The sequence below is a fragment of the Flavobacterium sp. 38 genome, from assembly GCF_057799715.1.
In genome coordinates this window covers 401,815-517,157 of the sequence record NZ_JBYNWZ010000003.1, presented here as the reverse complement: position 1 = coordinate 517,157, position 115,343 = coordinate 401,815, and the positions used below count along the sequence as shown (strand labels likewise).

At 34.0% G+C, this 115,343-nt stretch carries 97 protein-coding genes and 2 tRNA genes (2 of these 99 only partly in view); 38 read left to right on the top strand and 61 right to left on the bottom strand.

Annotation, left to right across the window (positions count from 1 at the left end; translation table 11 throughout):
• The 8 genes from AC3E9W_RS10985 to AC3E9W_RS10950 form a co-directional block, all read right to left on the bottom strand.
• Positions 1-3: the beginning of a hypothetical protein gene (locus AC3E9W_RS10985; RefSeq protein WP_488768371.1), read on the bottom strand. The gene continues 459 nt to the left of window position 1, outside the view; 3 of the gene's 462 nt are visible here — the first part of the coding sequence; its start codon is at positions 1-3; its stop codon lies off the left edge, out of view.
• 58 nt (positions 4-61) lie between these two features.
• Positions 62-514: a CHAP domain-containing protein gene (locus tag AC3E9W_RS10980; RefSeq protein ID WP_456893728.1), complete on the bottom strand. Its 453-nt coding sequence runs from the start codon at positions 512-514 to the stop codon at positions 62-64.
• Positions 511-798, bottom strand: coding sequence for a cell wall anchor protein (locus AC3E9W_RS10975; protein WP_456893727.1), 288 nt, complete (start codon positions 796-798; stop codon positions 511-513). The genes AC3E9W_RS10980 and AC3E9W_RS10975 overlap by 4 nt, the downstream gene beginning before the upstream one ends.
• A gap of 307 nt (positions 799-1,105) precedes the next feature.
• The gene (locus AC3E9W_RS10970; RefSeq protein WP_488768370.1) at positions 1,106-1,351 is read right to left on the bottom strand and encodes a hypothetical protein; all 246 of its coding nucleotides are present in this window, start codon (positions 1,349-1,351) and stop codon (positions 1,106-1,108) included.
• Positions 1,352-2,702: 1,351 nt separating this feature from the next.
• Entirely contained in the window at positions 2,703-2,942 is a 240-nt protein-coding gene (locus AC3E9W_RS10965; protein ID WP_456893725.1) for a hypothetical protein, read from the bottom strand.
• Positions 2,943-3,180: 238 nt separating this feature from the next.
• Positions 3,181-3,888, bottom strand: coding sequence for a DUF3164 family protein (locus AC3E9W_RS10960; protein ID WP_488768369.1), 708 nt, complete (start codon positions 3,886-3,888; stop codon positions 3,181-3,183).
• A 20-nt stretch (positions 3,889-3,908) separates the two neighbouring features.
• The gene (locus AC3E9W_RS10955; protein ID WP_488768368.1) at positions 3,909-4,187 is read right to left on the bottom strand and encodes a hypothetical protein; all 279 of its coding nucleotides are present in this window, start codon (positions 4,185-4,187) and stop codon (positions 3,909-3,911) included.
• The gene (locus AC3E9W_RS10950; RefSeq protein WP_488768367.1) at positions 4,180-4,317 is read right to left on the bottom strand and encodes a hypothetical protein; all 138 of its coding nucleotides are present in this window, start codon (positions 4,315-4,317) and stop codon (positions 4,180-4,182) included. The genes AC3E9W_RS10955 and AC3E9W_RS10950 overlap by 8 nt, the downstream gene beginning before the upstream one ends.
• Before the next feature lie 301 nt (positions 4,318-4,618).
• On the opposite strand from AC3E9W_RS10950, the gene AC3E9W_RS10945 reads away from it, so the two are divergent.
• Positions 4,619-5,302, top strand: coding sequence for a S24 family peptidase (locus tag AC3E9W_RS10945; RefSeq protein ID WP_488768366.1), 684 nt, complete (start codon positions 4,619-4,621; stop codon positions 5,300-5,302).
• Between the two features lie 78 nt (positions 5,303-5,380).
• On the opposite strand, the gene AC3E9W_RS10940 is transcribed toward AC3E9W_RS10945, so the two are convergent.
• Positions 5,381-6,985: a class I SAM-dependent methyltransferase gene (locus AC3E9W_RS10940; RefSeq protein WP_488768365.1), complete on the bottom strand. Its 1,605-nt coding sequence runs from the start codon at positions 6,983-6,985 to the stop codon at positions 5,381-5,383.
• 236 nt (positions 6,986-7,221) lie between these two features.
• Here AC3E9W_RS10940 and AC3E9W_RS10935 point away from each other — a divergent pair, with 236 nt between their 5' ends.
• From AC3E9W_RS10935 to AC3E9W_RS10855, 17 genes are all read left to right on the top strand, one after another.
• Positions 7,222-7,683, top strand: coding sequence for a hypothetical protein (locus tag AC3E9W_RS10935; RefSeq protein WP_488768364.1), 462 nt, complete (start codon positions 7,222-7,224; stop codon positions 7,681-7,683).
• A gap of 405 nt (positions 7,684-8,088) precedes the next feature.
• Positions 8,089-9,099 (top strand): LacI family DNA-binding transcriptional regulator, encoded by a 1,011-nt coding sequence (locus tag AC3E9W_RS10930; protein WP_488768363.1) that lies wholly within the window; start codon positions 8,089-8,091, stop codon positions 9,097-9,099.
• A 200-nt stretch (positions 9,100-9,299) separates the two neighbouring features.
• Positions 9,300-12,392 carry a SusC/RagA family TonB-linked outer membrane protein gene (locus AC3E9W_RS10925; protein WP_488768362.1) on the top strand — a complete coding sequence of 1,031 codons (3,093 nt, stop codon included), beginning with the start codon at positions 9,300-9,302 and terminating at the stop codon, positions 12,390-12,392.
• An 11-nt stretch (positions 12,393-12,403) separates the two neighbouring features.
• A complete protein-coding gene (locus AC3E9W_RS10920; RefSeq protein WP_488768361.1) occupies positions 12,404-13,918 on the top strand; it encodes a SusD/RagB family nutrient-binding outer membrane lipoprotein in 1,515 nt (504 codons plus the stop codon).
• A gap of 424 nt (positions 13,919-14,342) precedes the next feature.
• Positions 14,343-16,331 carry a beta-mannosidase gene (locus AC3E9W_RS10915; RefSeq protein ID WP_488768360.1) on the top strand — a complete coding sequence of 663 codons (1,989 nt, stop codon included), beginning with the start codon at positions 14,343-14,345 and terminating at the stop codon, positions 16,329-16,331.
• Between the two features lie 322 nt (positions 16,332-16,653).
• The gene (locus AC3E9W_RS10910; protein WP_488768359.1) at positions 16,654-18,921 is read left to right on the top strand and encodes a GH92 family glycosyl hydrolase; all 2,268 of its coding nucleotides are present in this window, start codon (positions 16,654-16,656) and stop codon (positions 18,919-18,921) included.
• 159 nt (positions 18,922-19,080) lie between these two features.
• Positions 19,081-21,363: a GH92 family glycosyl hydrolase gene (locus AC3E9W_RS10905; RefSeq protein ID WP_488768358.1), complete on the top strand. Its 2,283-nt coding sequence runs from the start codon at positions 19,081-19,083 to the stop codon at positions 21,361-21,363.
• Positions 21,364-21,369: 6 nt separating this feature from the next.
• Positions 21,370-22,833: a glycoside hydrolase family 125 protein gene (locus AC3E9W_RS10900; protein ID WP_488768357.1), complete on the top strand. Its 1,464-nt coding sequence runs from the start codon at positions 21,370-21,372 to the stop codon at positions 22,831-22,833.
• Between the two features lie 22 nt (positions 22,834-22,855).
• Complete coding sequence (locus AC3E9W_RS10895) at positions 22,856-23,755, top strand: ROK family protein (RefSeq protein ID WP_488768356.1); 900 nt, start codon at positions 22,856-22,858, stop codon at positions 23,753-23,755.
• Positions 23,756-24,017: 262 nt separating this feature from the next.
• The gene (gene tpx / locus AC3E9W_RS10890; RefSeq protein WP_488768355.1) at positions 24,018-24,515 is read left to right on the top strand and encodes a thiol peroxidase; all 498 of its coding nucleotides are present in this window, start codon (positions 24,018-24,020) and stop codon (positions 24,513-24,515) included.
• A 13-nt stretch (positions 24,516-24,528) separates the two neighbouring features.
• Positions 24,529-24,903, top strand: coding sequence for a diacylglycerol kinase family protein (locus tag AC3E9W_RS10885; protein ID WP_125721653.1), 375 nt, complete (start codon positions 24,529-24,531; stop codon positions 24,901-24,903).
• 18 nt (positions 24,904-24,921) lie between these two features.
• The gene (locus tag AC3E9W_RS10880; RefSeq protein ID WP_488768354.1) at positions 24,922-27,378 is read left to right on the top strand and encodes a DNA translocase FtsK; all 2,457 of its coding nucleotides are present in this window, start codon (positions 24,922-24,924) and stop codon (positions 27,376-27,378) included.
• Positions 27,379-27,451: 73 nt separating this feature from the next.
• Positions 27,452-28,078: an outer membrane lipoprotein periplasmic chaperone LolA1 gene (lolA1, locus tag AC3E9W_RS10875; RefSeq protein WP_488768416.1), complete on the top strand. Its 627-nt coding sequence runs from the start codon at positions 27,452-27,454 to the stop codon at positions 28,076-28,078.
• Positions 28,079-28,086: 8 nt separating this feature from the next.
• The gene (locus AC3E9W_RS10870; RefSeq protein ID WP_306158854.1) at positions 28,087-29,538 is read left to right on the top strand and encodes an LptF/LptG family permease; all 1,452 of its coding nucleotides are present in this window, start codon (positions 28,087-28,089) and stop codon (positions 29,536-29,538) included.
• 5 nt (positions 29,539-29,543) lie between these two features.
• Positions 29,544-30,677 (top strand): 3,4-dihydroxy-2-butanone-4-phosphate synthase, encoded by a 1,134-nt coding sequence (ribB, locus tag AC3E9W_RS10865; protein ID WP_488768353.1) that lies wholly within the window; start codon positions 29,544-29,546, stop codon positions 30,675-30,677.
• A gap of 1 nt (position 30,678) precedes the next feature.
• Positions 30,679-31,077 carry an acyl-CoA thioesterase gene (locus AC3E9W_RS10860; protein WP_125721663.1) on the top strand — a complete coding sequence of 133 codons (399 nt, stop codon included), beginning with the start codon at positions 30,679-30,681 and terminating at the stop codon, positions 31,075-31,077.
• A gap of 151 nt (positions 31,078-31,228) precedes the next feature.
• Positions 31,229-31,313: transfer RNA gene (locus AC3E9W_RS10855), tRNA-Ser, on the top strand.
• Positions 31,314-31,470: 157 nt separating this feature from the next.
• On the opposite strand, the gene AC3E9W_RS10850 is transcribed toward AC3E9W_RS10855, so the two are convergent.
• Positions 31,471-31,668 carry a YqaE/Pmp3 family membrane protein gene (locus AC3E9W_RS10850; RefSeq protein WP_488768415.1) on the bottom strand — a complete coding sequence of 66 codons (198 nt, stop codon included), beginning with the start codon at positions 31,666-31,668 and terminating at the stop codon, positions 31,471-31,473.
• Positions 31,669-31,968: 300 nt separating this feature from the next.
• Between AC3E9W_RS10850 and AC3E9W_RS10845 the strand changes: the two genes are divergently transcribed.
• Positions 31,969-32,053, top strand: a tRNA-Ser gene (locus tag AC3E9W_RS10845).
• Positions 32,054-32,598: 545 nt separating this feature from the next.
• Here the strand turns inward: AC3E9W_RS10845 and AC3E9W_RS10840 are convergent.
• From AC3E9W_RS10840 to AC3E9W_RS10800, 9 genes are all read right to left on the bottom strand, one after another.
• On the bottom strand, positions 32,599-32,856 hold the full coding sequence (locus tag AC3E9W_RS10840) for a DUF6952 family protein (protein WP_008462029.1): 258 nt from the start codon (positions 32,854-32,856) through the stop codon (positions 32,599-32,601).
• Positions 32,857-32,967: 111 nt separating this feature from the next.
• Positions 32,968-33,276, bottom strand: a complete 309-nt coding sequence (locus tag AC3E9W_RS10835; protein ID WP_007805605.1) for a thioredoxin family protein — start codon at positions 33,274-33,276, stop codon at positions 32,968-32,970.
• Positions 33,277-33,512: 236 nt separating this feature from the next.
• On the bottom strand, positions 33,513-34,151 hold the full coding sequence (locus tag AC3E9W_RS10830) for a peroxiredoxin (protein ID WP_089054578.1): 639 nt from the start codon (positions 34,149-34,151) through the stop codon (positions 33,513-33,515).
• Between the two features lie 125 nt (positions 34,152-34,276).
• Positions 34,277-35,890 carry a glycoside hydrolase family 3 protein gene (locus AC3E9W_RS10825; RefSeq protein ID WP_488768352.1) on the bottom strand — a complete coding sequence of 538 codons (1,614 nt, stop codon included), beginning with the start codon at positions 35,888-35,890 and terminating at the stop codon, positions 34,277-34,279.
• A gap of 2 nt (positions 35,891-35,892) precedes the next feature.
• Entirely contained in the window at positions 35,893-36,342 is a 450-nt protein-coding gene (locus AC3E9W_RS10820) for a GNAT family N-acetyltransferase (protein ID WP_488768351.1), read from the bottom strand.
• A 244-nt stretch (positions 36,343-36,586) separates the two neighbouring features.
• Positions 36,587-36,928, bottom strand: coding sequence for a hypothetical protein (locus AC3E9W_RS10815; protein ID WP_125721645.1), 342 nt, complete (start codon positions 36,926-36,928; stop codon positions 36,587-36,589).
• A 22-nt stretch (positions 36,929-36,950) separates the two neighbouring features.
• Positions 36,951-38,222, bottom strand: coding sequence for an MFS transporter (locus AC3E9W_RS10810; RefSeq protein ID WP_488768350.1), 1,272 nt, complete (start codon positions 38,220-38,222; stop codon positions 36,951-36,953).
• On the bottom strand, positions 38,209-39,780 hold the full coding sequence (locus AC3E9W_RS10805) for a glycoside hydrolase family 10-like protein (protein WP_488768349.1): 1,572 nt from the start codon (positions 39,778-39,780) through the stop codon (positions 38,209-38,211). The genes AC3E9W_RS10810 and AC3E9W_RS10805 overlap by 14 nt, the downstream gene beginning before the upstream one ends.
• 256 nt (positions 39,781-40,036) lie before the next feature.
• Positions 40,037-41,245 carry an anhydro-N-acetylmuramic acid kinase gene (locus tag AC3E9W_RS10800; RefSeq protein ID WP_488768348.1) on the bottom strand — a complete coding sequence of 403 codons (1,209 nt, stop codon included), beginning with the start codon at positions 41,243-41,245 and terminating at the stop codon, positions 40,037-40,039.
• Between the two features lie 253 nt (positions 41,246-41,498).
• On the opposite strand from AC3E9W_RS10800, the gene darT reads away from it, so the two are divergent.
• Both darT and AC3E9W_RS10790 read left to right on the top strand, forming a co-directional pair.
• Positions 41,499-42,842, top strand: coding sequence for a type II toxin-antitoxin system toxin DNA ADP-ribosyl transferase DarT (gene darT, locus AC3E9W_RS10795; protein WP_488768347.1), 1,344 nt, complete (start codon positions 41,499-41,501; stop codon positions 42,840-42,842).
• Positions 42,839-43,990 (top strand): macro domain-containing protein, encoded by a 1,152-nt coding sequence (locus tag AC3E9W_RS10790; protein WP_488768346.1) that lies wholly within the window; start codon positions 42,839-42,841, stop codon positions 43,988-43,990. The genes darT and AC3E9W_RS10790 overlap by 4 nt, the downstream gene beginning before the upstream one ends.
• A 60-nt stretch (positions 43,991-44,050) precedes the next feature.
• Here AC3E9W_RS10790 and AC3E9W_RS10785 read toward each other — a convergent pair whose 3' ends face one another.
• The gene (locus AC3E9W_RS10785) at positions 44,051-44,284 is read right to left on the bottom strand and encodes a hypothetical protein (protein WP_488768345.1); all 234 of its coding nucleotides are present in this window, start codon (positions 44,282-44,284) and stop codon (positions 44,051-44,053) included.
• A 251-nt stretch (positions 44,285-44,535) separates the two neighbouring features.
• Here AC3E9W_RS10785 and AC3E9W_RS10780 point away from each other — a divergent pair, with 251 nt between their 5' ends.
• Positions 44,536-44,778: a hypothetical protein gene (locus AC3E9W_RS10780; RefSeq protein ID WP_125721631.1), complete on the top strand. Its 243-nt coding sequence runs from the start codon at positions 44,536-44,538 to the stop codon at positions 44,776-44,778.
• 289 nt (positions 44,779-45,067) lie between these two features.
• Here the strand turns inward: AC3E9W_RS10780 and AC3E9W_RS10775 are convergent, their stop codons facing one another.
• Entirely contained in the window at positions 45,068-45,880 is an 813-nt protein-coding gene (locus AC3E9W_RS10775; protein WP_488768344.1) for a mechanosensitive ion channel family protein, read from the bottom strand.
• Between the two features lie 387 nt (positions 45,881-46,267).
• Between AC3E9W_RS10775 and AC3E9W_RS10770 the strand changes: the two genes are divergently transcribed.
• The gene (locus AC3E9W_RS10770) at positions 46,268-49,177 is read left to right on the top strand and encodes an FAD-binding and (Fe-S)-binding domain-containing protein (protein WP_488768343.1); all 2,910 of its coding nucleotides are present in this window, start codon (positions 46,268-46,270) and stop codon (positions 49,175-49,177) included.
• 458 nt (positions 49,178-49,635) lie between these two features.
• On the opposite strand, the gene AC3E9W_RS10765 is transcribed toward AC3E9W_RS10770, so the two are convergent.
• A complete protein-coding gene (locus AC3E9W_RS10765; RefSeq protein WP_488768342.1) occupies positions 49,636-50,796 on the bottom strand; it encodes a Gfo/Idh/MocA family protein in 1,161 nt (386 codons plus the stop codon).
• Positions 50,797-51,944: 1,148 nt separating this feature from the next.
• On the opposite strand from AC3E9W_RS10765, the gene AC3E9W_RS10760 reads away from it, so the two are divergent.
• Positions 51,945-53,879: an amino acid permease gene (locus AC3E9W_RS10760; protein WP_488768341.1), complete on the top strand. Its 1,935-nt coding sequence runs from the start codon at positions 51,945-51,947 to the stop codon at positions 53,877-53,879.
• 272 nt (positions 53,880-54,151) lie between these two features.
• Positions 54,152-55,246 (top strand): DUF695 domain-containing protein, encoded by a 1,095-nt coding sequence (locus tag AC3E9W_RS10755; RefSeq protein ID WP_488768340.1) that lies wholly within the window; start codon positions 54,152-54,154, stop codon positions 55,244-55,246.
• A gap of 116 nt (positions 55,247-55,362) precedes the next feature.
• Here AC3E9W_RS10755 and AC3E9W_RS10750 read toward each other — a convergent pair whose 3' ends face one another.
• Positions 55,363-56,589, bottom strand: a complete 1,227-nt coding sequence (locus AC3E9W_RS10750; RefSeq protein ID WP_488768339.1) for an aminotransferase class I/II-fold pyridoxal phosphate-dependent enzyme — start codon at positions 56,587-56,589, stop codon at positions 55,363-55,365.
• Between the two features lie 388 nt (positions 56,590-56,977).
• Here AC3E9W_RS10750 and AC3E9W_RS10745 point away from each other — a divergent pair, with 388 nt between their 5' ends.
• Complete coding sequence (locus tag AC3E9W_RS10745) at positions 56,978-57,436, top strand: Lrp/AsnC family transcriptional regulator (protein ID WP_488768338.1); 459 nt, start codon at positions 56,978-56,980, stop codon at positions 57,434-57,436.
• Positions 57,437-57,667: 231 nt separating this feature from the next.
• Here AC3E9W_RS10745 and AC3E9W_RS10740 read toward each other — a convergent pair whose 3' ends face one another.
• Positions 57,668-58,690, bottom strand: a complete 1,023-nt coding sequence (locus AC3E9W_RS10740; protein WP_488768337.1) for an SseB family protein — start codon at positions 58,688-58,690, stop codon at positions 57,668-57,670.
• Positions 58,691-59,297: 607 nt separating this feature from the next.
• Between AC3E9W_RS10740 and lpdA the strand changes: the two genes are divergently transcribed.
• Positions 59,298-60,701, top strand: coding sequence for a dihydrolipoyl dehydrogenase (gene lpdA / locus AC3E9W_RS10735; protein WP_488768336.1), 1,404 nt, complete (start codon positions 59,298-59,300; stop codon positions 60,699-60,701).
• Between the two features lie 168 nt (positions 60,702-60,869).
• On the top strand, positions 60,870-61,412 hold the full coding sequence (locus AC3E9W_RS10730; RefSeq protein WP_456893687.1) for a lipocalin family protein: 543 nt from the start codon (positions 60,870-60,872) through the stop codon (positions 61,410-61,412).
• 64 nt (positions 61,413-61,476) lie between these two features.
• Here the strand turns inward: AC3E9W_RS10730 and AC3E9W_RS10725 are convergent, their stop codons facing one another.
• Positions 61,477-61,851, bottom strand: coding sequence for a DoxX family membrane protein (locus tag AC3E9W_RS10725; protein WP_488768335.1), 375 nt, complete (start codon positions 61,849-61,851; stop codon positions 61,477-61,479).
• 299 nt (positions 61,852-62,150) lie between these two features.
• On the opposite strand from AC3E9W_RS10725, the gene AC3E9W_RS10720 reads away from it, so the two are divergent.
• From AC3E9W_RS10720 to AC3E9W_RS10710, 3 genes are all read left to right on the top strand, one after another.
• On the top strand, positions 62,151-63,437 hold the full coding sequence (locus AC3E9W_RS10720) for an anthranilate synthase component I family protein (RefSeq protein WP_488768334.1): 1,287 nt from the start codon (positions 62,151-62,153) through the stop codon (positions 63,435-63,437).
• A 217-nt stretch (positions 63,438-63,654) separates the two neighbouring features.
• The gene (gene tilS, locus AC3E9W_RS10715) at positions 63,655-64,965 is read left to right on the top strand and encodes a tRNA lysidine(34) synthetase TilS (RefSeq protein WP_488768333.1); all 1,311 of its coding nucleotides are present in this window, start codon (positions 63,655-63,657) and stop codon (positions 64,963-64,965) included.
• The gene (locus AC3E9W_RS10710; protein ID WP_488768332.1) at positions 64,965-67,046 is read left to right on the top strand and encodes a protein-disulfide reductase DsbD family protein; all 2,082 of its coding nucleotides are present in this window, start codon (positions 64,965-64,967) and stop codon (positions 67,044-67,046) included. Before tilS ends, AC3E9W_RS10710 begins: the two co-directional genes overlap by 1 nt.
• 268 nt (positions 67,047-67,314) lie before the next feature.
• On the opposite strand, the gene AC3E9W_RS10705 is transcribed toward AC3E9W_RS10710, so the two are convergent.
• Positions 67,315-68,631: an ammonium transporter gene (locus AC3E9W_RS10705; protein ID WP_306158778.1), complete on the bottom strand. Its 1,317-nt coding sequence runs from the start codon at positions 68,629-68,631 to the stop codon at positions 67,315-67,317.
• Positions 68,632-68,946: 315 nt separating this feature from the next.
• On the opposite strand from AC3E9W_RS10705, the gene AC3E9W_RS10700 reads away from it, so the two are divergent.
• The 3 genes from AC3E9W_RS10700 to AC3E9W_RS10690 all read left to right on the top strand — a co-directional run bounded on the left by AC3E9W_RS10700 (position 68,947) and on the right by AC3E9W_RS10690 (position 71,956).
• Positions 68,947-69,921, top strand: a complete 975-nt coding sequence (locus tag AC3E9W_RS10700; RefSeq protein WP_488768331.1) for a Gfo/Idh/MocA family protein — start codon at positions 68,947-68,949, stop codon at positions 69,919-69,921.
• Between the two features lie 13 nt (positions 69,922-69,934).
• On the top strand, positions 69,935-70,345 hold the full coding sequence (locus AC3E9W_RS10695) for a hypothetical protein (RefSeq protein ID WP_306158774.1): 411 nt from the start codon (positions 69,935-69,937) through the stop codon (positions 70,343-70,345).
• Between the two features lie 75 nt (positions 70,346-70,420).
• Entirely contained in the window at positions 70,421-71,956 is a 1,536-nt protein-coding gene (locus tag AC3E9W_RS10690; RefSeq protein ID WP_488768330.1) for a YifB family Mg chelatase-like AAA ATPase, read from the top strand.
• Between the two features lie 60 nt (positions 71,957-72,016).
• Here AC3E9W_RS10690 and AC3E9W_RS10685 read toward each other — a convergent pair whose 3' ends face one another.
• From AC3E9W_RS10685 to gltB, 18 genes are all read right to left on the bottom strand, one after another.
• Positions 72,017-73,270 (bottom strand): porin family protein, encoded by a 1,254-nt coding sequence (locus tag AC3E9W_RS10685; RefSeq protein ID WP_456893673.1) that lies wholly within the window; start codon positions 73,268-73,270, stop codon positions 72,017-72,019.
• A gap of 319 nt (positions 73,271-73,589) precedes the next feature.
• Positions 73,590-74,459, bottom strand: a complete 870-nt coding sequence (locus AC3E9W_RS10680; RefSeq protein ID WP_488768329.1) for an alpha/beta hydrolase — start codon at positions 74,457-74,459, stop codon at positions 73,590-73,592.
• A 95-nt stretch (positions 74,460-74,554) separates the two neighbouring features.
• On the bottom strand, positions 74,555-75,055 hold the full coding sequence (locus tag AC3E9W_RS10675) for an SRPBCC family protein (protein WP_456893671.1): 501 nt from the start codon (positions 75,053-75,055) through the stop codon (positions 74,555-74,557).
• A gap of 29 nt (positions 75,056-75,084) precedes the next feature.
• Positions 75,085-75,588 carry an SRPBCC family protein gene (locus AC3E9W_RS10670; protein ID WP_488768328.1) on the bottom strand — a complete coding sequence of 168 codons (504 nt, stop codon included), beginning with the start codon at positions 75,586-75,588 and terminating at the stop codon, positions 75,085-75,087.
• Complete coding sequence (locus AC3E9W_RS10665) at positions 75,578-75,904, bottom strand: ArsR/SmtB family transcription factor (RefSeq protein ID WP_306158766.1); 327 nt, start codon at positions 75,902-75,904, stop codon at positions 75,578-75,580. Before AC3E9W_RS10665 ends, AC3E9W_RS10670 begins: the two co-directional genes overlap by 11 nt.
• Positions 75,905-76,058: 154 nt before the next feature.
• Positions 76,059-77,246, bottom strand: a complete 1,188-nt coding sequence (locus AC3E9W_RS10660; RefSeq protein ID WP_488768327.1) for a hypothetical protein — start codon at positions 77,244-77,246, stop codon at positions 76,059-76,061.
• A gap of 225 nt (positions 77,247-77,471) precedes the next feature.
• The gene (locus AC3E9W_RS10655; RefSeq protein ID WP_488768326.1) at positions 77,472-77,942 is read right to left on the bottom strand and encodes a DUF1572 domain-containing protein; all 471 of its coding nucleotides are present in this window, start codon (positions 77,940-77,942) and stop codon (positions 77,472-77,474) included.
• A gap of 80 nt (positions 77,943-78,022) precedes the next feature.
• Positions 78,023-79,183: an acetyltransferase domain-containing protein gene (locus AC3E9W_RS10650; protein WP_488768325.1), complete on the bottom strand. Its 1,161-nt coding sequence runs from the start codon at positions 79,181-79,183 to the stop codon at positions 78,023-78,025.
• 30 nt (positions 79,184-79,213) lie between these two features.
• Positions 79,214-80,062 (bottom strand): hypothetical protein, encoded by an 849-nt coding sequence (locus AC3E9W_RS10645; protein WP_488768324.1) that lies wholly within the window; start codon positions 80,060-80,062, stop codon positions 79,214-79,216.
• 4 nt (positions 80,063-80,066) lie between these two features.
• Positions 80,067-80,438: a hypothetical protein gene (locus tag AC3E9W_RS10640; RefSeq protein WP_488768323.1), complete on the bottom strand. Its 372-nt coding sequence runs from the start codon at positions 80,436-80,438 to the stop codon at positions 80,067-80,069.
• Between the two features lie 269 nt (positions 80,439-80,707).
• On the bottom strand, positions 80,708-81,244 hold the full coding sequence (locus AC3E9W_RS10635; RefSeq protein ID WP_488768322.1) for a hypothetical protein: 537 nt from the start codon (positions 81,242-81,244) through the stop codon (positions 80,708-80,710).
• Between the two features lie 15 nt (positions 81,245-81,259).
• Positions 81,260-81,712, bottom strand: coding sequence for a hypothetical protein (locus AC3E9W_RS10630; RefSeq protein ID WP_488768321.1), 453 nt, complete (start codon positions 81,710-81,712; stop codon positions 81,260-81,262).
• Between the two features lie 56 nt (positions 81,713-81,768).
• The gene (locus tag AC3E9W_RS10625; RefSeq protein WP_488768320.1) at positions 81,769-82,230 is read right to left on the bottom strand and encodes an RDD family protein; all 462 of its coding nucleotides are present in this window, start codon (positions 82,228-82,230) and stop codon (positions 81,769-81,771) included.
• A 397-nt stretch (positions 82,231-82,627) separates the two neighbouring features.
• Positions 82,628-83,794: a glycosyltransferase family 4 protein gene (locus tag AC3E9W_RS10620; protein WP_488768319.1), complete on the bottom strand. Its 1,167-nt coding sequence runs from the start codon at positions 83,792-83,794 to the stop codon at positions 82,628-82,630.
• A gap of 112 nt (positions 83,795-83,906) precedes the next feature.
• Positions 83,907-84,800: an Abi-alpha family protein gene (locus AC3E9W_RS10615; RefSeq protein ID WP_488768318.1), complete on the bottom strand. Its 894-nt coding sequence runs from the start codon at positions 84,798-84,800 to the stop codon at positions 83,907-83,909.
• A 120-nt stretch (positions 84,801-84,920) separates the two neighbouring features.
• Entirely contained in the window at positions 84,921-86,144 is a 1,224-nt protein-coding gene (gene lysA / locus AC3E9W_RS10610; protein ID WP_306158754.1) for a diaminopimelate decarboxylase, read from the bottom strand.
• A 623-nt stretch (positions 86,145-86,767) separates the two neighbouring features.
• Entirely contained in the window at positions 86,768-88,222 is a 1,455-nt protein-coding gene (locus AC3E9W_RS10605; protein WP_306158926.1) for a glutamate synthase subunit beta, read from the bottom strand.
• Between the two features lie 122 nt (positions 88,223-88,344).
• The gene (gltB, locus tag AC3E9W_RS10600; RefSeq protein ID WP_488768317.1) at positions 88,345-92,862 is read right to left on the bottom strand and encodes a glutamate synthase large subunit; all 4,518 of its coding nucleotides are present in this window, start codon (positions 92,860-92,862) and stop codon (positions 88,345-88,347) included.
• 415 nt (positions 92,863-93,277) lie between these two features.
• Here gltB and sucC point away from each other — a divergent pair, with 415 nt between their 5' ends.
• The gene (sucC, locus tag AC3E9W_RS10595) at positions 93,278-94,471 is read left to right on the top strand and encodes an ADP-forming succinate--CoA ligase subunit beta (RefSeq protein ID WP_306158749.1); all 1,194 of its coding nucleotides are present in this window, start codon (positions 93,278-93,280) and stop codon (positions 94,469-94,471) included.
• A 432-nt stretch (positions 94,472-94,903) separates the two neighbouring features.
• Here the strand turns inward: sucC and AC3E9W_RS10590 are convergent, their stop codons facing one another.
• Positions 94,904-95,701, bottom strand: coding sequence for a DUF5694 domain-containing protein (locus AC3E9W_RS10590; RefSeq protein ID WP_488768316.1), 798 nt, complete (start codon positions 95,699-95,701; stop codon positions 94,904-94,906).
• A gap of 220 nt (positions 95,702-95,921) precedes the next feature.
• Between AC3E9W_RS10590 and AC3E9W_RS10585 the strand changes: the two genes are divergently transcribed.
• The gene (locus AC3E9W_RS10585) at positions 95,922-96,962 is read left to right on the top strand and encodes a sensor histidine kinase (protein ID WP_488768315.1); all 1,041 of its coding nucleotides are present in this window, start codon (positions 95,922-95,924) and stop codon (positions 96,960-96,962) included.
• A 3-nt stretch (positions 96,963-96,965) separates the two neighbouring features.
• The gene (locus tag AC3E9W_RS10580) at positions 96,966-97,673 is read left to right on the top strand and encodes a LytR/AlgR family response regulator transcription factor (protein ID WP_488768314.1); all 708 of its coding nucleotides are present in this window, start codon (positions 96,966-96,968) and stop codon (positions 97,671-97,673) included.
• 237 nt (positions 97,674-97,910) lie between these two features.
• On the opposite strand, the gene AC3E9W_RS10575 is transcribed toward AC3E9W_RS10580, so the two are convergent.
• The 4 genes from AC3E9W_RS10575 to AC3E9W_RS10560 form a co-directional block, all read right to left on the bottom strand.
• Positions 97,911-98,378, bottom strand: coding sequence for a DUF1456 family protein (locus AC3E9W_RS10575; RefSeq protein WP_488768313.1), 468 nt, complete (start codon positions 98,376-98,378; stop codon positions 97,911-97,913).
• A 121-nt stretch (positions 98,379-98,499) separates the two neighbouring features.
• Positions 98,500-99,519: an aminotransferase class I/II-fold pyridoxal phosphate-dependent enzyme gene (locus AC3E9W_RS10570; RefSeq protein ID WP_488768312.1), complete on the bottom strand. Its 1,020-nt coding sequence runs from the start codon at positions 99,517-99,519 to the stop codon at positions 98,500-98,502.
• 1 nt (position 99,520) lies between these two features.
• Positions 99,521-100,531, bottom strand: coding sequence for a dipeptide epimerase (locus AC3E9W_RS10565; RefSeq protein ID WP_488768311.1), 1,011 nt, complete (start codon positions 100,529-100,531; stop codon positions 99,521-99,523).
• Between the two features lie 24 nt (positions 100,532-100,555).
• Positions 100,556-101,353, bottom strand: a complete 798-nt coding sequence (locus tag AC3E9W_RS10560) for an alpha/beta hydrolase (protein ID WP_488768310.1) — start codon at positions 101,351-101,353, stop codon at positions 100,556-100,558.
• 57 nt (positions 101,354-101,410) lie between these two features.
• Here AC3E9W_RS10560 and AC3E9W_RS10555 point away from each other — a divergent pair, with 57 nt between their 5' ends.
• A complete protein-coding gene (locus AC3E9W_RS10555; protein ID WP_306158737.1) occupies positions 101,411-101,812 on the top strand; it encodes a TerB family tellurite resistance protein in 402 nt (133 codons plus the stop codon).
• Here AC3E9W_RS10555 and uvrB read toward each other — a convergent pair.
• The 12 genes from uvrB to rplS all read right to left on the bottom strand — a co-directional run.
• Positions 101,809-103,800: an excinuclease ABC subunit UvrB gene (gene uvrB, locus AC3E9W_RS10550; RefSeq protein WP_306158735.1), complete on the bottom strand. Its 1,992-nt coding sequence runs from the start codon at positions 103,798-103,800 to the stop codon at positions 101,809-101,811. The two genes, AC3E9W_RS10555 and uvrB, sit on opposite strands and share 4 nt — an antisense overlap.
• A 257-nt stretch (positions 103,801-104,057) precedes the next feature.
• Complete coding sequence (locus AC3E9W_RS10545) at positions 104,058-105,008, bottom strand: alpha/beta fold hydrolase (protein WP_488768309.1); 951 nt, start codon at positions 105,006-105,008, stop codon at positions 104,058-104,060.
• A gap of 90 nt (positions 105,009-105,098) precedes the next feature.
• Complete coding sequence (locus AC3E9W_RS10540; RefSeq protein ID WP_488768308.1) at positions 105,099-105,329, bottom strand: uroporphyrinogen decarboxylase; 231 nt, start codon at positions 105,327-105,329, stop codon at positions 105,099-105,101.
• A 107-nt stretch (positions 105,330-105,436) separates the two neighbouring features.
• On the bottom strand, positions 105,437-106,513 hold the full coding sequence (gene rlmF, locus AC3E9W_RS10535; protein ID WP_488768414.1) for a 23S rRNA (adenine(1618)-N(6))-methyltransferase RlmF: 1,077 nt from the start codon (positions 106,511-106,513) through the stop codon (positions 105,437-105,439).
• Positions 106,514-106,764: 251 nt separating this feature from the next.
• Positions 106,765-107,427: a thiamine diphosphokinase gene (locus AC3E9W_RS10530; RefSeq protein WP_488768307.1), complete on the bottom strand. Its 663-nt coding sequence runs from the start codon at positions 107,425-107,427 to the stop codon at positions 106,765-106,767.
• 157 nt (positions 107,428-107,584) lie between these two features.
• Positions 107,585-108,031: a DinB family protein gene (locus tag AC3E9W_RS10525; protein WP_488768306.1), complete on the bottom strand. Its 447-nt coding sequence runs from the start codon at positions 108,029-108,031 to the stop codon at positions 107,585-107,587.
• A gap of 259 nt (positions 108,032-108,290) precedes the next feature.
• Complete coding sequence (locus tag AC3E9W_RS10520; protein WP_488768305.1) at positions 108,291-108,626, bottom strand: hypothetical protein; 336 nt, start codon at positions 108,624-108,626, stop codon at positions 108,291-108,293.
• Between the two features lie 15 nt (positions 108,627-108,641).
• Complete coding sequence (locus tag AC3E9W_RS10515) at positions 108,642-109,127, bottom strand: GyrI-like domain-containing protein (protein WP_306158721.1); 486 nt, start codon at positions 109,125-109,127, stop codon at positions 108,642-108,644.
• 2 nt (positions 109,128-109,129) lie between these two features.
• On the bottom strand, positions 109,130-109,951 hold the full coding sequence (locus AC3E9W_RS10510) for a DUF4249 family protein (RefSeq protein ID WP_488768304.1): 822 nt from the start codon (positions 109,949-109,951) through the stop codon (positions 109,130-109,132).
• 30 nt (positions 109,952-109,981) lie between these two features.
• Positions 109,982-112,363 carry a TonB-dependent receptor gene (locus AC3E9W_RS10505; protein WP_488768303.1) on the bottom strand — a complete coding sequence of 794 codons (2,382 nt, stop codon included), beginning with the start codon at positions 112,361-112,363 and terminating at the stop codon, positions 109,982-109,984.
• A gap of 140 nt (positions 112,364-112,503) precedes the next feature.
• Positions 112,504-114,723, bottom strand: a complete 2,220-nt coding sequence (locus AC3E9W_RS10500) for an NADP-dependent isocitrate dehydrogenase (protein WP_488768302.1) — start codon at positions 114,721-114,723, stop codon at positions 112,504-112,506.
• Between the two features lie 280 nt (positions 114,724-115,003).
• Positions 115,004-115,343, bottom strand: partial view of a 50S ribosomal protein L19 gene (rplS, locus tag AC3E9W_RS10495; RefSeq protein ID WP_306158712.1) — the 3' portion only. The gene runs 11 nt beyond the window's last position; 340 of the gene's 351 nt are visible here — the last part of the coding sequence; its start codon lies beyond the right edge, outside the window; the stop codon is at positions 115,004-115,006.

Genomic DNA, 115,343 nt, shown 5'->3' with positions numbered 1-115,343 from the left:
CAAAAAAACAAGACATTTTAAATTATTTATCATAAATTATAATTTGTTTATTAAGTGTGTTTTAGAGCCTTAAAAAGCCTTTAATGCTTTTAATTTCTCTTTTTCTTCTGGCTACTTTATAACCTTCTCGTCCTCCCATGTCGTTTGTATTTCCTTCAATGGTATAGATAAGACTTCCTGCGACTTTATCAACAATTCCAGCATGACCTGTTCCATTTTTAAAATCGATGATAAAAACATCACCAGGCTGAGGATCTTTTTTTACTAGAGGTTTGCTAGAATTGTATTGGTCTAAAACGCCTCCTGTTTTCTTCAAAGGATTTTTGACACCCAATTGCAATGCGGCTTTTTGAGTACACCAGTAAACAAAAGCCATGCACCAAGGATATCCTTTTGGCAGTCCGACGCTTCTTAAATAAATTTCGACTTCAGGGCCAGCGTTGCTATTTCGAGGCATTTCTTCAACACCAACTTGAGCGTACGAAATTTCTAATGTTTTTTGGGCTAATGTCATTGTTGTTTTCCGTTTAGTTGTTTAAATTTTTGAAGCTCATCTACCAATTGCTGATTTATGAGCATGAGCTCCTTGTGTTGTATTTCCATTTTTTTGATGGTTTCGGTTGCCGTGGTAAGTCGAGCGGTAAGGTCGTCAAGTAAGTCACGATAATATTTTACAGCGCTCACGGCGTTATCAAGTTCAGCAGCTCTATCTTGAGCTAATGATTTTCTCATTGAGAAAAACCAGGTAATAAATGCGGCAAAAAAAGCGGTAAGAGTGGGGTATAGAAACTGTTCCATTTAATGTTTTGAAAATATGTGTTAGGATTAAAATTTGTTTTTGAGAAACTGCTTTAAGTATTGTTTTGTGGAAGAAATCTGGCCTTAATTTTCTGTAGTAATTGCTGTAGCTGTTTCCTTTTGTGGGTACAAAGATTGCCTTAAAAAAGCAGTAAAAAAAACGAATGAAAGGCACTTAAACACTTGTATTCTGGTGCTTTACAGAGTTGTTCAGTCAGCGGACAGTCGCTGTTTTTACTGAGAAAAACACCGCATCTTTGCAGAGCGATTCAGATAAAATAACAGTAGCCAATTTGGTTTTGCTGCTTTATAAATTCTTGGTCTGATTCGAGAGCAGTTCTTCTATTTTTTTGAGTTCAGAAGTTATCGGAGTACAAAGAATTTCATACAAAGTGGTACGAGAAATAGGGTAGACCGGATAAATATATTTACGCCAAACTACAGTAGTAGGAATATCTTCCGTTTTGTGTTTTTGATACAATTCTTTGATAAGCTTATAGCGTAAGAGTTTATTTTTTTGAATTCCGAGACTTCTGTTATTAGATATTGCCATAATGAAAGAATAAAATGATTTAAAAAGAATTGTTTTAGAAAGAAATACAGCCATTTGAGGCTTAAATGAATACATAAATGCATTACAGATAACCAAAACCATTTGATCCTTATATATCAATGGCCACTCTCCTAATGCCGAAAATCGTCTGGAACTTCGTCCTGAAGTTATTCTTGCAAAAGCACTTAAATAATTTAAGTCAGCAGAGTCCGCACGACAATTTGTTCCTGAGTTATAAACTTGGAACATCCTGGGAAAAAGAATGGTTTTGAGTTATTTGATTAGGGCAGAAAGCGCCCGCTTTTCGGTTCCTGATTTTCTTAAAATAAGTTAAGAAAACAGGAACCTTTTTTATTTGCTGCAGTTTTAAAAACAGTCAGGTTTTGAGTGGGAAAAATTCATATCAAACTATTTCTGTTTGATATGAATTTCAATAAGTAATAAGGATGTGAAATTTAATTTACAATTTGTGATTGTCCTTTTTTTTAAGCTCATTTTTGTATTGCTTAAAAGTTGAATTTATTTTGAAATTAATCCATTCGCGAAAATCCAATATCGGTTTTAAATTTGTTGCAATTAAAAGAGCTCCTAAAAGAAGAGAAGCATAAATGTCATGGTTTGGTAACATCGATTTATAGGTTTTTGGGTTATGTAGAGAAGTCTTAATGTAAATTTATGTTGACTATTTTTCTTGGTGTTTAATCATGTTTACGCAATTGTAAAATAGTTCTTAATTTTTTCAGATCGTATTCAATTAGGCTTCTTTCAGCACTATTAGGATTTTTAATTAGCCAAGATTCTAGTTCCTGTATTTTTTCGATAATTTGAGAAATAGTCATTTTGATTTAGAATTTAAAATAGGTCGATTTTTTTGCATAAATGAGTTTATGGATTTATGGTATTGGGATGTTATTTTTTTGTAAATGAATTGTCTTGAATTTACAGATGGAGAAGATTGTTTCAAAAAGTGAAATCAAACAGAAAGCTTTTTTTGATTCACGTTGGAAGATTAATTCGAAGCTTTTGTAAGTATAAAGTAAAAGGAACAGTGCGTTTAGAAAAACGTTTTAAGATCAAAATCGAGTTTTGATTAGAAGAAAAAGCCTGTAAAATAAATTGTTACAGGCTTTTTCTTTGATTAAAATGTCAAAAGAACGTATTTCAATACTATGATTTTAAATCAATTTAGATGATTTTTGATTCAGATTTTTAAAAATTGAATCTAGTTGAGAGAGCAAAGATCTGAGCTTTATATGCTTAAAAAAAGTCAATGCAAGGTGGTTGAACACCAATGTTCGAAGTTTTTACAGACTTGTACAGAAAAGCAATTTTAGCTGAATTTATTAAGTAATTATGAAGCCATTTTTTGGCTCAATTCTTCGATTTTTTTCAATTCGATTGTAATCGGAGTACACAGAACTTCGTAAAGTGTAGTTCTTGAAATAGGATAAACAGGATAAATATATTTACGCCAAACAACTGTAGTTGGGATATCTTCCGTTTTGTGTTTTTGATATAAATCCTTGATAAGTTTATATCGAAGTAATTTGTTTTTTTGAATTCCGAGGCTTCTTTGACTTGAGATTGGCATGATAAAAAGATTAAAGTGATGAAATAATGAAGTGCAGTAATTTGTGGTATTTGGTTGAATTTAATTGCCTAAAAAAGAATTTTGTGATCTGTTTTTAACTTTGTTTTTGAGTTCATTTCTATATTGTTTGTACGTAGTGCTTATTTTAAAATTTAGCCATTCATGAAATATCAAAATAGGCTTTAGATTGGTTGCAATTAATAAAAGCGCTAAAAGTGCCGATGCGTAAATGTCGTTATTAGGCTGCATTGGGATGTTCGTTTTGTTGATTAAAAAAATTGAAAACATATCCTTGTAAAAAATCAACAGAAGACATAGACAATGGAATATTAGTTCTTGTTCCGTTTTCGTTAATTGTGCTTGCTTCAATAAACCAGCTTGAACGAATTGGTCTAAATGATGAAGCAATGATTTCGACGCCATCAGTGAACTCTTCATTGTTGAATTCTTTGGTAAGCTTCTGTAGTTCAAGAACTCTAGATCCTTTCAGATTTCCTTTAGCATCCTTTTTTAAAAGATTGAAAACAATTTTTACCAATGAAGCCGTTTCTTTATTTGTAGAAAGCGATGCTATGTAATTTTGTACTTTTTCAATACCGATTGTTACCGTGTCATCCCAACCTTCATTAATGCGGTATCCAATTGTAATTTCTTCTTTTTCATTAGAAAAAGTATGAGACATTTGTTTCTCTTTAAAACCATAAACCTGATTTTTTAAATCTAAAATGGTTTCGAAAAGCTGAAACGTTTCTGTTTTTACATTTTGAATCATTTCAGAGGTCTTTTTTAATTTCAATAGTGCTTTTGGAATGGTCTCCGCGACTAGTTTTTTATAGGTATCTCTTTCCTGATTTTTTTTGCTTTCAACTCTAATTAAGGCCTCTTTTAGTTGTTTGGCTGAAAATTGAGATAGGTCAATTGTCTGGTTGCTGATAATTGTGTTCATAGTTTTTTGATTTTAAATTTTTATAAAGTCGTATCAATTTCTTCTTTAAGTGGATCTGCATAATAAGGCTTAAAGTTATATTGTAGAGCTAGTTTCGATATGGCTATGATTTTGTTTTCTATAGCAGATGAAACAGGTCTTGGAGCAGCTTCTTCGTTTCCTAAAATATGCATCCACTGAAAACGTTCCTGATTAATACAGATTCTTTCTCCGGCGGTAAAAGTTTTCTTTTTTTCAGAACAGTATTGAAGTGCCAGATATAATGTTGCAATACGTTCTTCGATTTGTGCGTTACTCATGATTTTTTTCTAATTGATTTTTTAATTTTTTAATGTCAGATTCGATTAAACTTCTTTCGGGACTGTTTGGATTTTCAATAAGCCAATTTTCCAGTTCCCGAATTTTCTCTTTGATTTGAATTGTTCCCATTTTCGATTTGGATTAAAGATTAATGCTATTTTTTGATTCTCGTTAAGTATTATTTTTAGATGCGTAGTATTTTACATTCTTTTTGGGTTTTAGGGTAAAATTTTTACGCATTATGTATTTGTTGTTTTTGTTTGTTGTAAATCAGTTTGTTGTGTTGGTTTTTGAGTTTTTATTATTTATATTTTTAATATATTTTCTAGCTTAACCCCTTGTTTTTCAATTTTATTTTTCTTTACTTTGCAAATATAATGTAAAATAACACATTAAAGCAAATTTTTAACGTAAAATAATACATCTTTTTATGGGGTCAACGGAAAGAGTGCGGGAATATCTTGATTATAAAGGGATTACTAAGTATAAGTTTTGTAATGATTTAGGTTTTTCTAATAAGTTTTTAGACAATAGCAGTAATATGGGAACCGATAAGGCGTGTAAAATATTACACTATTATCCAGATCTGAATTCGGAGTGGCTGTTAACAGGAAACGGACCTATGATTAAAGAAGAAAATACTAGCGTAATGATTATGAATAGTGATAGAAAAACAATCGATTCGCTGCATGCAACTCAGGAAATTCCTTTATATGATCTAGAAGCGGTTGCAGGTTTAAGAGAATTGTTTAGCAGTGGAGAACCGCAAAGAATTTTGGATACGATAAAAATTCCGAATCTTCCAAAATGTGACGGTGCAATTTCTGTAACAGGAGATAGTATGTATCCTTTATTAAAATCAGGAGATATTATTCTGTATAAGGAAACAGAATTTGAGAATATCTTTTTTGGCGAAATGTATCTTTTAAGTGTAAAGCTGAACGATTGGGAAGAATATATCACAGTCAAATATGTTCAGAAATCAGATCAAGGTCAGGAATTTGTGAAATTGGTTAGTCAGAATTCGCATCATCAGCCAAAAGATATTCACGTGTCAAAAATATCTGCTTTGGCACTTATAAAAGCAAGTATCCGTATTAATACGATGATGTAGTTGTTTCCGTGAATTTAATGAAACTAAATCTTAAATAAATTATGGACGATTGGTAATTCTTTAGGAATCTTCCATAATTTATTTTCCCTTCAACAAATTAATGCTCACCGTCGCCGTATCAGCATCTGGAAATCGCTTGAAAATAGATTTATCTGGAAACAAACCAGCCTCTGCTGCAATGGCATTAAAAACATCGATTTCAACAATATACTGATCAGAAAAACCGTGAGTTGCATCGTAAGCTGTTGCAGGTGTTCGGCCTAAATTGCTGGCAGTCAATTTCGGATTTATGGTATGCAGTTCTATCAGAAGCAAACCAAATTTATGTACATAAGGCGACCATTTTTGCAAATGCTCCAAAAGATTATCTTCAACTTGATTGTTGCTTATTCGTCTTCCTCTGTAAGCAAAAGCGCCAGTAGAGTTACTGATTCTATTTGGGTTAATATGTTCTGGTTCCTGCCAGATTCTGTTGTGGTCTAAAAAAGTCCTCACATTCAGCAGCTCTTTCAGGTCAATATTATAATTTTCTTTCAGATCGGTTGCTAGTAAATCAGGACGGCCGATGTCGCCCCAGATTACTTTTGCCCAGATATCTGCATTGATAAGATTGGCTCGAGTAACTTTCAAAGCAGTCTGATTGTAATCTACTCCAACTATAAATAACGGATACTCATCGAGCATTTTTCCTCGTAAAGTCTGTCTGTCGACTACCTCAAAAATATGCTGTAGAAAAGCGCCATTTCCGCAGCCCATATCCAGGATTCCTTTAGGCTGTTCTTCAATAGGAAGGTTAAAAAGTTTGATTAGAATTTCGTCCACGACTTTAAAATAAGTGTCGTGAGCGCCGCCGCTTCCCCAAACATTCATTTCACGATCCACATGAATTTCGTTTTCGCCTTCAGCAGTTCGTAAGGCATCCGGATTGCCGAAAATTAATTCTTCAATTTTAGCAAATGTTGGTAAATAAGAAACCGTAACACCATACGCACTGGCTCTTTTAGCAAAAAATAAACCTGCTTCTGTAAACTGATAATTTCCATTTTTTTCTAGAAACCAGCCCAAATGCACAAAAAAATCTAAAATCTTTTTAAAATTTTCAGGAGATTTATGAAATTCTTCGGGTCTAAAAGAAGTTTCCATAAAATATTTATGAAACATTCCGTTCATGGCCAGACGCACAATTGTGGGGCCAATTAGATAGCCTTCAATATGTTTTAAAATTTGTTCCTGAATGCTATTGATTAGAGAATCGTTGGAAGGCTCAATTCCGTATCTTTTTTTATATTTTTCAAAAATTACATTAAGTTTTTCAAAAGGCGTATCTTCAAACAAACGCGGATGAAACTGTATCGATAATTGAAGCAATGTAACAACATCTTCATAGAGATAAAACAGCGAAAAAGCAGTTTCGGTTTTTTCATTTACGGCAATGGTAATAACCTGCGTTTTATTATCAATCTCATAATCTAAAAAACCTTGAGAAGCCAAAACTCTCAAAGCGACATTCAGATAGCCTTCATTGACATTAAAAGCAGCTGTAAGTTCAGATAGTGTTGTCTGCTTTTTGTCTGAGATAAATGGTAATACAAATTTATTTTTTAGCGCAATTGCCACAGGAGCAGTAACCAAGCCATCAAGATGCCTGAAAATGGAACTTAAGAGTTGTGATTTATCGGTCATAATGCAAAAATGAAGGTTAGTTAAAAATAATGATTTTTTTCTTACCTATTGCATGTTGCTTTTTGTTATGAAGAGGTTTTTGTTTTTGGATTTTATTCATTCGTTTGATATAAATATTTTTAGCATTTTAGGGATTATTTTTTCACTTAGAATGATTTGCTTTTCTGCTAATCCTTGTGAAATTAATTTGTAGGTTTGGGTAAAAGAAAATTCATGTTAAATAAGGAATGGTTATTATGAAAAAAATTGGCATTAAAATAATTGGTGTGATTTCTGTAATTTCTATAATCTCATTTTTTTTATTTTTTCTATTCTTACTTTTTGAGGGGGCACTTATAAGAAAAGACATTAAGTCTAATGGTAAAATTTCTGTGGGGAAATGTATTTTACATCGTAAATACAATAGAGCGCAAATTGATTATTTAATTTACAATATTGATGGAATAAGATATCAAGGAGAAGGAGGCGATTCAGTTGGCTCTTCAGAAAATGTTGGTAGGTTCTATAAGATTCGTTATTCTGAAAAATTTAAGGGGTCTTTAGAAGTTTATTTTGATCAAGAAGTTACAGACACTTTAGAAATCCTTAAAGCGGGCTTTAAAAAAAGCGAAATTAATGCATTAGGAGGTAATTCCATAATTGCTCGTGAAGCATCACTTAAACAAGAAATATTTGCAATATTCAACATTAAAGAATAAATCGGTTTTGGAGAAAATCCATAAATGTTTAAAAGAATCTTTAATTATTAATTATGATATAATTTGCGTCAAAAACGATTTTTGATGTATTGGTTTTCTTATTCAACTTTCTGAATTTCTATATTTTTTGTCCTTCTCAGTAGAACTGAAAAAAACTATTTTTTCGTTTTTTATGGCAATAATCATGGCCAAATGTAGTTAAAATCAATATCAAAATCATAAAATTGATATTAAAAGTCAGAATGACAATAACAGAGGTAAATCCAGTAATTACTGAATATTTTGTTGTTTTTTAGCTATAAAAAAACATTTTATTGAAAATAAATTTTACTAAAACGTTTTTGTAAGCTGTACTTACATATATTTGCTATGTAATAAAATATGCAACAATAAAATAATTACCCGATGAAAAAGATTACAATTAGAGATATTGCTAAAAAAGCTGAGGTTTCTATTTCTACTGTGTCTTTTGTTATCAACGGAAAGGGTGAAAAAATGGCCATCAGCCCGGCAGTGATCAAAAAAGTTCAGGATGTAGCACAAAAACTGCAATACAAACCCAGTATGATTGCGAGCAGTTTGCGGACAGGAAAAACGAGATCAATAGGACTTATTGTAGAAGATATATCCAATCAGTTTTTTGCAGATTTGGCAAGAGTGATCGAAGACGAGGCAAAAAATATTAATTATAGAGTTTTTTATTGCAGTACAAACGACGATAATGACCGTTCTGAAGAATTGGTGCAAAGTCTTTTGCAGGCAAATGTGGAAGGTTTTATTATTACGCCAACACGAAATTTGGAAAAAACAATAAGCCAGCTTTTAAAACTCCAGAAACCAGTTGTACTTATTGACAGATATTTTGCCAATCAAAAAGTAAGTCATGTTGTGATGGATAATTACGAAGGCTCTTACGCTGCTGCTAAATTTTTGATGAGTAAAGGGAGAAAGAATATTGCAGTCGTGAATAATAAGTCTGGAATGATTCAGATGAAATTGAGAGAAAAAGGATATGTTGAAGCCTTAAAAGAAGAAGGAATTTATAACGAAAAATATACGCTTCATTTAGATTATCACTCAAGCGAACAGAGCAGAATTGAAGCCATCATAAATTTCTTTACAGAAAATAAAGAGATAGATGCCGTTCTTTTTCTGGCAAATTATCTGGGACTTGCGGGGCTTCAAGCTTTTCGAGATTTGAAATACAAAATTCCAGACGACATTTCGGTTATCAGTTTTGATGATCACGACAGCTTCAAACTGCATACGCCCACAATATCGGTAGTTGCCCAACCTATAGAACAGATAGCGGTCAAATCCATACAATTGCTAATGAGTCAAATGACAAACCTGGACGATTTTAAAATTGAAAAAGTTCTCGAAAAAGGCAATTTAATTATAAGAGAATCAATTTAAAAAAATATAAAATGAAAAGTGAGTTTAGGCTTTTTTTTAGTCATTTCACTAAAACGTTTTAGTTAAAAACAAAAACAGCAACCCTAGTAAAAATGGGCGCTGAGACATTGAGACAGAGTACAATTTTTTATTAATTATTTAAAAACAAACAGAGTAGAACAAACACAAAACGAAGTCAAAACCAATAACCAAAAAAGCTTATGAGACAAATATTAGCAGTGTTAGGCGTGATATTGCTTAGCAGTTTAAGTGCTGCAGCGCAAAATCGATTAATAACCGGCATAGTTACAGATGCAGAGAACAAGGGAGTTGTTGCTGCATCAATCGAAGTTCAAGGAAAACCATTTAGCGCTGTTACAGATGCTGAAGGGCGATTTAGAATGAATGTTCCAGAAGGTAAAGTTACGCTGAATGTATCTTCTATCGGGTTTCAGTCACAGACAGTTGTGCTTCAGGAAAAAGATACCAGAGTTACTGTTGCACTGGTTGAATCTACACAAGAATTGAAAGATGTTGTGGTAACTTCATTTGGAGTTAAAAAACAAAAGAAAAGTTTGGGTTACGCCGTTGGAGAGTTAAAAGGTGAAGATCTGACAAAAAATAAAGAAATTAATTTAGGAAATGCTTTGCAGGGTAAAATTGCGGGCGTAAACGTTTCGGCGCCAGTTACAGGACCATCTGGTTCTAGCCGTGTGGTCATTCGTGGAGCGACTTCGGCATCTGGATTGAACCAGCCGCTTTATGTGGTAGACGGAATTCCGATTGATAACACGCAGCAAGGAAATGCAAACATGTGGGGAGGCGCTGACAAAGGAGACGGAATGTCTTCTTTCAATCCAGATGATATCGCATCGATGTCGGTTTTGAAAGGTAGTGCCGCTTCTGCGCTTTACGGGTATAGAGGTTCAAATGGTGTTATCTTGATTACGACCAAAAAAGGAAAAAGCGGTACAGGAATAGGAGTAGATTTTAGTACAAATTCTACTTTTAATACGCCTGCAAGCCTTTTAAAATGGCAAGATCAGTATGGCGCTGGAGCTCCAAACGCGAGCGGTGTACCAACAAGATTTACTAATTTACAAGAACTTAGAGATTCGTACTATTTTGCATGGGGAGATAAGTACGACGGAACACCTTCTTTGTCTCTTGACGGTGCTACAAGACCTTATCAGGCTTACGGAAAAGATAATGTGGAGAATTTCTATAGAACGGGATATTCTTTCAGTAATACTTTAGCGATTTCTGGCGGAAATGAAACTACAAACTTTAGATTATCTTTCGGAAATACCAAAGATGAATCTATTCTGCCAGAAACTACTTTTGGAAGAAACAACGTGGCTTTAAGTTTAAATTCGGCTCCAAATAAAAAAATCAGCGTAGAAACTAATGCGCAGTATATTTCGGAGAAAAGCCATAATCGTCCATACTTAAACGATTCGCCAAGAAACCCATCTTTCCCAACCACTTTTATGACTCCGGGAACAGATATTAGATGGTTAAGCAATCCGTATGATGCAAACGGCGGTGAAGAAGATTATTTAGGAGCAAACGTATACCATACCAATCCTTATTTTGCTACAAAATCGCCATTAAACGACGACCTTAGAAAGCGTTTTATCGGATCTGCAAAAGTAAATTATAACATTACAGAAAAAATTTATGCTAAAGCTGTTATTGGTATTGATGATATTAATTATGAATACACTGAAATTGAACCTACTGGAATAAACTACAGCCCAGGAGGATCAATCGAAAACAGAGTGGAGTCACGTTCAGAATGGAATGCTTCTGGTTTCTTAGGTTACAAAGGAGATATTGTTAAAGATCTTTCGCTAGATGCCTTTATTGGTGCAAACCGTCAGCATAACCGATACAGCGGTATTAAAATGAAAGGAAATAATTTTATTGTTCCGTTCAAATATTTCTACGGAAATACACAGCCAGATAAAACAGAAAAGTTATTTTCAGAAAGCGAAGTAAACTCACTTTTCTATTCTGCCGATATTGGATACAAAGATTATTTATTTCTTAGTTTAACAGGCCGTGAAGATTGGTTTTCTACTTTAGATCCGTCAAACAATAGTACTTTTTATCCTTCTGTAAGTTCAAGTTTTATTTATTCTGAAGTGATTGGTCTTCCAGAATGGATTTCTTATGGTAAACTTAGAGCTGGCTGGGGTAACGTTGGTGGAGCATTGCCAGATGCTTATGCTTTATCTTTAACTTATATAACGCCAGACGGACAGACAGATTCATTAGGGCAGCCAATTTTGGGTGTAAATGGAGAAACAATTCCAAACAGAACTTTAAAGCCATACAACGTAAGCACAATTGAGTTTGGTTTTGAAAACACATTTTTCAACAATAGAGTAAGTACAGATTTAACATTCTACAGTAAAAAAACTACGAATGATATTACGGATGCCGATGTTTCTCAAGCTTCTGGATACAGAACGACGAAAATCAACGTTGGAGAAATCCTAAACAAAGGGGTGGAGTTTGCTATTAATGTAAAAGCAGTTAAAACAGAAAGTTTCACTTGGAACGTAGGTTATAATTTTGCTTATAATGATAGTGAAGTGCTGAATCTTTCTGATAAAATTACAACGAAAACATTAGAAGGAAACAGAGACGGAAGAGCTAATGTAGTTTTAGAAAAAGGACAGCCTTTTGGAGTTATTAAAGCTTACGATTATTTAAGAGATACAAACGGAAACATTGTTTTAGATACAAATGGTAAATTTTTAAGAGGAGATTTAATCATTGCAGGACAAGGTGTTGCACCGCTTTCTATGGGATTCTCAAATGATTTCTCTTATAAAAATTTCACTCTTTCTGTTTTTATGGATGCTAAATTTGGAGGAGAAATCTATTCTGCTACCAATCAGTTAGGGACTCGTTACGGATTAAGTGAAATTACTCTTCCAGGTCGTGAAAACGGAGTTGCAGTAAGCGGAACAGATGTAAACGGAGCTCCTGTTAACACAACAGTTTCGGCTTATGATTACTGGAGAAGTTACAGCGACGTAACCTCAAACTTTGTTTACGATGCCGATTTTGTGAAGTTGAGAGCCATTTCTTTTGCATACAATTTCCCAAAAGCATATTTGAAAAAAACACCATTTCAGTCTGTTAGTTTAGCCTTTTCAGCACATAATTTATGGACTATTTATGACAAAGTTCCAAACATAGATCCAGAGTCAAATTACTCAAACAGTAATGCGCAAGGTATGGAGAGAGCTTCTATGCCATTGACAAGAAACTATGGTTTTGCACTTAATGTCAAATTCTAATACTAAAAAAGATGAAAAATAGATATATTAAAATATTTTGTGTCGCAATTGTTAGTGCTTTGACATTGGCATCATGCGATAAAGGATTCGAAGAAATGAATACGAATCCAAATGCTTTAACAGATCCAGCTGTAAAATCGATGTTTACACTTGCCGAAATTTATGTTGACGGACAAGATTTTTCTAACACAAGAGGAAATAATATTTACGCAGCGCAGATTGTGCAGCAATTTTCGTCACCGAGTGGCGCAGGTTCGAAATACGCCTATTCTTCTGAATATTCGGCTGCTCTTTTTGGAGAAACGTACGGAAAAGGATTAAATCAGATTTTCCAATTAATATCTGTAGTAGAGGATACGCCAGAAAATACAAATATGATTCAAGCTTGCAGAATCATGAAAGTTTTCTTGTTCCAAAAACTGACCGACACTTATGGTGAAGTTCCTTATTTTGAAGCTGGAAAAGGATATAATGGAAATGTTTTTTCTCCAAAATATGATACTCAAGAAGCTATTTACAATGATCTTTTAAAAGAATTGGACGAAGCTGGAACGGCGCTAGACGCAGGAAAACCTTTTGTTGGAAATGCTGATTTATTTTACCAAAGCGATGTAGCAAGATGGAAAAAACTGGCAAATTCTTTAATGTTGAGAGTAGCCATGCGTTTGTCTAAAGTAAATCCTGCAAAAGCAAAAGAATTTGTAGAAAAAGCATACGCTAAAGGCGTTTTTACTTCAAATGATGACAGTTTGGTTTTACGACATGATGCAGGGCCTCCGGGAGTAAAAACAAATCCGATTACTTCTTCATGGGTTAGAAATGATTTGAACGGAGGAGAATCGAATATCAAATTCAGTAAAACTTTCATCGATTTATTGAAAAACACAAACGACCCTCGTTTAAGAATTTATGCAAAATTAGAAGCAACAGGAGATAATAACCCTGCAAATCAGCAAGGTTTAGCAAATGATGCAAAAGAATTTCCAGGCGGAGACAAAAAACTTTTCTCAGATCCTAATACGTCAACCGTATTGCGTTATGATGCTCCAACGCTAATTATGTCTTATGCTGAGGTTCAATATTTATTGGCAGAAGCCGCAGTAAAAGGATGGAATGTTGGAGGATCTGCTCAAACGTATTATGAAAACGGAGTAAGAGGGGCAATGAATATTTTAGCCATTTTTGGAGACAAAGTGCCTTTGGTTTCACCAGCAGAATATACCACTTACATTACGACTTATCCGTTCAAATCTGCAGGAACAGAAGCAGAAAAAATCGAACAGATTATCACTCAAAAATGGATTTTGTTATTGTTTAATGGTTTTGAAGCATTTTCAGAATACAGAAGAACAGGTTACCCAGTTTTAGTTCCTGTAAATGATCCAACTGGAGAGACAAAAGGAACAATTCCGAGAAGATTAATTTATGATCAGTCAGAATTGATCACAAACGAGGCTAATTATAAAGAAGCAATTCAACGTCAAGGTTTAGATTTAATGACCACAAGAATCTGGTGGGACAAATAGATTTTTAAATTTGGTTGGTTAGTTAGTTAAAATAAGTCGGGTCATGAGCATACCCGGCTTATTTTTAAATCAAATAAAGAATTGATCTCACGAGTGTAATTGAAAGTTATTTTGCAGATTCAAATGCTTTTTTTTCGCAGAAAAACAAAATTGTATTCTGCTGAAAAAGATGGATTTATTTTCAGCATTTTAAATAAAATATACTTAAAGTTTATTTCATTATTTGAATTTAAACAATACAAATCAAAACCAAAATAAACATAGGCAGTGGTAAAGAAAATATTTCTAGTTGTATTTTAGAGTTACTAACAAAGAATAAATTCTGCAGAGAAGGAATAACACGGTCAGTTCTTTCCTTCTCTAAACTGCCAAATTAGGTGCCTTTTTACTAATTTTAGAAGGTATTAATATAGTATTCCAAAAAATGAATTATCACAAAAAACTTCGCTGGTTAACGAGCTTATGCCTCGCAGGCTTTACATCGATTGCTTTTGCACAGCAAATCGATTTAAAAAACAATTGGACATACCGTGAAGAAAAAACTAAAAAATGGTATCCCGCAACAGTTCCGGGAGAAATTCATACCGATTTGCTGAACAATAAATTAATTCCTGATCCATTTTATAGAGACAACGAAAAAAACTTGCAGTGGATAGAACGTAAAAACTGGGAATATAAAACTGTTTTTCAGGTTACTGCAAAAATGCTGAAAAAGAAAAATACAGAATTAGTTTTTGACGGATTAGACACTTACGCATCAATATATGTAAACAATCAGCTGGTTTTAAAAGCCGATAATATGTTCCGTCAATGGCGTGTTGAGGTTAAAAAGAACTTGAAACCAGGAAATAACGACTTGCGAATCGTATTTCAATCGGCGCAAAATGTAGTCGATTCGCTGGCTAAAAAAGATCAGCCATTTGTAATTCCAGACAATCCGAGAGCTTATGTACGCAAGGCGCAATATCATTTTGGCTGGGATTGGGGACCAAAATTTACCACTTGCGGCGTATGGAAAACGCCAAGATTGGAAGCTTATGACGAAAAAGCGCCTGAGAAACCGTATGTTTTAAATCGAAAGATTGAATTAATACAAGACAAAGACAGTCTTGGGAAATCTTTTTATTTTAAAATTGATGGAAAGCCAGTGTACATGAAAGGAGCCAATTACATTCCGTCTGATGCTTTTCTTTCTAGAGTAACAAAAAAAGAATATGAAAAAATAGTTTTATCGGCAAAAGAAGCCAACATGAATATGCTTCGCGTTTGGGGCGGAGGCATTTATGAAGATGATTATTTCTACGATTTATGCGATAAATACGGAATAAATGTCTGGCAGGATTTTATGTTTGCCGGCACAATGGTTCCTGGAGACGATGCTTTTTTTGATAATGTAAAAAAAGAAGTGCAGTATCAGGTAAAGAGATTGCGCCATCATCCAAGTATCGTTTTATGGTGCGGGAACAACGAATCTGACGAAGCTTTTAAAAATTGGGGTTGGATGAAAAGTTTTAAAATTTCCAAACAAGATTCGATTCGTTTATGGAAAGATTATACGCGTTTATTTCACGACAGTATTCCGAAATGGGTAAAAGAAGCTGATGGCAAACGTCCCTATTTAAGTTCTTCGCCTTTATATCATTGGTCAAAACCAAAAAGCGTAACAGAAGGAGACAGCCATTATTGGGGAATTTGGTGGGGAATAGAAGATATTGAAGCTGTTCAGAAAAAAACGGGACGATTTGTGAGCGAATACGGAATGCTATCGTTACCCAATTATTCTTCAATTGAAAATTTTACCTCAGAAGAAGATTGTCATTTATATTCAGATATACTAAAAGTACATTTAAAAGCGGGTAAAGGTTTTGAGAAGTTAGATTCGTATCTCGGCAAATATTTTATAGATGCCTCTAAAATAAAAAAGCTGAATTTGGAAGATTATGCATACTTGAGTCAGTGTCTGCATTATTATTCCATAAAAAATATTGTTGGAACCCACCGTTCAAAAGCGCCGTATAATATGGGAACTTTGGTCTGGCAATTAAACGACTGTTGGCCAGTTGCCAGTTGGAGCATAACCGATTACGAGAACCGACAGCCTAAAGCGGCATGGTATGCTATAAGAGAAGCTTACAGAGACGATATCAAATCAGAAATTGATTTTACTCGTCCAATAAATTTAAAACTGGAAGATCCAAAAATAAATTGGCAGATAAAAGGAAACACAATTATCCTAAAAGCAGAAAAAGCAGCTAAATATGTTTGCATTTCAGCCAAAGTGTATAACGGAAAATGGAGCGATAATTATTTTGATTTACAAGCGGGAGAAGAAAAAATAATTTCGTTTGAAGGAAAAGTCAAGAAAGAAAATATTAAGATTTATTCTTTATATGAGGTTTTGAATAGGTACTAAGGTACTGAGACTCTAAGGTTCTAAGTTGCAAAGAGACAAAGAGACAGAGTTTTTCCGTAGAGGCGCACCGCAGTGCGTCTACTTACGAAGACGATAATCTATCTTTTATTGGGTGTTTTTATAAATTTTTATGTAGAGACGCACCGCAGTGCGTCTCCTTATGAAGACGATAATTTATCCTTTATTGGGTGTTTTTATAAATTTTTCATGTAGAGGCGCACCGCAGTGCGTCTCCTTACGAAGACAAGATTTTATTCTATTACTAGGGTTCTATAAAAGACAAAGGGTCTTCCCATGAATTCAAAAAAATAAAAAATTACAAATGATAAACAGCAAACTAATTTTTAGCGGAGTTTTAATTTTTAATCTGTTTTGCGGCGGTATTGTATTTTCTCAAAAAAAGAAAATAGAAAATACGGCAAATTATACGCAATATGTCGATCCAATTATCGGATCTGCTGGCCATGGTCATGTTTTTGTGGGGGCTAATGTTCCTTTTGGAGCGGTTCAACTAGGTCCGGTAAATATTTTCGAAGGTTGGGATTGGTGCAGCGGTTACAACTACGCCAGCAATACGATTTTAGGCTTTACGCATACACATTTAAGTGGAACCGGAATCGGTGATTTAAACGATATTTTGGTGCTTCCTGTAAGCGGAAAAGTCGGCTTGACGAAAGGCACAAAAGAAGATATGGTAAACGGATACGGTTCGTATTTCTCTCATAAAAACGAAGTGGTTAAACCAGGATATTACAGTGTTCTTTTAGACAAATATAAAGTCAAAGCCGAATTAACAGCAAGCGAAAGAGTAGGATTTCATAAATATACTTTCGAAAACACAAACGATTCTCATATTTTAATTGACCTCGCTGACGGAATTGGCTGGGACAGACCTGTAAAAACATTCATTAAAAAAATTAGCGAAAATAAAATAGAAGGCTATCGCTATTCGACAGGCTGGGCAACAGATCAGCGCATTTATTTTGCAATGGAATTCTCTGAACCAATTGCCAATATAGCAGTTTACGACAGCACGGCAGTGGTTAAAGGAACACAAGGCGAAGGCTTAAAAATAAAAGCAGTTTTAGATTTTAAAGCTTTAAAAAATAAACAGATTCTAGTAAAAATTGGAATTTCTCCAGTAAGTACAGAAAATGCATCGGCGAATATAAAAGCAGAAATTCCAGATTGGAATTTTGAAGCTGTTGTAAAATTAGCAGATTCAAAATGGAATAAAGAACTTAATAAAGTTCAGATCAAAGCCAATGAAAAAACAATGAAAGTTTTCTATACAGCATTGTACCACACCATGTTTGCGCCTTCCATTTTTAATGATGCCAACGGAGATTATAGGGGAACAGACAAAAAAGTATACGAAAAAGCTAACTTCACCAATTACACTACTTTTTCGCTTTGGGATACTTATCGAGGACTACATCCTTTATACACCATTACGCAGCCAGAAAAAATCAATGATATTGTAAAATCATTTTTAGCGATTTATCAGCAGCAAGGAAGATTGCCAGTTTGGCATTTAATGGGCAACGAAACCAATACCATGAACGGAAATCATTCTATAGCCGTTATTGTCGATGCGTATTTAAAAGGATATCGTGATTACGACACAGAGTTGGCATACGAAGCAATTAAAAAAACGGCAATGCAGACCCGTGACGGAATGGATTATGTTCAAAAACTCGAATATATTCCTGCTGATAAACAGTTGGAATCTGTTGGGAATGCTTTAGAATATGCCATCGATGATTATTGTATTGCTTTGATGGCAAAATCTTTAAACAAAACAGACGATTATAATTACTTCACCAAAAGAGCCAATTTATACAAATTGTATTTCGATAAAGAAACCACTTTTATGCGTGGTAAATTGACTAACGGAAATTGGAGAACACCGTTTAATCCGCTTTCATCTGCGCATCGTAAAGATGATTATGTCGAAGGAAATGCTTGGCAGTACACTTGGCTAGTTCCGCAAGATCCGTATGGATTGATTGAATTGTTTGGAAATGAAGAAAAATTTATAGCTAAACTGGATTCACTTTTCTTGCTAACCGACAAAGTCGAAGGTGAGGATGTTTCGCCAGATATCAGCGGTTTAATTGGACAATACGCACACGGAAATGAACCGAATCATCATATTCCGTATTTGTACGCTTATGTGGGACAGCCTTGGAAAACAGCCAAATTAATTCGCGAAATCGACGATAAATTTTATTCTACAAAACCAGACGGATTGTGCGGTAACGAAGATTTAGGGCAAATGTCGGCTTGGTATATTTTATCTTCGATGGGATTTTATTCTGTTAATCCAGCAAACGGAATTTATGTTATAGGAAGTCCGTTAGTAAACAGTGCCGTGATTCATCATACAAAAGAGGTTTCTTTTACAATAAATGCGGTTAATAACAGCGCTTCAAATATCTATATTCAAAAAGTAGAATTCAACGGAAAACCGTATACAAAATCATACATTACACAAGAAATGATCGTAAAAGGCGGAGAACTGAAATTGTATATGGGAAGCAAACCATCAGCAACTTGGGGAGTGAAGAAAGAGGATAGACCTAAGTAATTTTAGATTTTTGGATTTTAGATTTTAGATTACACGTTCCTGCAAGGTTTCCAAAACCTTGTAGGTATAATTTAAAGTTTAGATAAATGAGATTTAAATTTCGCAAAAAAGATAAATACCTACAAGGTTTTGAAAACCTTGCAGGATAACACATATAATATGAAAATAAAGAGTTTAATTTTTCTTGGAATAGTGCAATGCAGCCTTTTTTTAAACGCACAAGTAAAAGTCTTAGATCCTGTAGAATATGTAAATCCTTTAATGGGAACACAATCGTTGCATAATCTTTCAAACGGGAATACGTATCCAGCAGTCTGCCGACCGTGGGGAATGAATTTCTGGACGCCTCAAACTGGAAAAATGGGCGATGGTTGGGCGTATACTTATACAGCCGAGAAAATCAAAGGATTTAAGCAAACGCATCAGCCTTCGCCGTGGATGAACGATTACGGTCAGTTTTCGATTATGCCGGTTACGGGTAAATTGGCTTTCGCCGAAGATGAACGCGCGAGTTGGTTCAGCCATAAAGCAGAAGTTTCAAAACCTTATTATTATAGCGTTTATCTTGCCGATCATGATATTACAACTGAAATTACAACAACAGAAAGAGCGGCACATTTTCAGATTACATTTCCAGAAAATGAAAAATCTTCTATTGTAATCGATGCATTTGATAAAGGTTCTTATATCAAAATAATTCCTTCAGAAAATAAAATAATCGGTTATACAACTCGCAACAGCGGCGGTGTTCCTCAAAATTTCAAGAACTATTTTGTTTTACAATTCGATAAACCATTTTTAACCAATTCAACTTGGCTTAATAAAGATTTAACTGCTGATAAATTAGAATCAGAAGGGAATCATGTCGGTGCAGTTATTGGATTTAAAACTAAAAAAGGAGAAAAAATCAATGTAAAAGTGGCTTCTTCTTTTATAAGCTTTGAACAGGCGGAATTAAATTTAAAAGAATTGGGAACAGCATCTTTTGAGGAAACTGTTGCAAAATCTAAAGCAGAATGGAATAAAGTTTTAGGAAAAATTGCTATAGAAGATACCAATACAGATCAGTTAAAGACTTTCTATTCTTGTTTATACCGAACCGTTTGTTTTCCTCAAAAACAATATGAAATTGATAAAGACGGAAAAATTGTGCATTACAGTCCGTACAACGGAAAAGTGCTGCCGGGTTATATGTATGCAGGAACGGGATTTTGGGATACTTTTCGTGCTTTATATCCTCTGTTAAATCTGGTTTATCCGTCTATAAATAAAGAAATGCAGGAAGGATTAATAAACGATTATAAAGAAGGCGGATTCTTGCCAGAATGGTCAAGTCCAGGATTTAGAAATGTTATGGTAGGAAATAATTCTGCCTCAGTAGTTTCAGATGCTTATATAAAAGGATTACGCGGTTATGATATCAATACTTTATACGAAGCTTTGCTGCACGGAGCGAATAATGAAGGTCCGCTAGAAGCTGTTGGAAGAAAAGGAGTGGAGTATTACAATACTTTAGGATATGTTCCGTATGATGTGAAAATCAACGAAAATGCGGCTCGAACTTTAGAATATGCTTATGATGATTTTACGATTTGGAAATTGGCAAAAGCGTTAAATCGTCCGAAAAAAGAAATCAGTTTGTATGAAAAACGAATGATGAATTACAAAAATCTCTATAATCCAGCAGTAGGTTTAATGAGCGGAAGAAATAAAGACGGCTGTTTTCCAGCCAATTTTAATCCATTTAAATGGGGAGATGCTTTTACCGAAGGAAATAGCTGGCATTACAGCTGGAGTGTTTTTCATGATATTCAAGGGTTGATTGATTTAATGGGCGGAGAGAAAAATTTCACAGCAAAATTAGATGCTGTTTTTGCGACGCCTCCAATTTTTGATGACAGCTATTATGGAGCTGTTATTCATGAAATCCGCGAAATGCAGATTATGAATATGGGGCAATATGCTCACGGAAATCAGCCCATTCAGCATATGATTTATTTGTACAATTATGCTGGAGAACCGTGGAAAACACAATATTGGTCCAGAGAAGTCATGAACCGTTTGTACAAATCAACTCCAGATGGCTATTGCGGAGACGAAGATAACGGACAGACTTCTGCATGGTACATTTTCTCAGCCATGGGATTCTATCCCGTTTGTCCGGGAACAGAAGAATATGTTTTGGGAGCGCCATTATTTAAGAAAACAACTTTACAGTTAGAAAACGGAAAACAGCTTGTCATCAACGCGCCAAATAATTCGGAAACCAATAAATATGTAAACGATTTAAAATGGAATAATGCTCTTCATACTAAAAATTACATCAATCATTTTGAGGTATTAAAAGGTGGAGAATTAAATTTTGATATGACCAATTCACCTAATTTTAAAAGAGGTACAACAAAAGAAGCATTCCCATATTCTTATTCAAATTCAAAATAAAAAGATATGCAGTCACGTAGAAAATTTATAAAAAACGCTGGCATTTTTTCAGCAGGATTATTGGCAGTTCAAACAGAAGCATTCGGATTTAATTCAGATACTTTTCAATTTCCTTTAAAAGATTTTGTTTCAAAAAGACCTCCAGTTGCCGAAAGAAAATTTACAAGTAAAGCCATTGAAACTGCGATAGTACGCGTTAAAAAACAAATCGCCAATCCAGAATTGGCTTGGATCTTCGAAAACTGTTTTCCAAATACATTAGATACCACAGTAGATTTTGAGATTATAGACGGGAAACCAGATACCTATGTCATTACTGGCGATATCGATGCTATGTGGCTTAGAGATAGTACAGCGCAGATTTGGCCGTATATTCCGTTTGTAAAAGAAGATCCAAAACTGGCAGAATTAGTAAAAGGAGTAATTAATCGTCAAGCGAAATGTATTCTGCTCGATCCGTATGCCAATGCATTTTATAAAGATTTTACAAAAGAAAGCGAATGGAAAAATGACCTTACCAAAATGCAGCCCGGAATTCATGAAAGAAAATGGGAAATTGACAGTTTGTGTTATCCAGTTCGTTTAGCGCACGGGTATTGGAAAGAAACGGGAGATATCAGTTTATTTGATGCCAAATGGAAAGAAGCCATGCTTTTAATCCTTCAGACTTTTAAAGAGCAGCAAAGATTAGACGGAAAAGGCGGGCCTTATAGTTTTCAGCGTCAAACGGCGTGGGCAACAGATGGAGTTCCGTTAGGCGGTTACGGTTATCCTGTAAAACCTTGCGGATTAATCGTGTCGACTTTCAGACCAAGTGACGATTCTACTTTATTCGGTTATTTGATTCCGAGCAATATGTTTGCTATTGAAATATTGGGATATCTGATTGAGATTTTCTCTCTTCCAGCTTTAAAAGACAATGATTTGGTTGCAAAAGCCACAGAATTAAGAGATCAAGTTCAAAAAGGTTTGAACGAACACGGAATTATCAATCACCCAAAATTCGGAAAAATTATAGCTTTTGAAGTTAACGGTTACGGAAGTTTCCATATGATGGACGATGCCAATGTACCATCATTACTATCATTGCCTTATTTAGGCGCAATTGCTCCAAATGACCCTTTGTATTTGAATACAAGAAAAGTAGTGCTATCAGAAAACAATCCATTTTTCTACAAAGGAAAAGCAGGAGAAGGAATTGGCGGTCCGCACACGGGAGTCGATACGATTTGGCCAATGAGTATTGTTTTAAGAGCGATAACAAGTGTAGACGAAAAAGAAATAAAAACCTGTATTAGCAATTTAATTAAAACCAATGCCGATACTGGATTCATGCACGAATCTTTTCATAAAGACGATGTGAACAAGTTTACTCGTAAATGGTTTGCTTGGGCGAATACCTTATTTGGCGAAATGATTGTGCACACCAGTATTCATTATCCTCAAATTTTAAAAGATAAAAATATCTAGTACTAAAGCTAAAAAAGTAAAAATGAATACATCACACGCCATTGGGCTAGATATAGGAGGAACACATATTACAGCTGCGGTCATCAATAAAACCGATATGAAAGTTTTGGACTTTTCACTCTGCAAAGAATCCTTTGATTCGAATAAGCCTGCAGATGAGGTCATGAACATTTGGAAAAAAGTAATCTGCACCGCAATAGAAAATTCTAAAATTAAAAATATTACGGGAATAGCAGTTTGCATGCCAGGCCCATTTGATTATAAAAACGGTATCTGTTGGATTAAAGATCAGTCCAAATACGAACATTTTTACGGATTAAACATCAGAGAGTTGCTTCTAGAAACTCTTGGTTTTACTGCTGATTTTCCAGTTCTTTTTGAAAATGACGCCGTTTGTTTTGGAAAGGGAGAAGTTTTTAAAGAGCAGGAAAATCTTTCTAAAAAAGTAATGGCAGTTACCTTAGGCACCGGATTAGGGGCTTGTTTTATTGATAAAGGAGTATCGATCAGTTCAGGCAATTCTGTTCCTGCTGATGGTGAAATTTATAATTTGCCTTATCAAGAAGGTATGGCAGAAGATTATGTTTCGGTTAGAGGTCTTTTAGCACATTATAAATCTTTAAGCAGTATAGATCTTAATAATGGTTTAGAATTGTATAATCTAGCAAAAAATGGAGATCAGTCGGCCATTGCAGTTTTTGAAAGAATGGGGGAGGATTTAGCAAAAGTTGTTATTCCGTGGATTAAAAACTTCACAGCAGATCACATCATTATTGGTGGAAAAATTGCCAATGCGAGCGATTTGTTTTTGTCTTCATTTACTAAAATAATCCAAGAATCGGATTTAAAAGTTGAGGTTTCCATTTCAAACGATAATGAAATTGCTGCCTTACTAGGAGCCGTCAGTTTTCTTTGCGATTAAAACAAAAACGGATGAGTAAAACCAACTCATCCGTTTTTGTTTATAATACATTCGATTGAAGTGCTACTAGCTAAAGCTGGAGGTAATTTATATCGAAAAACTTTGTCAAATTTTTAAACTTCGACAAATTTTCCACACGTAAATTAGTGAATTCGTGGCTACCCCAAAACCATTCTTAATCTCTCCTTAAACCCATAACAAATACTTTTAGATTCAAATTTTAATCCTTACTTTTGAGCCTCATTAATTTTAAACAAAAATCATGGCATCTATCACATTAGGAGGAAATCCAGTTCATACATCAGGCGAATTACCAGCAGTTGGATCGCAATTAGCTGACTTCAAATTAGTTCAAAACGATTTATCAGTTGCGTCTTTGAGCAATTTCGCTGGTAAAAAATTAGTTTTAAACATTTTCCCAAGTGTTGATACAGGAACTTGTGCAACATCTGTTAGAACTTTCAATGCAAGCGCAAGCGGATTAGAAAATACAACTGTTTTATGTATCTCTAGAGATTTGCCTTTTGCTCAAAAACGTTTTTGCGGTGCTGAAGGTTTAGAAAATGTAGTAAACTTATCAGATTTCCAAACTGGTGCTTTTGGTAAAGCAAACGGACTTGAAATTGTTGACGGGCCATTAGCAGGTTTACACTCAAGAGCAATTATTGTTGTTGACGAAAACGGAAAAGTTCTTCACACAGAACAAGTTGCTGAAATCGCAAACGAACCAAATTACGAAGCTGCTTTAGCTGTACTATAATATTTTCCTTTAAATGGAGTTTCAAAAAGATAACACCTTTGTTACAGGTCGATTAAAAAGCATGAAATATGCTTTTAATGGAGCTGTAAAATTAATAAAAACCGAACACAGCATTATGGTGCAATTCTCATTGGGAATTATCATGACTATAGCTGGGTTCTATTTTCATATTTCACAAACCGAATGGCTATGTCAGACATTAGCCATCGGTTTTGTTTTAAGCATTGAAGGATTAAATACGGCAGTTGAAAAAATAGCCGATTTTATCCACCCCGATTTTAGCAGACGAATCGGTTTTATAAAAGATATCGCTGCAGGGGCAGTATTTTTTGCTGCAATGACTGCAATAGCAATAGGCTTGATTATTTATATTCCAAAATTTATTTAGGCAAAGGAAAACGCAAGAATGGCAAAAAATAAAAAAGAAACTGTAGATAAAAAAAACGATAAACAAGAAGGAAATAAAAGATCTTTTAAGATGTCTAAACAACAAAAATTTGTTTTAGGATGTCTTTTGGTTCTTTTTTCTATTGCCCTTTTGGTAGCATTTATTTCTTTTTACGTTAATGGACAATGGCAAAACGATCAAAGCGTTGTAAACCAGCTTGGCGATCGCACTGAGGTGGCTGAGAATTGGCTTGGCAAATTCGGAGCTTATCTTGCCGATTTGATTATCTATCGAGGTTTCGGTCTTGCATCTTTCATATTCGTGCGTTTATTTTTCCTTACGGGAATGTTTCTTGCATTGGAACTTTCGACCCAAAAACTAAAAAACACTTGGTTCTGGGATATTTTTGCCATCATTATCGTTTCTGTATTATTTGGTTTCTTTGCTACTTCTGCACCAGAATTAGGAGGTACAATTGGTTACGAATTAAATATATTCCTTCAAGATTATATCGGAAAAACAGGTACTTTGCTTACGCTGCTTTTCGGTTTAATTGTATACTTGATTTTCAAAATCAAATTATCTCCAGAAAAAATCCAGTCTTATTTTGATTCGACTAAAAAAGAATTAAAATCAGAATTAGACACATTAAAACCAGCAGTTGCACAACCAGAAAGTGCTTATAATCTGGAAGAGTTTTCTATTAAAGAAGAAGAGGAAGAAAACGATCCTGAATTGGATAATATCCATATTAAAACTGTCGATTCTCAATTTGAGATCAATAAAGAAGCTTTAAAACCAACTATTTCTCATTCGTCTGAAATTGAATTAAATCCTATTTTAAAGCCAATTCAGCCGCCTGTTGCGCAAGTTACTGCCACTCCAGACGAGGCTTTTGTTATAGAAAAAGCAGAAGAAGAGGATATTATAGAAGAAAACTTAGCTTCTCGCCTAGTTGCCGATTTCGGCCTTTTTGATCCGACTTTGGATTTATCAAATTACAAATTTCCAACCATTGATTTATTGAAAGAATATTCGACTGGAGGAATTACAATCAATCAAGAAGAATTAGAAGAAAATAAAAATAGAATTGTAGACACACTTCGTAACTACAAAATTGAAATTGCACAAATTAAAGCAACCGTTGGTCCATCGGTTACTTTATATGAAATTGTTCCTGAAGCGGGAATTAGAATTTCTAAAATTAAGAGTTTAGAAGATGATATTGCTTTATCATTATCCGCACTAGGAATTCGTATTATTGCGCCAATTCCAGGAAAAGGTACTATCGGGATTGAGGTTCCGAACAAAAACCCAACTATGGTTTCTATGAAAAGCGTAATTGGAGCGGCGAAGTTCCAAGAAGCTGAAATGGAATTGCCAATTGCATTAGGAAAAACCATTTCTAACGAAACTTTTGTAGTCGATTTGGCTAAAATGCCTCACTTATTGATGGCTGGAGCAACGGGACAAGGTAAATCTGTCGGATTAAATGCGGTTTTAACTTCGCTTTTATACAAAAAACATCCTGCAGAAGTAAAATTTGTTTTGGTTGACCCGAAAAAAGTAGAGCTTACACTTTTCAATAAAATAGAAAGACATTATTTAGCGAAGCTTCCAGACACAGAAGATGCTATTATTACAGACAATGCAAAAGTTGTCAACACATTAAATTCGCTTTGTACAGAAATGGACAATCGTTATTCTTTATTAAAAGATGCGATGGTTCGTAATATTAAAGAATACAACGAAAAATTCAAGTCTAGAAAATTAAATCCAGAAGCGGGTCACCGATTTTTACCTTACATCGTTTTGGTTGTCGATGAGTTTGCCGATTTGATTATGACAGCAGGAAAAGAAGTCGAAGTTCCGATTGCCCGTTTGGCTCAGTTAGCGCGTGCCATTGGTATTCACTTAATTATTGCCACGCAAAGACCTTCTGTAAACGTAATTACAGGTTTAATTAAAGCCAATTTCCCTGCCAGAATTGCTTTTAGAGTAACTTCTAAAATCGATTCAAGAACCATTTTGGATACGCAAGGTGCAGATCAATTGATCGGGCGAGGAGATTTATTATATACCAACGGGAATGATGTAGTGCGTGTTCAGTGCGCGTTTATTGACACTCCAGAGGTTGAAAAAATTACAGATTTTATTGGCGGGCAAAAAGCGTATCCAAACGCTTATTTGCTTCCAGAGTTCGTTGGGGAAGAAAGTGGCATCAATCTTGATATAGATATTTCCGAAAGAGATACTTTATTTAGAGAAGCGGCAGAGATAATTGTCAATGCACAGCAAGGTTCTGCTTCTTTATTGCAGCGAAAATTAAAATTAGGATACAACAGAGCTGGTCGTTTGATCGATCAACTTGAGGCAGCAGGTATTGTTGGTCCGTTTGAAGGCAGTAAAGCACGCAGTGTAAACATCTTAGATTTAAATGCTCTTGATCAATTTTTTAATAATGAACAAAATTAATCCAATCATGAAAGCAAAAATTCAAGAAATCAACAACAATTCTATCACAAACATGACTAAAAAGTGTTTTCAAATGGCAGTTATATTGCTTTTGAGCTTCACTTCTATTCAGGCTCAAGATAAAAAAGCGAAAGATTTATTGAACGAAGTAACTTCTAAAATTAAAAGCTACAACAATATTGTCATCGATTTTAAATATTCTTTGAATAACGCCAAAGAAAACATCAATCAAGACAGTAAAGGAAACGTGACGATGAAAGGAAATCAATATGTTTTGAATTTTATGGGCGTTACCAAAATTTTTGACGGCCAAAAAACGTATACTATTGTTCCTGAAGATGAAGAAGTTACTATTTCTAAAGTAAACGAAAAGGATGATAACGCTATTACTCCTTCTAAAATGCTTACTTTCTTCAATTCTGGCTACAAATACAATATGGATATCGTTCAGAATGTAAAAGGAAGAAAAATTCAATACATCAAATTAGTTCCTACGAGTGGAAAAGACCAAAGAAAAGAGATTCTTTTAGGTATTGACGTTCAAACAAAACACATCTATAATTTGATTGAAACTGGAAAAAACGGAACAAAAACAACTTTAACCGTTAATTCTTTTAAAACCAATCAGCCATTATCAAAAAATCAATTTACCTTTGTAGCGAGTAAATACCCGAAATACTACATCAATAAATTAGATTAATCAGAAGGTTGAAAATTCTAGACAAATACTTATTAAAAACATTCTTATTTACATTTACTACGGTATTTGTAATCTTATTTTTCATATTCATACTTCAAACAGTATGGCTATTTATATCAGAACTAGCAGGTAAAGATCTCGACTTAATATTGGTCGTGAAATTCCTGCTTTTTTCTATGCCTCGTATTATCCCGCTTGTGCTACCGCTTTCGGTATTATTGGCTTCGATTATGACTTTCGGAAATCTAGCCGAAAATTACGAGTTTGCAGCCATGAAATCTTCAGGTATATCATTGCAAAGAGCAATGAGAGTGTTGATTATCTTTATTTTCGTTTTAAGTATTGTTGCATTTTGGTTTGCAAACAATGTTATTCCGTATGCCGAATATAAGTTTGTCAATTTTAGGAAAAACATTGCACAGGCAAAACCTGCAATGGCTATTGCCGAAGGTCAGTTTAACGATGTTGGTACTTACAACATTAAGGTTAACAAAAAATCTGGCGAAAACGGAAATCATCTGGCAGGCGTGACAATTCACGAAAAGGCAAATACTATGGGTGAAAACAAAACCGTAATTAAAGCTAAAACCGGCGAATTGGTCAGCAATGAGAAATCCAGCATTTTGAAACTGGTTTTAAATGACGGTTATTACTATCAAGACGTTACTCCGAAAAAATATGAGGATCGTGCAAAATTGCCTTTTATAAAAGGAAAATTTAAAAAACAGATCATCAATATCGATTTGTCTGAACTTAACAAAGTTGACGACAGTAAAGAAAGTATTGCAGGAACAAATGCAATGCTGAATGTTAATGAGCTAGGTTATACTTTAGACTCATTAAACAAAAATTTAGACAACGAAATTGCTTCTTTTTCTGAAAACATTAATCAGAGAGTTGGAATTAAAAGATTTGCTAAAGATTCTCAGAAAAACATTAAAAAGAAACCGCTTCCAAACGACGTTTTGTCTATTTATTCAAATAAAGATAAAGTAGATATCTTAAAAATGGCTGGAAGCAATATTACGAGTAATATATATTCGATCGAAACAACTCAGCGAGATCTAAAAGACAAACAGCGAGAAATCAACAAACACTACAATGCATTATACGAGAAATTCGTTATTGCGTTTGCTTGTTTCTTAATGTTCTTTATCGGAGCTCCACTAGGTGCTATTATTAGAAAAGGAGGACTTGGACTCCCTATTGTATTTGCTGTTTTAATTTTCATTACATTCCATTTCATCAATACTTTCGGAAAAAGGCTGTCTCAAGAAGGCGGAATGGCTCCATTTTTAGGTTCTTGGATGTCTTCATTCATATTGTCGCCGTTAGCTGTATTATTAACCTACCGTGCCACTAACGACAACGGATTGATTAATTTTGATGCGATAACAACGCCGATTTCACTGTTTTTTCAAAAAATTTCTGAGCGGTTTTCACCTGCTCAAAAGCAATAATAATTATGTCAACAATAAAAATACAACTGAATACCATTGAGGAAGCTATAGAAGATATCCGTCAAGGTAAAGTAATCATTGTAGTCGATGATGAAGATCGCGAAAACGAAGGTGATTTTTTGGCTGCTGCCGAAAAAGTAACTCCAGAAATGATCAACTTTATGGCTACTCACGGACGTGGATTAATCTGTACGCCACTTACAGAAAGCCGTTGCAAGGAATTGGATCTTCGTGCCATGGTTACCAACAATACAGACCACATGGAAACCGCTTTTACGGTTTCTGTTGATTTGAAAGGAAATGGAGTTACAACTGGTATTTCTGCCGCTGACAGATCGAAAACTGTTCAGGCATTAATTGATCCAAATACAAAACCTCACGACTTAGCTCGTCCTGGACATATTTTCCCTCTAATCGCAAAACAAGGCGGTGTTTTAAGAAGAACTGGACACACTGAAGCTGCAATTGATTTTGCACGCCTAGCTGGATTTAAACCTGCTGGAGTAATCTGCGAAATTCTGAACGAAGATGGAACAATGTCTCGTTTGCCAGAATTGATTAAAGTGGCTAAAAAATTCGATTTAAAATTAGTTTCAATCGAAGATTTAGTTGCATATAGAATGCAGCACGATAGTCTAATTGTTAAAAAAGAAGATTTTGATATCGAAACCCGTTTTGGAACTTTTAGATTAAGAGCTTACGAACAGACTACAAATAAACAGATTCATATTGCCTTAACTAAAGGAACTTGGAATTCTGGGGAACCTATTTTAACTAGAATTCACTCTTCTCAGGTAAATAATGATTTACTAGGAACGCTGACTAATAATGCCGAACAGCAATTAGACGATATGTTTAAAGTAATTAACGAAAATGGAAAAGGTGCTGTAATCTTCATTAATCAAGACATGACAGCTGTTAATCTTTTAAACCGAATTTCTGAGCTTAAAAATTTACAGGCCAACGGAACATTAAAAGCTCCGAAAGTTATTATTGACAGCAAAGATTATGGTATTGGAGCTCAAATTCTTCATGATATAGATATTTCTAAAATCAGATTGGTTTCAAATACGGAGCAAACAAAACGAGTTGGTATGATTGGATACGGACTTGAAATTACAGAATACGTTAATTATTAATATGGGAACAGTAGAAGAAAGAATTCAAAAATCAGAAACTCGAATTTTTAAAGCAGTTTTCCCTAGCACAACCAATCATTACGACACTTTATTTGGAGGAACAGCATTGCATCTTATGGATGAAGTTGCTTTTATCTGTGCTACGCGTTTCAGCCGTAAGAAAGTAGTAACAATTTCAACAGGTCAGATTGATTTTAAAAAAGCAATTCCGGCAGGAACACTAATTGAATTAGTAGCAAAAGTGGACAGCGTTGGAAGAACAAGCTGTAAAATTCATGTCGATATTTTTATGGAACAAATGTATTCTGAACTTCGCGAAACGGTAGTTTCTGGAACTTTTTCGTTTGTTGCCGTTGACGAAAACAAAAAACCAACGCCAATTTTGGATGATTTGGATTAACTTTTGAAAAAATCTCATTTTCGGAAATATTGATAACTAGATACTTGGAAATTATTTTAAAAAAGTTCAAAAATAATTCCAAAAAAAGTTTTGATAACCGAAAAACCGTCTTATATTTGCACCCGCAATCAGACAATGAGAGCGACATACTGGAGAAATGGCAGAGCGGTCGAATGCGGCAGTCTTGAAAACTGTTGACTGTAACAGGTCCGGGGGTTCGAATCCCTCTTTCTCCGCTGAATTTTAAAACCCTTAACTTTGTTAAGGGTTTTTCTTTTTTAATGCTTTCTTAAAAATTTTGAATAAGAATTTAATTTCAAGTTTTGGATGAAACTTGCCATCGCAAAATAAAGTTTAGGAAAAGTAGGGAAGTAGTTTAAAGTGATAGTTAAATTATCTATTTCGCATTGCTTTTATCAATTTCTCATTACGTCTGTCCGCTCTTGAATTTTGAAGCGATATCACAGCCCATATTGCGGCAGGCAGCCAACCGATTAAGGTAAGCTGTAAAATTAAACAGAGTAGTGCAGTCAAAATTTTACCTCTTAAAAAAAAGGAAATACACGGAAAAAATATTGCTATAAGTGTCATCATTTTATTTCTAGTTTATTTAATATGTCGCAAATCATGTAATTTGTTACTTTAAAATCTCATTGTAAAGTAAAATTAATCCATCTAAAAGAAAAAAATAAAGCATTTTGCAAAATGAAATCTAAGGCTTTCTTATTTTATTTTATCCGTTTCTGCTTCACTTTGAAACCTTTAGCTTTATCGCAGATTTTCTTTTTTGTACGCACGTAATTTTCTTTGCAAATAGTTTCAAAAAAGTTTTCACAATCGAAAAAACGCATTATATTTGCACTCGCAATCAGATAATGGTTGTAACATACTGGAGAAATGGCAGAGCGGTCGAATGCGGCAGTCTTGAAAACTGTTGACTGTAACAGGTCCGGGGGTTCGAATCCCTCTTTCTCCGCTGAAAATAATTTCAAAGGAAATTAAAAAACTAAAGCCTTTTAATCTTACGATTAAGAGGCTTTTGACTTTAAAAGCATAAAGATTCACAATCTTGTCATCCTTCCTTTTCAGGATAACACTGAAAAGAAATAAAAATATCTTTTGAAACCGTCCCGCGAGAGGGATAGGAGCAATCCGCCGCAGCGGAGCGGATAGCCCGACAGCTTCCCGATAAAAGGGCAAATACGCACGAAGTGAATAAGCCCTTTTATCGGGATGGTGGCTCGCCCAAATGATTATTTTAGATTTTAGAAGGGAGATTTTAGATTTAGTTTGTCAGGCTGAGCGTCCCGAGACTTCGGGAGAAGCCCACACATGTAGCTCCGCAATCTAAATCGCCAATCTTTGTGCCCTTCGACTTCGCTCAGGGTGACAACCGTATAAACAGACTAATAAAATTCTGAACACTAAAAAAACTGACCACTGACCACTAAAAAAAGCGTCCCTAAAAGTAGAAACGCTTTCTTAGCCTTGTTTTTTGTATTTAATCTTGGAGGGTGTCGATTACTTATCGATAGAACCTAAAACACGTTTCATGAACGTATTTAAAGCTTCTTTTTTGTCGGTTCCTTGAGCTACTAATTTTTGAACTTCAAGGGCGCCGTACATATTGGAGATTAATTCGCCGATTACGTCTAATTCTTCGTCTTTAAGAGAAGGGATTTCGGTCATCGCTTCTAGAACTTCGATAGTTTCAATGATATAATCCTGATCGTTTTCTTCGATGAATTGCGTTAAATGCTTTATTACTGGTAATTTCATAATTTAGACTTTCTTAGATTTTTAGACATTCTTAGACTTCTTAGACTTGTTTTAGACTTTAGAACAACATCTAAGAAGTCTAAAAATCTAGCCAGTCTAGCGAATCTAAATTTAAGCAATTGCGTTTACAAGATCGATTAAAACTTCTTGTTTGTTGGTTTGCGTTTCGCCAACCAATTGTCCGTTTACGAAAGTAGCGAAAGTAGGCAAGTTGCTTACGTTAGCTAATTTTCTCGATTCAGGAGAATTTTCTGCATCAACCAAAACAAAAGTGATAGCTTCATTTTCTGTTGCTAATTTTTTGAATTTTGGTTTCATAATACGGCAATTTCCACACCATGAAGCTGAATATTGTACTACTACTTTTTCGTTTTTAGCAACTAAATCTGCTAACGTATCTTCGTTTAAGTCGATTAACATTTGTTTATTTTTTTTAAGGTTAAAGTGGCAAAGGTTCAAAGAGACAAAGTTTTACAAACTTTGTGTGTAGAAGTTTTTGCAAAACTCGATTTGTTTTGCTTTTGACCTTTGCTTATTTAATTAGAGAGAAAATTTAAAGTAAGCAAAGGTTCAGAGAAAAAGTTTTGGACTTTATTTGCGAAGCAAAGAAATCTTTGCCACTTTGTCCCTCTGAACCTTTGTAACTTTATAAAAAATTAGTTTGCGCTTAAGTATTCAGCAGTACTAAGTCTGTCAGCAGACATTGCTTCTTTACCAGCTTCCCAGTTTGCAGGACAAACTTCACCTTTAGTTTGGATGTGTGTATAAGCGTCAACCATTCTTAAGTATTCGTTTACGTTACGTCCTAATGGCATGTCGTTAACACTTTCGTGGAAGATTTTTCCAGTTTCGTCAATTAGGTAAGTAGCTCTGTAAGTTACGTTTGAACCTTCAATGATAACTGAATCAGTATCTTCGCTGTAGCTTGTAGATTCGATATCTAAAATACCTAAAATGTTAGCTAAGTTACGGTTTGTATCTGCTAAGATTGGGTAAGTTACACCTTCGATACCACCATTGTTTTTTGGAGTGTTTAACCAAGCGAAGTGTACTTCGTTAGTATCGCAAGAAGCTCCGATTACGATAGTATTTCTTTTTTCAAATTCTGGTAATGCAGCTTGAAAGGCGTGTAATTCAGTTGGGCAAACAAAAGTAAAATCTTTTGGGTACCAGAACAATAATACTTTTTTGTTGTTGTTTACTGCTTCTTCAAAAATGTTGATTTTTAAATTATCACCCATTTCTGAGATAGCATCTACTGCAATACTTGGGAATTTTTTTCCTACTAAAGACATATTTTTCGTTTTACGTTAAAAATTTATTTCTGGTGCAAAAGTAGGGCGGAAGTCTATGTATTTACAATAAGATGTGATTATAAAAATTTATAAGTTGATAAATTTTGACTATTTAATGTTTTAACTTATTGAATTTCAATGTTTACTGGTAAGATGCCGTCGAAACTATTTTTTTCTAAAAATTGAATTCCTGAGGTTTTTTGAAATTCTTCAAAATCCTGATAAGCTTCTACAAGCCCTGTAGCATTTTTAAGGTTTGGAATCAGTGGCAAAACGTACGGATTTCCGAAAACGTAAACGATGCATTTTTTGGTTTGCAATAATCTTGAAAGCAAATCGAAAACTTCATTGTCGATTTCGAAATTATTTAAAGGTTTCGCTTTTGGCGGAAACAAAGTAATTAAAATAGTATCGAAATTTTCAAGCTGTTTTTCGATTTCGGAAATGTTAGAATTTTCTAGATTTTCAATAGCAAATTCTGCTGAAGGCAATTGTGTATTTAAAGTTTTGAAAAATGTATTGTCGGTATTTTTATATAAACTTAGTTTAGCTAATTTGTTATTTTTTTGAGCTTCAAAAGCTAAATCTGAAATTCCGTTATCGATGATTTTTGTAATGGCATTTTGAGCAATTTCAAGATTTAAATCTGATGTTTTGTCGAAGTTTAATTCACCAGAAGCGTAAGTATCTCCAGATAGAATTCCTGCTTTTTCTTTGGCTTTCATGATTCTATTATAGCTTTCGAAAATTCGGTCTGGTGAAGCATTTTTATAAATAGTTTCAATTCCTTCTGGAACATTTTCTGCGAAACATAAAACGTCATTTCCTGCATTAAAAGCTTCCCATTCTAACTGCCCTTTTACATCGTATAATTTCGAAACGCTGTGCATGTTTAAAGCATCAGAAATTACTAAACCGTCATAACCTAATTTATCTCTCAATAAATCTTGAATTACGGCTTTTGATAAAGTTGCCGAAGTATCTTTTCCGCCATTTAAACTTGGAACAGCCAAATGTCCAATCATAATCGAATCGACATTATTTTCAATTCCTTTTATGAACGGAACTAATTCGTTTTCTAATAATTCTTCTAAAGTTTCTTTTAAAACAGGCAATCCTAAATGCGAATCGACATTCGTATTTCCGTGTCCAGGAAAATGTTTTAAACAGCCTAAAACACCAACTTCGGATTGTCCTTTTAAATATTCGATAGCAAAATCGGCTACCTTTTCTTTGTTTTCGCCAAAAGAACGATAACCAATAACAGGATTATTTGGATTGTTATTAATATCTGCCAAAGGCGATAAATTGTACTGAATTCCGGCAGCTTTTAAATCTAAACCAATTTGTTTTCCAACTTCGTAAACTAAATTAGATTTGGTTGAAGGTAAAGCGCCAAGCGTAATTGCGTACGGATATTGAGGTGTTTTTTCAATACGCATTGCCAATCCCCATTCGGCATCAATACTGATTAAAAGTGGAGTAGAAGCGGCTTTTTGATAACGAGCAATTAAAGCTTTGATTTTTTCGTAACTGTCATCATTAAAAACAACTTTTTTCTTGCTTTCGTAATTCGTTGCTGCGCTCGCACGGCTGTGGAAAAAAGTTAATCCGCCAATATTGTGTTCTTTGATTAAACGTTCGGTTTCCTGAATGTTTTCTTCGGTATCGTTTATGAATACGGCAGGAAAAAAGAATTGTCCTATTTTCTGTTTTAATGCTTCGGCTGTAATTTTCATTATTATAAAGTCTTTTTCATGCAAACACTATTTTCCATCTTTTCGTAAGGCGGATAATTGGGTATGATGGTATAATTTAATTTTTGATATAAATTGATGGCTTCAGGCTGGTTTTTTCCTGTTTCCAAGATCGTGTAAGTGTAACCGACTTCTTTTGCCCAGATTTCGAGTTCATTTAAAATGGCAGAAGCGATTCCTTTATTGCGGTGATCGGGATGAACATACATTCGTTTGATCTCCGTTTTGTCTGTTTCTTTTTCGCGGAAAGCGCCACAGCCAACAGGAATATCATTTTCATAATAAACAATCGTGTGTTTTATTTTATCGGTTTTATTAAACTGATTGTAAAACGCATGATCTTCACCGTCTCTAATCGCTAAATCTTGATCTAATAAAGCAACCAGATTTATAAAATCAATATCGTCAGAATTGGTTCGTTTTATGTTGATCATGAATTAGTGGTTTTAGTTGTTGAGTTTTTAAACACATAGAAACATAGATTATTGAAGCGTAAAAAAGGCGTTTCACTTGTTTAAAAAAACATAGCGAGATGTCAATTCTTTACGCAAAGCTTTGTCAAAGTTTTAAACTGTGACAAAGCTACTAACGTTTAGCTATGTGTGGAGAAACGAGTTTCTCTTTTATTTACTCTTTTACACAAAAGAAAATCTATGTTTCTATGTGTTAAAAATGATCTTATTTCAATTTAGCTTTTTTCTGTTTTGCCAATTGCTTCTTAGTTTCAAGAGCCTTTTCTAATCGGTTTTTAAAACGGAAAAGTTTTGGCAGTCCTTCCAATCGGTCTTCGATGGTAATTATTTCGTAAACCACAATTGCTTTTTCTAAAACCCGAATTTCATTATCCAGATCGTTTTCGTTTTTGTAGATCGTTGCCAATCGATCGTAAGGATGATTTCCTTTAAAGCCTTCTGCAACATTTTCTTCATACAATTCAATCGCTTTTTCAAGATTTCCATTTTTCTCGAACTCAGCTCCTTTCAGATTTCGTTCGTTCTGCAAATTTTCATTGATTTCCATAGGTTAAAGTTTGATTTGGGGTTTAAACTTCTTCTGATTTCTTCCCAAAATCTTTTGGGAAAGTTAAAAAACGTGATAAAATAAGACCTGGAATTGTAGCTAAGAAAACCCAAATAAAGAAGTTCTGATAGCCTAAATATTTTTGTATAAAACCGCTCAACATTCCTGGAAGCATCATTCCTAATGCCATAAAACCAGTTGCCAGTGCATAATGTGCTGTTTTTGATTCTCCTTCGGCAACATGAATTAAATACATCATAAAAGCCGTAAAACCAAAACCATAACCGAATTGCTCTACAATAACAACGGCATAAATATAATAAATTGAGGTTGGATGAAAGAAAGCCAATAATATAAATCCTAAAATAGGAAGGTGCATGGCCAGAAACATAGGAAACATCCATTTCGTAAGTCCTTGTTTTGAGATTGCAATTCCGCCCAAAATACCACCGATAGTTAAAGCTGCAACGCCGCAAGTTCCGTAAATAATTCCAACGGCTTCGGTATCTAATCCCATTCCGCCAGATGTTTTAGGATCTAATAAAAACGGACTTAACATTTTAAGCAACTGCGATTCTCCTAATCTGAAAACAAGAATAAAAGTCAGAATTAATCCGATTTGTTTTTTCTTGAAGAAACTGATAAAAATGGTCGCAAAATCTTGAGAAGGTTTGGCTTCTTTGTTCGCAACAGTATTAATTTCATTTTTTGGTGTAAAAATAAAATTATAAGCCGTGATGAAAGCCATCAGAAAACCTACGGAAATCATCGTATAAGACCAAGCTTTGGTATTATCTCCAAATTTGTGTTCCAAATAACCTGCAAAAAGCACCACTAATCCGTTTCCAGCTAACATTGATAGTCTGTAAAAAGTACTTCTGATACCAATAAAAAAAGATTGTTTGTCTTCTGGTAAAACCAATAAATAAAAACCATCGCTGGCAATATCATTTGAAGCCGAGGCAAAAGCTGCAACCCAAAAAATAGACAAAGTCATGATGAAAAATCCATTTGTCGGAATCGTAAATCCAACCAGCAGAAAGGCAATGGAAATGATTAACTGCATCGTTAAAAACCATTTTCTTTTGGTTCCGATTAACTCAATAAGCGGACTCCAAAGCGGTTTAATAACCCATGGCAAGTAAAGTAAACTAGTGTAAACGCCAATATCTTCATTAGAAATTCCGAGATTTTTATACATAATTACCGAAACGGAGATAATTATTGCATAAGGCAATCCAGAAGCGAAGTTAAGAAGCGGAATCCAAAACCATGGTTTATTATCTATTTTCATTTGGTTGAGCTGGTATATAGGTTTTTAAAGGCTTTTTTAGATCTATTGCAGTTGGCGAACTTTCGTTGGCATAATAATCAATAAAAGTTACAGCGCAGGCTTTGTAAAGATTTAGTTTTCCGGCTGCAATGGCAAAACTGATTTTTCCGTCAACTTCTTTTACCGTTACTTTTTCTACAATTTTTGTGGCATCATTAGTATCGATTTTTGAAACATGCTCGGCTCCGTAAACCACCATATAGCGAACCTTTGTATTAAGCGGACTTTTGAATGTAAAGTTGTATTTAATGCTGTCTTTATTGTATTCCAGTACTTGCGGCGTATCGATAATAACGTGTCTTAAATTTGGGACAGCGATTGGAAGTGCAGGATATTTATACTGGTTTTCTTGTAGCAAACGCACCACATCATAGTTTTTACCGATGAACCATTTAGCGCTAAAATAAGCGCTACCAGATACATTTTTGAATGTTCTTAAAAAATCTACTTGAGTTGGAATTTCAGTTGCAAAATTCCAGCTTTTGTCGCCATCGCCTCTAATTTTATACGGAGCGTGACCAATATAAATGGCTGTACCATTAGAGTTTTCTGACCACCATTTTACTAATTTAGAATAAGAAGCCCTCGGATTATTCATACTCCAATACAATTGAGGCATGATATAATCGATCCATTTTTGGTCCATCCATAAAACAGGATCGGCATACAAATCGTCGTAATTGGAAGTAGATTGGGTTTCTGAACCTTTTGGATCTTGAGATTTATTTCGCCAAACCCCAAACGGACTAATTCCGAATTGAACCCACGGTTTGCTTTCTTTTATAGTTACCGAAATAGAATGCACAAAGTTGCTCACATTTGCGCGTCGCCAGTCGGCACGGCTTAAACCTGCGCCATATTTTTGGTAAGAAGCATTGTCGTTAAATGTTTTTCCTGGAACAGCATACGGATAAAAATAATCATCAAAATGAATCGCATCAATATCATATTTATCAACGACTTCTTTAACGACTTTGGTTAAATGCGCTTGAACTTCTGGTAAAGCGGGATCGTAATACCATTTTCCGCCGTATTCGATCATCCATTCTGGATGTTTGAAAAGATCGTGATTTGGACTTAAAAGGTTCTTATTTAAATCGAAAGTAGCACGATACGGATTCAGCCAAGCATGAAATTCAAAGCCTCTATTATGCGCCTGTTCAATCATCCATTCCAAAGCATCATAATAAGGATTTGGTGCCAGACCTTCTTTTCCTGTCAGAAATCGTGACCAAGGCGCAAATTCTGAAGGATAAATAGCATCACCAACGCTTCTAATTTGTACAATTACAGCATTGTAATTCAGTTTTTTATACGCTTCTAGAATTTCAAGATAATCGGCTTTTTCCTTCTCTACATTATCGATGCTTGTTTTCGGCCAGTCGATATTGACAACCGTTGCAATCCAAACACCTCTAAATTCATTTTTAGGATGCATATTTTTTTCCTGCGCAGTAGAAATCGAAATAGAGAAAAATGAAAATAAAAGAAAGAATATTACGTGCTGATTTTTATGCATTTCAATGTTTTTTAACAGGAATCAAAAATAGTTTTTTTTCTGCCACGAATTCACGAATTATTTTTAATTAAAGTTTTTTCGCCACGAATTCACGAATTTTTTAATCAAAGTTTTTTGCCGCGAATTGCTTCGCTAGTTTGCTTTCGCTTAATCACGAATTATTTTTTAAATGATTACGTGTTTCCGCCACGAATTCACGAATTTTTATTTTCTCAAAGTATGAAAAAAATAATTCGTGAATTCGTGGCTATCTTTTTTAATCAGGAAACGAAATTTTCCCCATTGTTACCGATGGAATTCCTTTACTGTTTCCGAAATTGTAATTGCCTCCAGCAACCGTTTCGTTTGCTAAAAGCGCAAATAAAACTGCTTCTTTGGCATCGCTTAAAATACCCAAATCGTCGCTGGTATGAAATTGGCAAGGCAATAATTCCTTTAGCCATTTTACCAATAACGGATTATTTGTTCCGCCTCCCGACATATAAATATGAAAATCCTCTGCCGGAATTGGAGTATTATTTATGGTGAAATAAATCGCTTCAGCAATTGTTTCAGCACTTAAACGCGTTAAAGTCGCCAGCAAATCTGATGCCGAAATGTTATCTAAATTGTATTTTGCTAAAGCTGACTGTACAAAATCGAAATTAAACAGTTCCTGACCAATTGATTTTGGAAAGCTTTTCTGGAAGAAATCATCTTTTTTAAGTTCGCTTAAAAGATCCTGATTTACCGTTCCCTGACTGGCGATTTCAGCGTCTTTATCATAACTTTTTTCGGGGAAATAATGTTTTGTATAAATGTCGATTAGCGTATTTGCAGTTCCTGTATCGGTTACAAAAACTTCCTCGGCGTTTAGAGAGGCTGGGAGATAGGTATAATTTCCAATTCCCCCCATGTTAAGCATGATTCTGCTTTCGCCTTTTTTTCCGAATAATAAATAATCGCCGTAAACCGCCAAAGGTGCGCCTTCACCGTCCGCCGCAACGTGTTTCTGTCTAAAATCGGAAAGGGTAATAATTCCCGTTTTTACCGCAATATGATCGCCGTCGCCAATTTGTAAAGTCGCATTCGGAAATTTTTCCTGCCCGTGCAAAAACTTAGGTGCATGCAAAACAGTCTGTCCGTGCGAAGCGATTAAATCTACTTCGGTTGACGTAATATTCCATTTTGCAAGACAATCGTTAATCATGCCGCTGTGCAAAATTCCGATCCACTCGTTTAATAAAGCCAAATGCTGAAAATCGATTGTTTTCTGAGCAAACACTTTTCTGATTTCGTTTTTAATATCTTCTGAATAAGAAATGGTTTCAAATTCTAAGATTTTAACGTCTGTATTTTCCCCAGAACCAGAAATAGCACAAAGCGCAATATCGAGTCCGTCGAGAGAAGTTCCAGACATTAAACCGAGTATTTTTCGGGTTTGCTTTTGAGCTATAGTATAGAGTGCGGTTATATTTTTATTCATTTAAAATGAGGGTTTATAGAAGTCAGTTTATTGATAACGCTAAAATGGGATTAATTTGGATATAAAATTAAGGAAATTGAGTTTATATGCAGAATTTTAGTCATTTTAATAAACAGGTATAAATACGTGCTGTGTCATTTTTATTTATTGTTACACTTGCTTTAATAAATTTTAGTGAATTATGGTTTTCCGTAAAGTGGTTAATTATTAAGTACTAATCTTTGATTTTTCAATCTTAAATTTAAAACCTAATATGACAATACCACAACAATATAAAGGCAAGTATTTTTATCATTTTACACACATCGACAATTTAGATTCAATTCTTAAAAATGGTTTGATTTCAACGAACGAAAAGAAAAAAAACGGGCTTAGTCATAAAAATGTTGCTAATGAAAATATTCAAGAAAGGCGATCACAAATGAATGTTACTGTTGAGCCAGGAGGTACAGTTCATGATTATGTCCCTTTTTATTTCTGTTCTACAAATCCAATGCTACTTGGCTTAACAAATAATAAGAATATCGATCAGCCCTATTTGATTTTTTTTGCAATACCATTTGAAGTTATTTTAAACGAAAATGTAATTTTTACTGATGCATCCGCTAATACAGCTAAATCGCCGAATTTCTATAATCAAATTCAAGATTTAGACCAATTAAATTGGGATGTAATAAATAACACTAGATGGGGAACTGCTAGCGAGGATCTCAAACATAAAAAAATGGCAGAAGTGCTTATTCACAAGTCTGTACCATTAGAATGGATTAAATATATTATTGTATGGAATGATAAATTTTTTAATATAGTTAAAGAGAAATATGCTGAACATGGGCTAAATTTACCTCAATTATCATTTATACAACTAAATAATAGATATTTTTACTTCACAAAATTTGCTATGGGAAGGGCAAGAGAAACATTAACTACTGGACCAAATTACTTATTAGAGATTTTTAATAATGTTATTGAAGTTGTTTTCTCAAAAAGAGGAGAAAGTGATAAATTATATACTTATAAAACAATTGAAAGTTTATTAGAAGCTATAGATTTGAATTTTAGTTCGCTTAAAGAAATGCAAGGAATTTTTGAATTAGAATGTGAAAATGAAATTCATGATGAAACAGTTAGTGATCATACATTAAGAGTTGTTTCTAATTTAATAGATAGTACATATTATAATATGGTAGATAAAAATGATCAAGATATTTTAAAATTATCTGCATATTTACATGATATTGGTAAAGGTCCTCATGAAAAATGGCCTTCTAAAAAGCAAAAAGTGTATCCTGATCATCCTGTTGATTCATTAAAAATGACAGGCCGAATATTAATTGAAGAGATTGAAAATTTATCAGGATATGAAATTAGAATGATATGTTTGCTTGTCGCATATCATGATCTTCTGGGGGAGATAATAGGAAAAGGGAGAAATAAAGAACAATTATTTGCCATTTTAGAGAATGAAAAAGAATTTGACATGTTAAATTGTTTAAGTTATGCTGATGTATTATCTTTTAACAATTATTGGCATATAACTTATAGTATTCAAATTGGGCAATTAAAAAAAGAATTTTTAGAACAATTAGGAAAATGATGAAATTTGTAGAGGGAAATTTTTTTGAACATTCAGCAGATATACGTATTAATACAGTGAATTGTGTTGGGGTAATGGGAGCTGGAGTTGCATTGCAATTTAAAAATAAATTCCCTGAAATGTATAAGGAATATTTAAAAGCCTGTAATGAAGGAATTGTACAAATTGGAAAGCCTCATGTTTGGGCTAATAACTCTTTTTTTAATGAGGAGGAAAATGTTATCATTATAAATTTTCCGACGAAACTTCATTGGCGAAATCCTTCTGAATATGATTATATTGAAAAAGGATTAGAATGGCTTAAAAATTTTTTATTAGATCATGAGGGAAAAAGCATAACAATTCCTGCATTAGGTTGTGGGCACGGAGGACTTGACTGGAGCGTGGTTAAGAAGATGATTATTAGTAGTTTGTCCGATGTTAAAATGGATGTTTTAGTCTTTGAGCCTGAAAGCTCCATTGAGAAAAACGAAATAGAAATAGAAAATAGGCTTTTAGAAGAACAAATTTTAAGGTTATCACCAAATAATGATAATTATCCATCAAAGATTAAAGGTACAGCAGGTTACGATATTTATACAAAAGGAAATTTGTATTTATTGAATAATAAATTGTTTTCCCTTATTACAAATTCTAAACCAGATGAAAAAGAAAGAACCGTCATTTTTGATTGTTTAGATAATGAAGAGCTTGCAAAATTCACTTTTCTCTTGGGATATAATAGTAGTTTTGAAATAGATATTGTTAAATATTTACTTTCCAAAAAATATTCTGTAATTATTGCTTTACCTTACAGCATTCTCAATTTAAAAATTAGAAAAGATTTGTTAGAGTATTGGGATGAAAATTTGATAACTCTTGTTTCGCTTTCAAGTCCAGAAAGTAAATGGAATATTTCTGATTCTGTTAAGATGTTAAAGTTTAGATTGAAGTTTTCAGATATTTTATTATTTACATATCATGATTTGGAACCAATAATTAAATTTAAAAATGACATAATTGAGAATAAAACAGAGAGATTCTTTATTAATTATTGGAATGAATCAATTAAATTTTATGAATCAATTAATGCTATTAAAATTGGAAAAGATAGGTTAACTAATAAACCTAATCTTAAACCTATTTTAGGATTAAGTATAAATATGTAAACTTTTTTCAGGGTGAGACAGTAAAAGAACCCCTCGATTAAGAATCGAGGGGTTTTCTTTTTACTCCAACTCCAAATAAGGATTTAAAGTTTCTGCCAATTCATTGAGCCAATAAAAGCTGTCTCTTAATTTGATAATTTCACTTTGAAATGTTTCATGTTCGCTTAAAACACATAAAGCCATTGTAAAGTTTATCTGCCTTAGTGTTTTAGCCATTTCTACAGGATCGATTCTGTCGTTGAAAAAATTCAAAAGCTTGATTTCAGTTTGTTTTGAAATTGTGTTGGTACTCATAATCTTTGTGTTTAGGAAAAGAACCCGCACAGCTAAGGTGTCCTACGCCACAAAGTGCGTTGCAGTTGTTTCCAATACCGCCACCATACCGCACGGGCAAAAGCTTTTTTGATATCATATTCTTTGTGTTTAGGACTGTAAAGATATCAAAAAAATATTTTAAGTAAGAAAAATATTATATTTTAGAAAGCTAATTATTTCTACGAAGTAAATATAAAACGTTATTTTTACAAATGAGAATATTCAAATAAATGAAATATATACAAGACGAAAATATTTTTGTTGTAATTGGTGGAATTGTATTCTGTGTTTTTCTAATATGGTGGATTAGAATTGGAGATATAAAAGAATCCAAAAAACTAGAAGAAGAAGGATTAGAATTGGATTCAATGACTAAAATGCGTAGTTGGAGGGTTTATCTTATTGCAGGAATTGGAATCATAGTTATGTTGTTTGAAATTTTGAAACGATTGTATCAAATGATCTTTCACTAAACTTCTTATGACACCAAGTGCCCTAGCCCAGATGGAAGCGGCATCCTTTTGTGTCTCGTTTTTTAACGAGACACAAAAGATATAGTGGACAGCTGGAAATAGCTTCTAATAAAATTATAAATTCCAATTTTTTAAATTGCTTCGCCTATTCGCTAGCGCCCGAGTCCAAAACTTATGGGTTTCATAAGCCTTCGACTTCGCTCAGGGTGACAATCGTGTTATAGGAATCGTTCGGGTAACAATTAGGAGAGAAAACTTAGCATCTCAGTAGCTTAGAAGCTTAGAACCTTTACTTCAACATAAACTCATTCTCCTTCAGCTTTTTCAAAACCGCAGCAATAATCTTAGAACGGCATTCTGAATTTTCGTTATACGGACCGGTTTTAACCCAATATCTGATATTTAAATGAATCACACCAGCGGCGGCAACATCGGTAATTACGGCGGCGTTTTCGTGGTCTTTTTCGGTTACTTCTTCGCTGTTTCCGAGAATTTCTTTTACGAGTTCGATGGCGCGGGTATAATCAGAACCATATTCGAGTCCGACGGTGAAAGTCTGGAGCAGAAATCCTTCGCTGTTGTAATTAATGAGCGTGTTTTTTATAAGAAGCGCGTTTGGAATATAAATGATTTTCGAATCGCTTTTGACTTCGGTATCGCGAAGGTTGAGGTTAATGACTTCGCCTTTTACACCATTACTTTCGATAATATCGCCAATAGAAAATGGTCTTTTAAAAGCTAGCAGAATTCCGGCAAGAAAATTTTCTCCAATATCTTTCAGCGCAAAACCGATTACAAAAGCAGAGATTCCGGCACCGGCAAGCATACTTTGCGCAACGCCTTCGAGACCAATAATTCGGAACATAAACAAGATTCCGATAATAATTAGTACCGATTTAATTAAACGGGCAATAAAAACCGCCAAAAGACGATCGTGCATTTTGGCTTTGAGTCGGTTTCCTGCAAAAATACCCACGCGACTTGCAATGAACCAGGAAACGAGAATGACCAATATGGCCAGAATGAATTTTGGCGTAAGATCGACAATGCTGTTGTAGTAACCTTCGAGATGGTTGATGACGTCCTGAAAGAAATTTTCCATAATAATTAAGGCGTAAAAAAGTTGTAGTTCGTTGGGTTATTTTTTTAACACATAGAAACATAGATTTAAAAAAACTTAAAAAAGGCGTTTCACTTGCATAAATTCACATAGTTTGCTATGTGTGAGAAATGTATTTTCTTGGCAATCTTTCTGCATAAATGAACCTATGTTTCTAAGTGTTTAAATTTTATTCATTTCCAAACGAACTAAAATTTTAAAATTAGTTTTTTAGTAAATGAAACGCTTTACAGGATTCTCTCAGAATTTTATAAAATCTTTCGGAAGTGTTATATAAATTCCCAAAATAGAGCCGTTTTGCTTTGCGATATTTTTATCTTTGTGGTCTGAGTTTTTTCAGGAAATATTTTTATAAAAAGCACCATTTACATGTTGATCCAATCTCATTTAGAGCAATTAGCCACTAGTCTCGAAGGCACACTTTTATTCGATGAGCTTCATAAAACGCTTTATTCTACAGATGCTTCGGTGTACCGAATTAAACCGAATGCGGTGGCGTTGCCTAAAACGACTGAAGACATTGTCAAGCTGATAAAATTTGCAGCGGAACATAAGCTGTCGATTACGCCGCGAACTGCGGGAACTTCGCTGGCAGGACAAGCAGTAGGAGACGGATTGGTGATTGATGTGTCGAAGCATTTTACGAAGATTATTTCGTACAATGCCGAAAATAAAACCGTTACGGTTCAGCCAGGCGTAATTCGCGATGAGCTGAATTTATTCTTAAAACCTTACGGCGTATTTTTTGCTCCAATTACATCAACATCAAACCGCGCGATGATTGGCGGAATGGTTGGAAATAACTCTTCTGGAACAACTTCGATTCGATACGGGGTTACGAGAGATAAAATCGCTGAGGTAAAAGCACTTTTAAGCGATGGTTCTGAAGTGGTTTTTAAAGACCTGACTTCGGCTGAATTTATTGAAAAAACAAAAGGCGGGACTTTAGAAAATAAAATATACAAAACGATTTACGACGAACTTTCGGTTGCAGCGGCTCAGGAAGAAATTGTAAAAGAGTTTCCAAAACCTGAAATTCATAGAAGAAATACGGGTTATGCGGTTGATATTCTGCTAAAATCGGAATTATTTGGCGGAACTGAACCAACGATAAATCTTGGAAAACTGCTTTGCGGAAGTGAAGGAACACTCGCTTTTACGACAGAAGTTACGCTAAAAGTTGACGATCTGCCACCGCCTCATAGTATTATGGTGGTTGGACATTATCACACGATTCAGGAATCTTTAGAATCGGTTGTCGTGGCGATGAAACATCATTTGTACACTTGCGAAATGATCGACGACACGATTTTGGATTGTACGAAAACCAGTCGTGAGCACGTTAAAAACCGTTTCTTTTTGGTTGGAGAACCTAAAGCAATTATGTTGTTTGAAGTGGCATCGCACACTCTGGAAGATGCCGAAAAACAAGCCGATGCTTTGATTGCCGATTTAGATAAAAATAATTTTGCTTACGCGAAAGTAAAAATCTACGGAAATGATATTGATAAGGCGAACGAACTGAGAAAAGCGGGTCTTGGACTTTTAGGAAGTATTGTAGGCGATGATAAAGCAGCCGATTCGATTGAAGACACGGCGGTCGAATTGAGCGATTTGCCTGCTTATATTGAAGAGTTTTCGGCGATGATGTTGCGTCACGGGCAGGAAGCGATTTATTACGCTCATGCTGGAGCAGGAGAATTGCACCTTCGTCCGGTTTTAAATTTGAAAAAAACATCCGATTTAAAATTATTCAGAACCATTGCGACAGAAGTAGCGCATTTGGTGAAAAAATATAGAGGTTCGTTAAGCGGTGAACATGGTGACGGAATTGTACGCGGTGAGTTTATTCCGTTTATGATTGGCGAGAAGAATTACGAATTGCTGAAAAGAATCAAATTGGCATTTGATCCGAATTCGGTTTTAAATATCGGGAAAATTGTAAATGCTGGCAAAATGGACGAAAATCATCGTGTCGTTTCGGGCAGAATTGAACCGGATATTAAAACGTTTCAGGATTTCTCAGACAGTTTAGGAATTTTGCGTGCAGCCGAAAAATGCAACGGTTCTGGCGATTGTAGAAAATTGCCATCGGCGGGAGGAGCAATGTGTCCGAGTTATCGTGCGACTAAAAATGAAAAGGAAACAACTCGTGCAAGAGCCAACGCTTTACGCGAATATTTGACGTATTCGGAAAAAGAAAATAAATTTGACCAGAAAGAATTATACGAAGTTTTTGAGTTGTGTGTAAGCTGTAAAGCCTGCGCAAGCGAATGTCCGAGTAATGTTGACGTTGCAACTCTTAAAGCAGAGTTTTTATACCAATATCAAAAAGCAAACGGATTTTCGACCAGAAACAAGATTTTTGCCAACAATGCCAAACTGAATAAAATGGGAAGCAAATTCCCGTCGATTACGAATTTTATTTCGAATCAGTCTTTGGTAAAAAAAACAATGGGAATTGCGCCAGAAAGGCAAGTTCCGCTTTTGGCGAAAAAGACTTTTAGAAAATGGTACGCCAATAATAAACCGTCACAAACTGATTTCGCAAACGGAAGATTGTATTTGTTTGTAGACGAATTCACTAATTATTATGATGTGAATATCGGAATCGACGCTTTTGAATTATTAACGAAATTAGGTTATCAGGTTTTGGTTGTAGATCATGAAGAAAGTGGAAGAACCTATCTTTCGAAAGGATTTTTGGAAGAAGCGAAGAAAATTGCCAATCACAACATAAATGTTTTTAAAGATTTGGTTTTAGCCAACGCACCTTTAATAGGAATCGAACCTTCGGCAATTTTGACTTTTAGAGATGAATATCTTCGATTGGCCGATGATAAAGAAGCTGCAGAAAAACTATCTCGAGATTGTTTTACAATTGAAGAATTCTTCAAAAAAGAAATCATTGACGGAAAAATCATTCCAGATTCTTTTTCTGAAGAAACGAAAGAAATTAAAATCCACGGACACTGTCACCAGAAATCGTTAAGTTCTGTTGAAGCGACTTTTGCGATGCTGAATCTTCCTAAAAATAATACAGTAACGATTTACAATTCAGGTTGCTGCGGTATGGCAGGTTCTTTTGGTTATGAAAAAGAACATTATAGTGTAAGCATGCAAATGGGAGAGGATACGCTTTTTCCAAAAGTTAGAAACACAGCCGAAAATGTAAAAATAGCTGCTGCGGGAACTTCATGCCGTCATCAAATTTATGATGGAACGAAGAGAGAAGCGCAGCATCCTGTTTCGATTTTGAGAAACTGTCTGAAAGGTTAGCCACGAATTCACGAATTAAAAAGATTTTTGTTTCACGCTCCCGATAGCTATCGGGATGGCAGATTGAGCAGATTAATTTTTGTTTCACGCAGATTTTGCTGATTTCAGCAGATTTATAAAGGATTTTTTTACCTCTCGCAGATTATGGAGATTGTGCAGATTTATTTTTAAGTTTTAATTATCAAAAATCTGCGCAAATCTTTTCAGCGAATCAAAATCTGCACTATCTGCTAAATCTGCGTGAGAAAAAATATAGCCACAGATTAAAATGATTAGTAGAATTTTGTTTCCTGCAGATCTTATTGATTTGAGCAGATTCTAAAAAGATTTAATTTTTAAAAATCTGCGCAAATCTTTTCAACGTACTCAAAATCTGCTTTATCTGCTAAATCTGCGTGAAAAAAAAGTATATCCAAAGATTATAAAAAATAATTCGTGAATTCGTGGCAAAAAAAAACTTATTTCAAGCGTACTTTTTTACCTGTTTCAGCAGCTTTATAAATAGCGTTAATGATTCTAACATCTTTAATACCTTCTTCTCCAGTAATATGATTTGGGAGTTTTTGGTTGGCTAAAATCACTTTGCAAATTTCATCCATTTGAGTTTGCTGCTGATTTATGACTGGAAAATTAAACGGTTTTCCGTCAGATCTTTTTCCTATAAAAGGCCCATAACTTACGGCAGGACTCATTTCGAAGAAACCTTCATCGGCAGCAGCATGAAATCGATCGATACCGAAACCATACGAACTACAGCAATTAGCTACAGCACCGCTTGGAAATTCCATTTGCCAGGTAATATTTTCTTCTACTTCTTTAAATCGGTTTTTGTTATTTATAGTCCCAAACTGAGCCGTAACAGCAATTGGCTCTTCGCCCAAAACATAACGCGAAACCTGTATGCAATAAACTCCTAAATTGATTAAAGTTCCTCCCCCTGCAAACTTTTTAGTCAATCTCCATTCGTTGCGAGCGGTTAAATCTACAGGTTTATCAACGTCACGAAAATCATAAGTGCTGTAGCCTAGACCAGTTTCGATATAACGAACCTGTCCTAAAACTTTTTCCTGTCCCAATCGTTTTACTTCGAGATGATTTGGTTCGTAGTGCAGACGATAACCCATTGCCAATTGCACATTGTTATCATTGCAGACTTTGATCATTTCTTCGCAATCTGCAACAGTAATAGCCATTGGTTTTTCGACAATAACATGTTTCCCTGCTTTTGCAGCGCGAACTGTAAACTCTTTGTGCAATGAATTTGGCGTTACCACATAAACCAAATCTATATCTTTATTTTTTACGATTTCATCGAAATTTTCGTAGTTATAAATGTTCTTTTCAGGAATATTATATTGCTTTTTCCATTTTTCTGCTTTAGAAGGAGTTCCAGTAACAATTCCAGTAAGTTGGCAATATTCAGAAACCTGAAGGCCTTCAGCCAGCAAAGAAGCATAGTTTCCTAAACCGCATAAAGCAATGTTTAATTTTTTTCCAGTGTAAGGAATTCGAATCTTTTCTGTTTCGGTTATAAAAGAAGGAAGCGAAGTCATGACAACCGAAGCTCCAACGCCAAGTCCAAATTTATTTACAAAAGAGCGCCTTGTAATTTTTTCCATAAGTGAATCGTTAAAAAATTAAACATTTTACAGATTAGTAGATTAGTTTTTAGAAATGTTACAATTGATTTGCTGGCTATTTTGTTTCACGCAGATTTAAATAGATTAAAGCAGATTGCAAAGGATTTTTTTATCTCTCGCAGATTAGGGAGATTGTGCAGATTTTTTTTTAAATTCCAATTATAAAAAATCTGCGGAAATCTTTTTATCGTAATCAAAATCTGTATTATCTGCCAAATCTGCGTGAGAAAAAATATAGCCACAGATTAAAAGAATTAAAAAGATTTTTGTTTCACGCAGATTTAAATAGATTGAAGCAGATTAAGCAGATTTTTTTAAATTCTAATTATAAAAGATCTGCGGAAATCTTTTTAGCGTAATCAAAATCTGCTTTATCTGCCAAATCTGCGTGAGAAAAAATATAGCCACAGATTAAAAGAATTAAAAAGATTTTGTTTCACGCAGATTTAAATAGATTTAAGCAGATTAAGCAGATTTTTTTAAATTCTAATTATAAAAGATCTGCGTAAATCTTTTTAGCGCAATCAAAATCTCCATTATCTGCTAAATCTGCGTAAAAAATAATTTAGACACAGATTAAAAGGATTAAGAAGATTTTTGTTTCACGCAGATTTAAATAGATTGAAGCAGATTAAGCAGATTTTTTTAAATTCTAATTATAAAAGATCTGCGTAAATCTTTTTAGCGCAATCAAAATCTCCATTATCTGCTAAATCTGCGTGAAAAATAATTTAGACACAGATTAAAAGAATTAAAAAGATTTTTGTTTCACGCAGATTTAAATAGATTGAAGCAGATTAAGCAGATTTTTTTAAATTCTAATTATAAAAGATCTGCGCAAATCTTTTTAGCGCAATCAAAATCTGCTTTATCTGCCAAATCTGCACGAAAAATAATTTAGACATAGATTTTAAAAAAAATCTGTGTAATCAGTAGCAAAATAAAAATTAGAGAAAATTAGTGAATTCGTGGCAAAAAAACTTTACGCCTTAGAGTCTTCGTGGCAGAAAAAAATAGCACCGTAAAACAAAATCGTTTTATATATTTGATATAAGGATAATTTTTGCATTATTTGCAAAATAAAAGCATTAAGTCTATATTAAATTAATTTAACCGCAAGGCACTATATGGCATTTTCAAATTTATTCCGAAAAAAGACGGTACAAGATATTTTAAAACAAGTTGCTAAAAATGAGGCAGACGGACATGAGGCGTTGGGAAAGCACTTGACGACTAAAGACTTAACAGCTTTCGGAATCGCGGCTATTGTTGGAGCAGGTATTTTTAGTACTATCGGAAAAGCCAGTGCAGACGGTGGACCAGCCGTAATCTTCTTGTTCTTATTTACTGCTTTAGCCTGTAGTTTTGCCGCTTTTGCTTACGCAGAATTTGCTTCGATGGTTCCAGTTTCAGGAAGTGCTTATACCTATTCTTATGTCGCTTTTGGAGAAATTATCGCCTGGATTATCGGTTGGGCTTTAATCATGGAATATGCCGTAGGAAACATAACGGTCGCCATATCGTGGAGTGATTATTTTACGGGACTTCTCCAGAGTGGCGGAATTCATCTCCCGCAGTGGATACAAATGGATTATTTAACCGCTTCAAACGGATTTAACGATGCTGAAGCTTTAATGCGAGGCGGAAAATCATTTGCTAATTTAAGTACAGCTTTACAGCAAGCGCACACAGCTTGGACAACAGCACCAACAATAGGATCATTTCACTTTGTAACAGATTTGCCAGCTTTATTCATTATTATTCTGATTACAGCTTTGGTTTACAGAGGAATGAAAGAATCACGTAACGCCAGTAACTTAATGGTTGTAGTAAAACTTTGCGTCGTTCTTTTAGTAATTGCAGTTGGAGTGTTTTATGTAGATACAGCCAATTGGGATCCGTTTGCGCCAAATGGAGTTAGCGGGGTTTTAAAAGGAGTTTCTGCCGTATTCTTTGCTTATATCGGTTTTGATGCGATTTCTACAACAGCTGAAGAATGTAAAAATCCGCAACGTGATTTACCACGCGGAATGATGTGGGCGATTATTATTTGTACGATTCTTTATATTGCGATTGCTTTGGTTTTGACCGGAATGGTAAAATATCATGAATTAAATGTTGGAGATCCTTTAGCATTTGTTTTCGATAAATTAGACTTAAAATGGATGTCCGGAATTATTGCTGTAAGTGCAGTAGTGGCTATGGCGAGCGTTTTATTGGTTTTCCAAATGGGACAGCCTCGTATCTGGATGAGTATGAGTCGTGACGGATTATTGCCAAAGAAATTCTCAACCGTTCACCCAAAATTCAAAACACCATCTTTTGCTACAATTGTAACAGGATTTGTGGTTGCAGTTCCAGCATTATTCTTAAACTTAACGATGGTAACCGATTTATGCAGTATCGGAACTTTATTTGCCTTTGTATTGGTTTGTGCAGGAGTTTTGGTTTTACAGAATAAACCTGAAATTCCAAGAGGAAAATTCAAAACGCCTTATATCAATTCAAAATATATTTTGCCTGTTTTAATGATTGCAGGCTTGTATTATGCCTTTGCTTTCAACAATAAAGCAACAATGGCATTTATTAATAACGAAGCGCAGACTTTTGATGCAACATCAATTGTAACTTCATTAAATAAAGAAGAATCAGCAAAAGTTTTCAATTATTTGGAGAGTATCGATGTTGATAATAAAACTGCCGAAACATCAGATTTAGAGCATTTATTAAGCCAATATCAAGACGATGAGGTAAAATATGCTGAAGTTGTAAAAGGGCTTCCGATCAGCGATTCATTGAAATATGAAACAGGTTTCAGTTTATTTAAACATAAAATTCCAATGTGGATTTTCTTATTCGTGTTGGTTGGATTAGCGGTTTGGGCTTTCAGAAAAAATCTTTCTTTAATTCCGCTTTTAGGATTGATTTGCTGTTTGTATATGATGGCCGAATTAAGCGTTTGGAACTGGATTTATTTCACCGTTTGGTTGATAATCGGACTGCTGATTTATTTTGGCTACAGCCGAAAAAATAGTAAACTGAATACTGAAACTTTAGCGTAAAAGTTTAAAAAATAGAATAAAAAGCCGTTCTGGATATCTCTGGAACGGCTTTTTCGTTTCACACAGAGGTCACAGAAGATTTCTAATAAAAAAATCAAATTAATCTGCCCAGATCTGTTTAAATCTGCGTGAAACAAAACATTATGTGCGTAACTTATTTACTTCCAATATGTTTTAAAAACCTTACGTTTTTATACAAATAATCTTATGTTTTAAAATAGCTTTTCCTTAAGTTTGTTTTCGGTAAAAATTTAAAATATAGTCGATAATACATGGGTTTTCTTGATAAAATATTGGGTAGAGAAGAAGCTCCAATACAATCTTATAATGATTTCTGGAATTGGTTTTTAATGAATGAGAAGAAGTTTTTTAAAACAGTTCAAAATGGAGAAAATATACACCAAGTTTTTTTTGACAGATTAGCTCCAAAGCTGGATGAAGTGCACGAAGGAATTTATTTCCTAACAGGAATGTTTGACGATCAAACAGCCGAATTAGTGCTAACTCCCGACGGTGCAATCAGAAATATTTATGTGATTGAAGAATTGGTTAATAGTGCTCCAAAAATCGACGGCTGGAGATTTACAGCCCTAAAACCAGCTTCAGATATCAATAATGTTAGTATCACGTATCAGGGTTTTGAATTCAGAAAAGAAAACTTAAAGTTTTTCCCGCGTATTCACGAAGCATATCCTGACGAAATAGATTTAGTAATTGTTTACGACCATTTTATTGAAGAAAAAAAAGCAAATGTAACCAACGGCGTATATATATTTCTAGATAATTATTTAGGCGAACTGCACTCTGTAACTTTAATAGATAATCTTGTAGTTATCGGACCTAATGATACTTCTGAAGAATTAATTCCAATTGAAAAATTAAAGGATTATTTAATTTGGAGAGAAAAAGAATTTGTCGAGAAATACGAAGGAACGCGACACAATACAGAAAATGACGGTTATGCCAATTTTGAAGGCAAAAAAGAAGATGGCTCTATTGTGCTGGCTTTAATTAATACGACTATTTTAGAATGGGATAAAAAAGCATCGCATCCGTGGGTTTTTATAGTGGCAATTCCTTTTGATGACTGTGATAACGGCGGATTGCCAGATGAAAAAACATATAAGCTCTTAGATGAGATTGAAGAAGAAATAATCTATAGTTTGCCAGATTCTGAAGGCTATTTAAATATAGGAAGAGAAACGGCAAGTAATAAAAGAGAAATCTTTTTTACCTGTAAAGATTTTAGAAAACCATCCCAAACCGCCAATGAATTGATTAAAAAATACAGCGGTGCTTTTGAAATAAGCTACGAAATCTACAAAGACAAATACTGGCAGTCGTTCAGACATTTTGAGCCGAGATAAATTGCAAAAGCCGTTATGGGTTATTCAGAACGGCTTTTTTGTTGAAATTAGAAAAAAAATCCGCTTAGAGAAAATCTCCAGCGGATTCAAACAAACTACTAAAAAATCTTGCAAATTTATTTATAGAGAAGTGTTTCTTTTTTTAAGACGCCAAGTTCCATCATGCAATCCTTCATCATTTCGTAAGTACGTTGAATATCATTGTCCAGACCAATAGAAAAACGGATTAAACCATCTGTCAATCCCATTTCTTGTTGTTCGTCTAACGGAATCTCGCTAGAAGTTGAAGTTCCCGGCGCGCTGAATAATGTTTTATAAAAGCCTAAACTGACGGCCAGATAGCCTAGATTTCGTTCCTGCATTAACTCCATTAATTCATTCGCTTTCGCTAAAGAACCAACATCAATCGTCAGCATTCCGCCAAAGCCATATTCAGGGTTAATCATCGTTTTGTACAGCTCATGACTCGGGTGACTTTTCAATCCAGGGTAAACCGTTTTTAAGCCGTCTTTCTCAAATTGATCAGCCAAAAAATGCGCATTATGACTGTGCTGTTTAATTCTGATATGCAACGTTCTTAGATTTTTCATCACACTCGCAGAACGCAAACTATCCATAGTTGGTCCCAAAAGCATGCTTGCGCCAGAATTTACATTTTTAAGCGAATTAATAAATTCTTTCGACGCACAAGTCACACCGCCAACCGTATCACTGCTTCCATTGATATATTTCGTCAAAGAATGAATCACAATGTCAGCGCCTAATTTTGCTGGAGAAACTGATAATGGCGAAAACGTATTATCGACAACCAGCTTTAAATTATGTCTTTTAGCGATTGCTGCCAAACCGCGAATGTCAGCCACTTCCAATAACGGATTACTCACCGTTTCGCAATACAAAACTTTAGTTTTAGAAGTAATTGCGGCTTCCACAACATCCAATTTAGTGATGTCTACAAAACTCGTTTCAATGCCAAATCGGGGCGTAAAATTCTTTAGAAAAGCATACGTTCCGCCATAAATCGTTCGGCTCGAAACAATATGATCGCCCGCACCACACAACTGCAGTAGAGTAGGCGTAATCGCTCCCATTCCCGAAGCCGAAACATTGGCCGTTTCCGTTCCTTCCATCGCCGCCAAAGCCTGATCCAAATACAAATTACTGGGTGAAGAATGGCGCGAATACAAATAACAGCCTTCCATATTGCCCTCAAAAGTATCAAACATTGTTTTTGCCGATAAAAAAGTATAAGTAGAAGAATCAGAAATCGACGGATTCACACCGCCAAATTCGCCAAAGTATTGTAAATCCTGAATTTTATCTGCTGGGTTAAAGTCTTTCATTTTTCTGTCTTTGCGAGGAACGAAGCAATCGCCCTCTAATTAGTTATTTTTTTAAGGAGCTATTTCCTGCTGTCCACTTTATCTTTTATGGTGAACCCCACCATAAAAGGATGCCGTTACCATCAGGACTAGAGCACTCGTTTTCAAAAGAAATCTTTGTCAAAGAAAGAATGGTTTAGATAATTAATCAACCTTTAATCTAATAATTGGATTTTAAAACTATAAAAATTAATTTTAAATGATTTTTAATCTAAATTTGATAATCAGAATACAATTCTGTAGATTTTCTTTCATTTAAGAACAAACAATAAAATTAACCAGAGGATGAGATTAGCTAACGCTCAGTTCGCTTGCGCTCGAGTGCTTCGTTCCTCGCAATGACATAACCATGACATTAGACGAAATAGATAAAAAACTCCTCGTTTTACTCCAAACCGACAGTAAAAAGACAAATAAAGAACTATCATTGAAATTGAATCTTTCGGTAACAGCAGTTTACGAACGAATCAAAAAACTGGAACGTGAAGGCATTATAAAAAACTATGTTGCTTTAGTAGATAAATCAAAAATCGAAAAAGGATTTGTGGTTTTCTGTCATTTAAAACTCATTCAGCATACCAAAGAATTTCTCACGAAATTTGAAAGTGAAGTCATCAAACTTCCAGAAGTTTTAGAATGCCATCACGTAAGCGGCGATTACGATTATATTCTAAAAGTCTTAGTAAAAGACATGGAATCATACAGAGAATTTTTAGTGACAAAACTAACTTCATTACAACACATCGGAAGCACACAAAGCATGTTTATGATTAGTGAGGTGAAGAATTCGACGGTGATTTCATTGTGAGGTGCTGAGGTTCTGAGATGCTGAGATTCTAAGGTTTTTTTATATAGTTGAACGCATTTTTTGTCATTTCGACGAAGGAGAAATCGCACCCGGGATTCGACAAAGATTTATGATTTTGTTTGTGGAAATTCTAGTGCGATTTCTCCTTCGTCTAAATGAAATACTTTGAAAAAAATGTTTTATGACTTATTCCAATAGCAAACTCTTATCGGATAAACAGGAATTTGGTCTTTATCTAACAGCATCTTCAAAAGTCGGTCTTTCCCGTTTTCCGGCTATAACATCTTTTACAAGTGATTCAATATTTTTATTTATAGGATCATTTGGCTGTAATTTAATTGCTTCATCAATGGTTTCTTTTGCTTCTTGGTCTTTTTTAGCAATAAGTAAAGTCATTGCATGATTTCCCAATAGTGCAAAATCATTAGGGTTTCTTTTTAAAGATTCTTCAGAATAAAATATTGCTTTCTCAATGTCTTTTAAGTGCATTGCTTCAAGTGACGCCTCCATAGGAATTATATGGTTTTCTAATTCAAGTTTAAAGGCTAGTTCTAATTGTTCAAGAGCTTCTTGATGTCTTTCAAGTCTTTGAAGCGATTTAGACATTAATACCATGCTTTGCCAATGATCAGGAATTATATCAAGACATTTTTTGAAGTCATTTATGGACTCTTCCAGGACAGGCTTTTCGGATTCCTTCAATCTGTTGTTTTTGTATCCGTCTAATAAAACTAGTCCTTTTTGCTTATTACTAGCTTGCTCAAAGATTTCATTAAATTCTTGAATTCTTTTATTTTCAAGTTTCTGCTCATCAATTCTCTGATAGAGTGTGCCGTTTAAAAGATTCTCAATTTCTTTTGGAGTCAATTCTTTTGCAAAGTCAGAGTAAGGATTTAATATGAATGTTGCTCCATTCAGCGTTTCAAATAAGTCTTGTCCTTTTAAACCAAGATATGGAACATTTTTTTTCATTATTCCTTTGTCAAATATTCTATTTACGGATGTAAAGAGTGGAATTTGTCCGTTTTCAAAAATAAAACACTGTACAGTTGTGTTTTTCTCCATAGATTGATTTTCAATCTTTGACATAGAATTTTCATTTGTCAATATAAACAAATGATTTTTTAATAAATTTTGGTAAAATTCTTTTTGAATTGAAATATCTGAGAAAGCCTGCATCAAACATTCTTCAAGTTCATTTTCTGGAAAAGTAGATTCTGTTTTCTTTTTTTTAAATATGTCGAATATTCCCATTGTTTATGTTTTTATGTTTAAAAAATAGCTTTTAAAGTTTCGCCAAATTAATTGTTTTTATTGCATATGAAAAGAATTGATAATCTTTTTTATGGATGATTTAAATATGTGTTTTTTTAAGTTACTAGGTTTGTTACATGTTGAGATTCTAAGTTTTTTTAATCGCGCAAAGACGCTAAGGCGCAAAGTTTTTGAATTGCCTCCAGCTTCAGCTGGAGGAATTAAGATTTGAAATATAAGGGCTTTAGCCAAAACTCATAAAGTTTGGCTAAAGCCTTTTTAAGACCACCATAATTTACATCCAGCTAAAGCTGGATGCAATTATTAACTTTTAAAAAAACTTTGCGCCTTAGCGTCTTTGCGCGATTAAAAAAATCTTCATGATCTTTACATCGAAAACTAAAATCAAAAAACTTTGCGACTTAGCGCCTTCGTGGCAAAAAAAACAGCCCAAGAAAAACAAAACCTTTGTGAAGCTTCGCGATAAACCTCCGCGAATCTCTGTGCCACAAAACCTCAAAATTTCACACAAAAAACATTCAAATTTAAACTTTAAACAAAACTTTATTCCTTAAATTTGTGACGCTTAAAATAAAATAGATAAACTATGAGTTCATTTGACGTAGTCATTATAGGTTCAGGTCCTGGCGGATATGTATCAGCAATTCGTTGCGCACAATTAGGTTTCAAAACTGCTATCGTAGAAAAATATAATTCATTAGGCGGAACTTGCCTTAACGTAGGTTGTATCCCTTCAAAAGCATTATTATCATCTTCTCACCACTATGCTGAAATTGCACATTTTGCAGATCACGGAATCGAAGTTTCTGGTGATGTAAAAATCAATTTAGAGAAAATGATCGCGCGTAAGCAAGCCGTTGTAGATCAAACCGTAGGAGGAATCAACTACTTAATGGATAAAAACAAAATCACTGTTTTCAATGGTTTAGGATCTTTCGTAGACGCAACTCACATTGCAGTTGCAAAAGCTGACGGAACATCAGAAACTATCGAAGCAAAATATACTGTAATTGCTACAGGATCAAAACCATCTTCTTTACCATTCATCAAAATTGATAAAGAAAGAATTATCACTTCTACTGAAGCTTTAGCTTTAAAAGAAGTTCCAAAACACTTAGTAATCATTGGTGGAGGAGTTATCGGAATCGAGCTTGGACAAGTTTACTTGCGTTTAGGAGCTCAGGTTTCTGTGGTTGAATTCATGGACAGAATCATTCCAGGAATGGACGGAGCGCTTTCTAAAGAATTAACTAAAGTGTTGAAAAAACAAGGAATGAAATTCTACGTTTCTCACAAAGTAAAATCAGTTGAAAGAAACGGCGATGCTGTAACAGTTCAGGCTGAAAACGCAAAAGGAGAAACAATCACTCTGGAAGGAGATTATTCATTAGTTTCTGTTGGTCGTCGTCCTTACACAGACGGATTAAACGCTGACAAAGCCGGAGTTAAAATTTCGGATAGAGGACAAGTTGAAGTAAACGATCATTTACAAACTAACGTTCCAAATATCTACGCAATTGGAGACGTTGTTCGTGGAGCGATGTTAGCGCACAAAGCGGAAGAAGAAGGAGTAATGGTTGCTGAAATCTTAGCAGGTCAAAAACCGCATATCGATTATAACTTAATTCCTGGTGTAGTTTACACTTGGCCAGAGGTTGCAGCTGTTGGACAAACAGAAGAGCAATTGAAAGCTGCAGGAGTGAAATACAAATCTGGAAGTTTCCCATTCAAAGCTTTAGGGCGTGCAAGAGCAAGTGCTGACTTAGATGGATTCGTAAAAATCTTGGCTGACGAAAAAACAGACGAAGTTTTAGGAGTTCATATGATTGGTGCTCGTACAGCAGATTTAATTGCTGAAGCAGTTACTGCAATGGAATTTAAAGCTTCTGCTGAAGATATTTCTCGAATGAGCCATGCGCACCCGACTTTCGCGGAAGCGGTAAAAGAAGCAGCATTGGCAGCTACAGAAAATAGAGCTTTACACGTATAATATACGTAGAAATATATAAACCGTCCCGTCTCGTCAGAATTTGACGAGACGGGACGGTTTTTTTGTGCTTAAAATTTAAGCTTAGGATCATATAATAATCAAAAATAATTTTGTAAATTAGATGTGTAATTCTGGTGCTATCTTTATGATTATTAAAAAGATAGGATTATGAAAAATAGATATATAGTTCCAATTCTAATTGGAGCAGGTATTGGAATCGCGTTAAGCTCATGCGGAGGCGGAATTCCAAAAAATGCAAAAGCTGTAACAAACTTTGACAGCGCGAAATATCTCGGGAAATGGTACGAAATTGCCAGATTAGATTACAAATGGGAAAGAGATTTGAACAATGTAACAGCCGAGTATTCTTTGAATGAAGATAAAACTATAAAAGTCGATAATAAGGGCTATAATGTCAAAAAAGACAAATGGGAACAAAGTGTCGGGAAAGCTAGATTTGTCAAAAAAGACAATATTGGTATGCTGAAAGTCTCATTTTTTGGTCCTTTTTATTCTGGTTACAATGTCGTTGCAATCGATCCTGATTACAAATATGCGCTTGTGGCCGGAGAAAGTTTAAAATACATGTGGATACTTTCTAGAGAAAAAACAATTCCAGAAAGTGTAAAAGCAGATTTTCTTATCAAAGCTCAGGAAATTGGGTATAACGTAACCGATTTGGTTTGGGTTAAACACGATAAGGTGAATTAGAAAACAAAAAGTCCGTCCTGTTAATCTATCGGGACGGACTTTTTTGTTTTTATTTAAAAATGATTTATGCTGTAAAAACACTTTTATAATTATCCCAGTATCTGTAAATCAAAAATAAATTTCCTAGAAATAAAAGTACGGCAATAGGCAAGCCTTCGGGTGCAAGAAAATAATTGATAAACAAAATATTTACCGTAATAGGTAAGATCAAGACGTTTGCTAAAGTTACATAACGCCCAGTTACAAATACAATTCCACAAAGCAGCTCAATTGATTTTGCTAAAGGCATCAAATAAGTTGCGGCCATTAAACCTACATTAAAAGCTTTAAAATTTCCTGTAGTTTCAGGTTCAGGCATCAAGTGAAAAAAGTAACTGATAGAGGCAAAAAGCAGCAAAAGGCCAATTAAAACGCGGACAATAATGGTGGCAATTTTCATAATACTTAGGATTTTTTAGGGTTAAAAAATATAATTAAGTTATTGGAAAAGATGCAATCTAAAAGCTCAAAGTAGAATCACAAATTATGTTTTTTGAGGTTCTTTTTTAAGGATTTTACAATCAAATCAAGGCTGTTTTAGGATTAATCTAATTGTATATCAAATATAACGAATTTTTTCTTATAAAAAGTATGTCTTTTTAACAGTTTTGCAATCAGATTCAAATCATTTGATTATTTTTTTTGCTTTCTGCTAATGAAATAATTTTGTCGTAATTTTGACCTTTAAAATTACCATTTTTGAGAGTTTCCATCCATAAAAATATTGCCAATCCGAAACTGTTTAAGGAGCAGCTTTTAAGTTGGGCGCAGCAATTTCGCGAAGTTGTTTTTTTAGACAGCAATTCTTATCCGCAGCAGTATTCGAGTTTTGACTGCATATTGGCAGTAGATGCTTTTACGTCTTTAAAAACCGATTATTACAATGCTTTTGAAGATTTAAAACAATATCAGCAAAATACAAAAGACTGGCTTTTTGGATATCTTTCTTATGATTTAAAGAATGATGTGGAAAAACTTCAATCCAATAATTTTGATGGTTTGAACTTTCCAGATTTGTTTTTCTTTCAGCCTAAAAAGATTTTTATTTTGAAAGGAAATGAACTTGAAATTCAATATTTAATGCTTTGCGATGATGAGGTTGAAGATGATTTTGAGGAAATCGTAAAAACTCAAACTGAAACGTTTGTCACACTGAGCGGAGTCGAAGTGAAACAACGCATTTCCAAAGAATTGTATATTCAGAAAGTAAATAAAATGCTGGAGCATATTCACATTGGAGATATGTATGAAGCCAATTTCTGTATGGAATTTTATGCTGAAAATGCCAATATTAATCCATTAGAAAAGTTTCAAAAATTAAATAAAATTTCGCAGCCTCCTTTTTCGGTTTTCTTCAAAAATTACAAACAATATCTGCTTTCGGCTTCACCAGAACGTTATCTGAAAAAGGAAGGAGAGAAGATTATTTCGCAGCCAATTAAAGGAACTTCGAGACGTTTTGCAGATCCGGTTGAAGATGAAAAATCGAAGAGTACTTTAGCTATAGACGCAAAAGAAAGAGCTGAAAATATAATGATAACCGATTTGGTTCGAAATGATTTGTCGCATACTTCGCAAAAAGGTTCTGTTGAGGTTGAAGAACTCTGCGGCATCTATTCGTTTTTGCAGGTACATCAGATGATTTCTACAATTACATCAAGATTAGATCCGCAATATTCTGCGGTAGATGTTTTAAAAACAACATTCCCGATGGGAAGCATGACAGGTGCGCCGAAGATTTCAGTAATGGAAATTGTCGAAAATCTGGAAGAAACCAAAAGGGGATTGTACAGTGGTGCGGTGGGGTATTTTACACCAGATGGAGATTTTGATTTTAATGTCGTAATCAGGAGTATTTTATACAATCAGGAAAATAAATATGTTTCATTTTCGGTAGGAAGTGCCATTACAGCACAATCTATTCCCGAAAAAGAATATGAAGAATGCTTGCTGAAAGCGAAAGCAATGCATGAAGTTTTGCGATGAGGTTTTTTGCCACGAATTTCACGAATGACACTAATTTTTATTCTGATTGCGCATAGTTTTTTAGCCACAGATTAAAAAGATTTACACAGATTTTTAAAAATCATTATAATCCTTTTAATCTGTGGCAAAAATAAATTCGTGAATTCGTGGCTATAAAAATAAGACACTTAACATTTCGTTTAAAAATTGATAGCGTTTAATTCTTTACTTTTATCAGATGTTTTTAAAATTCCAAAATCATATCGTTTCGAGATTTCCATTTTTAGCCGAAAAAAAACTTTTTCTGGCTGTAAGTGGTGGGCTGGACAGTATGGTTTTACTACATTTATTAAATAAACTGCCTTATGAAATTGCAGTTCTGCATTGCAATTTTCAACTTCGCGGATTGGAAAGTTTTGGCGATCAAGAATTTATTCAGAACTATTGCGAACAAAACAATATTCCGATTTTTACCACTCATTTTGATACTGAAGCTTTCGCTAAAGATTATAAATTATCAACACAAGTTGCTGCGAGAGAACTTCGTTACAGTTGGTTTTACGAACTTTTAGAAGAAAAAAACTTCGATTATATTCTGACGGCACATCATGCAGATGATAATCTGGAAACGTTTATCATCAATTTAACGCGAGGAACGGGATTGGAAGGTTTAACTGGAATTCCAGAACAAAACGATAAAATTATTCGTCCACTTTTGCCTTTTTCAAGAGAAGAAATTTTGAAATATGCAAAAGAAAATAAAATAGAATGGCGTGAAGACAGCAGTAATGCTTCGACTAAATATCTTCGAAATAAAATCCGTCATAATTTAGTTCCAGTTTTAAAAGAAATCAATCCAAACTTTTTGGATGCTTTTCAGAAAACGCAATCCTTTCTTCAAGAATCAAAAGAAATGGTAGAAGATGCTTCAATTATGATTTATCAGCAAGTGGCAAAAGAAGCAGGCGATGATATTCATTTCGATTTAAATCAATTAAAAAAACTTCCCAATTATAAATCGTATTTGTACCAATGGCTGAATGAATTTGGATTTTCTGCATGGAATGATATCTACGATTTGGTTGAAGGACAGTCTGGAAAACAAGTTCTTTCTGAGGAATTTAGATTGCTGAAAAACAGAGAAACTTTGATTTTGAGCCCGTTTTCTGAAACGTCAGAAAAGGAAGAATATGAAATTGGTGAAAACGATACAGAAGTTAATTTTCCCTTAAAAATGAGTCTTTGTAACGTAGGTCACACAACATTCGGATCAAATAAAGTTATATTTGTTGATTCCGACAAAATCCGCTTTCCTCTGACTTTGCGTAAATGGAAAGAAGGAGATGTTTTTCAGCCTTTTGGAATGAATGGAAAATCTAAAAAAGTAAGCAAGCTTTTTAAAGACGAAAAATTATCATTGATCGAAAAGGAAAAAACTTGGATTTTATGTTCTGAAAATGAAATAGTCTGGGTTGTTGGAATGAGACAGGACGAACGTTTTAAAATAGAAAAAACCACAAATAAAATACTTAAAATAGAAATACAATAATGAACTTTACTCAAAATCTTCAGACAAGTTTGTCAAAAAACGTTTGGACTAAAACCATTTTACTTTTCTTGTTTTTCTTTGCTTTTGCAAAAGGTAATGCACAAATTTTAGAGCCAGTGAAATGGACTTCTAAAATTGAGAAAAAAGGAAACAATGCCGTTTTGATTTTTGATGGAACAATCGAAAAAGACTGGCACATGTATTCGCAGTTTACACCAGACGGCGGACCTTTAGCATTAGAAATCACTTTTAAAAATCAAAAAGGAAATTATGAGCTGGTTGGAAAAGCGAAAGAAGGCAAAACCAGAACCGCTTTTAATGATGTTTTTGGCGTAGATGAAACTTTCTTTGAAGGAAAAGCACACATCGAGCAAGAAATTAAAATCATTAACCCAAACTTAAAAACGGTTGATGTAGATTTTGATTTTCAGGTTTGTAAAGAAGTTTGTATCAATTCGAGTAAGAAATTCTCTATCGCAGTTCCTTCGACTTTTAAAATGAGTGAAGTTCCAGTTGTGACAGAAGTTAAGGCCGATGAAACTAAAGTAGTTGGTTTGGCTGTTGACACAGTTAAAACAGAAGAAGCAGTTCAGCCAAAAGTTGAAAAGACAGCAGAAACAGCAAAAGAAGAAATTCCTGCTCCAGCGCCTGCAAGAAGTTTATGGTCAATCTTTTTTATTGCTTTCTTATCAGGATTTGCGGCATTATTGACACCATGCGTTTTCCCAATGATTCCGATGACAGTAAGTTTCTTTACCAAACAAAGTAAAAGCCGTGCTAAAGGAATTAGAAATGCAATTATTTACGGTTTTTCTATTATTGCTATTTATGTTGTTTTAGGTCTTATTGTGACTAAAATATTTGGCGCCGATGCCTTAAATGCGTTGTCTACAGATGTTTGGTTCAATCTTATTTTCTTCGTAATCTTAATCATTTTTGCTACTTCTTTCTTGGGAGCTTTTGAAATTATGCTTCCAAATTCATGGGCAAACAAAGCCGATCAGCAAGCCGACAAAGGCGGTTTAATCGGAATATTATTCATGGCTTTGGCTTTGGCAATTGTATCGTTCTCTTGTACAGGACCAATTGTTGGAACATTATTAGTTGAAGCAGCTTCAAACGGAGGAATAGCTCCAATTGTTGGAATGTTAGGTTTCTCTTTAGCATTAGCGCTTCCGTTTATGTTATTTGCCATGTTCCCAGGTTGGTTAAATTCATTGCCAAAATCGGGTGGATGGTTGAATACGGTTAAAGTCGTTTTAGGGTTTTTGGAATTGGCTTTAGCATTCAAATTTTTATCAAATGCCGATTTGGTTTTACAATTGCATTTCTTAGAAAGAGAAGTTTTCATTGCCATCTGGATCGCTATTTTCGGAGCTTTGACTTTATATTTATTCGGAAAAATTACATTGCCTCACGATAGTCCGACAAATCACATCTCAGTTGGAAGATTGTATTTAGGATTATTGACTTTAGTGTTTACTATGTATTTAATTCCAGGGCTTTGGGGAGCACCTTTAAAATTAATCAGTGCATTTCCGCCGCCACCGCAATATAGCGAAAGCCCTTTTGGAGTTGGAGGATCAGGAAACGGAGCAGTTTCAGCTGGATCTATAAAAGGTCTTCCTGAAGGGGCAGAATTAGGCCCGCACGGAATTATGGTTTTCCATGATTACGAAGATGGATTAGCTTACGCGAAAGAAATCAATAAACCCATTATGCTTGATTTTACAGGCTATGCCTGTGTAAATTGCAGAAAAATGGAAAACAATGTTTGGTCTGAACCAGCAATTTTACCAATTCTAAAAAATGATGTGGTTCTGATTTCGCTTTATGTTGATGATAAACGTGAATTGCCAAAAGAAGAGCAATTTACAACTGAAGCTGGAGACAAAATTATTACAGTTGGTGACAAATGGACTGATTTTATGATTTCTAAATATAAAACCAATACACAGCCTTTGTATGTAATTACAGATTTAGAAGGAAATAATATGAATACTTCTAAACCGACAATTAGCTACGTAAGCGCTGATGAGTATTTAAAATGGTTAAAAGAAGGGATTGCTAATTTTAAGTAATTGAGTTAATTAGATAATTAGTCAATTAGAAAATTAGAAAATTAGAAAATTAGAAAATTAGAAAATTAGAAAATTAGAAAATTAGAAAATTAGAAAATTAGAAAATTAGAAAATTAGAAATAAGAATATTAAACCACTCTATCGCAATCTACAATCTACAATCTAAAATCAACAATAAAAACAAAAGGTTAATTCAAGCAAAAAGCACTCTAAGTCAAATTTAGAGTGCTTTTTTATTTATCAAGTAATGTGAGAAGGGAATTTATTCTTATAAGAATTCTCCGTGTTGAGAGATATCTAATCCTAGTTCTTCTTTTTCTTCAGAAACTCTTAGTGGAGTAATTTTGTTAACGATGAAAAATAAAGCGTAAGAAGCTACAAAGGCAAAGATTGAAACGATAACCAAAGCAGTTAATTGGTTGATGAATAATGTTGGAGTTCCGAAGATTAAACCTTGGTTATCTCCAACAGCAGGATTTATTGCTTTTGAAGCGAAAACTCCAGTTAAAAGCATACCTACCATACCACCAACACCGTGACAAGCAAATACATCAAGAGCATCGTCGATTTTTCCTTTAGGGAATTTGCTTACTACAATATTACTAACAATTGCAGAGAATAAACCGATAAAGATAGCGTGAGATATACTTACGAAACCAGCCGCAGGCGTAATAGCAACAAGACCTACAACAGCTCCGATACAAGCTCCAAGAGCAGATAATTTGTGTCCTAAAATTTTATCAAGGAAAACCCAAGCCATTGCAGCAGCAGCGGCAGCAACTGTAGTTGTTCCTAAAGCTTGAGCAGCAAGACCGTTTGCCCCTAAAGCAGATCCAGCGTTGAAACCAAACCATCCGAACCAAAGTAAACCTGTTCCTAGTAATACATAAGTAATTCTAGCAGGATTTGCTTTTTGAACTTTTCTTTTTCCTAAGAAAATAGCTCCAGCCAATGCAGCCCATCCAGCACTCATGTGTACTACTGTTCCTCCAGCAAAGTCAAGAACTCCCATCTTGAAGAAAACTCCATCAGGATGCCAAGTCATGTGAGCAAGTGGAGTATATATCAATAATATGAATAAAACCATGAATAGCAAATAAGCCCAGAAACGGATACGTTCTGCAAAAGCACCTGTAATTAATGCAGGAGTAATGATGGCGAATTTTGCCTGAAATAATGCGAATAAAATAAATGGAATTGTTGGTGCAAGGCTCCATGCTGTATTGGTTCCAACTCCTTCAAAGAATAAATTATAAGACGGATTTCCGATAATTCCTCCAATTGTTGGTCCAAAAGCCAATCCAAAAGCAACCACTGTCCATAGAATAGTAACAATTACCATTGCCATAAAACTTTGAAGCATAGTACTAATTACGTTCTTCTTACCTACCATACCTCCGTAGAAAAATCCTAATCCAGGTGTCATTAACAATACAAATGCAGTTGCAACGATCATCCAGGCAGTATCTCCCGTATCAAACTTTACAGCTTCTGCAGGAATTGGGTTGTCTGCAATGATAAAGTTCGAAATAAAGGTTAGTACTAAAATCGTGATAAGAATCACACTTAAAATAATTTTTCGCATAGTTATTTAGTTTTAAATTTTTTATAAAAGTATAAAATGATTTGATACCCCATAAAAAAATAGGGGTATGTGTTTAATTTTTGTTAAATTTAAAATTTAACCCCTATCATTTTGCGTAGATTTCTTAAAACAAACTTAAAATTTACAATTTAGCAACATTCTTTTTTCACTTAACGTCATTTTTGATAATTTTTGGGGTAATTGATTGCTATTTTTTGTAGGATAATAGATATTTGTTGTTTAAAAAACGTCTAGAGTTTGTTGTAAAGAATATTTTTTAATCTTTTTAACAATTTTGGTGATTATTATATAAGAATGGAAAATAGAAAAATTAAATGGGGAATTGTAGGACTTGGAAATATTGCAAGTCAGTTTGCATCAGATTTGTTATTGATTGAAAATGCTGAATTGACGGCAGTTGCGTCCAGAGATTTTTCTAAAGCAGAGCAGTTTGGCGGAAAATACAATACTTTAAGAATGTATAATTCCTATGATTTGCTTTTTGAAGATCCAGAAGTTGAAATTGTGTATATCGCAACTCCTCATAATTCTCATGCCGAATTGTCTATAAAAGCAATGGAAAATGGCAAACACGTTTTATGTGAAAAGCCAATAGCATTATCTTATAACGATGCAGAAAGAATGGTAGAGGCTTCTAAAAAACACAATACATTTTTTATGGAAGCATTTTGGACACGATTTATTCCGTCGGTTCAAGACGTTATGCATAAAATCAATAATGGAGCAATTGGAAACGTCAACTATATAAAAGCCGATTTTGCCTTTCACGGAAGTGAAATAGAAAATAAAAGACTTTTTGATAAAGAATTGGGTGGGGGCGCTTTATTTGATATTGGCGTTTATCCGTTATTTCTCTCCTATATAGTATTAGGAAATCCAAAAGAGATTTTTGCGAAAGCCATCAAACATAAAAACGATATCGATCTGCAGACTTCTATGATTTTGCAATACGACTCGGCACAATCTGTCTTACATGCTTCTATAGTTTCAGATTCTGATATGAAAGCCGTTATCGCTGGAACAGAAGGACGAATAGAATTAAATGCGCCGTGGTTTGTTGCAGACGGTTATTCTTTATTTAAGAACGAAGAAAAGGAAGCTGTTTTTACTTTGCCAACTCTTGGAAAAGGATATTCTCATGAAATTATTGAATGCCAGAATTATATTTTGAATAATGAAATTGAAAGTGAGTTTTGGTCACATCAGAATTGTTTGGATTTGAGTAGGATTGTGGAGGAGGTTAAGAATCAGATTGAGTTACCATTTTAATAATTAAAATTATATGATTGAGAAAACAGAATATCTTGCAAATAAAATAAATGAGTTTGTTGAAAAATATGGAGAAGTACCTCCTCAATGGATTTTCAAAGAAGATTCACATCCTTATAGTATTTTTTGGAGAATGGGAAGTGGTGACGAATTTTGCGACTGTCTTTACATTTGGTTTGTAGAGAATCTTAAAACAACTGAACAAAAACTAGATTATTTTAAGAAATATTCTCCTCCGCCAAGATGGCTAGCTACAGTAATTGAAGATACTTGGGAAGTAGAAGGATGGAACGAACCATTTTTTGATTATACTCCTTATTTAAAAAAACTTGAAGAATATGGTTTTGAAGGTACGTCTGAATATGAAAAAGATTTAGAAGATCAAAAATGGCTTGATATAGAAAATGATTTAAATAAAAAGTAATAAAATATTTACAAAAAATGTTTTGTACTCCTATTTAATTAAATACTTTTACTTTTTATAAGAATTTATTTATTTATGCTAACAAAAGTTTACGGAAGTGCCGTATTTGGTGTTGAGGCCACAACCATTACAGTTGAGGTACATATGGATGCAGGAATAGGATATCATTTAGTAGGTCTTCCTGATAGTGCTATAAAAGAAAGTAGTTTTAGAATTGCGGCGGCGCTCAAAAATAATGGCTATAAGATGCCAGGAAAGCGAATCACTATTAATATGGCTCCGGCAGATCTTCGCAAAGAAGGTTCCTCTTATGATTTGACTTTGACAATGGGAATTCTGGTTGGTTCAGATCAGATAAAAGCTCCTGAAATTGAGCAGTATATCATTATGGGCGAACTTTCTTTAGACGGAAGTCTGCAGCCTATTCGCGGTGCTTTGCCTATTGCCATAAAAGCCAAAGAAGAAGGTTACAAAGGATTTTTTCTTCCGATTCAAAATGTAAAAGAAGCGGCTATTGTAGCAGGTTTAGATGTGTATGGAGTTTCAAATCTCAAAGAAATTATCGATTTTTTCTCAAGAAGAGGAACGCTCCAGCCAACGGTTATCGATACCAGAGCTGAATTCTACAAAACGCTAGACTTTCCAGAATTTGATTTTTCAGATGTTCGCGGACAAGAAAGCATTAAACGCTGTATGGAAATTGCAGCAGCGGGCGGACATAATATTATTTTAATTGGTCCGCCGGGAGCAGGAAAAACAATGCTGGCAAAACGAGTTCCGAGTATTTTGCCACCGATGACTTTGCGTGAAGCTTTGGAAACGACTAAAATTCATAGCGTTGCCGGAAAATTAAAAGAAGTCGGATTAATGAATCAGCGTCCATTTAGAAGTCCGCATCATACTATTTCGAATGTTGCGTTGGTTGGAGGAGGAAGTTATCCGCAGCCTGGCGAAATCTCAATGGCACATAATGGCGTTTTGTTTTTGGATGAATTGCCAGAATTTAAACGTGATGTTTTAGAAGTGATGCGTCAGCCTTTAGAAGATCGTGAAGTGACCATTTCGAGAGCTAAATTTACTATTACTTATCCATCATCTTTTATGCTCGTGGCAAGTATGAACCCAAGTCCAAGCGGATTCTTTAACGATCCGAGTGCGCCAAACACGTCTTCGCCACACGAAATGCAGCGTTATATGAGTAAAATTTCTGGTCCGTTATTGGATCGAATTGATATTCATATTGAAGTGACGCCAGTTCCGTTTGAAAAATTAGCCGAAGAACGAAAAGCAGAAAGCAGTGTGGAAATTCGTAAACGTGTTACCGCTGCGAGGGAAATTCAAACCAAAAGATTTGAAACGGTTGAAAATGTACATTACAATGCCCAAATGAGTAGTAAATTGATTCGAGAATTTTGCGTTTTAGACGAACCTTCAAAAGCATTATTAAAAACCGCAATGGAACGATTAAATCTTTCTGCAAGAGCTTACGATAGGATTTTGAAAGTTTCGAGAACCATCGCCGACTTAGATCATTCAGAAAATATTATTTCGTCTCATATTGCCGAAGCGATTCAATATAGAAGTTTGGATAGAGAAGGGTGGTTGGGGTAAAATAAATAAGCTAATTGACAACACTGTCAATTAGCTTATTTAGTATGACTTATTAAATTATTAAAAGAAAGAATATCCAACAATTAAAGAAGTCGTTTGATATGAAGAGCCCCAATTTGGATTTTCAGCCAAGAGCCCTCTAGGAGTTTGGTATCTTACTTCCGCGCTAAACTTGTCCATAAGTTTCACACCTAACCCTAAACCGAAATTGATGCCCGATTTTATTTCTAATTTATTTAGTTCAGACCCATCATTTCTTGTAACACTTGCTTTAGAATTATTACTGAAATCTATTACGAGTGATCCATTGGCAAATATTTTTGTATTCTTATTAATGAAAAAATAGCGTCTCACACCAATTGGTAATTCAATTGATTTATAATCTACTTTACCAGTAAGAGTACCACCGACCACTTGAGAGCTTGCAATTGTTTGTTCTCCTTTATAATATTGATAAGTAGGTTCAATAATAATTGACCATCTGTCTTTGTTAAAAGGAAGAATAAACTCAGCTTCAATTCCCAGGCTAAAGCTTGATTTTTGACCAAAATCAAAATCTAATCCTTCAAAAATAGAGTTGTCCATAGTTAGTGAACTGTTATTATATCTTGGGCGCACTGTAAGATTGAATAGATCTTTTTTTTCTTTTACTTCAAGGTCAACAAATTCAGAATTAGTGCATTTATTGTATTTAGCGAAAATACGCATTAAAGCATTTTTTGTATAGCTCAGCGTTTCGTATTCGTTTTGCTGAATATTGTCACATTTCAAATCAAGATAAAGCTGTTCTCTAAAATAATTGTTTTTTGCAATTTGGTCTGTGTAGTCTTTAGCACGCTCATTATCTCCACTTGCGAGGTAAGTTTTGTAAACAAGTTGCTTTATTTCAGAATTATTTGTTTTATAAAAGAAACGTCTTACAGTACTGTCATCGTAAAGATATAGAGACGCATTTCCTTCCATAAGCGTTTGAAGGAATAATGTTTCCAAATGAAAAACAGGATTTTTTTCTGTAGTCATGGTTTGAAGATCTTTGGTAGAACGATCAATATTTACTGTAGATCTAATATATTTTTCTTGGCCAGTAACACTAAATTCCTTTACAGTTTTAATATCTGCGTTAATAATTGGAGAACCTTCTGATAATCTATATCTAAAATTGACAGGATTACTTTTCCAGTCCATGTTCTCAATTAAACATTCTGTTTTTTGATTGTTTTCTGTTATGATATAACCTTTTTCGAAAGCTATTTGGGAGATTCCAGTAATAGTAAATAGTAGAGTTAGGGCAGTAAATAAAATTTGTTTTTTCATTAAAAATAATTGAGATTTTAATTTTTTTTTAGTTAATATTTATTTTATGTGGTGCCCAAATATAATGTGTAAATGATCAATTATTTTTACGGGAAACCGTATTTGTTTAATTTTTTGTGATTTTTAAGTAATGATTTTTTAAGTGGTTTTTATTGTTTTTTCTGAATTATAGATAGTTATATCTTTGTTTTGAAGTAAAAAAAATCATAAAAGGAATTTTCCTTTTATGATTTTAGGTTAAACAAAATAGATCGTTTTAAATTTATTAAAATAGCATTTTGATCTCCGTCACAATAAACCTTCTAAATGCTAATATATGTTATTCCTTAACTTGCGGATAAAAGAACTTAAAAGAATTGGCAACAGCAGGATGCAGAACCGTTCCGTGATTTTCTTCAGGGAAATAATCAAAATAGACTTTGATGTTTTTGCTTTTAGAAGCTTTCAGTTTTTCCGTCAGCAAGTTAGCGTCAACTTCCATAACTCTTGGCAGTGCAGTTGGAGCTAAGCCTTCTTTTCCGACAGCGATATAAATTTCTGTTTTTTGATTGAAATTTTCTTTTAGAATTTCAGAATCCAAATCCAATATTGAACCGTTATTCCACCACAAGCTCGGACTCACAATAACATATTTATTAAAAAGAAATGGCTTTTTAAGTAAGATTTCGGTTTCTAATAATCCGCCTAGAGATTGGCCAATTATGGTTTTAGATTCGTTGGTTTTGTATTTTTTATCCATAAAGGGCTGTAATTCTTTTTCGATAAAAGCAATAAACTGATCAGAATGGCCCGTAGTTGGAAAACGACTTTTGTCCTTTTCAACGGTTGTCGGAAAAGTAAAATCTCTTCTGCGGTCGACGGTTGCAATACCCACAACAATAGATTTTGGAACTTGATTGATCCATTCAAAACTGTTAAACTGAACCAACCCAGAAATATGAATGAAATCTTCATCAGCAGAACCGTCCAATAAATAAATTACGGGATATTTTGTTGCTTCAGCAGGATTATAACCTTCAGGAAGATAAATGTTTAGAATTCTTTTTTCGTTTAATTCTTTCGATTGAATTTCATCGATAACGCCTAATATAAAAGGTTTTGAAGTTTCTACGGTTTTAGTTTTATTCTTTTGGCTGAATAACGTAGTTTGGCAAATAAGCAAAAAGATCAGAGCAAAAAATCTGTTCATTGATAGTAAATAAATATTTTATCTAACGAAAATACAAATTTAATAGCAGTTCAAATTTTTTACGCTGACCTTTATTTTTTTGATTTCAGAAATAATTATGCTTTCTCTTCAAAAATTTTATCCAAACCTTCCATAGCAATAGTGAATCCTTCTTTAAAGCCCATTTGTAGGATCGCTTCCAGGTCAGAAAGTTTTTCATGTTTGATTACCACATCAACAAAAGTAGAGCCTTCCTTTTCAGAGAACGTAACATCCCAGTCAGAACGCGGCAACTCGTTGTTTAAATTTCCTTCGCTGTCGCAAAAAGCATCCAACCATTTTACATTTGATTTTGCATCAATCGAAGTATAATCAGCAAGTGCCCAATGTTCTTCGCCTTCTGGACCAACCATTGCGTATAATCTTCGTCCGCCTTCCTTAAATTCCATGCTTTTTGTTTCCGATTTCCACGGAGCTGGCGCCCACCACAAATCCAGAATTTGAGGTTCTGTCCACGCTGACCAAACTTGAGGCAGCGATGCATTAAATTCGCGTTTTACATGTACCGTATTCGTTTCTTTGTTTACGGTAAAATCCATTAAAAGATTATTTTTCATATTCTTAAGATTTTAATTCGACGTTAATTTTATTTCTTTCTACTTTCAAAAATAGTATCCAAAGTTTTCATAGTTGCCGTCATACCTTCTTTAAAGCCCATCTCAACTATTTTCAGTAAATCTTCCAGACTGTCTCTAGTAATGGCGATGTCAACAATAGTTCTTTCTCCTTTTTCAGTAAAATTGATATCCCAATATGAACTGCCAAATTCAGAATTCGGATTTCCTTCAGCGTCGCAAAAAGTGGCAGCATATTTAAAGTTTGTTTTCGGCGAGATTGAGCTATAGTCAAAAGTGCTCCAGCGTTTTTGATCTTCTGGTCCAACCATTGCATAAAGTCTTCTGCCGCCTTCTTTAAACTCCATTATTTTGGTTTCAGATTTAAACGGAAGCGGCGCCCACCACTGATCTAATATTTCGGCTTCTGTCCATGCAGACCATACATCCGAAAGAGGAGCGTCAAATTCTCGTTTAATATTTACCATTTTGTTTTCCTTGTCAATCGAAAAATTCATTAATAGATTACTTTCCATTTTCTTTAGATTTTAAATTCATTAATACTTGATCCAATTGACTAAAACGCTGTTCCCAAATTGCCTTAAATTGTTCCAACCATTGATCGATTTCTTTCATTTTATCAATTTTGAGCTGATAATAAATTTCTCGGCCCAATTTCTTTTCTTCCAATAAATCACATTCATTCAATATTTTAATGTGTTTAGAGACAGCCTGTCTTGTAGTTTGAAACTGCTCCGCAATGGCATTTGGCGTCAATGCACTCGAAGAAATCAAAACTAATATTGCCCTTCTCGTCGGATCGGCAATCGCTTGAAAAATATCTCTTTTCATTTTTTTAAAACATTAATTAGCAACTAATTAGTTGCAAATATACGCAACTTTTTGGTTGCACAATTTAAAAATGAGATTTTTTTTGCTGAAAAGAACTTAAACAAAAAAAGATGCATCAAAAATGCATCTTTTTCATTATAAGTATGTTATATAATTATCTTCTAAATTTATTCTTTACTATGATGTCTTTTAACTTGGTTTTCAGGTCTTCACCTGTATCAAAAACCATCTGTTCGTTATTAGGAAACGCAACAGCGCGTCTGTCAAAATACGCCAAATAATTATCATCGCAAGCACCTCTGTTTCCTTTGTAAGTCGAATAAACATTTTCAAAAACATACTCGCTGCTAATCGGGAAAGTCTGAACTAACTGATTGCTTTTTAAATCTATATAATCAACTTTTGCCGTTAACAAGCAAGATTTAAATTGCCTGAATTCATAAACCGTTGCACGAAGTGTTTTGTAATTATCTACTTTAATTTCTTTGCCTAAACTATCTTTTACGGGTCTTCCTCGGCTGTCCAAAAGTGTTTTTACACCATCTTTTACCTGTCTTTCCTTAATAAATTCCTTCTCCTTAATCTGTTCTGGCGAAATGGCAATCTGTCTAAAACTCAGAATCAGACTGTAATCGTATGTCACATTTTTTTGTCTGGCACTGTGGTAAACCGTCCATTTATCATTCAATCCATAGGTTTTAAAATCAAGCAAATCTTCCTGAAGTACTTTCGGAATCACCATGTTTGTTTCGTTTTTAGCATAAACGTCCACAAAATCTGTTCCTTTAAAAAGTGCATCATCCATCAGCTTTTTTGTGTTTTTGTAGCCTGGATTGATGCTTTCCAAATAAGCAAAATCATCGTAAGCTTTTCTAAAATCCATTTTATTATTCGATTTCAAAAGAGCCGAAGCGTTCTCGTACAAATATTTAGAAAGAGCATTTTTGCTATTTACAATTTCTGTAGAATAATTTTCAAAAGGAAAATACGCGTTTTTTCCCTGCTTCAATAAAGGCAAAGGCAAAATCGGCCTAATTTTTTCCTGACGGTTATTAAGCTGTAAATAAGTAGTATAAATACGCTCAGCATTTGCAGGATTATTCTCTTTATTCAGCATTTCCAAATTGCGACTGTCACGATCCTTCGCTTTTGCAAAAGCTTCTTCCAGTAAATACACATAATCTTGTTTCCCTTTAGAATCCTTTTTGGTGCGAAGCGCTTCAACAGCACGATCAATCGCGCCATCATAATTTCCGTCGCTAAGCATTGATTGTGTTGTTTTTACCCCGCACGACGAGAAGACCAAAAACAATATAGAAAATAGAAAAGTAATTTTTTGCATAGTCTGTTTTTTGAAGGTGTAAATATATCTTTTTTAACTTTCAACAACTATGCCTTTTTCTAATTTATTTAAGGAGCAGAAAAGCTGTTTTTCATAGGAAGCACCTGTCCCGCTGTCCACTATATCTTTTATGGCGAACCCCGCCATAAAAGGATGCCGCTCCCATCGGGGCTAGATTAGAAGTTTAGTTTTTTATAAGAAACATAAAAACGGCTTTCGAGAGCTTTAGGCTTTTAGCAATAACTTTTTAATCAAAACAATTTGTCCTAAATGATAATAACTATGTTCAATCATAGCTTCAATATTTCTTCTGTAAGTTCCGTATTTAACATCTACAAAACCTTCATCGAGTTTTTCATCAGACATTTTTTCTATTAGAGAAGCAAATTCTTCGGCATCATTCCAAAACTGATTCAGAAAAGCATTCCATTGTTCTTGCGAATGAATTGGCGGAAAATCAAAACTAAATTTGTCTTTTATATCCAAAGTTCCGCCTTTAAAAACCTGATTGATTCCTTTGATGTAATAATGAATATGCTGCGCCAAAACCGCAATTGTATTTAAATTCTCAACCGGACTCACCGCAATTTTCCAATCTAGATTCTTGAGCTGATCTTTAAAATTGGTATTTGCAATCCAAGTTCCGTTTAAAATAACTTCTCTAAAACGATTTGCGATTTCTGTTGAGTTTTTCATATTCAAAATAGTTTAAAAGTTTATACCTGCTGAATACATTTCCATTAAGTTTAAATAAAATTTTATATCGAGATATGAATCTAAACATATTTCAGCCACCAATGTTGATTTTCGGCTTTATATTTTCCGAACCAGAGACAAGGTTTATACAGTAATGCCACTACAAATATCCAGATCAAATAAATTGTGCAAATAGGCAGTCCGCTTTCTAAATTTTTAGGTCTGCCAAAAGTTCCCGAAGCAAATTCAAATTGTGACCAATTGAAACCTTGGGCAAAAAGCATGATTAGCGTGAGAATATGGATGACATAAAAATGAACGACGAAATAAAACAAAGGCACTTTTCCGTAAACCAAAGTCACTTTTTTAATGCTGTTTTGAAATTGTTCTGCAAAAGCCAGAAGTAAAAACATTACGCCTAAAGTGGCGAAGCAAAATAGAAGAGAAGGCGGATATTTGGTAACATTCATAAAAGACAAGAAGGTAAAAATCGAATCTTTCTGCGAAGTCCATAATGCTGGATCGCCATAAACATTAATCAATCTGAGGATAACAAATAGAGTCAATGAACTTAAACCAATTTTGATAAAAAGTTTTTTCCTTTTTTCTGCTTCCAACGCAAAGAATTTTCCTGTTGCAAAACCAATCAGCATAATTCCGAGCCACGGAATCGGAGGATAGCCCATTATAAAAGCTCTTTCTGAAAAGGGAAAAACTATTGGGGCAAAAAATGGTGATAAAATAGCTTTTACAACCGAGTTTTCTGCAAATGGAATTGCAGGTAAAAGGTTATGAAAAACAATTATGATTAGGCCAATAATCCCTAATGTTCTGGAACTTATTCTTAATAATAATCCTAGAATTATAAAACCAAAACCTATCGCGGCGATGACTTCAAATAATAGTGTATGAAAACCAATATCAAAGAACAATCCGAAATTGACAACGGTAAATTCTAGGAAAATTAGCCAAAATCCTCTTTTAATTAAATCCTGTCTTTTCTCAGCAAGATTATTTTTATTTTGAAGCGAAAGATAAACCGAAGTTCCTGCCAGAAAGACAAAAATTGGCGCGCACAGATGTGTAATCCATCTTGTGAAAAATAATAATGGAGAAGTTGTCGCCAAATCGGTCGGACTTTGGGTAATCGAATCAACATGCATCAAATCCCGAACATGATCCAGCGCCATAATAATCATTACAATTCCGCGGACAATGTCTATTGATGGCTGTCGTTTCATGAGTTTGATTTTTAAATACTTAAAGTAAAACTAATGAATTATTTGATTTTTTCGATTTATATTCTTCAAACTCCAATTGACGTACTCGTCTCTAATTCTATTTAAATCAAGAGTTTTGGCTGTAATTGTTTGCTGTGGCAGAATTTTTCTAAGAAGTAAATTGACATTAAAATTAGTAATCTTGGTTTGAGAAGGATACATTAAATCAACTTTGCTTGATTTTTCGTTTAAGCTTTCAACATTGTAAACTGAAATTGGTTGCCCAAAATCTTGTAAAAAAGTAAATTCGTACATTTTTATTTCTTCTTTTTGATAGACAAATAATCGGAGAAAATGCCAAGCATCTGTAAAAACTATATGATCTTTATTTTTTTTGTAGTCGTTTACAAAATCATCTAATTTTTTATAATTCTGTATATCTAAATATCGATTTTCAAAGTCTATTTTTTCTTCATAATTATTAGAAAATAGATCTTTCTGATCATTTTTCTTTGCAATCCTGAAGATTTCTTTTTTTGTTGGTTTTACAAAATGTTGACTTAAAAATTCTGGAGTAAAATTTTCTCTATTAGTGTTTAATTCTGTCAATAAGTTTTCAATGCTTTCTTTAGAAATAATAGATTTTGGATCGTTTTTAACTTCAATAGTATCTTTGGTAATCTTTTGATTTTTTACTTTGTCATTTATTTTTAGATGCTTACTAAAAACGAAATCATTATTTTCATTCTTAGTCAATTCAAATATTTCGCTTTTAGAAAATATTCTGTTATTTCCCCAAGAAGAACCTCCAGAAGAATAAAATAACTTAATTTTTTCTACATTTTGCGAAAAGGAACAAAACCAGCTAAATAATAAAACAACAAAAGAAATGCATTTCATTGCTCTAATTTTTCTTTTCTTGTTTAATTTTTATCTGATACACAATTTCCCAAAAAATAATAGAGAAAATGGCATTGGCAAATATGGCTGTTTTTACCTGATACGGATCGTAATCTATAACCAAATGCAAATTGGTAAACTGCAAAGCCAGAAATAAAGCCAAAGTAGCGATTCCGACAGCGCAGATTATATTTAAAATAGCTTTCCATTTCAAACCAAAAAAAGCGTAAATAAGATTTAAAACCGCAAAACCACAACCTAAAGTAATGTAAGGATCTGTTTTTATAACTGCACCCAATGATAATATAAATTGAGTTAGAGTTAAATATAAAAAGAATAAAATAGAGTAAAACAGAATTCGTACTTGTGGTTTCATTTTGAATATTTTTTAAAATTGTAAGATTTTTTTCTTTTATTTACACTTTAGAAAATGAAAACATAAAAAAGATAAAATTATGGATAAATTAATTAATGATTTCAGCTTTGGGTTATTTATGTGGCAGTTTTTAATGATTGTATTTGGTGTTTTTTTACTTTATATACTCTATTTATTATTTAAGTTTTTACGAAAAAATGCTTAAGCCCTTTAGGATATTTTTCTTTATTAAAGAAATAATTGTGAGTGGCTACTTTTGAAGTAATTCTTTATTTCCAAAAATTCTGAAGTTTGTTAAAATCCTCCTCATTGTCTTCAGCGTCAGTATAAACATATAGATTATCCCAATAAATAGTACCTTCAATTTTAACGAAAATTTTATAATAACCTTTGTCAAGAGTTTTTATATCAAGTTTAGGATTGCTTAAAGATAATTCATTGAAAGAAAGTTCGGAACTTGATATAATAGATTGTTCGCTATATAAGTTGCTTTTTAAAATAGTGCTGAAGTCAACACTTTGATAAACTTTTTCTGGAGTTGCAGGAACAAACCATATTTCTGTAATGTCTCCTTGCGCCGAAATATAAAGCATATTATTATTGCGCGCGGGATTAGGATAAATTAAAAACTTTTTGTTTACAAGGGTATTTGGGTTTCCTAGTTTTAATCCCATATCGTCTGTAGTTTGTCTAAAATTAACTCCTGTTACGAGATTTATAGAAGTCTTATCAGTTTCAGGAGTCTTATCGTCATTGGTACAGCTTATTGCCAAAATAGAAATAAAAATAAGAAGTGTTTTTTTCATATTAAATAGTATTTTTTATTTTAAAATTGTTTCAACTTTAGTTTCCGATTTCTCTTTTAGCGGACTATCTGGCTGCAAACTCCAAATAACAAGAAATTTTCCTTTTGCCAGATATTCTTCTGGATGTTCAGCTGTTGGCTCGCCAGTTTTTCCCCATAATAATCCTTGAAGGAATCTATCGCCTTTAAAAACGTGATCAAACTCAAAATACATAATAGAACCTCGGTCTGCTTTGCTTTTAAAACTCTGAATGGCTTTACTTTTTACCGTTCCGACAATATTCGCATAAGTTTCAATATCATTATAAAAAGTACAGGCTTGTGGCGTAATGCAGATATTTCCGTCGCTTACCATATAACCGCCTTTCGGAATTTCTTTTGGTTTTAATTTTAAATCAGCGATGGTTTGGCTGAAAGAAGATATTGTAAATAGTGGGAGTAGGGTTAATAGGGTAATTGTGAATTTCATTTGATTTTGGGGTTTGATTTGGGAAGGATAAAAATAGGATTTTTTGAGTTTATTGGTTAAGCAAATCGTTTATAAAACTGTTGACTGTCTTTTGTGTCTACTACAATTGTATTGGCACATAAGTCTCCAAGTCTTTGGTTATATTTGGTGTTTTTTATGAGCAATATTCCTAAAAGCCCGAAAAACCATAAATCAAGAATATCAAATAAATGTCTCAGAAAGGATTGACCGATGGTCAAGCTTGTCGTTTTACTATCTTTTATAGAAATCACACGTAAATCAAATACTTGATTACCAAGTGTTGCTCCAAATTTCACTTCAAATCCAACCATATAACCAAACCATATTGACCAATTGAGTAATGCAGGAAAATCTTGCAGTTCATAACCAGTTTCGTTTTTTTTTCCAAAGTAAAGAAACATAACGAGAGTTACTCCAAGTATTATTGAATAGTCAATTAATCCGGCAAGAATTCTTTTTTTAAGATTTGGTTTTGTGGCAATTTGTTCTGGGGTCATTTTTTGGATTTAAGTTGATACAAACATAATTTATAAAAATTAATATTTGATATTTTTTTTTAAGCGTGAGGGATAGAGGCGGTATCCTTTTGTGAAGTGGAATGGAACAAAAGATATAGCCGAAAGCCCGACCCGGAGGGACACGCCCAAATTAGTATTAATTCTCAAATTATATAAATTCCAAATTCCAAAAACTTTGCGGAGTTTCTTGCGGAGATTTCTCCCTTCGGTCGAAATGACAAACTTAGGCGGAAACTTGGATTGACAAACTTTGCGTGGGCTTCGACTTCGCTCAGCCTGACAATCGCAACTCAAAAAATCTAAAATCTAAAATCAGAAATCTAGAATAAAAAAAATCCCGCCTCAATTAAGAAACGGGATTTTGCTAACCGCATACTTAAGGATTATTTTTTCTTTGTATTGTTAGTAAAAGTATTTCTCTCATTTTTTCTCCCCAACTATTCCAATTTAGCTCTTCTTCGAATTTCTTTCTAGATTGTTCTGCTAGTTCTTTCAGTTTTGAACGATTATTTATAAGTTTTTCAATTTGATTAGCATAATCAATTGATTGGGATTCGAAAGGAAGTGTAAAACCATTTAGGTCGTTTTTAATAATGGAATTAACACCACCTGTATCTGTAGTAATCACAGGAATACCAAAAGCATTGGCTTCGCAAAATACTATTGGAGTACAATCTGCACGAGTAGGAACAAATAGTAAATGAGTTTTATACAAAATATCTAAAAAATTATTGTATTCTTGAGCATTATTTTTATTAAGGAATGGAATAATTTTTATTTTAGAATTTGATACTTCATTTGGCGGAGTGCAGCCACAAATTGTTAACGTAACATCATATCCTTTATTTAATAAAATATTAAAAGTTTCTAATACTATGTCACCGCCTTTTCTTTTCCAATGAACTCCTAGAAATAATAAATTAATTGTACTGTTATAATTTTTTTTTATATCTGTTGAAGCTGGAGCTATATCTATATTTGCACCAAAATTTACAGTAAAAACATTTTTTCTATTAGCATTATAATTATTAATTACATAGTCTGCGGCCCAATCTGAGGAGTAAACTTGAATGGTAGAATTTCTTATTGCTTTACTCTCAATTATATTTGATTCTTTAATGGATAGATCAGATAATCCGGAAAAGGTATCGTAGTAATTACTGATTTGACCGAATGATGTGTCTGATAAGTAGCAAATTGGAATAGAGGTTTTTAAATAAGCAATTTCGGTAGAAGCAGCTGGTGCAAATAATACATCAATCTTTTTGTTTTTAAGTTTTAATTTAATTTTTGAAGCATAAAACCTGCTGGATATTATAGTATGAAAAATGTTATATTTTTTAGAAAATAATTTTAAGTGGATTTTTTCTAATAATTTCTGTGTTTTTAATAATAATCTGCTTTTTTCAATTGGGCCGAAAACATGTACCTCCTCAAATTCATTTAGTAAAGCTTGATACATTCTGTAATGAATTCCTGACCAACTTCTTTTATCACTAGGATTAGTTGAAGTAATAAATCCTACAACTTTTTTTTCTTTCATTTTGGATTGGTTTGTTAGGCTAAAATAATTTTTTATTTAGACTAATAGATTGTTTGAGATACTTTTTTGCAACTAAGTTTTATTATTATCGATAAAATAAAATTATTTAGTTTTAACTATTTTTTTCCTGACATGTTTCATAGAATAGTTCTCCTAATTCTGTCAATATATATGTTGTGTTAGATAAAATATTGACATCTAAATCAACGTCAGTATGAGTTTTTTCATATTTAAATTCATTTGGGATTTCTAATGTTTGTCTTTTCGCATAGAATTCTTTTACTTCTTTTATTAAACCAAGTCTTATTAAGTTTGAGAATTCAAATTCTTTAAATAAATTTTTAGGGACAATTTCTGCTTTATTTGCTTCAAAGCGAATTTTATGTTCTTCGTCCTTCAATGTTTTAAAATCATTTTGTAAACCCGAACGGATAATATAAAGATTTGTCATTTCAGGATCAAAATATTTATTTTCCTTTTCTAATTTGGTTATAATTTTTTCAATACTTTCAAGCTCATTAATTATCGTCATTTCTTTATTTACCTTTTCTGCAAAATAATTTTCAAGCTCAATTTTATATTTTGAGAATCTCAAAACTCTTTTATTGTAAATTTTTTCTAAAGAAAAGAATTCATCTTTTGATAATTGGCTTAATATATACGGAAAGACATTGTTTTGTATATTTTGTTCTGAATCAATAAGGTTAGAAAGTAATATTGACCATTTGTCTTGCATTTCATCATCTTCTTCTAAACTTGAATATTCCAAAAGTGGTGATAAAATTTTGAGAGATATTTTCTTAGGGCTAATATTGTGTTTTATGCAATATTCCTTTGCTTTATTTAACATCTTTACTTGATTTTTAAAACGCCACATTGTGATATGATCTTTTAGAAATAGTCCTGTTTCTTCAATTGATGGCATAATAAGCTTGTCAATAAATTCTTTTGCAATTTCTAAGCCTTTTTCAATAGTTGTTGATTTAAGGTCAATTTTTTTATCCATTATTTAATATTTTATAAAAAGTAAAAGTTTCAAATTTGTTTATTCTATTTACATGCAAACAAAAAAAATCCCGCCTCAATTAAGAAACGGGATTCAATAGATATTCTCTTTTTTTTTATTTTAAACTGTTGCAGCAATTTCTTGTGGCAACGGAATTTGATTTTTAAGTAAATCTTCGAAAGTTTCGTGAGCACGAATCAAGATTCCTTGTCCGTTCATCCAAAGAACTTCAGCTGGTTTGTATCTTGAGTTGTAGTTTGAAGACATTGAGAAACAGTATGCTCCAGCGTTACGGAAAGCTAAAATATCGCCTTCTGTAATTTCTGGGATTCTGCGGTTGTTGGCAAAAGTATCGGTTTCGCAAATGTATCCTACAACAGAGTAAAAACGTTCTTTTCCTTTCGGGTTAGAGATGTTTTCGATATGGTGTGAAGATCCATACAACATTGGACGGATTAAGTGGTTGAAACCACTGTCTACTCCAGCGAAAACTGTTGAAGTTGTTTGTTTCACTACGTTTACTTTTACTAAGAAATGACCTGCTTCGCTTACCAAGAATTTTCCTGGTTCGAAAATTAAAGTTAAATCTCTACCGTATTCTGTACAGAAAGCATTGAATCTTTTAGATAATTTTTTACCTAATTCTTCGATGTCTGTTTCGATATCGTCTTTTTTGTAAGGAACTTTGAATCCGCTTCCGAAATCTAAGAATTGTAAATCTTTGAAGTGTTTTGCGGTATCAAACAAGATTTCAGCAGCATACAAAAATACTTCAATATCTAAAATATCAGATCCTGTGTGCATGTGGATTCCAACGATACTCATTTTTGTATTTTCAACAATTCGCAAGATATGCGGAATCTGATGTACAGAAATTCCGAATTTACTGTCGATGTGTCCAACAGAAATATTAGCATTTCCACCCGCCATTACGTGCGGATTGATACGAATACAAACTGGAATATGTGGATGTTTGGTTCCGAATTGCTCCAGAATTGATAAATTGTCGATATTGATTTGCACACCCATAGCAGCAACTTCTTCGATTTCTTCTAGAGAAACTCCATTAGGTGTAAAGAAAATTTTGTCAGGATCATAGCCAGCGTGAAGTCCTAACTGAACTTCCTGAATTGATACAGTATCTAAGCCAGACCCCATGTTCTTTAATAACTGTAGAATCGCAACGTTAGACAATGCCTTCATGGCGTAATTAACTCTTAAGTTTTCTACCTTAGAGAAAGCTTTAGTTAATCTGTTGTACTGAGATTGGATTTTTTCAGCATCGTAAACATACAATGGACTTCCAAATTGGTCTGCTAACTGCAGTAAATCTTTTGCTTGCATTTTTATAAACTATTTTGAGCAAATGTATTACACTTTTGTCTATCAGCAAATAATTTGCAGAAAAATAACAAATTATAACAAATTGTTTTATTTTGAACAAAAAGTTGCTGTTTTTGGAATTTTGTAACCTTTATAAGTTGCAAAGTGACAGAGGGACAAAGTTACTAAGTTTTTTAGCCACGAATTCACGAATTTTCCTAATTGTAAATACTGTTGAAAATTAAATTATGCTACAGATTACACAGATTAACACAGTTTTTTTATTTAAAAAATGATTTTCGTAATTTTTTAAAGAACATAGCCCACGGTTTCAACCGTGGGAAAAGTATTGTTGCGCATCGTTGAGGATTTGCATTGTGTACCCACGGTTAAAACCGTGGGCTATGTTTGAAATACATTCGAAATAAGATTTTCAAAAAAAATACCAGAAATCTGTGTAATTGCTTCGCCTGTTCGCTATCGCTCGGGTCGTGGCGGAAAAAATCTTTGGAAAAAAAACAAAACCCCTGAATATAAATTCAAGGGTTTGTTGTAGTAGTTATGTTGTTATCGGAATAAAGATTTTTAAGATGCTAAAAGAAAAACTTAGAAGCTTAGAATCTCAGCACCTTAGTAGCTTTAATTTACAAACTTGGTAAATCTCCTTTTCCTTTAGTAGGCAAGTTTGTAGATCCCATAAGGAATAAATCTACTTCTCTTGCTGCTTCGCGACCTTCTGAAATAGCCCACACGATTAATGATTGTCCACGACGCATATCTCCAGCTGTGAAGATATGAGGAACGTTTGTCTGATAGTTATGAGCTTTGTAATTGCTTCTCATATCAGTTTCGATTCCTAATTGCTCGCTTAACGTTTTCTCAGGGCCTGTAAATCCAAGAGCTAATAACGCTAAGTCACAAGGCCAGATTTTCTCAGAACCTTCTTTTTCGATTAGTTCTGGTCTGTTTCCTGGGGTCATTTTCCAAGCAACTTCAACTGTTTTTAATCCAGTTAATTCGCCTTTTTCGTTAGAAATGAATTCTTTAGTATTAATCAACCAGTTTCTGTCACAACCTTCTTCGTGAGAAGATGAAGTTTTCAACTGCAACGGCCAGAAAGGCCAAGGAGTTGACTCGCTTCTTCCAACTGGAGGTTTTGGTAAAATCTCAAAGTTAGTTACCGATTTTGCTCCATGTCTGTTTGAAGTTCCGATACAGTCAGAACCAGTATCTCCACCACCAATAACGATTACGTCTTTACCAGTAGCTTTAACTTGGTCTGGAATAGATTCTCCGAACAGAACTTTAGTCTGTTGCGTCAAGAAATCCATTGCTTGAACAACGCCTTTGCTTTCGATTCCTTTAGTTGGAAGACTTCTTCTTTCAGTTGCTCCTCCGCATAAAACGATAGAATCGAATTGGTTTAATTCTTCAACGCTGAAGTTAACTCCAACATTTACATTCGTTTTGAAAGTGATTCCTTCTGCTTCTAGAATAGCTACACGACGGTCAATAATTCCTTTTTCTAATTTGAAGTTTGGAATTCCGTAACGTAATAAACCTCCAATTGCGTTGTCTCTTTCAAAAACAGTAACGGTGTGACCCGCTCTGTTTAATTGTTGAGCCGCTGCAAGACCTGCAGGTCCAGAACCAATAACCGCAACTGTTTTTCCAGTTCTAGTTTTTGGTGCTTGTGGTTTAATCCATCCTTCAGCAAAACCTCTTTCTACGATGCTTTTTTCGATGTTTTCGATAGAAACCGGATCTTTGATGATTCCTAATACACATGATTTCTCACATGGAGCAGGGCATAAACGACCTGTAAATTCAGGGAAGTTGTTAGTAGACTGTAAAATCTCTAATGCACTCTGCCATTCTTCCTGATGTACCATGTCGTTGAAATCAGGAATTAAATTTCCTAACGGACATCCACTGTGGCAAAAAGGAATACCACAGTCCATACATCTTGATCCTTGTTCTTTTAATTTATCTTTTGGTACCGGAATAGTAAATTCGTTGTAGTTGGCAACACGTTCTGCAACTGCTAAATTACTTTCGTCGGCTCTATTATATTCTTTAAATCCGCCTATTTTACCCATGACATTTAAATAATTTTCAATTTTAAATTCCAATTTTTAAAATTCCAAATTCCAAAATCCTTCGACTCCGCTCAGGAAGACATAGTGAAGAAATCTAAAATCTGAACTCTAAAATCTAAAATTTAACCTGCTATTAATTCTTCTATTTGTTTTTCTTCTGCAATTCGTTTTAATGCTTTTTTGTAATCTGTCGGCATTACTTTTACGAAGTGCTGTGTTTGATTTTCCCAGTCTGCTAAAATTCTTTTTGCTAATGGACTGCTCGTGTACAATGAATGGTTTTTGATCAGTTTTCTTAGTTTAGTAACGTCCTCTTCTTCCAATGGATCAAATGCAACCATTTCCATGTTACATACTGTTGAATCGAATTTCTTGTTCGGATCGTAAACATAAGCCACACCACCGCTCATACCAGCTGCGAAGTTTCTTCCTGTTTTTCCTAAAACTACTACTGTACCACCTGTCATGTACTCGCATCCGTGATCTCCAATTCCTTCTACAACTGCTGTTGCTCCAGAATTTCTCACACAGAAACGCTCTCCTGCGATACCATTAATATAAGCCTCTCCGGTAATAGCTCCGTAAAGGGCAACGTTTCCAATAATGATGTTGTCTTCAGGACTGAAAGTCGCAGTAGGAGGTACTTTTACAATTAGTTTTCCTCCAGAAAGACCTTTTCCTAAATAATCATTACAGTTTCCGTGAATTTTAAATGACAATCCGTTTGTTGCAAATGCACCAAAACTTTGTCCGGCAGAACCTTCAAAATCAACTAAAATAGTGTCATCTGGTAATCCTTGTGCGCCATAAATTTTTGAGATTTCGTTACTCAAAATCGCACCTACAGAACGGTCTGTATTTTTAATTTTGAAGGTAACTCTCGTTTTCTCTTTTCTATAGATAGATGGAATTGCTTCTTTGATGATGTCGAAATCCAATACGTTTTCAAGAGCATGATCTTGAGTTGTTGTATTGTGAATTGGCACATGTTTCGCTTTTTCCGGTTTGTATAGAATAGTTGATAAGTCTAAACCATTTGCTTTATAATGTTTGATAGCTTTGTCTACGTTTAATTTTTGAGACTGACCAACCATTTCTTTTAATGTTCTGAAACCTAACTGAGCCATGATTTCTCTTAACTCCTCAGCAATAAAATACATGAAGTTGATTACGTGCTCTGGAGTTCCTTTGAAATTTTTTCTCAATTCTGGATCCTGAGTTGCAATACCAACTGGACAAGTATTTAAGTGACAAGCTCTCATCATGATACATCCAGAAGCTACAAGCGGAGCAGTAGCAAATCCGAATTCTTCAGCACCAAGTAAAGCTGCGATTGCAACGTCACGTCCTGTTTTTAACTGTCCGTCACACTCTAAAACTACACGGCTTCTTAAGTCGTTCAAGATTAAAGTTTGTTGCGCTTCAGCTAAACCAAGTTCCCATGGAATACCTGTGTGCTGTAATGAAGTTAATGGTGCAGCACCCGTTCCTCCATCATAACCAGAGATTAAGATAACGTCAGCTTTTGCTTTTGCAACACCGGCAGCAATTGTTCCAACTCCAACTTCAGAAACTAGTTTTACGTTGATACGAGCTTCACGGTTTGCATTTTTCAAATCGTAAATCAACTGAGATAAATCCTCAATAGAGTAGATATCGTGGTGAGGTGGAGGCGAAATCAAGCCTACATAAGGCGTAGAGTTTCTCGTTTCAGCAATCCAAGGCACTACTTTTTCTCCAGGTAACTGTCCACCTTCTCCAGGTTTTGCTCCCTGAGCCATTTTGATTTGGATTTCTCTTGCGTTTGTCAAATAGTTGATCGAAACCCCGAAACGTCCAGAAGCAACTTGTTTGATTGCAGAGTTTCTAGAATCACCGTTAATTTCTTTCTGGAAACGTCTTGGATCTTCTCCACCTTCTCCAGAGTTACTTTTTCCACCAATTCTGTTCATTGCAATCGCTAAGTTCTCGTGTGCTTCCTGGCTGATAGAACCGTAAGACATTGCTCCGGTTTTGAATTTCTTAACGATTTCTGTCCATGGTTCTACTTCATCAATAGAAATTGGATCTAAATTGTTGAATTCAAATAAACCTCTAATCGTCATTAAGTTTGAGCTCTGCTCGTTTACAGCATTTGCATATTCTTTATAGCTTTCTGGGCTGTTTAAACGAACTGCCTGCTGTAATTTAGAAATCGTCGTTGGGTTAAACATGTGTTTTTCACCACCACGTCTCCATCTGTAAATACCTCCAATTTCAAGAGAAAGCAAGTTTGCAATTTTTGAATTTGGGAAAGCTTTTTGGAAACGTTTCTTCACTTCTTTCTCTACTTCCATTAAACCGATTCCTTCAATTCTTGATGGAGTGTAAGGGAAATATTTAGATGTAAATGTTTTGTTTAATCCTAAAATCTCGAAAATTTGGGCAGCTCTGTACGAATGTAACGTAGAGATACCGATTTTGTTCATGATTTTTACGATTCCTTTTGCAATCGCTTTGTTGTAGTTTACAACGGCGTAATCTGCTTTTACTTTTGTAATGAAACCTTTTTCCACTTGATCGTGAATGATTTCATTTACCATGTAAGGGTTGATTGCACTTGCGCCATATCCGAACAATAAAGCAAAATGATGTGGTTCGCGTGGTTCAGCAGATTCAATGATGATTCCGAATTTTGAACGAACTTGTAAAATGTTTAAAGAGTGGTGAATATAAGAACAAGCCAATAACATTGGAATTGGAGCTAATTCTTCGCTAACACCTCTATCTGATAAGATAATGATGTTGCATCCGTCTTCAACCGCTTTAAAAGTCGCTTGAACGCATTTTTCAAGAGCACGCTCCAAACCATTAACTCCTTTTTCTATTTTGTATAAAGTAGAAATAGTAGCCGATTTGAAATCTGCGTGATCGATATTTCTAATTTTATCCAAATCCTCATTAGAAATAACTGGATTTTGGATTTTTAATTTTTTACATTGTTTAGATTCGATTTCGAAAATATTGAAATCTCCTCCAATTGCTAAACTGATATCTGTGATGATTTCTTCACGAATACCATCCAACGGCGGGTTAGTAACCTGAGCAAACAATTGTTTGAAGTAATTGTACAACAACTGAGGCTGATCTGATAAAACCGCCAAAGGTGTATCATTACCCATAGAACTGATTGCTTCAGCTCCGTCGCTTCCCATTGGATTAATGATTGTTTTTAAATCTTCAATTGTATAACCAAACAAACGCTGTCTTGTTAAGAAATCTAATTTTTCAACAGGAGTAGGGTTGTTGGTGTAAGGAACTTTAGCAAGTGGCAATAAGTTTTCGTCAACCCATTGCTGGTAAGGACGTTTTGTAACTATCGCTTTTTTCACTTCTTCGTCTTCGATGATACGCCCTTCATTCATATCAACTAAGAACATTTTTCCTGGCTCCAAACGTCCGTGCTGAATTACATCTTCTGGATCAATGTCTAATACACCAATTTCAGATGACATAATTACGAATCCGCTTTTCGTTAAAGTATAACGAGAAGGACGAAGCCCGTTTCTGTCTAGTAAAGCTCCAATTACATTTCCATCTGTAAACGGAATAGAAGCAGGACCATCCCAAGGCTCCATGATGCAAGCATTGTACTCATAGAAAGCTCTTTTCTCAGCAGACATAGTTTGGTGTTTTTCCCAAGCTTCAGGAACAACCATCATCATTGCCTCTGGAAGAGAACGGCCAGTCATTAATAAAAGTTCAACCACCATATCCATAGAAGCAGAATCTGATTTTCCTTCTAAGATAATTGGGAATAATTTTTTGATATCATCGCCAAAAACTTTGCTTTGCATAAGCTCTTCACGAGCACGCATACGGCTTACGTTTCCGCGAAGTGTGTTAATCTCACCATTATGACACATGTATCTAAACGGCTGAGCTAAGTCCCAAGACGGGAAAGTATTTGTTGAGAAACGCTGGTGTACAAGTGCAAGACGAGTTACCAAGTCTGGATCTTTTAAATCTATATAATAACGGCTGATGTCTTCTGGCATCAATAGACCTTTATATATTATAGTAGTTGTCGATAAACTAGTAAAATAAAACATGTGGCTTTCAGAAGTTTTAGATCCTCTTACGGCATGTTCTGCAATTTTTCTAGCTGCAAAAAGTTTTGCATTAAATTCTTGTTCTGTTAAATCCTGTCCGTTTTTAGAAACGAAAACTTGTTTAACAGTTGGTTCTTTTTCTGCGGCGATTTCACCTAAATTTTCAACGTCAACTGGCACATCTCTCCAACCTAAAACTTTTAAGTTTTGATCTTTAATTGTTGCCTCAAATGCATTAATACAAAAAGAAACTTGGTTTTTGCTTTTTGGTAAAAAAACCATTCCTACTGCATACTCACGCGCTTCTGGGATTTCAAAGTCACATACTTTCTTAAAAAAATCATGAGGAATGTCGAATAAAATTCCGGCTCCGTCACCAGTTCTTCCATCAGAACTTACGGCACCACGATGTTCCAATTTAATTAAGATGTCTAATGCTTTGTGAATAATATCATTTGACTTAATACCATTCAAATTACAAATAAATCCTGCACCACAATTGTCGTGTTCAAATTCAGGCAGATAAAGCCCTTGTTCTTTAACTCTCATTCTTGATATTTTTTTTACAAAAATAAAGATTTCGTTAAACATAATGTAGTGAATTTATCTATTCGCTTTCATTTTTATAGGAATATTAGAAAAAGGGTTCTTAAATGATAAAATTATCAGATTAAGCATTGCGAATTATCAAAATCATAATTGCGATTAAAATATATTAAGAAAAATCGTCGCTTAGGTATTGATATCAGTGAAGTTTTTGTTAAATCTCAAACGTTTTAGCGTTTTTGTGTTAACTTTTTAGATACAATTGTTTAATGATTTTTTTTCTTTCGATTTAAATAGGTCAAGAATCAATTAAGGACTAGTTATTAATTTAAAAAAGATTTTACTTTTAAGTTGTATTTTGTTACTTTTGTCGCACTTTTATTCTGAAATAAATTCAGGACCAGACAAATTCTATATTATGAACATACACGAATATCAAGGAAAAGAAATTTTAGCGAGTTACGGAGTACGCGTGCAACGCGGAATCGTGGCTAATAATGCAGTTGAAGCTGTGGCTGCTGCAAAACAATTAACTGCCGAAACTGGAACAGGATGGCATGTAATTAAAGCACAAATTCACGCAGGTGGTCGTGGAAAAGGTGGTGGAGTTAAGCTGGCTAAAAATTTACAACAAGTAGAAGAGTTAGCAGAACAAATCATCGGAATGCAGTTGATTACGCCTCAAACTCCGCCAGAAGGTAAAAAAGTAAACAAAGTATTAGTTGCTGAAGATGTTTACTATCCTGGAGAAAGCGAAACTTCTGAATTTTATGTTTCTGTTTTATTGAATAGAGGTACAGGACGCAACATGATTATGTATTCTACTGAAGGTGGAATGGATATCGAAGAAGTTGCTGAGCACACTCCACACTTAATCTTTACTGAAGAAATTGATCCTTCTGTAGGATTACAAGGTTTCCAAGCTAGAAGAGTTGCTTTCAACTTAGGTCTTTCTGGAAACGCTTTCAAAGAAATGGTGAAATTCATCGATGCATTATACAATGCTTACATTGGTTCTGATGCTTCTATGTTCGAAATCAACCCAGTTCTTAAAACTTCTGACAACAAAATCTTAGCAGTTGATGCTAAAGTAAATATCGACGATAACGCTTTATACAGACAACCAAAGTATGCTGAAATGAGAGATATCCGTGAGGAGAATCCAATCGAAGTTGAAGCTAAAGAAGTTGGTCTTAACTACGTTGACCTTGACGGTACTGTAGGATGTATGGTAAACGGAGCTGGTCTTGCTATGGCAACTATGGACTTAATTAAATACGCTGGTTTTGAGCCTGCTAACTTCCTTGACGTAGGAGGAACTGCAGATGCTAAGCGTGTTGAAACAGCTTTCAGAATTATCTTGAAAGATCCAAACGTAAAAGCTATCTTAATTAACATCTTCGGTGGAATCGTTCGTTGTGACCGTGTTGCTCAAGGTGTTGTTGACGCTTACAAAAACATGGGTGACGCTATCAATGTGCCAATCATTGTACGTTTACAAGGAACAAACGCTGAAATTGCAAAAGAATTAATCGATAATTCTGGTATGCCGATCTTATCAGCTGTTCAATTCCAAGAAGCTGCTGACCAAGTTAAAGCTGCTCTTTCTTAATTAAAATAAGAAATTCAATTCTATAGAAAATCCTAAGCGAAAGCTTAGGATTTTTTGTTCATAGGTTAAATGATTATAAAAGAATAATAACGATGATTCAAATAAATAAGATAATCAGAAATTGGTTTTTCAAATTACTAATTTTGGACTTGTTTCTATTGTTATTCTATTGGCACTTACAGCCCTTCTGCGAACCTTGTTTAGATAAAAATAATTGTCCTCCGTGTATTTCGACAGAACAATATTTTATAATTTATCTAGCAATAGGGTTAAATATATTATTTAGTATTTATTATTTTTTTAAACGCAAAGTACGCAAAGCTATATAGATAAAGCTTTGCGTACTTTTGTATTAACATAAATACTTGGTAAAAAAACTTAGTGGACTTTGCGTAATTCTTTGTGCTCTTTGCGGTTAAATTATTCGCAACACTATTTCAAAACAGTAGACAATTCTACAATTTCAAATGCAGGATCGTGCATTATAAATTCTCTAATAATTGAAGCATGACCAGCGCCGACCAAAACCATTATTTTAGTATCAGTACTTTCAGTTAATTTCTGAATTAAAGAATACATATATAAATTTCTTTTGTACCAATTTGCAACCAAAGATGGTCCTGCAAAATCATCTGGATTTCCAGCTCTGTTAGCAACTTCCAAATACCACTGAAGATTTTCGTTTTCGGCTTCTTTTGTATTGTAATATAACATCATTTCTTGTAAAGTGCTTTTTTTGATTTTTTCGTTATGTTGTTTTTCAAAATTTTTTGTTGATTCATCATTTCTTTTTATTAAATCTTTTTGATTTGCTTTTTCCATTGCAATCATTAAACTATCATATCGAAAAGGAGTATAAAGATTCATCCCATACAATTTTTTATGATTTAATTTTTTAGCCGTACGAAGCGCCAGTTGAGTTATTTCGCTTTTGTTAGTTTTTAAAAGACTATCCGTGTTTTTATTGTAAAACTTGTCTAAATCGGCTTGTTTTTTAAATTCCCATTCGACAAATATTTTATCCGGACCAAATTTTTTGATTTTGTCACTCATTGTTTCGAGTTCCTTTTGACTTTCTTCAGACATGATATTGAAACTATTTATTTGAGCCACATCAAGACCGGGATTGGCATAATGAAAAGTCCCAACCAATAAAATTTGCTTTTTCTTAGTTTGAGAAGAAGCGATGTTAAATGTAATAAGAGCTAATAATAAAATGATTTTTTGCATGATTTTTTGTTTTTAAATTTAGGGCAAATGTATTGTGTCTTTTGACCTCTATTTTTTGTTTTTGATGAACCTACGATTTCATTTTATAAACTCATAAAATTTATTGCGTAATAATTTCGTGTATCGTTTTTGATAGTTCATCCCTAAAAAAATACCTTTTAAATAAATATAATTTTCTATTAAAGCCATAATTGTATTTTTGAATCAATTATCAAGTGCTATGAAATCAAAAATTCCTTTTTATTACCATATTGTCTTTTTCTTTTTATTACTTCTAACCTATATTTTATGGGATATTGGACTTAATGACAGAAAAATAGAAATCGTAATGAACGGAATGTATTATTGGACAACGGTAACGTATATGTTAGCTGTGTTTTGTATTTACCTTCTCAATTTTTATTTCTTTTGTAAATGGTTTTTAAACAAGAAGAAATTACTATTTTACCTACTTAGTATTCCGGTTTCATTATTGCTTTTTACAGCTGTTCGTTATTTTTTACAGGAAGTAGTGATGTATAATATCACTGGAGAGCACAACTACTACAAAGAAGCAAGAGAAATTACATATTATATAAAAGATAATTTTTTCTTCGGATTGCCAGCTGTAATTTTAAGTGCATTGACTTTTTTGTTTTGGCAATATCAAACGACGCAACATCAAAATCAGGAATTGCTTTTGGAGAATAAAAAAGCCGAATTTCAAATGCTAAAAGCGCAAGTTAGTCCGCATTTTTTGTTTAATACTTTGAATTCTTTTTATAGTCAATTAATTTTGAAAGACGATAAAATGGCTGATGATATTTTGGTGCTTTCTGACTTGCTTCGTTACGTGATTACTGAGACAGATAAAGATGAAGCTATACTTTCAAAAGAGATTCAGTTTATTCAAAACTATATTCATTTACAAAAGAAAAGATTTGAAGATCAGCTGTTTTTAGATTTTTCAGTTGAAGGTGACTATTCAAATGAAAAGATTCTTTCTTCGGCTTTAATTCATTTTGTGGAGAATGTTTTCAAACATGGAAAATTCAATAAAGAAGAAGAAAAGGCTAGTATTTCAATTCGGATAAAAGAAGATTTTTTGGAGATTACAACTTTTAATTATTTTAACGAAGGAGAAAATTATTCTTCAACTGGAATTGGTTTTGATAATTTGACCAAAAGATTAGAATACACGTATAAAGACCAATTTATTCTTGAAAAAACAGAAGAAAATAATACCTTTAAAACTTACTTAAAAATACCGCTAAAGAAGTAATTTATGGCTTTTAAATGCATAATTGTCGACGACGAACCGCCAGCAACTCGAATATTAGAAAACTATATCGGGAAAGTAAATTTTCTCGAAAAAGAGGGCGTTTTTAATGATTCGCTAAAAGCATTAGAATTTCTAAATTCAAAATCTGTAGATGTTATTTTTCTGGATATTCAAATGCCGCAATTGACAGGTTTACAGCTTTCTAAAATCATTTCAAAAAATATAAAAGTGATTTTCACAACTGCTTATCCTGATTTTGCTTTGGAAGGATTTGAATTAAATGCTGTTGATTATTTATTAAAACCGATTTCATTTGAGCGTTTTTACCAAGCTGTTTCTAAATTGAATTCTGAACCAAAATCAGAAACTGTAATTGCTCCAAATTCTCCAGATTTTATTTTTATAAAAACCGACGGAAAGAATAAATTTCAAAAAGTATTTTTATCTGATATTTTGTATGTAGAAAGTCTGCAGAATTATGTTTGCATTCATACTTCAAAACAACAAATTATAACGCATTCGTCATTAAAAAATGTAATTGAATCGCTTCCGTCAACTGATTTTATTCAAATACATAAATCGTATGTAGTTTCGTTGCAGCATATAGAATCAACAGATAACTTTTCTGTTTTCGTAAATGGAAAAGAACTGCCTATTGGAGCAACTTTTAAAGATGCTTTTTTTGATAAGATCGAAGAGAATAAAATATAGTTTTTACCGAAAGATTAAAACGGAATGTATATCGTAGAGACGCATTGCAGTGTGTCTACGCAAAGTTTAGCGATGTGGTTACGTTACGTAAGATGCACTGCAGTGCATCTCTACAATAAATTCTGTGTAAAAAAATATAGCCACAGATTAAAAAGATTAGAAGGATTTAAAAATCTGTGTTAATCTTTTAATCTGTGGCTAAAAAATATCTTAGCGCGATTGCTGTTAAATCACCAGTTAAGATTTTTTCTTATTGCCGTTTTTGAAAACCACTTTTTCTACAACCACTGGTTTTCCGTTTCCTTTTGGGAATGATTTCTTTTTAGGTTTTCCAGCTGATGATCCTGATTTTGATGGACTTTGATCGCCTCTTGCTCTTTCAGAATCTTTAATAGCAGGTTTAAATTCCTTTCTCTCAGCAGTATTTTCTTTCTTCGGAATTTCAGCTTTATGCTTCGCTAAAACATCTGTTGGATTTTTCGGATTTTCTTTCGTTCCTCTCAAATGAATTACCAATCCGTTTAGGAAGTTTCTCAAAACCTGATCGCCACATTCCATGTAATTTGGATGGTCTTCGGCTCTAAAAAAAGCACCCAATTCTGATTTAGAAATTCTAAAATCTACTAATTCTAAAATTTCAACTATTTGGTCATCACGGAGCATCAAAGCAACGCGAAGTTTTTTAAGTATATCGTTATTTGTCATCGTTTATTTTTTACAAAGGTACGTTTTATTTTTTTGCCACAAATTCCACAAATTTGCACAAATTTCCCATTTTTAGAGAAAATAGAATTTGCGAAAATATGTGTAATTTGTGGTAACAGTTCTAATTATCTAAAACGCTAATCAGTTTATCTAAATCTTCTTTTAAGTGATTTGCGGTTATTACAATGCGATTTAATGGTTCGGCTTCTTTGGTATATCTAAAACTGGCAATAATGATGTTTTCTTCTTTTAATTTATGAACTAATTCTTTCGATAACAAATAAATTAGCGGATAGCTCTTGTCAAACTTAACATTATCATTTTGTACTAAAATCGAATTGATATAATTTAAATTATCAAGCAGTTTTTGGTGCTGTTTTTTATAAATTTCTGAAGCATCTGAAAGTGTCTGTACAAAAGCAGGGTTCATTCCCGCGGCGCTTGTAAAAGTTTCGATTTCTTTTATTTCTTGAATAAATTTAGCATCTGAAGCAATTACTCCGCCCGTTAATCCGAAAGCTTTTCCTAGAGACGAAACGAGTATTTTTCTTTTTATTGGAAAATTAATTGACGAATAAATTCCAGAACCATTTTCTCCGATAATTCCTAACGAATGGGATTCGTCCATAACCAGCGTAATTTCCTTTTGATTTGAAATTTCTTTTAATAAAGATAAATCAACAGGTTTGGTTTGAAACGAAGGTACGCCATCGGTCAGAATCGTTATTTTTTCAAATTTCGAATCTAATAAACGCTCATTTAGTTTTCCATTTACAAATACAGGAAGACTGTTTTCAGTCTGGATAGCCGAATGAATTTCATTTAAATGAAAGAAACAATCGGTTTGGCCTTTTAATTTTTCTAAAACCAATTTTCCAGCCAGCATTCCAGAAGAAACCGTAACAGCATCTTCAGAACCAATATGTTGAGCCAAGAATTTTTCGCCCGCAGTATAAGCGCTAAGTTTTACATTAGCAGTTCTGGAGCTTCCGTAAGTGGTTCCCCATTTTAAAATGTTCTGAACGACTAAATCTTGAAAAGCAGAATGAGTTGGAAGTCCTAAATAGGCAGTTCCTCCAAAATACAAAAACTGTTTTTGGTCAATTTCAATGATTCGATCTGGAAATTTTTCGACTGTCATTTTAAAGTAATGTAACGCCCGTTCCGTTTAAATCTGAATAACTTATAACACCATCTTTTATCGTAACTCCCGTTGCAATATCTTCAGCCAAAAGCAAAGCGCCATCCATATCAACATAATCCAATTGAGGAAGCAAATGCGCAATCGCAGAAATTCCAACGGTAGATTCGGTCATACAGCCCACCATAGTTTTTAAACCTAATTTTTTAGCTTCTTCGATCATGCGTTTTCCAGGAGTAAGTCCGCCGCATTTTACCAATTTTACATTTACACCATGAAAATGATTGAAACATTTTGCTACATCTTCTTCAATAATACAGCTTTCGTCTGCAATAACAGGAAGTACAGAATGTTTGAATACTTCCTTGTGGGCTTCCCAATTATCAGCTTTCATAGGCTGTTCTAGAAATTCGACTCCCAGTTTTTTTAATTCAACAGCATTGTTTATCGTTTCATCAACCGTCCATCCGCAGTTGGCGTCAATTCTGAAAATGGCGTTTGTGTGTTTTCTAAGTTCTTTTACGATTGCAATATCTTCCTTTGTGCCCAATTTAATTTTGTAAATCGGCCAAGGCAGTTCTTTCATTTTAAAAACCATTTTTTCTATAGAATCAATTCCGATCGTATAATCAGTCAGCGGATTATGATCGGTTTTGTAATTCCATAACTCGTATAATTTTTTGCCTTTTTTGCGAGCATACAAATCATTATAAGCCAAATCTAAAGCGCATAATGCAAACATATCGTCTTTTAAATACGGATGCATTTTTGCCCAAAAAACTTCTGGAGTTTCATTTTCGGTGCTTTCAATAATTGACCTAATTTTTTCTAAATCCTGAATCATCATCGGAACCGTAATATGATAATATGGGTTAGAAGTGGCTTCTCCAAAACCAGAAAAACCATCGCTTTGGAATTCTACAATTAGAGAAGGCTGTACATCAATAGATTCTCTAGAAATAGTGAAAGTGTGCTTTAGTTTGAGATTATATTCTCGTAAAATAAGTTTCATTTTGGGGTATTTTTTATTTTTTAATTAGTAGCCTAGCCAAAGTAGCGCTTCAGCAAAATGATCGCGCCACAGTTTTTCATTATGTTCTCCGCCTTTTACAATTTTCGTTTTATCCAAATGAAGACAGTAGCAGCGTTTGGTATCTAATAAACGTTTCATTTTAGTTAAATCGTTTACCATATCATCACTTTCTTTGTCTCCACATAAAAAATAGATTTTAGTCTTTATTTTGGATTGTTTTTCCGCGAAAGCGTAAATATCATTCGAAAACCAAAAAGAAGGAGAAAAAACGCCCGCTTTACCAAAAACATCAGGATATTTTAAAGCGCCATAAAACGAAACCAATCCGCCAAGCGAACTTCCGAAAATAATAGTATTTTTAGCTTTTGTCTTGGTTCTGTAATTTTGGTCAATATGCGGTTTTAAAGTTTTTACGATAAAATCTAAATAATTATCGGCATTTCCTCCGCCGTATTTTTCGTTTTTAAAAGGAGTAAGTTCATCGATACGTTTTTCGTTTCCATGTTCGATTCCCACAACAATTACAGGAGCTTTTAAGCTGTCTAATTTTTCGTCAATATTCCATTCGCCAACAAAAGAAGTTTTGGCGTCAAAAAGATTCTGTGCATCGTGCATGTAAATGACGCTGTATTTTTTCTTGAGATCTTTTGAATAATTTTCAGGAAGATAAATCCAGATTTTTTTTGAAGTATGGAGCTGAGGCGCTTCAATTGTAAAAGTAGAAACATTTTTTGAAGCCGTGCTTTGCGCTTTTCCAATAAGAGTAAACAGAAGTAAAACCGCTAAGAAAATCCTCTTCATTATCCGTGTTTTGTATTTTTATTTAAAAGCAATATTTTAGCTAAAAATAATAAATTGATGAATACAGAAGCAGAAAAAAGAAGTTTACTTTTAGAAATGATTATGTTCGCTACAGTTGATGGTCATTTGCACAAACGTGAGCTTGATTTTTTAAGACTTGTAGCTTTAGAGTTAAGTATAAGCGAAGCAGAATTTCAAGATTTGTTTCATCAGGAAACCGAAACAATTCCAATAAAATCAGAAATGCAGCGTATCAATCAGTTTTACCGATTAGCTTTATTAATGCATATAGACGGCATTTTGCACGAAAGAGAATTTAATGCCATTCAGCAGATTGCTTTAGAAATGGGATTAAACCTTTCGGCGGTAAAACGTGTTTTGGAAATGATGAAAAAAGCGCCAAATACAATGATTAATCCAATTACATTGCTGGAGATTTTTCAGGAACAGCATAATTAAGCAAGCTGTTCCTGTAGTTTTTTAATTTCATCACGAAGTTTGGCAGCTTGCAAGAAATCCAGTTCTTTTGCTGCTTTTTCCATAGTTTTGCGCTTTTCGCGAATCATTTTCTCCAATTCTGATTTAGACAGATAAGCTGTTTCTGGCTCTGCTGCCACAGGAATTGGATGTCCTAATTCGTACTCTACCAAAGGATTTTTGGTGAAAGCACTTTCGATTTTCTTATTTAAAGGCTGCGGAACAATATTATTTTCCACATTATAATTCATCTGTTTCGTTCTTCTGTAATTGGTTTCGTCGATTGTTCTCTGCATGCTTTCTGTAATTTTATCTGCATACATAATCGCTTTACCGTTTACATTTCGAGCTGCACGACCAATAGTTTGTGTCAGCGATTTTCGGTTACGCAAAAAACCTTCTTTGTCAGCATCTAGAATAGCAACAAGAGAAACTTCGGGTAAATCTAAACCTTCACGAAGTAAGTTTACACCAATCAAAACATCAAAAAGTCCTTTTCGCAAATCCTGCATGATTTCGATACGTTCTAAGGTGTCGACTTCAGAGTGTATATAACGGCATCGAATGCTTACTTTAGTTAAATATTTGGCCAATTCTTCTGCCATTCTTTTGGTTAAAGTCGTAACCAAAACTCTTTCGTCTAACTCGCATCTAACTTGAATTTCTTCAATCAAATCATCAATCTGGTTCAAACTCGGACGGACTTCAATCACAGGATCTAATAGTCCAGTTGGACGAATAATCTGTTCGACATAAATACCATCCGATTTTTGCAATTCATAATCGGCTGGAGTTGCAGAAACATAAATCACCTGATTTTGCAATGCTTCAAATTCCTCAAATTTCAACGGGCGGTTGTCCATTGCGGCAGGCAAACGGAAACCGTATTCAACCAAGTTTTCTTTTCTGCTTCGGTCACCTCCGTACATGGCGTGAACCTGCGAAACCGTTACGTGACTTTCATCTACAACCATTAAAAAATCACTTGGAAAATAATCTAATAAGCAGAAAGGTCTTGTTCCTGCTTCACGGCCGTCAAGATATCTTGAGTAGTTTTCGATTCCTGAGCAATATCCTAATTCTCGAATCATTTCAAGATCGAAATTGGTTCTTTCTTCCAGACGTTTCGCTTCAAGATGTTTTCCAATTTCTTTAAAATAATCTACTTGTTTGACCAAATCCTGCTGAATTTGCCAAATGGCACCTTGTAAAACTTCTGGCGAAGTCACAAACATGTTTGCCGGATAGATTGTTAAACGCTGAAATTTTTCTATTACTTGAGAAGTTTTGGCGTCAAACGCTTCGATTTCTTCGATTTCATCTCCAAAAAAATGGATTCTGTAAGCATCATCAGCATAACTCGGATAGACTTCGACCGTATCTCCTTTTATCCTGAAAGTTCCGGGATTAAAATCGGCTTCTGTTCTGGCATATAAACTCTGAACCAAACTATGCAATAATTTGGTTCTCGAAATAACCTGATCTCTTTTGATTTCGATTACGTTTTTCTGAAATTCAACTGGATTTCCGATACCGTATAAACAAGAAACGGATGCTACAACCAAAACATCACGTCGCCCTGAAAGGAGGGAAGAAGTAGTGCTCAAACGCATTTTCTCCAATTCCTCATTGATAGATAAATCTTTTTCAATGAAAACTCCCGTTACAGGCATAAAAGCTTCTGGCTGATAGTAGTCGTAGTAAGAAACGAAATATTCAACAGCATTATTTGGAAAGAATTGTTTGAACTCTGAATACAATTGCGCCGCCAAAGTTTTGTTGTGAGCCAAAACCAAAGTAGGTCTTTGTACTTCCTGAATTACATTGGCAACGGTAAACGTTTTTCCGGAACCTGTAACTCCTAATAAAGTTTGATATTTATCTCCGTCGATCACTCCTTGTGCCAGTTTTTGTATGGCTTGTGGCTGATCTCCTTTTGGACTATATTCTGAGGAAACTTGAAATTTCATTTGCGTGGGCTGAAAATTTGGATTGTAAATATACGAAGATTAATTGGTTTTACTTTTAGCCACGACCCGAGCGATAGCGAATAGGCGAAGCAATTTCACGAATTACGCTAATTTTTTATTTAATGCTGAATAATGTTTAGCCACAGATTTCCCAGATTAAAAGGATTTCTTTTCTCTAAAATTCAATTAAAAAATCTTTTTAATCCTTTTAATCTGTGGCAAATAAAAATTCGAGAATTCGTGGCTAAAAAAAAACATTATTTCAAAAAGTCAACCATAGCGTCGTTTACTATTTTTGATTGATCTATAGAAAGAAAATGTCCAGCATCTTTTATGACTCTGGTTTCGCTGTTGACTAAATATTTCTTTGCTCTTTCGATGCTTTCTTCGCCATTAATAACATCATGATCGCCAATTAAAATCAAAACGGGATTTTGGATGGATTCTAATTCTTTCTCGGAAAAAGGCATCATTTTCAGCATACTCGAATTTGATTTGGCATATTTATTTGCTAAATAAAATTGCCTTTTGTAAAGCGGACTTATTTTTTCGGGATGTGTTGAAAATGTGGTTAAGGTTTTTCCGAATTTCTTTTCACTCGGAAAAAGTTTTAGCATCAAAGCCGAACTTGTTTTTCCAATTTTATCAATAAATTTAAAAGTCTGCGCGGGACTCAATAAAACAATTCTATTTATCGAATTTCCTTTTTGAGTGGCTAACAAAGTGGCAACCCAGCCTCCGCGGGAAGCGGCAACAATATCAAATTTCTTCAATTGATAATGGTCGAAAATTTCGTTGTACCATTTCACGATTTCGTTAGCAGAAGGAGAGATTCCAGTAAAAATGGAGTTTCTTGTATAAACGGATTTATTGGGTTCCATTAAAAAATCGATAGCATAAACGCGATGATTTTTGGCTAAAGCTTTAATGTTAGGATACCACATTGTCGAGCTGGCATCCATTCCGTGAAGTAAAACCAGTTTTTTCCCGTTTTTAGGGCCTGCAATAACAACATGAGCAGTTCCTAAATCAGTTTTTACATCTTCTTCGGTGTAGGGAACATCCCAAAGTTTAAGCGCATTATTGTAAGCCTTTCTATAAGATTCTTTGTCTTTTTTGGTTTTAAAGCTGTAATCGCTAAATTTTTGTGTCGAAGAACAACTGACAAATAAAAATAAAACCGCAATTTTTAGAGCAGATTTAAGCATGATAGTGAATTAGATTTATACCTAAAATTACTTCAGATGAAGATTTAAGGTGTCATATAATTTTAGTTTAAACTATCAAAATTTTAAGGTCTATTCCTTTTTCGAAGAGAGATAATAGATCTGCACAAAAGCCAAAATAGCATTAGGAATAATAACTGGCCAAAGCCATTGATTGAAATCTCGATAATCATTTAGAAAAATGCCATAAATGACAAAGCAGATACAGCCAAACATATTAATGAACCGAATTGCTCTAAGGTTTTTAAGCAAGAAACCGCCAACAATAAAAACAGACGCGAGATAACCAATATATTCTGCCATAATCTTGATTTTAAAATGTTTACAATAAATGTAACAAAAGGAAATTATAAAATCAAGGTTTAGGTTTGGAAATCAGGTTTTTAAAATTAATGGAAGTGCTTTTTAATTTATTTCTTTTTCCAATTTTCAATTTCTTTTTTCATTTGATTGTGAGTAAGAAAATTTCCATTTTGAATGTCTTCTTCAGCTTTTGCTAAATCGCTATTATATTCTTCTAAAGAAGATTTTTTAGTGGTTAATTTCCAAGAATTTCGTTGAGAATCATTCAAAAAACTCCAAGCGACAATGCGACTATTTTTTTGCCCTTGTGCCATCTCAATTGTTTTAACAGAAACAGCATTTACTTTCTTCAAGGTTTTATAAATAGCGGGAAGATTTTCTTTTTTTGATACCAAAGTTGTAAACCAGAGACATTGCGATTTGTAATGTGCACTTTCATAAATCATTTGCGTTATAAAAGCGATTTCACCACCATTGCACCATAATTCGTTGCTTTGTCCTCCAAAATTTAAAACGGGAGCATTTATTTTTTTGTCTTTCGGATTAAGGTTTTTGATTTTTCTTAAAGAACCTTTAGCTGCTTCTTCTGCAGAGGCATGGAAGGGCGGATTACACATGGTAAAAGAAAATCGGTCTTCTGGAATTATAATATTTTTGAAGATGAATCGAGGTTCTGTTTGTTGCTGTAAACTTATAGAATCTATAAGATGCGGATTTGCTTCAATAATTTTACCGCAATTTTCGATTGCTTTTTTATCTATATCGGTAGCAACAAAGCTCCAATTGTATATTGAGTTTCCTAATATCGGATAGATCATATTTACACCTGTTCCGATATCTAGACCTAAAACGGTAGCGTTATTCGGAATTACGCCATTGTTTGTTTCTGCTAATAAATCGGCGATGTAGTGAATATAGTCTGCACGGCCGGGAATAGGAGGGCAGAGATAATGCAAAGGAATATTCCAAAAGCCAATATTATAATAAGTTTTGAGTAAAGCTTTATTTAGGACTTTTACTGCTTTTGGATCGCTAAAATCAATTGTTTCAATTTGGTATTTGTTGATTGAAACATATTCTTTTAACTCAGGACAATTTGAAATAAGAAGCTCAAAATCATAACGGGAACGATGAAGATTTCTTGGATGTAAATTGCTTTTTTCTAAATTGTCGTTTGCTTTCATTTTGTTTGATTTCGATTGCAAAGATAGGTATTCCATTTTTGGAATTAGAATTCCGTAGGAATGGTCTATATTTTGTAGCAACGGATTTTAATCCGTTGAATTTGATTGATGATATTCAGATGAGTTCCATAGGATTGATTTATTCTTGAAGATATGTGCCGAACCTCTGGTTCTCAAAATTGTGGATGTATATCATTATACTTCGGATTAAAATCCGAGGCTACAAAATTATTCGAGCGGATGGCTCTTTTTTAATCAAAACACTCCATTAAAAGCAAATCTCCGTCTGAATGAGTAATAGAAACAATTCCATCTTTTTCGACAGAATTACTGCTTCCGGTTCTGTAGCCCATAGTGAGCGTATCGTTGTTTAATTGGTATTTTAAATTGGTAGACGAAATTCCGTTTACAACGCCAATCGGAATAAGAGAAATTGGCGTATTTGCGGTATACCATTTCTCAAATTTTGTTGGCAGAAGGAATATTTTAGAATGATCGTCTAAAATGACGATTTTAAGCAAATTTCGATATCTCACAATATTGGTAAGATTGGTAATCGTATGGTCGGCGCGTCTTCCGGTTGCCCAAACTACATTTACGGCTGGAATTTTTCTTTCGATTAAATAATCAAAAGCCTTTTCTAAATCGGTTTTGTCTTGATCGGGAGTATGGACAATTTCTATCGGAAATTGAGAAGTTTTGTAAATTTCTGGATCGAAACCACGGTCAAAATCTCCCAACAAAACATCGACTTTGATGCCTAATTCAATCACTCTTTCTATAGCCGAATCTAAAACCACAACCAACGGAGACCATTCTAACAACTGTCCTAATAATTCAGGATCGCAGGCGGCGCCGTTTGCAATTATTAAAGCGGGTTCTTGATCGTCGCGGACTATATGATGTGATGACATGTACGTTTTTTTGAATGAAGTGCAAAGTTAATGAGATAATTGGGAAATTAGATAATTAGATAATGTAAAGCAATCAAGAATCTAAAATCTAAAATCTACAATCTACAATCTACAATCTGCAATCTAAAATCTAAAATCTAAAATCTGCATTCTAAAATCAGAAATCTAGAAGTCTTCTGTGATAGTTGATTTGTCCTAAATGATAAGCTAAATGTGTTGAAAGATGAATAAGGAAGAAACCAGTTGTCATTTCTTTTTCAAAAACAATCTGCGGGTAAATCTGTTCTAAATCTTTTTCAGTTAGTAAATCTAAAGCGTTATTGACAACTTCAATTGTGCTTTCGATTTTAGAAATTAATTCCGTTTTTGGAATGTCTTTTAAAGAAAATTCCAGAGGACGATTTCGCACGTAACCCGTTTTTCCTATTTCTGCGCCAATGTAGGTGTTTAGATTTCCAATTAAATGCAGACATAGATTTCCCGCCGAATTCGAAATGTTTTTATCGACTGCCCAAATTTGTTTTTCGAATTCGTAAGATTCAATTTCAAATTTTAGTTTGTTTAAATCTCTATTAAAAAGTGATTGTAAGGTTTGTATTGACATTGTGATATTTGATTAATTATAAAAAAAGTAGAGGCAGAGAAGTGTTAATACAGTTCCCATAAGCGAACTGATAAAAACAAACGAATTATTTCGCGTTTGTTTGGTTATGAGTTTAATAGTGAGGTAGCAAATAAAATATACGGCTACTATTGGATAGTATATAAATCTTCCAAATAGATTAATTATGAAAGCGTAGAACATCAAGCTGATTATAATTCCTACTGTCATTCCAATTAGACTTCCATAAATTGTTTTTTGATTAATTAATTGCTCTATCGCTTAAAATTGCTTGATACTCATTGAATTTTGAGTTAACTAATTTATCTAATTCGTCGGAATCTAGTATATCTGATTTTATAAATTGTTTTATAAAGTCCAAATCGGAATAATCATAACACAAGTCATAGACTTCTTTTGTTATTCTCTGTATTTCTTTTTTATTGATTTTATTAGATTCTAGCATTGATAAAAAAGCATCAATTCCTCCTCTGTTATCAATTTCAAAAAGAATTTCCTTGCTGGCCTTTCCAGAGTAATCAATCATACTTATGTAGGCTTCCTCAAGATCTTTATCGGAATAATTTTTATAATTCATTCGATATCGGATTTTCTAATTATCTCTCTTTTTTATCGGAATCCAGATTTCTTCTTCAGAATTCGCGTCATCTTTTTTATATTTTTCATTCATAACAGCAAAATGCGGTCTATTGTCTACGGTATATTCAGAATTTGGAAGCCATTCTGCAAAAATGTAATGATAGGTTTTGTGCGCGTCTGAAGCTGGTCCTAAATGAAGAAAAACGGCATATAAACCATCGGGAACAACTAAGGTTTGCATTCCTTCTGGAATACTTTCGTAATCTGAAACTTCTACGGCAGCCCATTTTTGGAAATTGTCATTAGGATCAAAATTATCAAAATGGTCTTCTGCATATACTTCTAAAGAATACAAATTAGCGCCAATTGCATTTTTTATTTCTTTTCGGTGTGGCATAAAACCGCTCCATAATTGAAAAGTTTTATTCTCAATAAAAGACATTTCTATAAAATGCCCAAGGAGTTTTTTCTCGGTTAAGTTTTTGATTATCGGTCGCATGATTATTCGATTTTGTACTTTTTTGTACTGGTTTCGCTTAAGGAAAAATATCCAAGCGGATAATTATCTTTTGTAGTTACATTGACCATATTTCCTTTTACGGTTGCTGGCGGAGACTGAAAAGGTCCTCCAAAATTGCTTCCGGCAATGCTAACTAAGATACTCATATAATTATAATATTGTTTTGAAATTCCGTAATGCGTTATTTCGATTTCATTTCCAATTTCTAAATCCTCATCGTCTGAAATACTGAAGAATTCATTGCCATTAAAAAATTTATCCTCATCTACATAAAAGATCGATTTGACTTTATTCGGATATAAGTATTTATACAAATAGTAATTTTCTGCATCGGCAGGATCATTATAAAACGCTTTTATTTCGATATCTTTCCCAGTAAAACCGCCTTGATTATTTTGGTCTATTCGCGTGATGGGCGCTATTGATTTTAAAGTTTCAGTTCCGATATATCTACTTCCTCTGCTAATTATAGTTAAAGTATATTCTTCGTCAATAACAGGTTTAAAATTGCTGCAGGCATATTGCCCAGTCTTTTTAATTTCGATAAAATTAAATCTCTCTTTGTGACTGTCTTCTATATAAATAATGGCGCCAGAAACGGTTGGAATTACGTTTTCAAAATATCCCGTTGTAGTCGTCAGCGTTATGGTCTGGTCATTTCCTTTTGTACCTTTTTCCCAATTGATAGCAGCTTCGATCACCAATTTTGGAGGAGCTGTATCCAAATCAACATCAACAACTTCTTCGCAGCTTATGAAGAGTAGCGATGTGAAAAATGCGATTAAAAAAACTAATTTTTTCATATTTATATTTTTAGTTTTTAATTGATTTTTTTAGAATTTGAAATTATAACTTACCGCTGGAACTATTCCGAAAATGGATGTTTTAATGGCTTCATTTACACCTGTATCGACATTTTGACGAAAGTTGATTGAGGCAGCATTCATACGATTGTAAACGTTGTAAATGCTGAAAACCCATTCGCCTTTCCAATTTCTATCTTTATTTTTTGTTGGTGTTAAAGTTGCAGAAATATCCAAATGATGATAAGCAGGAAGTCTGTTCTCATTTCGAAGACCGTAACTTGGCACCGTGATTCCTAAATATTCGTATTGGCCATTTGGATAAGTAACAGGCTGTCCTGACTGCAAAGCAAAGTTAGCACCAAATGACCATTTTTCATTTAAATTGTATGCCGATGTTATGGCTAAATTATGAGTTTTATCATAAGCCGAAGCGTACCAATTACCGTTATTAATTCCGATTTCTTCTGGAGTTCTGCCAGGAGTTTGCTGTTCTGATTTGGAAATCGTATATGAAATCCATCCGTTAAATTTGCCTTTATTTTTCTTAATCATTAATTCTAAACCATACGAACGCATTTGACCATTTAAAATCACCTGCTCAATGGCATTATTGGCAATTAAATCGGCTCCGTCAATATAATCTAATCGGTTTTGTATTTTCTTGTAATACGTTTCGACTTCTAGCGAATAAGCGCCATTATAAATATTTCTAAAATACCCGACAGCTCCCTGATCTGCAAGCTGAGGTTTGATGTAATTGTCACTTGGCATCCAGACGTCTAGCGGAGTAGGAGATGAGGTGTTAGAAATTAATTGGAGATACTGCGCCATTCTGTTGTAGCTGGCTTTTATGGCTTGATCTTCATTTAATTGGTAAGAAATAGAAAAACGAGGCTCAAAATTATCGTAGCTTTGAATGACTTTATTTTTGCTAAAATACTGTGTCGAAGTTGGAGTTCCTTTTTCGTAAATCTGCATATTGCTATTATAGACAACTGCTTGATTATTATCATAATAATTAATAGTAGAAGCACCCAATCTATAAAATAAACTGTAGCGCAATCCGTAAGCGACAGTAATTTTTTTAGAAAGTTGACTTTCTGCATCCAAATAAACAGAAGGTTCAAAAGCGTATTTTTTATCCAATTGATCTGGATTAATTCCTGAATCTTCACTAGAAGGTTTAATCGTTCCGGGATTGAATTGATAATAAATTCCGTTTACGCCATAATTCAGTTTTAATTTATCTGAAAGATAATGTTTGAAATCGTATTTAATATTATAGTTTTTAATTCCAGAATCCCATTTGAATCCCACAAAATCAAGATCTAAACCGTAATAATAATCGCTGTAAATTAAAGAAAGATTGGAAAACAGTTTGTCGGAATATAAATGATTCCATCTAAAATTTAAAGTAGAATTTCCGTAAGTATTGGTGAAGCTTTTATTTAATCTGAAAACATCTCGGCCAAAATAACCCGATAAGTAAAGGCTGTTATTATCGTTGAGTTTATAGCTCAATTTGGTATTTAAATCATAAAAATAAGCGGCATTATTTTTATTGTCTTCAGAGAGTTTCAAAAAAAGATGCGCATAAGAAGCTCTTCCGCCAATTAAGAAAGAACCTTTGTCTTTTACAATCGGGCCTTCAGCCAGCAGACGGCTTGAAATTAATCCAATTCCGCCATTCATGTGAAAGTCTTTACTGCTGCCGTCTTTTTGATAAATTTCTAAAACAGAAGAAGCTCTTCCACCGTAACGCGCCGGAATTCCACCTTTGTATAGTTTTAAATCTTTAATAGCATCAGGATTAAAAACAGAAAAGAATCCGAAAACGTGAGATGAATTAAAAATTGTGGCTTCATCTAATAGAATCAGGTTCTGATCGGCACCTCCTCCGCGAACATTGAATCCAGAAGCGCCTTCGCCTGCATTGGTAACGCCTGGAAGCAATAAAATGGATTTTATAACATCAACTTCTCCTAAAACGACAGGCATTTTTTTTATGGTCGAAATAGACAGTTTGTTCACGCTCATTTCTGGCGATTTGATATTTATTTTGCCTTTATTTTCGGCAATGACTACCTCTTGAAGTTCTTCTCCGCCTTCTTTTATCGAGAAATTGTTTTTTGTATTCTGATTTAAAACAATATTTTTTAGAATGGTTTGGTAACCTACATAGCTGATTTCAATTTCGTATTCTCCTTTTGGAGCAGAAAGAGAATAAAAGCCGTATTCGTTTGTTGTGGTTCCTATTTTTAAAGATGGAATAAAGATATTTACTCCAATCAAAGTTTCGTTGTTTTTGCTATCGCTGATTGTTCCGCTTAGAGTGAATTTTTCCTGAGCAAATGAAGTGAAAATCGTTAAAATAAAAAGAAAAAATGTGCAGGTATTTTTTGTAATCATTATATTGATTTTGATTTACATAGTTAACAAATTCTTACTACATATTCTTACGGAACTTTTGTTAAACATAAGTTAAGAAAAAAAAGGACAACCTTGTGAGTTGTCCTTTTGTTTATTTAGAAATACAGTTGTATTCTGAATTATTTGATTTTAGCAACAATAGCGTTGAAAGTTTCACTTGGACGCATTGCTTTGCTTACTAACTCAGGAGTTGGCTGGTAGTAACCTCCAATGTTCTGAGCTTTTCCTTGAGCAGCAATTAATTCGGCATCGATTTTAGTTTCGTTAGCTTCAAATTCAGCAGCAATAGGCGCGAATATCGCTTGTAATTCAGCATCTTTAGTTTGAGCAGCTAATGCCTGAGCCCAGTAGAATGCTAAATAGAAGTGAGAACCACGGTTGTCAATCTGACCAACTTTACGAGCTGGAGATTTATCGTTTGCTAAGAATTTATCGTTAGCCTGATCTAAAGTTTCAGATAAAACAATTGCTTTAGAATTGTCTAAAGTCTGTCCTAAATGCTCTAAAGAAGCACCAAGAGCTAAAAATTCTCCAAGAGAATCCCAACGTAAATATCCTTCTTCTGTAAATTGCTCAACGTGTTTTGGAGCAGAACCTCCAGCACCAGTTTCGAACAATCCGCCACCGTTCATTAAAGGAACGATAGAAAGCATTTTAGCAGAAGTTCCTAATTCTAAAATTGGGAATAAATCTGTTAAGTAGTCACGTAACACGTTTCCAGTTACAGAGATAGTATCTAAACCTTTGATGATTCTGTCTAAAGTAAATTCTGTAGCAGCAACTGGGTTTAAGATTCTGATATCTAAGTTAGTTGTATCGTAATCTTTAAGGTATTTTTGAACTTTTACGATCAATTCTCTATCGTGTGCTCTGTTTTCGTCCAACCAGAAAACAGCAGGAGTACTTGATAAACGAGCTCTGTTTACAGCCAATTTAACCCAGTCTTGGATAGGAGCGTCTTTTGCCTGACACATTCTGAAAATATCGTTAGTTTCTACGTTTTGTTCCATTAAAACAGTTCCGTTCGCATCAACTACGCGAACAACTCCGTCTCCTTTAATTTGGAAAGTTTTGTCGTGAGATCCGTATTCTTCTGCTTTTTGAGCCATTAATCCAACGTTAGGAACACTTCCCATTGTTTTAGGATCAAAAGCACCGTGTTTTTTACAGAAGTCAATTGTTGCAGTATAAACTCCAGCGTAAGAACGATCTGGAATAACAGCAAATGTATCTTGAGCTTTTCCTTCTTTGTTCCACATTTGTCCAGAAGTACGGATCATTGCAGGCATAGAAGCATCAACAATTACGTCAGATGGAACGTGTAAGTTTGTAATTCCTTTATCAGAATTAACCATTGCTAAAGCAGGTCCGTTTGCAATTGCTTGATCAATAGCAGCTTCAACTTCTGCTTGCTCAGGTCTTCCAGCAATTTTAGCGTAGATATCGCCTAAACCGTTTCTAGTATCAACGTTTAATTCAGTAAATAAAGTTGCATATTTAGTGAAAACATCTGTAAAATATACTTCAACGATAGCGCCAAAGATAATTGGGTCAGAAACTTTCATCATTGTAGCTTTCAAGTGCACAGAAAGTAAAACTCCTGCAGCTTTAGCTTCAGCAATTACATCAGCAGCAAAAGCTTTCAATTTGCTTACGCTCAAAACTGAACTGTCAATGATTTCGCCAGCTTTTAATGGAGTACTTGCTTTTAGAACAGTTGTAGTTCCGTCTTTAGCAACAAATTCGATTTTTACATCATTAGCTTCGTTTACAGTCAATGATTTTTCACTTCCGTAAAAATCACCATTGGACATAGAAGCTACTTTAGTTTTTGAGTCAGCAGACCAAGCACCCATAGAGTGCGGATTTGCTTTTGCAAAGTTTTTAACTGCTCTAGGAGCTCTACGGTCAGAGTTTCCTTCACGTAAAACTGGGTTTACAGCAGAACCTAAAACTTTTGCATATTTTGCTTTAATTTCCTTTTCAGCATCGTTTTGTGGATCTTCTGGGAAATTTGGTACGTTGTATCCGTGCGATTGTAATTCTGCAATTGCCGCTTTTAATTGCGGTACAGATGCAGAAATGTTTGGTAATTTGATAATGTTTGCTTCTGGCTGCGTTGCTAATTGGCCTAATTCTGCCAATGCATCTCCAGTTTTTTGAGCATCTGTCAAAGAATCTGGGAAGTTTGAAAGGATTCTTCCAGCCAGCGAAATATCTCTGGTTTCGATTTCAATTCCAGCTGTTGCTGTAAAAGCTTGAACAATTGGTAACAAAGAGTAAGTTGCCAATAACGGCGCCTCATCAGTTAAGGTGTAAAAAATTTTTGATTTTGTCATTTTCTTTTTTTTTTATAATCGTATCGTCAGGAGTTAACGATGTAAAAGATATATTCGGCTCAAAATGAGCGGAGCAAATATAATAAAATCACAACGAAAACGGTTGAGTTTTGAAGAGAAAAGATGAAATTAACAGATTGTTATTTCGAGCTTGTTAAATTGCTAAATTGATGATTTTGATATTAAAAAATTACGGTTTTCTTAGTGCTGAAATTAGGGCATAAAAAAAACTCGTTTCAAACAGTATGAAACGAGTTTTTTATAACATTTAGATAAATGATTATCTTCTTTTATCTTTAATCTTAGCTTTTTTACCAGTAAGTTGTCTGAAGTAGAAAATTCTAGCTCTACGAACAGCACCTTTCTTGTTGATTTCAATTTTTTGTAAAGCTGGTAAGTTAACTGGGAAGATACGCTCAACTCCAATAGCTCCAGACATTTTACGAATAGTAAAAGTTTCTGTGTTACCAGAACCTCTTCTTTGAATAACAACTCCTTTAAAAAACTGAGTTCTTGTTTTTTCACCCTCTTTAATTTCGTAGAAAACAGTGATTGTGTCTCCAGCTCCGAAATCTGGGAAATCTTTTTTAGCAACGAATTCGTCTTGAACGAATTTTAAT

Bases quoted from the DNA above. Each gene is read 5' to 3' on its own strand.
- AC3E9W_RS10785 (WP_488768345.1), bottom strand. From the start codon at position 44,284: ATGAGTACCAACACAATTTCAAAACAAACTGAAATCAAGCTTTTGAAT.
- AC3E9W_RS10835 (WP_007805605.1), bottom strand. From the start codon at position 33,276: ATGTTAATCGACTTAAACGAAGATACGTTAGCAGATTTAGTTGCTAAA.
- AC3E9W_RS10505 (WP_488768303.1), bottom strand. From the start codon at position 112,363: ATGATTACAAAAAATACCTGCACATTTTTTCTTTTTATTTTAACGATT.
- AC3E9W_RS10780 (WP_125721631.1), top strand. From the start codon at position 44,536: ATGAAATATATACAAGACGAAAATATTTTTGTTGTAATTGGTGGAATT.
- AC3E9W_RS10755 (WP_488768340.1), top strand. From the start codon at position 54,152: ATGGGTTTTCTTGATAAAATATTGGGTAGAGAAGAAGCTCCAATACAA.
- AC3E9W_RS10915 (WP_488768360.1), top strand. From the start codon at position 14,343: ATGAATTATCACAAAAAACTTCGCTGGTTAACGAGCTTATGCCTCGCA.
- AC3E9W_RS10565 (WP_488768311.1), bottom strand. From the start codon at position 100,531: ATGAAACTTATTTTACGAGAATATAATCTCAAACTAAAGCACACTTTC.
- AC3E9W_RS10690 (WP_488768330.1), top strand. From the start codon at position 70,421: ATGCTAACAAAAGTTTACGGAAGTGCCGTATTTGGTGTTGAGGCCACA.
- AC3E9W_RS10770 (WP_488768343.1), top strand. From the start codon at position 46,268: ATGTTGATCCAATCTCATTTAGAGCAATTAGCCACTAGTCTCGAAGGC.
- AC3E9W_RS10645 (WP_488768324.1), bottom strand. From the start codon at position 80,062: ATGAAATGCATTTCTTTTGTTGTTTTATTATTTAGCTGGTTTTGTTCC.
- AC3E9W_RS10695 (WP_306158774.1), top strand. From the start codon at position 69,935: ATGATTGAGAAAACAGAATATCTTGCAAATAAAATAAATGAGTTTGTT.
- AC3E9W_RS10945 (WP_488768366.1), top strand. From the start codon at position 4,619: ATGGGGTCAACGGAAAGAGTGCGGGAATATCTTGATTATAAAGGGATT.
- sucC (WP_306158749.1), top strand. From the start codon at position 93,278: ATGAACATACACGAATATCAAGGAAAAGAAATTTTAGCGAGTTACGGA.
- uvrB (WP_306158735.1), bottom strand. From the start codon at position 103,800: ATGAAATTTCAAGTTTCCTCAGAATATAGTCCAAAAGGAGATCAGCCA.
- AC3E9W_RS10545 (WP_488768309.1), bottom strand. From the start codon at position 105,008: ATGCTTAAATCTGCTCTAAAAATTGCGGTTTTATTTTTATTTGTCAGT.
- AC3E9W_RS10860 (WP_125721663.1), top strand. From the start codon at position 30,679: ATGGGAACAGTAGAAGAAAGAATTCAAAAATCAGAAACTCGAATTTTT.
- AC3E9W_RS10725 (WP_488768335.1), bottom strand. From the start codon at position 61,851: ATGAAAATTGCCACCATTATTGTCCGCGTTTTAATTGGCCTTTTGCTG.
- AC3E9W_RS10745 (WP_488768338.1), top strand. From the start codon at position 56,978: ATGACATTAGACGAAATAGATAAAAAACTCCTCGTTTTACTCCAAACC.
- tilS (WP_488768333.1), top strand. From the start codon at position 63,655: ATGTTTTTAAAATTCCAAAATCATATCGTTTCGAGATTTCCATTTTTA.
- AC3E9W_RS10920 (WP_488768361.1), top strand. From the start codon at position 12,404: ATGAAAAATAGATATATTAAAATATTTTGTGTCGCAATTGTTAGTGCT.
- lpdA (WP_488768336.1), top strand. From the start codon at position 59,298: ATGAGTTCATTTGACGTAGTCATTATAGGTTCAGGTCCTGGCGGATAT.
- AC3E9W_RS10660 (WP_488768327.1), bottom strand. From the start codon at position 77,246: ATGCAAAAAATTACTTTTCTATTTTCTATATTGTTTTTGGTCTTCTCG.
- AC3E9W_RS10810 (WP_488768350.1), bottom strand. From the start codon at position 38,222: ATGAAAATAGATAATAAACCATGGTTTTGGATTCCGCTTCTTAACTTC.
- AC3E9W_RS10940 (WP_488768365.1), bottom strand. From the start codon at position 6,985: ATGACCGATAAATCACAACTCTTAAGTTCCATTTTCAGGCATCTTGAT.
- tpx (WP_488768355.1), top strand. From the start codon at position 24,018: ATGGCATCTATCACATTAGGAGGAAATCCAGTTCATACATCAGGCGAA.
- AC3E9W_RS10975 (WP_456893727.1), bottom strand. From the start codon at position 798: ATGGAACAGTTTCTATACCCCACTCTTACCGCTTTTTTTGCCGCATTT.
- AC3E9W_RS10670 (WP_488768328.1), bottom strand. From the start codon at position 75,588: ATGGAAAGTAATCTATTAATGAATTTTTCGATTGACAAGGAAAACAAA.
- AC3E9W_RS10955 (WP_488768368.1), bottom strand. From the start codon at position 4,187: ATGAGTAACGCACAAATCGAAGAACGTATTGCAACATTATATCTGGCA.
- AC3E9W_RS10650 (WP_488768325.1), bottom strand. From the start codon at position 79,183: ATGAAACGACAGCCATCAATAGACATTGTCCGCGGAATTGTAATGATT.
- AC3E9W_RS10730 (WP_456893687.1), top strand. From the start codon at position 60,870: ATGAAAAATAGATATATAGTTCCAATTCTAATTGGAGCAGGTATTGGA.
- rlmF (WP_488768414.1), bottom strand. From the start codon at position 106,513: ATGAAAGCAAACGACAATTTAGAAAAAAGCAATTTACATCCAAGAAAT.
- AC3E9W_RS10830 (WP_089054578.1), bottom strand. From the start codon at position 34,151: ATGTCTTTAGTAGGAAAAAAATTCCCAAGTATTGCAGTAGATGCTATC.
- AC3E9W_RS10560 (WP_488768310.1), bottom strand. From the start codon at position 101,353: ATGAAGAGGATTTTCTTAGCGGTTTTACTTCTGTTTACTCTTATTGGA.
- AC3E9W_RS10585 (WP_488768315.1), top strand. From the start codon at position 95,922: ATGAAATCAAAAATTCCTTTTTATTACCATATTGTCTTTTTCTTTTTA.
- AC3E9W_RS10960 (WP_488768369.1), bottom strand. From the start codon at position 3,888: ATGAACACAATTATCAGCAACCAGACAATTGACCTATCTCAATTTTCA.
- AC3E9W_RS10500 (WP_488768302.1), bottom strand. From the start codon at position 114,723: ATGACAAAATCAAAAATTTTTTACACCTTAACTGATGAGGCGCCGTTA.
- AC3E9W_RS10930 (WP_488768363.1), top strand. From the start codon at position 8,089: ATGAAAAAGATTACAATTAGAGATATTGCTAAAAAAGCTGAGGTTTCT.
- AC3E9W_RS10625 (WP_488768320.1), bottom strand. From the start codon at position 82,230: ATGACCCCAGAACAAATTGCCACAAAACCAAATCTTAAAAAAAGAATT.
- lolA1 (WP_488768416.1), top strand. From the start codon at position 27,452: ATGGCAGTTATATTGCTTTTGAGCTTCACTTCTATTCAGGCTCAAGAT.
- ribB (WP_488768353.1), top strand. From the start codon at position 29,544: ATGTCAACAATAAAAATACAACTGAATACCATTGAGGAAGCTATAGAA.
- AC3E9W_RS10570 (WP_488768312.1), bottom strand. From the start codon at position 99,519: ATGACAGTCGAAAAATTTCCAGATCGAATCATTGAAATTGACCAAAAA.
- AC3E9W_RS10790 (WP_488768346.1), top strand. From the start codon at position 42,839: ATGATGAAATTTGTAGAGGGAAATTTTTTTGAACATTCAGCAGATATA.
- AC3E9W_RS10575 (WP_488768313.1), bottom strand. From the start codon at position 98,378: ATGACAAATAACGATATACTTAAAAAACTTCGCGTTGCTTTGATGCTC.
- AC3E9W_RS10590 (WP_488768316.1), bottom strand. From the start codon at position 95,701: ATGCAAAAAATCATTTTATTATTAGCTCTTATTACATTTAACATCGCT.
- AC3E9W_RS10970 (WP_488768370.1), bottom strand. From the start codon at position 1,351: ATGGCAATATCTAATAACAGAAGTCTCGGAATTCAAAAAAATAAACTC.
- AC3E9W_RS10840 (WP_008462029.1), bottom strand. From the start codon at position 32,856: ATGAAATTACCAGTAATAAAGCATTTAACGCAATTCATCGAAGAAAAC.
- AC3E9W_RS10880 (WP_488768354.1), top strand. From the start codon at position 24,922: ATGGCAAAAAATAAAAAAGAAACTGTAGATAAAAAAAACGATAAACAA.
- AC3E9W_RS10800 (WP_488768348.1), bottom strand. From the start codon at position 41,245: ATGAATAAAAATATAACCGCACTCTATACTATAGCTCAAAAGCAAACC.
- AC3E9W_RS10815 (WP_125721645.1), bottom strand. From the start codon at position 36,928: ATGGAAATCAATGAAAATTTGCAGAACGAACGAAATCTGAAAGGAGCT.
- AC3E9W_RS10700 (WP_488768331.1), top strand. From the start codon at position 68,947: ATGGAAAATAGAAAAATTAAATGGGGAATTGTAGGACTTGGAAATATT.
- AC3E9W_RS10935 (WP_488768364.1), top strand. From the start codon at position 7,222: ATGAAAAAAATTGGCATTAAAATAATTGGTGTGATTTCTGTAATTTCT.
- AC3E9W_RS10520 (WP_488768305.1), bottom strand. From the start codon at position 108,626: ATGAATTATAAAAATTATTCCGATAAAGATCTTGAGGAAGCCTACATA.
- AC3E9W_RS10900 (WP_488768357.1), top strand. From the start codon at position 21,370: ATGCAGTCACGTAGAAAATTTATAAAAAACGCTGGCATTTTTTCAGCA.
- AC3E9W_RS10825 (WP_488768352.1), bottom strand. From the start codon at position 35,890: ATGAAAATTACAGCCGAAGCATTAAAACAGAAAATAGGACAATTCTTT.
- AC3E9W_RS10750 (WP_488768339.1), bottom strand. From the start codon at position 56,589: ATGAAAGACTTTAACCCAGCAGATAAAATTCAGGATTTACAATACTTT.
- AC3E9W_RS10740 (WP_488768337.1), bottom strand. From the start codon at position 58,690: ATGGGAATATTCGACATATTTAAAAAAAAGAAAACAGAATCTACTTTT.
- gltB (WP_488768317.1), bottom strand. From the start codon at position 92,862: ATGAGAGTTAAAGAACAAGGGCTTTATCTGCCTGAATTTGAACACGAC.
- AC3E9W_RS10525 (WP_488768306.1), bottom strand. From the start codon at position 108,031: ATGTCAATACAAACCTTACAATCACTTTTTAATAGAGATTTAAACAAA.
- AC3E9W_RS10615 (WP_488768318.1), bottom strand. From the start codon at position 84,800: ATGGATAAAAAAATTGACCTTAAATCAACAACTATTGAAAAAGGCTTA.
- AC3E9W_RS10635 (WP_488768322.1), bottom strand. From the start codon at position 81,244: ATGAAAAAAACACTTCTTATTTTTATTTCTATTTTGGCAATAAGCTGT.
- AC3E9W_RS10885 (WP_125721653.1), top strand. From the start codon at position 24,529: ATGGAGTTTCAAAAAGATAACACCTTTGTTACAGGTCGATTAAAAAGC.
- AC3E9W_RS10555 (WP_306158737.1), top strand. From the start codon at position 101,411: ATGAATACAGAAGCAGAAAAAAGAAGTTTACTTTTAGAAATGATTATG.
- AC3E9W_RS10510 (WP_488768304.1), bottom strand. From the start codon at position 109,951: ATGAAAAAATTAGTTTTTTTAATCGCATTTTTCACATCGCTACTCTTC.
- AC3E9W_RS10685 (WP_456893673.1), bottom strand. From the start codon at position 73,270: ATGAAAAAACAAATTTTATTTACTGCCCTAACTCTACTATTTACTATT.
- AC3E9W_RS10895 (WP_488768356.1), top strand. From the start codon at position 22,856: ATGAATACATCACACGCCATTGGGCTAGATATAGGAGGAACACATATT.
- AC3E9W_RS10760 (WP_488768341.1), top strand. From the start codon at position 51,945: ATGGCATTTTCAAATTTATTCCGAAAAAAGACGGTACAAGATATTTTA.
- AC3E9W_RS10765 (WP_488768342.1), bottom strand. From the start codon at position 50,796: ATGGAAAAAATTACAAGGCGCTCTTTTGTAAATAAATTTGGACTTGGC.
- lysA (WP_306158754.1), bottom strand. From the start codon at position 86,144: ATGCAAGCAAAAGATTTACTGCAGTTAGCAGACCAATTTGGAAGTCCA.
- darT (WP_488768347.1), top strand. From the start codon at position 41,499: ATGACAATACCACAACAATATAAAGGCAAGTATTTTTATCATTTTACA.
- AC3E9W_RS10680 (WP_488768329.1), bottom strand. From the start codon at position 74,459: ATGAACAGATTTTTTGCTCTGATCTTTTTGCTTATTTGCCAAACTACG.
- AC3E9W_RS10805 (WP_488768349.1), bottom strand. From the start codon at position 39,780: ATGCATAAAAATCAGCACGTAATATTCTTTCTTTTATTTTCATTTTTC.
- AC3E9W_RS10630 (WP_488768321.1), bottom strand. From the start codon at position 81,712: ATGAAATTCACAATTACCCTATTAACCCTACTCCCACTATTTACAATA.
- AC3E9W_RS10925 (WP_488768362.1), top strand. From the start codon at position 9,300: ATGAGACAAATATTAGCAGTGTTAGGCGTGATATTGCTTAGCAGTTTA.
- AC3E9W_RS10665 (WP_306158766.1), bottom strand. From the start codon at position 75,904: ATGAAAAGAGATATTTTTCAAGCGATTGCCGATCCGACGAGAAGGGCA.
- AC3E9W_RS10620 (WP_488768319.1), bottom strand. From the start codon at position 83,794: ATGAAAGAAAAAAAAGTTGTAGGATTTATTACTTCAACTAATCCTAGT.
- AC3E9W_RS10850 (WP_488768415.1), bottom strand. From the start codon at position 31,668: ATGACACTTATAGCAATATTTTTTCCGTGTATTTCCTTTTTTTTAAGA.
- AC3E9W_RS10515 (WP_306158721.1), bottom strand. From the start codon at position 109,127: ATGCGACCGATAATCAAAAACTTAACCGAGAAAAAACTCCTTGGGCAT.
- AC3E9W_RS10775 (WP_488768344.1), bottom strand. From the start codon at position 45,880: ATGGAAAATTTCTTTCAGGACGTCATCAACCATCTCGAAGGTTACTAC.
- AC3E9W_RS10910 (WP_488768359.1), top strand. From the start codon at position 16,654: ATGATAAACAGCAAACTAATTTTTAGCGGAGTTTTAATTTTTAATCTG.
- AC3E9W_RS10710 (WP_488768332.1), top strand. From the start codon at position 64,965: ATGAACTTTACTCAAAATCTTCAGACAAGTTTGTCAAAAAACGTTTGG.
- AC3E9W_RS10950 (WP_488768367.1), bottom strand. From the start codon at position 4,317: ATGGGAACAATTCAAATCAAAGAGAAAATTCGGGAACTGGAAAATTGG.
- AC3E9W_RS10640 (WP_488768323.1), bottom strand. From the start codon at position 80,438: ATGAAACCACAAGTACGAATTCTGTTTTACTCTATTTTATTCTTTTTA.
- AC3E9W_RS10540 (WP_488768308.1), bottom strand. From the start codon at position 105,329: ATGGCAGAATATATTGGTTATCTCGCGTCTGTTTTTATTGTTGGCGGT.
- AC3E9W_RS10530 (WP_488768307.1), bottom strand. From the start codon at position 107,427: ATGTCATCACATCATATAGTCCGCGACGATCAAGAACCCGCTTTAATA.
- AC3E9W_RS10655 (WP_488768326.1), bottom strand. From the start codon at position 77,942: ATGAAAAACTCAACAGAAATCGCAAATCGTTTTAGAGAAGTTATTTTA.
- AC3E9W_RS10820 (WP_488768351.1), bottom strand. From the start codon at position 36,342: ATGATCAACATAAAACGAACCAATTCTGACGATATTGATTTTATAAAT.
- AC3E9W_RS10965 (WP_456893725.1), bottom strand. From the start codon at position 2,942: ATGCCAATCTCAAGTCAAAGAAGCCTCGGAATTCAAAAAAACAAATTA.
- AC3E9W_RS10605 (WP_306158926.1), bottom strand. From the start codon at position 88,222: ATGGGTAAAATAGGCGGATTTAAAGAATATAATAGAGCCGACGAAAGT.
- AC3E9W_RS10675 (WP_456893671.1), bottom strand. From the start codon at position 75,055: ATGAAAAATAATCTTTTAATGGATTTTACCGTAAACAAAGAAACGAAT.
- AC3E9W_RS10905 (WP_488768358.1), top strand. From the start codon at position 19,081: ATGAAAATAAAGAGTTTAATTTTTCTTGGAATAGTGCAATGCAGCCTT.
- AC3E9W_RS10980 (WP_456893728.1), bottom strand. From the start codon at position 514: ATGACATTAGCCCAAAAAACATTAGAAATTTCGTACGCTCAAGTTGGT.
- AC3E9W_RS10705 (WP_306158778.1), bottom strand. From the start codon at position 68,631: ATGCGAAAAATTATTTTAAGTGTGATTCTTATCACGATTTTAGTACTA.
- AC3E9W_RS10580 (WP_488768314.1), top strand. From the start codon at position 96,966: ATGGCTTTTAAATGCATAATTGTCGACGACGAACCGCCAGCAACTCGA.